The organism is [Bacillus] enclensis (assembly GCF_001456935.1).
Classification (GTDB): Bacteria; Bacillota; Bacilli; order Bacillales; family Bacillaceae_B; genus Rossellomorea; species Rossellomorea enclensis.
Map to the genome: position 1 here is coordinate 1281797 of NZ_KQ758482.1, position 115343 is coordinate 1397139.

The 115343-nt window shown below is 44.9% G+C and carries 104 protein-coding genes, 1 tRNA gene, 1 riboswitch and 1 other annotated feature (2 of these 107 running past the window's edge); of the genes, 17 read left to right on the forward strand and 88 right to left on the reverse strand.

Translation table 11 applies throughout. The features are described 5' to 3' along the window. The 7 genes from spoVID to hemA form a co-directional block, all read right to left on the reverse strand. On the reverse strand, positions 1 to 864 hold the 5' portion of the coding sequence (gene spoVID, locus AS034_RS06460; RefSeq protein ID WP_058297903.1) for a stage VI sporulation protein D. The gene continues 387 nt to the left of window position 1, outside the view; the window shows 864 of its 1251 coding nt (coding positions 1–864); the start codon lies at positions 862 to 864; its stop codon lies beyond the left edge, outside the window. A gap of 392 nt (positions 865 to 1256) precedes the next feature. Further along, positions 1257 to 2549: a glutamate-1-semialdehyde 2,1-aminomutase gene (gene hemL, locus AS034_RS06470; RefSeq protein ID WP_058297905.1), complete on the reverse strand. Its 1293-nt coding sequence runs from the start codon at positions 2547 to 2549 to the stop codon at positions 1257 to 1259. Positions 2550 to 2594: 45 nt separating this feature from the next. Next, complete coding sequence (gene hemB / locus AS034_RS06475; protein WP_058297906.1) at positions 2595 to 3569, reverse strand: porphobilinogen synthase; 975 nt, start codon at positions 3567 to 3569, stop codon at positions 2595 to 2597. Positions 3570 to 3589: 20 nt separating this feature from the next. Continuing rightward, positions 3590 to 4381, reverse strand: a complete 792-nt coding sequence (locus tag AS034_RS06480) for a uroporphyrinogen-III synthase (RefSeq protein WP_058297907.1) — start codon at positions 4379 to 4381, stop codon at positions 3590 to 3592. Beyond that, positions 4381 to 5313 carry a hydroxymethylbilane synthase gene (gene hemC / locus AS034_RS06485; protein ID WP_058297908.1) on the reverse strand — a complete coding sequence of 311 codons (933 nt, stop codon included), beginning with the start codon at positions 5311 to 5313 and terminating at the stop codon, positions 4381 to 4383. The genes AS034_RS06480 and hemC overlap by 1 nt, the downstream gene beginning before the upstream one ends. Positions 5314 to 5330: 17 nt before the next feature. Continuing rightward, positions 5331 to 6164, reverse strand: coding sequence for a cytochrome c biogenesis protein (locus AS034_RS06490; protein WP_032087442.1), 834 nt, complete (start codon positions 6162 to 6164; stop codon positions 5331 to 5333). A 15-nt stretch (positions 6165 to 6179) separates the two neighbouring features. Continuing rightward, the gene (hemA, locus tag AS034_RS06495) at positions 6180 to 7532 is read right to left on the reverse strand and encodes a glutamyl-tRNA reductase (RefSeq protein ID WP_032087472.1); all 1353 of its coding nucleotides are present in this window, start codon (positions 7530 to 7532) and stop codon (positions 6180 to 6182) included. Positions 7533 to 7922: 390 nt separating this feature from the next. Here hemA and AS034_RS06500 point away from each other — a divergent pair, with 390 nt between their 5' ends. Then, positions 7923 to 8408 carry a LiaI-LiaF-like domain-containing protein gene (locus AS034_RS06500; protein WP_032087441.1) on the forward strand — a complete coding sequence of 162 codons (486 nt, stop codon included), beginning with the start codon at positions 7923 to 7925 and terminating at the stop codon, positions 8406 to 8408. 33 nt (positions 8409 to 8441) lie between these two features. Here the strand turns inward: AS034_RS06500 and AS034_RS06505 are convergent, their stop codons facing one another. The 17 genes from AS034_RS06505 to AS034_RS06585 form a co-directional block, all read right to left on the reverse strand. After that, positions 8442 to 8999, reverse strand: coding sequence for a cysteine dioxygenase (locus AS034_RS06505; RefSeq protein ID WP_058297909.1), 558 nt, complete (start codon positions 8997 to 8999; stop codon positions 8442 to 8444). Between the two features lie 67 nt (positions 9000 to 9066). Then, positions 9067 to 9459: a DMT family transporter gene (locus tag AS034_RS23395; protein WP_336433363.1), complete on the reverse strand. Its 393-nt coding sequence runs from the start codon at positions 9457 to 9459 to the stop codon at positions 9067 to 9069. Between the two features lie 3 nt (positions 9460 to 9462). Next, entirely contained in the window at positions 9463 to 9990 is a 528-nt protein-coding gene (locus AS034_RS23400) for a DMT family transporter (protein WP_336433364.1), read from the reverse strand. Between the two features lie 154 nt (positions 9991 to 10144). After that, the gene (locus AS034_RS06515; protein WP_058297910.1) at positions 10145 to 10879 is read right to left on the reverse strand and encodes an amino acid ABC transporter ATP-binding protein; all 735 of its coding nucleotides are present in this window, start codon (positions 10877 to 10879) and stop codon (positions 10145 to 10147) included. A 21-nt stretch (positions 10880 to 10900) separates the two neighbouring features. Further along, on the reverse strand, positions 10901 to 11548 hold the full coding sequence (locus AS034_RS06520) for an amino acid ABC transporter permease (RefSeq protein WP_032087437.1): 648 nt from the start codon (positions 11546 to 11548) through the stop codon (positions 10901 to 10903). Between the two features lie 102 nt (positions 11549 to 11650). After that, the gene (locus tag AS034_RS06525; RefSeq protein ID WP_032087436.1) at positions 11651 to 12427 is read right to left on the reverse strand and encodes a transporter substrate-binding domain-containing protein; all 777 of its coding nucleotides are present in this window, start codon (positions 12425 to 12427) and stop codon (positions 11651 to 11653) included. 293 nt (positions 12428 to 12720) lie between these two features. After that, positions 12721 to 13305, reverse strand: a complete 585-nt coding sequence (gene yihA / locus AS034_RS06530; protein WP_058297911.1) for a ribosome biogenesis GTP-binding protein YihA/YsxC — start codon at positions 13303 to 13305, stop codon at positions 12721 to 12723. Then, positions 13302 to 15626, reverse strand: a complete 2325-nt coding sequence (gene lon / locus AS034_RS06535; RefSeq protein ID WP_032087434.1) for an endopeptidase La — start codon at positions 15624 to 15626, stop codon at positions 13302 to 13304. The genes yihA and lon overlap by 4 nt, the downstream gene beginning before the upstream one ends. Before the next feature lie 134 nt (positions 15627 to 15760). Continuing rightward, complete coding sequence (gene lonB / locus AS034_RS06540) at positions 15761 to 17425, reverse strand: ATP-dependent protease LonB (RefSeq protein WP_058297912.1); 1665 nt, start codon at positions 17423 to 17425, stop codon at positions 15761 to 15763. 371 nt (positions 17426 to 17796) lie between these two features. Next, on the reverse strand, positions 17797 to 19068 hold the full coding sequence (gene clpX, locus AS034_RS06545; protein WP_032087432.1) for an ATP-dependent protease ATP-binding subunit ClpX: 1272 nt from the start codon (positions 19066 to 19068) through the stop codon (positions 17797 to 17799). A gap of 815 nt (positions 19069 to 19883) precedes the next feature. Then, a complete protein-coding gene (gene tig / locus AS034_RS06555) occupies positions 19884 to 21167 on the reverse strand; it encodes a trigger factor (protein ID WP_058297914.1) in 1284 nt (427 codons plus the stop codon). 161 nt (positions 21168 to 21328) lie between these two features. Further along, a complete protein-coding gene (locus tag AS034_RS06560; RefSeq protein WP_058297915.1) occupies positions 21329 to 22339 on the reverse strand; it encodes a tetratricopeptide repeat protein in 1011 nt (336 codons plus the stop codon). 124 nt (positions 22340 to 22463) lie between these two features. After that, positions 22464 to 22540 (reverse strand) — tRNA-Arg (locus AS034_RS06565). 690 nt (positions 22541 to 23230) lie between these two features. Further along, on the reverse strand, positions 23231 to 23734 hold the full coding sequence (locus AS034_RS06570) for a metallophosphoesterase family protein (RefSeq protein ID WP_058297916.1): 504 nt from the start codon (positions 23732 to 23734) through the stop codon (positions 23231 to 23233). Positions 23735 to 23749: 15 nt separating this feature from the next. Then, on the reverse strand, positions 23750 to 24346 hold the full coding sequence (locus tag AS034_RS06575) for an XTP/dITP diphosphatase (protein WP_058298100.1): 597 nt from the start codon (positions 24344 to 24346) through the stop codon (positions 23750 to 23752). Between the two features lie 13 nt (positions 24347 to 24359). Beyond that, positions 24360 to 25097, reverse strand: coding sequence for a ribonuclease PH (rph, locus tag AS034_RS06580; protein WP_032087428.1), 738 nt, complete (start codon positions 25095 to 25097; stop codon positions 24360 to 24362). Positions 25098 to 25220: 123 nt separating this feature from the next. Then, positions 25221 to 26297 carry a GerMN domain-containing protein gene (locus AS034_RS06585; protein ID WP_058297917.1) on the reverse strand — a complete coding sequence of 359 codons (1077 nt, stop codon included), beginning with the start codon at positions 26295 to 26297 and terminating at the stop codon, positions 25221 to 25223. Between the two features lie 109 nt (positions 26298 to 26406). On the opposite strand from AS034_RS06585, the gene AS034_RS22680 reads away from it, so the two are divergent. Beyond that, complete coding sequence (locus AS034_RS22680) at positions 26407 to 26550, forward strand: hypothetical protein (protein ID WP_156416138.1); 144 nt, start codon at positions 26407 to 26409, stop codon at positions 26548 to 26550. A gap of 242 nt (positions 26551 to 26792) precedes the next feature. Here the strand turns inward: AS034_RS22680 and racE are convergent, their stop codons facing one another. The 7 genes from racE to AS034_RS06620 all read right to left on the reverse strand — a co-directional run bounded on the left by racE (position 26793) and on the right by AS034_RS06620 (position 32853). Beyond that, positions 26793 to 27593 carry a glutamate racemase gene (gene racE, locus AS034_RS22685; protein WP_032087426.1) on the reverse strand — a complete coding sequence of 267 codons (801 nt, stop codon included), beginning with the start codon at positions 27591 to 27593 and terminating at the stop codon, positions 26793 to 26795. Positions 27594 to 27602: 9 nt separating this feature from the next. Further along, positions 27603 to 28061, reverse strand: a complete 459-nt coding sequence (locus AS034_RS22690; RefSeq protein ID WP_032087425.1) for a MarR family winged helix-turn-helix transcriptional regulator — start codon at positions 28059 to 28061, stop codon at positions 27603 to 27605. 256 nt (positions 28062 to 28317) lie between these two features. Further along, a complete protein-coding gene (locus AS034_RS06600; protein ID WP_032087424.1) occupies positions 28318 to 28542 on the reverse strand; it encodes a helix-turn-helix domain-containing protein in 225 nt (74 codons plus the stop codon). Between the two features lie 148 nt (positions 28543 to 28690). Then, on the reverse strand, positions 28691 to 29161 hold the full coding sequence (locus tag AS034_RS06605; protein WP_032087423.1) for an acyl-CoA thioesterase: 471 nt from the start codon (positions 29159 to 29161) through the stop codon (positions 28691 to 28693). Positions 29162 to 29646: 485 nt separating this feature from the next. Beyond that, positions 29647 to 30414, reverse strand: a complete 768-nt coding sequence (gene sdhB, locus AS034_RS06610) for a succinate dehydrogenase iron-sulfur subunit (RefSeq protein WP_058297918.1) — start codon at positions 30412 to 30414, stop codon at positions 29647 to 29649. After that, complete coding sequence (gene sdhA / locus AS034_RS06615) at positions 30414 to 32177, reverse strand: succinate dehydrogenase flavoprotein subunit (protein ID WP_032087421.1); 1764 nt, start codon at positions 32175 to 32177, stop codon at positions 30414 to 30416. Before sdhA ends, sdhB begins: the two co-directional genes overlap by 1 nt. 67 nt (positions 32178 to 32244) lie before the next feature. After that, a complete protein-coding gene (locus AS034_RS06620; protein WP_032087420.1) occupies positions 32245 to 32853 on the reverse strand; it encodes a succinate dehydrogenase cytochrome b558 subunit in 609 nt (202 codons plus the stop codon). Positions 32854 to 33200: 347 nt separating this feature from the next. Between AS034_RS06620 and AS034_RS06625 the strand changes: the two genes are divergently transcribed. Next, on the forward strand, positions 33201 to 33638 hold the full coding sequence (locus AS034_RS06625; RefSeq protein WP_032087419.1) for a YslB family protein: 438 nt from the start codon (positions 33201 to 33203) through the stop codon (positions 33636 to 33638). A gap of 185 nt (positions 33639 to 33823) precedes the next feature. Here the strand turns inward: AS034_RS06625 and AS034_RS06630 are convergent, their stop codons facing one another. The 8 genes from AS034_RS06630 to AS034_RS06665 all read right to left on the reverse strand — a co-directional run bounded on the left by AS034_RS06630 (position 33824) and on the right by AS034_RS06665 (position 43293). Beyond that, positions 33824 to 35062, reverse strand: a complete 1239-nt coding sequence (locus AS034_RS06630; RefSeq protein ID WP_032087418.1) for an aspartate kinase — start codon at positions 35060 to 35062, stop codon at positions 33824 to 33826. Between the two features lie 202 nt (positions 35063 to 35264). Next, a riboswitch (Lysine riboswitch) is annotated at positions 35265 to 35443 on the reverse strand. A gap of 246 nt (positions 35444 to 35689) precedes the next feature. Next, positions 35690 to 37462 carry an excinuclease ABC subunit UvrC gene (gene uvrC, locus AS034_RS06635; protein WP_058297919.1) on the reverse strand — a complete coding sequence of 591 codons (1773 nt, stop codon included), beginning with the start codon at positions 37460 to 37462 and terminating at the stop codon, positions 35690 to 35692. A gap of 87 nt (positions 37463 to 37549) precedes the next feature. Further along, positions 37550 to 37870 (reverse strand): thioredoxin, encoded by a 321-nt coding sequence (gene trxA, locus AS034_RS06640; RefSeq protein ID WP_268876352.1) that lies wholly within the window; start codon positions 37868 to 37870, stop codon positions 37550 to 37552. Positions 37871 to 38107: 237 nt separating this feature from the next. Further along, the gene (locus AS034_RS06645) at positions 38108 to 39088 is read right to left on the reverse strand and encodes an electron transfer flavoprotein subunit alpha/FixB family protein (protein ID WP_058297921.1); all 981 of its coding nucleotides are present in this window, start codon (positions 39086 to 39088) and stop codon (positions 38108 to 38110) included. 66 nt (positions 39089 to 39154) lie between these two features. After that, the gene (locus AS034_RS06650; RefSeq protein WP_058297922.1) at positions 39155 to 39928 is read right to left on the reverse strand and encodes an electron transfer flavoprotein subunit beta/FixA family protein; all 774 of its coding nucleotides are present in this window, start codon (positions 39926 to 39928) and stop codon (positions 39155 to 39157) included. Between the two features lie 143 nt (positions 39929 to 40071). Beyond that, positions 40072 to 40842 (reverse strand): enoyl-CoA hydratase, encoded by a 771-nt coding sequence (locus AS034_RS06655; RefSeq protein WP_058297923.1) that lies wholly within the window; start codon positions 40840 to 40842, stop codon positions 40072 to 40074. A 21-nt stretch (positions 40843 to 40863) separates the two neighbouring features. Further along, entirely contained in the window at positions 40864 to 41451 is a 588-nt protein-coding gene (locus AS034_RS06660; protein WP_032087412.1) for a TetR/AcrR family transcriptional regulator, read from the reverse strand. 147 nt (positions 41452 to 41598) lie between these two features. Beyond that, entirely contained in the window at positions 41599 to 43293 is a 1695-nt protein-coding gene (locus AS034_RS06665) for a long-chain-fatty-acid--CoA ligase (RefSeq protein ID WP_058297924.1), read from the reverse strand. A 356-nt stretch (positions 43294 to 43649) separates the two neighbouring features. Between AS034_RS06665 and AS034_RS06670 the strand changes: the two genes are divergently transcribed. After that, positions 43650 to 44999, forward strand: coding sequence for a glucoamylase family protein (locus AS034_RS06670; protein ID WP_058297925.1), 1350 nt, complete (start codon positions 43650 to 43652; stop codon positions 44997 to 44999). 513 nt (positions 45000 to 45512) lie between these two features. On the opposite strand, the gene AS034_RS06675 is transcribed toward AS034_RS06670, so the two are convergent. From AS034_RS06675 to zapA, 5 genes are all read right to left on the reverse strand, one after another. Then, complete coding sequence (locus AS034_RS06675) at positions 45513 to 45920, reverse strand: DUF350 domain-containing protein (RefSeq protein WP_032087409.1); 408 nt, start codon at positions 45918 to 45920, stop codon at positions 45513 to 45515. A gap of 17 nt (positions 45921 to 45937) precedes the next feature. After that, positions 45938 to 48298 (reverse strand): endonuclease MutS2, encoded by a 2361-nt coding sequence (locus tag AS034_RS06680; RefSeq protein ID WP_058297926.1) that lies wholly within the window; start codon positions 48296 to 48298, stop codon positions 45938 to 45940. 177 nt (positions 48299 to 48475) lie between these two features. Continuing rightward, positions 48476 to 50188, reverse strand: a complete 1713-nt coding sequence (polX, locus tag AS034_RS06685) for a DNA polymerase/3'-5' exonuclease PolX (protein ID WP_419184971.1) — start codon at positions 50186 to 50188, stop codon at positions 48476 to 48478. A gap of 350 nt (positions 50189 to 50538) precedes the next feature. Continuing rightward, positions 50539 to 51078: a CvpA family protein gene (locus AS034_RS06690; protein WP_032087406.1), complete on the reverse strand. Its 540-nt coding sequence runs from the start codon at positions 51076 to 51078 to the stop codon at positions 50539 to 50541. A gap of 7 nt (positions 51079 to 51085) precedes the next feature. Continuing rightward, a complete protein-coding gene (zapA, locus tag AS034_RS06695) occupies positions 51086 to 51346 on the reverse strand; it encodes a cell division protein ZapA (RefSeq protein WP_032087405.1) in 261 nt (86 codons plus the stop codon). Between the two features lie 132 nt (positions 51347 to 51478). Between zapA and rnhC the strand changes: the two genes are divergently transcribed. Beyond that, the gene (gene rnhC / locus AS034_RS06700; protein ID WP_058297928.1) at positions 51479 to 52402 is read left to right on the forward strand and encodes a ribonuclease HIII; all 924 of its coding nucleotides are present in this window, start codon (positions 51479 to 51481) and stop codon (positions 52400 to 52402) included. Positions 52403 to 52831: 429 nt separating this feature from the next. Here the strand turns inward: rnhC and pheT are convergent, their stop codons facing one another. From pheT to AS034_RS06715, 3 genes are all read right to left on the reverse strand, one after another. Next, on the reverse strand, positions 52832 to 55246 hold the full coding sequence (pheT, locus tag AS034_RS06705; RefSeq protein WP_058297929.1) for a phenylalanine--tRNA ligase subunit beta: 2415 nt from the start codon (positions 55244 to 55246) through the stop codon (positions 52832 to 52834). Between the two features lie 31 nt (positions 55247 to 55277). Then, a complete protein-coding gene (pheS, locus tag AS034_RS06710; RefSeq protein WP_058297930.1) occupies positions 55278 to 56315 on the reverse strand; it encodes a phenylalanine--tRNA ligase subunit alpha in 1038 nt (345 codons plus the stop codon). A 486-nt stretch (positions 56316 to 56801) separates the two neighbouring features. Next, a complete protein-coding gene (locus AS034_RS06715; protein ID WP_032087401.1) occupies positions 56802 to 57560 on the reverse strand; it encodes a TrmH family RNA methyltransferase in 759 nt (252 codons plus the stop codon). Between the two features lie 124 nt (positions 57561 to 57684). Between AS034_RS06715 and sspI the strand changes: the two genes are divergently transcribed. Next, positions 57685 to 57906: a small acid-soluble spore protein SspI gene (gene sspI / locus AS034_RS06720; RefSeq protein ID WP_032087400.1), complete on the forward strand. Its 222-nt coding sequence runs from the start codon at positions 57685 to 57687 to the stop codon at positions 57904 to 57906. A gap of 110 nt (positions 57907 to 58016) precedes the next feature. Continuing rightward, the gene (locus AS034_RS06725; protein ID WP_032087399.1) at positions 58017 to 58556 is read left to right on the forward strand and encodes a cysteine hydrolase family protein; all 540 of its coding nucleotides are present in this window, start codon (positions 58017 to 58019) and stop codon (positions 58554 to 58556) included. A gap of 41 nt (positions 58557 to 58597) precedes the next feature. Here AS034_RS06725 and AS034_RS06730 read toward each other — a convergent pair whose 3' ends face one another. Continuing rightward, positions 58598 to 59683 (reverse strand): M42 family metallopeptidase, encoded by a 1086-nt coding sequence (locus AS034_RS06730; RefSeq protein WP_058297931.1) that lies wholly within the window; start codon positions 59681 to 59683, stop codon positions 58598 to 58600. 82 nt (positions 59684 to 59765) lie between these two features. Beyond that, the gene (locus AS034_RS06735) at positions 59766 to 60254 is read right to left on the reverse strand and encodes a dUTP diphosphatase (protein ID WP_032087397.1); all 489 of its coding nucleotides are present in this window, start codon (positions 60252 to 60254) and stop codon (positions 59766 to 59768) included. Between the two features lie 119 nt (positions 60255 to 60373). On the opposite strand from AS034_RS06735, the gene AS034_RS06740 reads away from it, so the two are divergent. Continuing rightward, positions 60374 to 60784 (forward strand): sigma-w pathway protein ysdB, encoded by a 411-nt coding sequence (locus AS034_RS06740; RefSeq protein ID WP_419184972.1) that lies wholly within the window; start codon positions 60374 to 60376, stop codon positions 60782 to 60784. 189 nt (positions 60785 to 60973) lie between these two features. Further along, positions 60974 to 61702 carry a YheC/YheD family protein gene (locus tag AS034_RS06745; protein WP_058297932.1) on the forward strand — a complete coding sequence of 243 codons (729 nt, stop codon included), beginning with the start codon at positions 60974 to 60976 and terminating at the stop codon, positions 61700 to 61702. Positions 61703 to 61876: 174 nt separating this feature from the next. Here the strand turns inward: AS034_RS06745 and AS034_RS06750 are convergent, their stop codons facing one another. Beyond that, on the reverse strand, positions 61877 to 63211 hold the full coding sequence (locus AS034_RS06750; protein ID WP_058297933.1) for a YheC/YheD family endospore coat-associated protein: 1335 nt from the start codon (positions 63209 to 63211) through the stop codon (positions 61877 to 61879). Between the two features lie 251 nt (positions 63212 to 63462). Here AS034_RS06750 and AS034_RS06755 point away from each other — a divergent pair, with 251 nt between their 5' ends. From AS034_RS06755 to AS034_RS06765, 3 genes are read left to right on the forward strand one after another with little or no spacing between them, the layout of a single operon-like run. Continuing rightward, positions 63463 to 64686 (forward strand): ATP-grasp domain-containing protein, encoded by a 1224-nt coding sequence (locus tag AS034_RS06755; protein ID WP_058297934.1) that lies wholly within the window; start codon positions 63463 to 63465, stop codon positions 64684 to 64686. A gap of 10 nt (positions 64687 to 64696) precedes the next feature. Then, positions 64697 to 65740 carry a YheC/YheD family protein gene (locus tag AS034_RS06760; RefSeq protein WP_058297935.1) on the forward strand — a complete coding sequence of 348 codons (1044 nt, stop codon included), beginning with the start codon at positions 64697 to 64699 and terminating at the stop codon, positions 65738 to 65740. After that, positions 65737 to 67107 carry a Mur ligase family protein gene (locus tag AS034_RS06765; protein WP_058297936.1) on the forward strand — a complete coding sequence of 457 codons (1371 nt, stop codon included), beginning with the start codon at positions 65737 to 65739 and terminating at the stop codon, positions 67105 to 67107. The genes AS034_RS06760 and AS034_RS06765 overlap by 4 nt, the downstream gene beginning before the upstream one ends. Before the next feature lie 74 nt (positions 67108 to 67181). On the opposite strand, the gene AS034_RS06770 is transcribed toward AS034_RS06765, so the two are convergent. Next, positions 67182 to 68498 (reverse strand): YheC/YheD family endospore coat-associated protein, encoded by a 1317-nt coding sequence (locus tag AS034_RS06770; RefSeq protein ID WP_058297937.1) that lies wholly within the window; start codon positions 68496 to 68498, stop codon positions 67182 to 67184. 144 nt (positions 68499 to 68642) lie between these two features. On the opposite strand from AS034_RS06770, the gene AS034_RS06775 reads away from it, so the two are divergent. Then, positions 68643 to 69716: a YheC/YheD family protein gene (locus tag AS034_RS06775; RefSeq protein WP_058297938.1), complete on the forward strand. Its 1074-nt coding sequence runs from the start codon at positions 68643 to 68645 to the stop codon at positions 69714 to 69716. A gap of 77 nt (positions 69717 to 69793) precedes the next feature. Here the strand turns inward: AS034_RS06775 and AS034_RS06780 are convergent, their stop codons facing one another. The 25 genes from AS034_RS06780 to citZ all read right to left on the reverse strand — a co-directional run bounded on the left by AS034_RS06780 (position 69794) and on the right by citZ (position 97739). Continuing rightward, positions 69794 to 70372 carry a TVP38/TMEM64 family protein gene (locus tag AS034_RS06780; RefSeq protein ID WP_058297939.1) on the reverse strand — a complete coding sequence of 193 codons (579 nt, stop codon included), beginning with the start codon at positions 70370 to 70372 and terminating at the stop codon, positions 69794 to 69796. A 108-nt stretch (positions 70373 to 70480) separates the two neighbouring features. Then, on the reverse strand, positions 70481 to 70759 hold the full coding sequence (locus tag AS034_RS06785) for a DUF1294 domain-containing protein (protein ID WP_058297940.1): 279 nt from the start codon (positions 70757 to 70759) through the stop codon (positions 70481 to 70483). 582 nt (positions 70760 to 71341) lie between these two features. Continuing rightward, positions 71342 to 71701, reverse strand: a complete 360-nt coding sequence (gene rplT / locus AS034_RS06790) for a 50S ribosomal protein L20 (protein ID WP_032087388.1) — start codon at positions 71699 to 71701, stop codon at positions 71342 to 71344. A 30-nt stretch (positions 71702 to 71731) separates the two neighbouring features. Beyond that, positions 71732 to 71932, reverse strand: coding sequence for a 50S ribosomal protein L35 (gene rpmI, locus AS034_RS06795; RefSeq protein ID WP_032087387.1), 201 nt, complete (start codon positions 71930 to 71932; stop codon positions 71732 to 71734). Between the two features lie 22 nt (positions 71933 to 71954). Continuing rightward, positions 71955 to 72458: a translation initiation factor IF-3 gene (gene infC, locus AS034_RS06800; protein WP_032087386.1), complete on the reverse strand. Its 504-nt coding sequence runs from the start codon at positions 72456 to 72458 to the stop codon at positions 71955 to 71957. 82 nt (positions 72459 to 72540) lie between these two features. Further along, positions 72541 to 72680 (reverse strand) — a sequence feature (ribosomal protein L20 leader region). A 379-nt stretch (positions 72681 to 73059) separates the two neighbouring features. Further along, entirely contained in the window at positions 73060 to 74991 is a 1932-nt protein-coding gene (thrS, locus tag AS034_RS06805; RefSeq protein WP_058297941.1) for a threonine--tRNA ligase, read from the reverse strand. A 662-nt stretch (positions 74992 to 75653) separates the two neighbouring features. Beyond that, positions 75654 to 76520, reverse strand: coding sequence for a putative sporulation protein YtxC (locus AS034_RS06810; RefSeq protein ID WP_058297942.1), 867 nt, complete (start codon positions 76518 to 76520; stop codon positions 75654 to 75656). A gap of 380 nt (positions 76521 to 76900) precedes the next feature. Next, entirely contained in the window at positions 76901 to 77833 is a 933-nt protein-coding gene (dnaI, locus tag AS034_RS06815; RefSeq protein WP_032087384.1) for a primosomal protein DnaI, read from the reverse strand. 11 nt (positions 77834 to 77844) lie between these two features. After that, entirely contained in the window at positions 77845 to 79239 is a 1395-nt protein-coding gene (locus AS034_RS06820; protein ID WP_058297943.1) for a replication initiation and membrane attachment family protein, read from the reverse strand. 110 nt (positions 79240 to 79349) lie between these two features. Beyond that, entirely contained in the window at positions 79350 to 79805 is a 456-nt protein-coding gene (gene nrdR, locus AS034_RS06825; RefSeq protein WP_032087382.1) for a transcriptional regulator NrdR, read from the reverse strand. Positions 79806 to 79887: 82 nt separating this feature from the next. Further along, the gene (locus tag AS034_RS06830) at positions 79888 to 80268 is read right to left on the reverse strand and encodes a hypothetical protein (protein ID WP_058297944.1); all 381 of its coding nucleotides are present in this window, start codon (positions 80266 to 80268) and stop codon (positions 79888 to 79890) included. 168 nt (positions 80269 to 80436) lie between these two features. Then, a complete protein-coding gene (gene speD / locus AS034_RS06835; protein WP_032087380.1) occupies positions 80437 to 80817 on the reverse strand; it encodes an adenosylmethionine decarboxylase in 381 nt (126 codons plus the stop codon). A gap of 625 nt (positions 80818 to 81442) precedes the next feature. Continuing rightward, complete coding sequence (locus AS034_RS06840) at positions 81443 to 82471, reverse strand: glyceraldehyde-3-phosphate dehydrogenase (protein ID WP_058297945.1); 1029 nt, start codon at positions 82469 to 82471, stop codon at positions 81443 to 81445. A 467-nt stretch (positions 82472 to 82938) separates the two neighbouring features. Then, positions 82939 to 83544: a dephospho-CoA kinase gene (gene coaE, locus AS034_RS06845; protein ID WP_058297946.1), complete on the reverse strand. Its 606-nt coding sequence runs from the start codon at positions 83542 to 83544 to the stop codon at positions 82939 to 82941. Positions 83545 to 83608: 64 nt separating this feature from the next. After that, positions 83609 to 84247: a sporulation membrane protein YtaF gene (gene ytaF / locus AS034_RS06850; protein ID WP_058297947.1), complete on the reverse strand. Its 639-nt coding sequence runs from the start codon at positions 84245 to 84247 to the stop codon at positions 83609 to 83611. Positions 84248 to 84317: 70 nt separating this feature from the next. After that, positions 84318 to 85148 carry a DNA-formamidopyrimidine glycosylase gene (gene mutM / locus AS034_RS06855; protein WP_032087376.1) on the reverse strand — a complete coding sequence of 277 codons (831 nt, stop codon included), beginning with the start codon at positions 85146 to 85148 and terminating at the stop codon, positions 84318 to 84320. 22 nt (positions 85149 to 85170) lie between these two features. After that, on the reverse strand, positions 85171 to 87798 hold the full coding sequence (polA, locus tag AS034_RS06860; protein WP_058297948.1) for a DNA polymerase I: 2628 nt from the start codon (positions 87796 to 87798) through the stop codon (positions 85171 to 85173). A gap of 158 nt (positions 87799 to 87956) precedes the next feature. Beyond that, a complete protein-coding gene (gene hflC / locus AS034_RS06865) occupies positions 87957 to 88892 on the reverse strand; it encodes a protease modulator HflC (RefSeq protein ID WP_058297949.1) in 936 nt (311 codons plus the stop codon). Next, entirely contained in the window at positions 88892 to 89815 is a 924-nt protein-coding gene (gene hflK / locus AS034_RS06870) for an FtsH protease activity modulator HflK (protein ID WP_058298102.1), read from the reverse strand. The genes hflC and hflK overlap by 1 nt, the downstream gene beginning before the upstream one ends. A gap of 295 nt (positions 89816 to 90110) precedes the next feature. Continuing rightward, positions 90111 to 91907 (reverse strand): two-component system histidine kinase PnpS, encoded by a 1797-nt coding sequence (gene pnpS / locus AS034_RS06875; RefSeq protein ID WP_032087372.1) that lies wholly within the window; start codon positions 91905 to 91907, stop codon positions 90111 to 90113. Then, on the reverse strand, positions 91904 to 92617 hold the full coding sequence (locus tag AS034_RS06880; protein ID WP_058297950.1) for a response regulator transcription factor: 714 nt from the start codon (positions 92615 to 92617) through the stop codon (positions 91904 to 91906). The genes pnpS and AS034_RS06880 overlap by 4 nt, the downstream gene beginning before the upstream one ends. 179 nt (positions 92618 to 92796) lie before the next feature. Further along, entirely contained in the window at positions 92797 to 93273 is a 477-nt protein-coding gene (locus AS034_RS06885; RefSeq protein ID WP_032087370.1) for a MaoC family dehydratase, read from the reverse strand. Between the two features lie 935 nt (positions 93274 to 94208). Then, positions 94209 to 95147, reverse strand: coding sequence for a malate dehydrogenase (gene mdh / locus AS034_RS06890; protein WP_058297951.1), 939 nt, complete (start codon positions 95145 to 95147; stop codon positions 94209 to 94211). Positions 95148 to 95226: 79 nt separating this feature from the next. Next, entirely contained in the window at positions 95227 to 96498 is a 1272-nt protein-coding gene (gene icd / locus AS034_RS06895) for an NADP-dependent isocitrate dehydrogenase (protein WP_032087368.1), read from the reverse strand. 122 nt (positions 96499 to 96620) lie between these two features. Then, positions 96621 to 97739, reverse strand: coding sequence for a citrate synthase (gene citZ / locus AS034_RS06900; RefSeq protein ID WP_032087367.1), 1119 nt, complete (start codon positions 97737 to 97739; stop codon positions 96621 to 96623). Between the two features lie 468 nt (positions 97740 to 98207). Here citZ and ytvI point away from each other — a divergent pair, with 468 nt between their 5' ends. After that, entirely contained in the window at positions 98208 to 99320 is a 1113-nt protein-coding gene (ytvI, locus tag AS034_RS06905; RefSeq protein WP_058297952.1) for a sporulation integral membrane protein YtvI, read from the forward strand. Positions 99321 to 99363: 43 nt separating this feature from the next. On the opposite strand, the gene AS034_RS06910 is transcribed toward ytvI, so the two are convergent. The 8 genes from AS034_RS06910 to dnaE all read right to left on the reverse strand — a co-directional run bounded on the left by AS034_RS06910 (position 99364) and on the right by dnaE (position 110560). Further along, positions 99364 to 99750, reverse strand: a complete 387-nt coding sequence (locus tag AS034_RS06910; RefSeq protein WP_032087365.1) for an FxsA family protein — start codon at positions 99748 to 99750, stop codon at positions 99364 to 99366. A 359-nt stretch (positions 99751 to 100109) separates the two neighbouring features. Next, positions 100110 to 101870, reverse strand: a complete 1761-nt coding sequence (pyk, locus tag AS034_RS06915) for a pyruvate kinase (RefSeq protein ID WP_058297953.1) — start codon at positions 101868 to 101870, stop codon at positions 100110 to 100112. 30 nt (positions 101871 to 101900) lie between these two features. Next, positions 101901 to 102860 carry a 6-phosphofructokinase gene (gene pfkA / locus AS034_RS06920; protein WP_032087363.1) on the reverse strand — a complete coding sequence of 320 codons (960 nt, stop codon included), beginning with the start codon at positions 102858 to 102860 and terminating at the stop codon, positions 101901 to 101903. 316 nt (positions 102861 to 103176) lie between these two features. Continuing rightward, positions 103177 to 104157 (reverse strand): acetyl-CoA carboxylase carboxyl transferase subunit alpha, encoded by a 981-nt coding sequence (gene accA / locus AS034_RS06925; RefSeq protein WP_058297954.1) that lies wholly within the window; start codon positions 104155 to 104157, stop codon positions 103177 to 103179. Then, positions 104151 to 105029, reverse strand: a complete 879-nt coding sequence (accD, locus tag AS034_RS06930) for an acetyl-CoA carboxylase, carboxyltransferase subunit beta (protein WP_032087361.1) — start codon at positions 105027 to 105029, stop codon at positions 104151 to 104153. Before accD ends, accA begins: the two co-directional genes overlap by 7 nt. Before the next feature lie 125 nt (positions 105030 to 105154). After that, positions 105155 to 105820 (reverse strand): FadR/GntR family transcriptional regulator, encoded by a 666-nt coding sequence (locus AS034_RS06935; protein WP_052011495.1) that lies wholly within the window; start codon positions 105818 to 105820, stop codon positions 105155 to 105157. Next, on the reverse strand, positions 105820 to 107058 hold the full coding sequence (ystJ, locus tag AS034_RS06940; RefSeq protein WP_032087360.1) for an NADP-dependent malic enzyme: 1239 nt from the start codon (positions 107056 to 107058) through the stop codon (positions 105820 to 105822). The genes AS034_RS06935 and ystJ overlap by 1 nt, the downstream gene beginning before the upstream one ends. Before the next feature lie 148 nt (positions 107059 to 107206). Continuing rightward, entirely contained in the window at positions 107207 to 110560 is a 3354-nt protein-coding gene (dnaE, locus tag AS034_RS06945; RefSeq protein ID WP_058297955.1) for a DNA polymerase III subunit alpha, read from the reverse strand. Positions 110561 to 110703: 143 nt separating this feature from the next. On the opposite strand from dnaE, the gene ytrH reads away from it, so the two are divergent. Together ytrH and ytrI are read left to right on the forward strand one after the other, a co-directional pair. Then, positions 110704 to 111039, forward strand: a complete 336-nt coding sequence (gene ytrH, locus AS034_RS06950) for a sporulation membrane protein YtrH (protein WP_058297956.1) — start codon at positions 110704 to 110706, stop codon at positions 111037 to 111039. Next, positions 111036 to 111539: a sporulation membrane protein YtrI gene (gene ytrI, locus AS034_RS06955; protein ID WP_058297957.1), complete on the forward strand. Its 504-nt coding sequence runs from the start codon at positions 111036 to 111038 to the stop codon at positions 111537 to 111539. Before ytrH ends, ytrI begins: the two co-directional genes overlap by 4 nt. Before the next feature lie 352 nt (positions 111540 to 111891). Here the strand turns inward: ytrI and AS034_RS06960 are convergent, their stop codons facing one another. After that, the gene (locus tag AS034_RS06960; protein ID WP_032087356.1) at positions 111892 to 112830 is read right to left on the reverse strand and encodes a DHH family phosphoesterase; all 939 of its coding nucleotides are present in this window, start codon (positions 112828 to 112830) and stop codon (positions 111892 to 111894) included. Between the two features lie 93 nt (positions 112831 to 112923). On the opposite strand from AS034_RS06960, the gene AS034_RS06965 reads away from it, so the two are divergent. Beyond that, positions 112924 to 113229, forward strand: a complete 306-nt coding sequence (locus AS034_RS06965; protein WP_032087355.1) for a YtpI family protein — start codon at positions 112924 to 112926, stop codon at positions 113227 to 113229. A 47-nt stretch (positions 113230 to 113276) separates the two neighbouring features. Here the strand turns inward: AS034_RS06965 and AS034_RS06970 are convergent, their stop codons facing one another. From AS034_RS06970 to AS034_RS06980, 3 genes are all read right to left on the reverse strand, one after another. Further along, positions 113277 to 114593 (reverse strand): CBS domain-containing protein, encoded by a 1317-nt coding sequence (locus tag AS034_RS06970; RefSeq protein ID WP_032087354.1) that lies wholly within the window; start codon positions 114591 to 114593, stop codon positions 113277 to 113279. Between the two features lie 108 nt (positions 114594 to 114701). Beyond that, complete coding sequence (locus AS034_RS06975; RefSeq protein WP_052011494.1) at positions 114702 to 114953, reverse strand: hypothetical protein; 252 nt, start codon at positions 114951 to 114953, stop codon at positions 114702 to 114704. A 116-nt stretch (positions 114954 to 115069) separates the two neighbouring features. Beyond that, on the reverse strand, positions 115070 to 115343 hold the end of the coding sequence (locus tag AS034_RS06980) for a metal-dependent hydrolase (RefSeq protein ID WP_032087352.1). The gene runs 407 nt beyond the window's last position; 274 of the gene's 681 nt are visible here — the last part of the coding sequence; the start codon falls outside the window, past its right edge — the gene reads right to left on this strand; its stop codon occupies positions 115070 to 115072.

Below are 115343 nucleotides of genomic sequence, written 5' to 3' on the forward strand. Positions count from 1 at the left end.
CTGAGAGGATTCACTCAATTCATGTTCTGGAAGTTCAAACACATTCTCCTTCCTGAAGTAGCTCTCTTCCTGTGCAGAGTGGGAATCGTACTGGATATGGACAGGAATCTCGTCTTCTTCCTCAGCAGGCGGTGTTCTCCCTTCAAGGGTGAACGGCTGATAATCATCTTCAGGGGATTTACTGATGTCATCTGCTGATTCAACTTCAGTGTTTTCATAGCCATGGTCGTCTTGATCGGCATCTTCCCCATATGAGACATGTACCTCTAACTGATCATATGATTCATCATTATCCCGGTCATAGTATTGGGGGCTTTCCGCTTCAGCTTCAGCTTCCTCTGCAGGAGCATCTGCAAAAGCCGTTGAACGATGGAGCGGGGCGTAAAGTTCCTCCTCCTTGTATTCCACTTCAAGAGGTGTATGGGTCTGCTGCTCTCCGTATATTCCGGTAATGGTCAAATCGGCATTCAATTTCAAGCAGGCATTTTCAGGCACAACGTAGTCGAATGACTCGACGAACACATCAATTTCCCCTAAATTGGCAATTCTGTTTTTAGGGATGGTGACATCGACCGGGAATCGGTGGACAAACTCATTCTCCCCTTTTTCCCTTTTTTCAACGATCTGAACGAATTTACCGCTCGCTTCAAATTCGTCTACACCTTCTTCATCCCGCAGTGTTGTAGGCAGATATTCACCTGAAAGATCCAGGGTCCCCCGGATGAGTACATATTGTTCTTGTTCTTGTATCGTTATATGTGGATCTAAGGAGATGGATAGCAGTTCTTCAACTTCCTGTCCTTTTTTGAACCAAATTGATTCTTCCAAAGAAAATCGCAGGCACGATTGTTGATCTTGTGACAAAGAAATTCCTCCTTTCAAGTTCCAAACCTAAGAAATATATGACAATGTCATTATCACTTTATGAAACGTAAAGGAGAAATATGATAGAGATGCAGAAGTTTTAAAAAATTGAGATCCTTTAGTGGCCTTCGAATACCGCTTTTGATTTCCGTGCAAGACTTCGCTTTCCGCGGGCGAGCGGGGAGCCTCCTCGGCTTCGCCTGCGGGGTCTCCCCAGCTTCGCTTTTCCCGCACGAGTCTTCGTCTTGCACTCCAATCAATAGCTGGATTCTCTTTGTACAAAGCCTCGACCTTTTCCGTATTTTTCCTAACTGCCTCACTTCAAAACTTCCCGTCTTTGAATTTTATTAAAAAAAGCCGACCTTCTTATAAAAGGCCGGCTTTCTCTTTTGTTATTTTTTACTGATCTTCTCAAATGCTTTTTCTGCTGCTTTGATTGTGTTGGTGATGTCTTCGTCGCTGTGGGCAGTGGATAGGAATAGTCCTTCGAATTGGGAAGGCGGCAGGAATACTCCTTCGTTTGCCATCTCGCGGTAATACTGAGCGAACATTTCTAAGTCAGAGGATTTTGCCCCTTCGTAATTCTTGACTTCTTCGTTCGTGAAGAAAAGTCCGACCATGGAGCCTGCACGGTTAATGGTATGAGGGATGCCGTGTTTCTCTGCGGCTCTCTTCAAGCCATCCTCAAGAAGGTCGGCTTTGCGGCCGAATTCTTCATAGCTCTCAGGCGTCAATTGGCTGAGTGTCTCATAACCGGCCGTCATTGCCAGCGGATTACCTGACAGGGTTCCCGCCTGATAGATCGGGCCGCTCGGAGCGATCCTTTCCATAATCTCGGCTTTACCGCCGTAAGCCCCTACAGGCAAGCCTCCGCCAATCACTTTCCCCAGGCAGGTCAGGTCAGGAGTCACATTGAAATATCCTTGCGCACAACCGTATCCTACGCGGAATCCTGTCATGACTTCATCGAAAATCAGCAGGGAACCGTTTTGTTCGGTGATTTCACGAAGACATTCAAGGAATCCCGGTTGAGGAGGGACGACTCCCATATTCCCTGCAACCGGTTCAACGATCACACCGGCAATATCATCGCCATATTGTTCGAATGCATAACGGATGCTTTCAAGGTCGTTGTATGGGACGGTGATCGTATTTTTTGCGACTCCTTCAGGCACTCCCGGGCTGTCGGGCAGTCCGAGTGTCGCCACTCCCGATCCCGCTTTAATCAAGAGGGAATCCCCGTGTCCATGGTAGCAGCCTTCGAACTTGATGATTTTGTTGCGTCCGGTATACCCGCGTGCAAGACGGAGGGCACTCATTGTCGCTTCCGTCCCAGAAGATACCATGCGGACAATTTCAATGCTCGGTACACGGTCGATCACCAGTTGAGCCAGTTTATTTTCAATTTCTGTCGGTGCTCCGAAGCTTGTCCCGCTTTCAGCCACCTTTTTGATTGCTTCCACTACACGGTCATTGCTGTGACCAAGGATAAGCGGCCCCCATGACAGGACATAGTCGATATACTCATTACCGTCGATGTCATAGATCTTGGAGCCTTTGCCCCTTTCCATGAAAATGGGATCCATATTGACCGATTTGAACGCGCGGACTGGGCTGTTTACGCCGCCCGGCATTAACTTCTTTGCTACTTTGAACGCTTCTTGTGATTTTTCGTATGAACGCAAGACCATTCTCCTCCTTTAGAAAATATGGGGATGTTGAACTTTTTCTTACGACAGCCAGCCTGCCACGTCTTTTGCAAAATACGTAATGATCAGGTCTGCGCCTGCACGCTTCATGCTTGTCAGCTTTTCCATCACGATTTCCTGCTCATTGATCCAGCCGTTTTCTGCTGCGGCTTTGACCATACTGTATTCTCCACTTACATTATAGGCAACAACAGGTGCGTTGAAACGGTCCTTTACTTCCCTCATGATATCCATGTAGGAGAGAGCCGGTTTGACGATCAGGAAGTCCGCTCCTTCTTCAATATCGGACTGGGCTTCTCGCAATGCTTCCAGACGGTTTGCCGGATCCATTTGATACGTCCTTCTGTCCCCGAATTGAGGAGTCGAATGAGCTGCATCACGGAAGGGTCCGTAAAAGCTTGAAGAGTACTTCACTGCGTACGACATGATCGGTACATCCGTAAATCCTGCTTCATCCAGACCGTGGCGGATGGCTGCGACGAATCCGTCCATCATATTGGAAGGTGCGATGATATCCGCTCCAGCTTCCGCCTGGCTTACGGCTGTTTTTGCAAGAAGGTCTAGAGTCGGGTCATTCAGGATTTTTCCATCCTTCACAATTCCACAGTGACCGTGGCTCGTGTACTGGCAAAGGCAGGTATCCGCTACGACGACCATCTCCGGGTAGAGCTCTTTCACGAAACGGGTAGCCCTCTGCACGATTCCATGTTCATGATAAGCCTGTTTCCCGAGCTCATCTTTTTCGGCAGGGACACCGAACAAGATGATTGATTTGATGCCGAGTGAAGCAATCTCATCCATTTCTGCCTTCAGGTTGTCCATGGAAATATGGAACACACCCGGCATGGAAGGAACAGCTTTCCGGATATTTTCCCCTTCAACAACGAATAAAGGATAAATCAAATCTTCTTTTCTAAGATGCGTTTCCCTTACTAACGCACGCATATTTTCTGATTGTCTTAAACGTCGATGACGATTGAATGTCAGATCTTTCATTTATAAAACCTCCGGTGTAATCATAATTGATCGCTGGCTGCAGCATACTGTATCATTTCTGATACCATTTCATCTACAGTATACGTGTTTGGACAGATTTTTACATGTAATCCGTACTTTTCAGCCGTCTTTCTGGTCAACGGACCGATACACGCAGCTGGAAGATTCAGGACCGCGCTCTGGAGAGAATATGTATCGATCACCTTCATGAAGTGATGGACGGTCGAAGAACTGGTAAAGGTAAGGATGTCAACGTTTCTTTCTTCTATGACGTTTTTCAACTTTTCAATGCTCTCCTCCGGGAGGATCGTTTCATAAACAATCCACTCATCACAGTGAACCCCCGCGCCGTTCAATTCTTTGGCAATGACGTCCCTGGCGAGATTCCCTTTCGGAACAAGCACTTTTCCCGCTGGTTCTTTTTCAGAAAGGAACTGGCGTGCAAAGTCATCCCCTGTAAAGTCATCCGGTACAAATGATACAGGGAGCTCCCGTTTTTCACAGTACCTTTCCGTTTTGGTCCCTACTGCTGCAAACTTGGCAGAAAGCGAGGATAAGGGTATATCGTTCTCCTTAAGACGGTCGATAAAAAAGTCCGCTCCATTTTTACTTGTGAAGACGATCCATTCGTAATTATGTATGGAAGACAGGTATGAATCCTTTCGTGGATCATCATACGGTTTAAATTCCAGGAGCGGGATCACAACCGGAAGTCCCCCGTATCCTTCAATAAGGGAGCCGAAATCCCCGGCTCCCTCTCTTCCCCTGGTGATAAGCACCTTTATTCCCTCTAAAGGCTTTTCACCGTTCATTATTTGTCAAGCTCCTCTTTCACGCTGTCAATCAGTGCTTTGGCACCAAGCTCCGTCAAGCTTTCAGCGACTTTCTCACCGACCGTTTGAGGGTCTGGGCCTGTCATGTATTCTTTGTAGATCGTCCCGCCGTCCGGGGATGCCACAAGACCTGTCAGCGCGACTTCACCACTCTCTTTCAACTCAGCGTACCCGGCAATCGGCACCTGGCATCCGCCTTCCATTTTATGAAGGAATGCTCTTTCTGCAGTCACTGTCTTCGTTGTCTCTTCGTCAGAGAAGCGGTGCAGGAGATCCATCAGTTCTCTATCATCTTCTCGGCACTCAATCGAAAGTGCCCCCTGGCCGACAGCCGGCAGGCAGAGGTCGGGATCGAGGAATTCGGTCACGACATCGCTTGTCCAGCCCATGCGGGAAAGCCCTGCCGCAGCGAGGATGATGGCATCATAGTCTTCGTTCTGAAGCTTTGAAAGACGTGTATCGATATTACCGCGGATCCATTTGATTTCAAGATCCGGACGCACGGACAGGATCTGTGCCCCTCTTCGCAGACTGCTCGTCCCGACGACAGCCCCTGAAGGAAGATCCTTCAGTGCCACATGATTTTTACTGATGAACGCATCACGGTGATCTTCACGCTCTGGTATACATCCGATCGTCAGCCCTTCAGGCAGTACAGCGGGCATATCCTTCATGCTGTGCACGGCCATATCGATTTCTTTATCGAGCATCGCCTGTTCGATTTCTTTAACGAAAAGACCTTTCCCGCCGACTTTAGAAAGTGTGACGTCAAGGATTTGGTCGCCTTTTGTCACGATTTCTTTTACCTCGAAATCATAAGAGGGATCGATTGCCTTCAGCTGATCGATCACCCAATTCGTTTGTGTGAGTGCTAATTTACTTCGTCTGGATCCTACAATGATTTTTCTCATGATTACCTCCTGAAAGCTTATGAATACCAGAAATGGAAGGATGAAAGCCGGCTTCCCAAGAAGAAATTGATCAAGATGATCAAGAAAGCAGCGGCATTCAACATCGCCAGTGATTTACCGAATACGTTCTTCTTGATTCTGAGATATAAGTAAATGCTGTATAAAATTAATAGAATGAATGATCCTATAATTTTCGGGTCATACAAAATGAAGTTTGGTAATTTAATAAATGCCCACTGCATACCAAGTATCAGACTGAGCAGGAGCATCGCAACGCCGATCGCATTCAAGATATACGACATCTTTTCAAGTTTTGACAAATCGCTGATCCTCCATAATCTCTGTCCCCACTTTTTTTCTTTCAGCAGCTTGAACTGCAATAAGTAGAGGAGTGAGAACACAAAGGACAGTGAAAACGCCCCGTACGAAAGGATGGCCATCGTAATATGGATCAGGAGCAGTTCAGAAACCAGCTGCTCCGCCATCGCACGCGATTCTACCTGAACGGGCGCGAACGTGTGGATGGCCATGATGATGAACCCCAGTACATTTGTGAAAAACACGGTGAAATCAACCCGCAGCAGCCGGTTGATCACCAATGACAGTGTAATCAATACCCAGGCATAAAAATAAAGCCCCTCAAAAATGGTGAGGACGGGAAATCTCCCGGTATCGATCATGTACAGAAATAAAAAAATTGTTTGAAGGACCCAAACAATTGCAAGTAACCAGAAGGCAAAGAGGTTTGCCTTCCGGTTTTTGTTTAAGAAATCTATAAAGTAAAACAGGATACTAATAGCATACAGAACAATCATCAGTTCGTGCAGCCTAGTCATCGTTTGTTCAAACATAGACAATAACCTCACTTATGCATGAAAAGAAGGTTGTGGAGTGAAGTTCGTTTTGCCGTCACTCTTTTCATTGGCTGCTTTCAGTTGTGTCTGTTCCTGCACTTGTTTTTCAATGTTGAAGATTGAAACGAATAAGTCCAGTTTATCTTCTGCATCAGGCAGGGCAGCAAGTTCTTTTGCTTGTGAAATCGGGTCTTTCAGCAATTGATTGATGATGCTCTTTGTATGTTTGCTGAGGACTTTCCTCTCCCGGTCGGTCAGGTTCGGCATTTTACGTTCGATGCTTTCCATAGTTTCCGACTGGATCGAAAGTGCTTTTTGTCTGAGTGCCGAGATGACTGGTACCACTCCGAGCATATTCAACCAGTCTTTGAACGCGACAATTTCAGCTTCGATCATCAATTCAATCTGCTCAGCTGCTTTTCTGCGTTCAGCCAGATTGGCTTCGACGATACCTTCAAGGTCATCGATGTCATAAAGGAAGACACTTTCCAGTTCACCTATGGATGGATCCAGGTCACGCGGAACAGCGATATCCACCATGAAAAGCGGACGTCCTTTTCTCATGCGCTCCACGTAAGACATCGTTTCTTTGGAAATGACAAAGTCCTTCGCCCCGGTGGAACTGATCAGGATATCTGCTTCGGTCAGTGCACAGTTAAGTTCCTGCAGGGTCTTCGCTTTACCTTCGAAACGTCCGGCAAGCGCCTCGGCTTTTTCGAATGTACGATTGATGACCGTAACCTTCGTAGCACCGCTGCCATGAAGATTCTTGATGGCAAGTTCCCCCATCTTTCCTGCCCCTAGGATGAGGACATGTTTCTTTTCAAGGCTGCCGAATACCTTTTTGGCAAGCTCGACCGCTGCATAGCTGACGGATACGGCATTCGAGCCGATTTCCGTTTCAGAGTGGGCTTTTTTCGCCACTGTCACAGCCTGCTTGAACAAGTGATTGAACACCGTCCCGGTTGTCCCCGCCTCCTGTGCAGTCAAGAAGCTTGTACGGATCTGGCCCAGTATCTGCGTTTCACCAAGGACCATTGAATTAAGACCGCAGGACACTTTAAAAAGGTGTTCGACCGCTCCTTCCTGTTCATAGATGAACAAGTACGGGGTGAACTCCTCTTTATCAATATCAAACCATTGTGCTAAAAAATCTTTTATATAATAACGACCTGTGTGAAGCTGATCGACTACTGCATATACTTCCGTTCTATTACAAGTGGAAACAATCACATTCTCAAGAATGCTTTTCTTTTCCTTTAATTGCCTCATGGCAAATGGAAGATCAGTTTCATTGAATGATAAACGTTCGCGTATCTCAACAGGGGCCGTTTTATAATTCAAACCAACGACAATTGTATACATGCTACGCATTACACCCCCAATAAAATCATTACCCTTATTATAACATGTCCGTCTGAGTCCTTTGTCCGTAAATGTGAACAGAAATTGAAACCTGGCTGTGATATGATGTACCATATAAAAATCAACGATTGTGTTGATCAATAAACAGAACATCAATGTAAACCGTTTCATTTCTTTCAATTTTCGACATTTCCTACTAATGTAGGTTATCAAAACAAGCTGAAAGAATCAAGTAATGGAAACGATTCACACCAATACATCGGATTTACATACGCTTTATATCATTTTTCCTAATTACTGCGAAAATAAACCTATTTACTCACTCTCAAATCAGCGGATTATGATTTACTTACTTCATTGCAATTTACAACTTATTTCTGGAGGTCGGTCATGAAACAGCAACGAATTTTTCCGGGATTCATATTGATTGGTTTCGGGCTTTATTTCTATCTGCAGCAGAAGAACATCGTATTATTCCAGGATTTCTTCACATGGCCCACGCTGCTCGTGATCGTCGGTGTCGCTTTCCTGGCACAGGGATATGGTGCACGCGATTATGAAGCGATCCTGCCGGGCACGATCCTTGTCGGGTTCGGGGTGCATTTTCATGTTGTCAACAAGTTTGAGATATGGCCGGATCATATGGGGACTTTCATCCTGATCATTTCATTGGGATTCCTGCTCCGGCATCAGAAAACGGGGAATGGACTGTTTCAAGGGATTCTCTTTCTCTCTTTGGCTGTCATTCTATTATTCTCTGATAAAGTGACGGGGTATCTCGGTTTGATTGAAGGAAGGGTCGGATCCGCGTGGGAATTCTGGCCGATCGTCATCATCCTCATCGGCGCTTATCTGTTATTCATAAGAAAAAAATAGAGCAGAACTGAGGCGACGGTCATCATTGTCGCCTCAGTCCTGCTCAAAGGTTATTTCCTTAAGTTTCTGCCTTTGATGATCAGGCCACCATGCTCCGCAGTCTTCTGATACAATACATGCAGCGCATTTCTTTAAATCATATACCTTCATCCCCTGTATTGGGGGAGAATACAAATGAAGGGTGACAAGAGAATCAGCTCCTTCCCTCTTCATTTTGTGAACCCCATACTTCGGAGCAAAGAAAAACGCTCCCTTATGATGGATTTTATCAAACAATTGTTTAGGCAGTTGGCCATCTTCCACTTTATAGACCGTGTTCATCGAATTACCCTCCATCATTTGAATCCATCCTTTTGAAAGTCCATGGTCATGAGGTGCACATTCTATATCAGACCAATTCATGACGAGAAGTTCCACCTGGTCATTTTGATATAAAAGTCTGCGGTAATAAGGCTGGCCCTCCGGAGTCTGGAGGAAGGGTACCAGCTCCTCATATTCTATTTCCAGTGTTTCCAATGCATTCCTCAACTCTTGTGCAGATGGAGATGATAGTCCGTCCAATATTTTCTTGATCCGCTCATAAAATGTCATGAACATTCTCCCTTTCCATTTGTTTTTAAAGGGCGACACTCCGCCCTCAAGCCTTGCTTTTCTTCACTTATTTTCTTTTCCATAGAAATCGTTGAAAAAGTGACACTGTTTGTCCATTCACCATGGTTATACCGAGGATGATGATGACCCCTCCCAGAATACTGGCAAACATAATCTTCTCATGAAGAAGGATGATAGCTGCAATGAGCGTTACCAGAGGTTCAAGGTAAAGGAACATTGACACCTTGGAAGCATCCATCATTTCAAGCGCCTTCCCCCAATACCAATATCCGATGCCTGAGACAAATACGCCGAGAAACAAGATATGAGCCCATTCTACCTGAGACAATAGCGTCAGGTTTTCCCATCCCCTGTTCCTGATCATGAACGGAAGGGTCAGGAAACACCCTGTCATGCTCATATAAAAGGTTACGAGAAGAGAAGGGAGAGGAATACTCAACCTTTACAGCAAAACGGAATATACCGCCCAATTCAACGTACTGAGAAGCATCAAGACATACCCGATGCTTATCGAGAAATTAACACCCTTCCCGCTGCCGGCACCCGTCACCATCAACACTCCGGCAATGGCCAGGATCATGCCTGCGGTGCGGAAGGGAGTCATTTTTTCATGTAAAAAAATCACGGAAAGAATGACCGTGAAAACAGGTGAGAAGGATATCATCCAGCCTGCCGCAGATGCATCAATGGTGATCAAAGCGGTTGCTTGAATGACCTGATGAACGAATACTCCTAGTACAGCAAGAACAATCAGCTGGGGCGCATAGCGGAGGGGTAATGTAAGCGGGTATCGTTTTACCACCAGTATTGTCAAAAGAAACAGTGCACCAATTGCAAACCTGAGTACGAGAAGCGTATAGGGGTCGATCTTATCAACCACCGCCTTGGTAGATACAAATGAGATTCCCCAAAAACTGATGGACATGGCAGCGTATATCGAAGCCGCCACGGTTGCCTTATTCTTGCTCATATATCCATGTATTCCTTTCTGTGCTTTCTACCATAATATGCATGTCCAGGCAGAACATGATAGATGACGAAAGCAAGGATGGAAGAATGAAGCCTGCCCTTCATGCAAATATAGTAAAAGCGCCTCAATGGAATTGAGGCGCTTCACTTAAAACTTATAAGACAGAATCCAGGAACTCCTTGGTTCTTTGCTGTTTAGGACTCGTGAACATTTCTTTTGGATATCCTTCTTCTACGATTTTTCCGTCGTGCATATAGACGACGCGGTCGGCGACTTCGCGGGCGAAGCCCATTTCGTGGGTGACCACGACCATCGTCATCCCTTCGAGTGCCAGCTCCTTCATAGTGGCAAGCACTTCCCCTACAAGCTCGGGGTCGAGAGCGGATGTGGGTTCATCAAACAGCATGATATCCGGTTTCATGGCAAGTGCCCTTGCGATGGCGACACGCTGTTTCTGACCTCCAGACAGCTTTGAAGGATAGACATCTTCCTTTTCAGCCAGTCCGACTTTTTTCAGCAGTTCCTTTGCATTCTTCCTTGCTTCTGCTTTCGGTACCCGTTTTACGTGAACCGGAGCCTCCATTACATTCTCAAGAACGGTCATATGCGGGAACAGGTAAAAGTGCTGGAATACCATCCCAACCTTTTGGCGGATTTTATTCAGGTCATTTGTATCCTGATTGACTTCCTCCCCTTCAAAAACCACCTTGCCGTTGTCTTTCAGCTCGAGAAAATTCAGGCAGCGGAGCAATGTACTTTTCCCTGATCCGCTGGCCCCGATCAAGCAGACCACTTCACTTTCCCTCACACTCATATCGATATCCTTCAGTACATGTAAATCGCCGAAGGATTTATTCAACTTTTCAACCTTGATCATTTCCTGACTCATATTCATCCCTCCAGAATCGATTTAGTCACTGACTGACATACGTTTTTCGATGATGTTCACAATCGTTGAGAATACTAGGACAAGCACGAGGTAGTAGACTGCAACAATCAGCAGGTACGTCATGTAATCGAAGTTATTTGAACCCAATGTCGTTGCGACACTGAAGAGCTCAAACATTCCGATGAAGGAAGCAAGAGATGAATCCTTCAGCGCGATAATAAACTGATTCCCGAGCGGCGGAAGTGCCCTTCTGAATGCCTGGGGAAGGATGATCCTTCTCATCGTCAGTCCATTGCTCATCCCGAGAGAGCGGCCCGCTTCCATCTGACCGCGGTCGATGGATTGGATGGCCCCCCTGAAAATCTCCGCGATATAAGCCCCGTTATGAAAGGCAAGACCCAGGACGACGGACCAGAAGCCGGAAATATTCAGGGCGGTCAGTCCAAAGTAGAAAATAAAAATCTGGACGATCAGCGGTGTTCCCCTGACAACAAAGATATATAAATCAGCCAGAAGCTCAAGCGGCTTCACTTTTGAAATCTTTAAAAATGCAAAAAATAGTCCGATGACAATCGCGATCAATACGGATACGACCGTCAATTGGAATGTCAGCAGCATCCCTTTTAAAAAGATGTCATATGTATCTGCAAACGTTTCAAGAAAATGCATGAATGTTCCTCCATTCAATTAATTGCTCATACTGCCCGGATATCATCCGATAAAAAAAGCGAATGTGCACACGAAGCACATTCGCTTTCCATCATGCTGCGCTTACTCTTCCGGATCTGTTGTGATGTCTGTATTGAAGTACTTTTCACTGATTTTTTTAAGCGTTCCATCTTCTCTCAGCTTTTCAAGTGCTTTGTTGATCTCTTCAAGCAGTGCTTCATTGTCCTTGCTGACAGCGATCGCCTGTTTACTGCTTCCGATTAATTCACGTGCTTCAAGTTTCAGGCCTGAAGAAATCGCTTCTTTACCTGTGGCAAAGTCAGTGATGACAGCGTCATGCTTCCCTTTATTCAATGCTTCAAGTGCGACGACATCACTGTCGTACTGCTGGATGTTGTCTGTCACTTCCTTAGCGGTGTCTGCATAAGTAGATCCCTTGGATACCGCGATTTCCTTTCCTTCCAAGTCAGATAGCGTCTGCACGGAACTGTCTGGACGGACAAAGATCTGCGGGCCGGAATAATAATATGGAGTCGAGAAGTTCACTTCTTTCAGTCTATCTTCCGTTATCGTATGACTTGCTACCGCAACATCGAAGCGTCCGGATTTGACTCCTTCAACGATACCTGCAAACTTGAATTTCTTTTGTTCGGGCTCAAGTCCCAGTTCCTTTGCCACCGCTTCAGCAACGTCGATATCGAATCCTGACATCGTCCCGTCACCCTCGGTAACACTGAACGGTTTGAACTCTCCGGAGGCTGCATACACCAGCTTTCCTTCCTCTACAAGTTTCGCTCCGCTTTCGGTTGTCGCCTTCCCTCCGCATGCGGAAAGAATAAGTACCAATGCCAATACCAGTATACCTGTCAATTTCTTCACTCTTCGAAGTCCCCCTTTAGTATGTATTTCTGTATATCTTTCATAATTGTATCAATAAAAGAGAAAATTCTCAAAATTCAAATATAGTTATAATTATGTAAATTAAAGCATAATTAAAGGTGACATGAACTGAGCTCAGAATTAAACAAGTATACGGCATATCCCTTTCATATCCTTGATATTGCTTGCTGTCATTAGGCAATTACTCCTCCATATGGGAAATTACATGAAAAAAGAACTGCTTCAATAGTTAGTCTTTTACTAACGAAGCAGTTCTTTTTTATCATTCAGGTTTATTTGTAAAACGATTTAATGGCGTCCCAGGCTTTATCTTTGCCAAGGCCTGTTTCGGAGGAGAACATGATCAGTTCGTCCCCTTCTGCCAGGTTCAGGGATTCCCTGGTGACTTTAAGATGCTTTTGCCATTTGCTTTTTGGTATCTTATCGGCTTTCGTTGCAATGATGATGCAGGGAATGCCGTAATGCTTGAGAAAGTCATACATCATCACGTCATCATTTGACGGAGGATGACGGAGATCCACGATCAGTATGACGGCTCTCAGCTGGTCGCGCGATGTGATATATGTTTCAATCATCTTTCCCCATGCTTCACGTTCCTTCTTGGATACTTTCGCATATCCATATCCCGGCACATCCACATAATAAAGTGTTTCCTCGATTTTATAAAAGTTAAGCGTCTGGGTCTTACCAGGCTTGGATGAAATCCTGGCCATGCTGTTGCGGCCGATCATCTTATTGATGAAGGACGACTTCCCTACATTGGACCTTCCGGCGAGTGCAAACTCCGGCAGGTCCCCTTCAGGATACTGTTCAGGCCTGACGGCACTGATTACTAATTCAACTTGATGTACTTTCACTTCTTTTCACCTACTAATGCTTTCTCTAAGACCTCATCAATGTGGGATACAAGAATGAAAGTTAAATCTTCCCGTACACTTTCGGGGATATCCTCGATGTCTTTCTCGTTATCCTTCGGCAGGATGATCGTTTTGATTCCAGCACGATGGGCGCTTAATGATTTTTCTTTCAAACCTCCGATTGGAAGGACCCTTCCGCGGAGAGTGATTTCACCTGTCATCCCCACTTCCCTGTTGACGAACTTACCTGTCAAGGCGGATACAAGGGCGGTGGTGATGGTGATGCCTGCAGAAGGTCCGTCTTTTGGCACGGCTCCTTCAGGGACGTGGATGTGAATATCCCATTTTTCATGGAATTCTTCATCGATTCCGAGATCCTTCGCCTTGGAACGGACATAACTGAAGGCAGTCTGTGCCGATTCCTTCATGACATCCCCAAGCTTCCCTGTCAGCACAAGCTTTCCTTTACCTGGAGCGAGTGACACTTCAATCTGGAGTGTATCACCGCCGACCGATGTGTAAGCAAGACCGGTTGAAACACCGATCTGGTTTTCAACTTCAGCCTGTCCATACCGGAATTTTTTCTTGCCGAGGAAGTCTTCGATGTTCCCGCTTGTGATCACGACGCGCTTCTTTTCACCCGATACGATGATCTTCGCCGTTTTCCTGCACAGCGAAGCAAGCTGACGCTCAAGGCTCCTGACACCCGCTTCACGTGTATAATAACGGACGATATCAACGATCGCTTCATCCCTGACCTGAAGTTGATTCTTAGTCAGTCCATGTTCCTTGATCTGCTTTGTCAATAGATGATGCTTCGCGATATTCATCTTCTCAAGCTCTGTATAGCCTGCAATCGTGATGATTTCCATACGGTCCCTGAGCGGCCCTGGTATCGTGGACAGATCATTTGCCGTTGCCAGGAACATCACCTTCGACAGATCATATGTCTCTTCGATGTAGTGGTCACTGAAATTGGCGTTCTGTTCCGGATCGAGCACCTCGAGCATCGCTGAAGAAGGATCTCCCCTGAAATCACTGGACATCTTATCGATTTCATCAAGAAGGAAGACCGGATTCACTGTCCCGGCTTTTTTCATCCCCTGGATGATACGGCCCGGCATCGCACCTACATAGGTACGGCGATGACCCCTGATTTCAGACTCATCCCTTACCCCCCCGAGCGAAACGCGGACAAAGTTACGTCCGAGAGATTCAGCGACAGAACGTGCAAGACTTGTTTTCCCCACTCCAGGAGGTCCTGCAAGACAAAGGATCGGGCCTTTTAATGATTTCGTCAGCTGCTGGACAGCCAGATATTCCAATACTCTCTCTTTTACTTTCTCAAGACCGTAATGATCGCGGTTCAGAATCATTTCTGAACGCTTGATGTCGAGCTGGTCTTTGGTCTCCGTGGACCACGGAAGGGAAACGAGCCACTCGATGTAATTTCTGATAACGGAGCTTTCCGCAGAACTTGAAGGGACCTTTTCATACCGTGCCAGTTCTTTCAAAGCGGTCTGTTCCACTTCTTCAGGCATATTTGCCTGTTCGATCTTGGAAGTAAGGTCTTCGACTTCACCGGTCTTTCCCTCTTTATCCCCGAGCTCTTTCTGGATTGCCTTCATCTGTTCGCGGAGATAATATTCTTTCTGCGTCCGTTCCATCGAACGCTTAACCCGCTGACCGATCTTCTTTTCCAGACTCAGGACTTCTTTTTCATTATTAATGGTTTCAATCACCATTTGAAGACGCTTCTTGATATCGAGTATTTCCAGGACGGCCTGCTTTTCCTTCATCTTCAACGGAAGATGGGAAGCGACGATATCGGCAAGCCTTCCAGGTTCATCAATATCGGAGACGGTGGAATATGTTTCTGCTGATACTTTCTTGGAAAGCTTTATGTATTGCTCAAAATAGTTCAATAGTGTTCTCATCAGTGCATCTGTTTCTGATTCCTTTTCGATTGGATCATGGAGTTCTTCCACTTCCACCTCATAAAAGTCTTCTTCTTTCGTAAAGGCAGTGATCGATGCACGATTCAATCCCTCCACAAGGACGCGGATCGTCCCATTAGGCAATTTCAGCATCTGCTTTACTTTGGTCAGTGTCCCCATTTCATAAAAATCTTCTTGTTCAGGCTCATCTATATTCATATCTTTTTGTGTTGTTAAGAAAATTAAATGGTTATCCATCATGGCTTTTTCCAAAGCCTGTACGGAGCGCTCACGGCCTACATCTAAATGCAAGACCATAGTAGGAAATACGAGTAAGCCTCTTAATGGAAGGAGGGGAACCGTTATTTTATTCTGCTTTGCCAAATCTAACACCTCCAAAATTAGGCTCTTAGCCTTTGTACAATTCTAACTTATTTACTAGGTAGTGTCTATTAAATAGATGTTCCAAGCGATACTCAATAACAAACCGATTCGGATGGACCCGAATCGGCCATGATTTAAACGCTTTTTTTATTCGGTTCGTTCAAAATCGCTGTATCAGATGTGCTCATCTGGTCTTTGACCAATGCCAAATCGAGGACTTCCTTCAGATGTTTGACAGGAATTACTTCAATCCCTTCAATCTCATCTATCATGGACTGCTGATTTTCGTGAGGGATGATAGCCATTTCGGCACCTGCAAGCTTAGCAGCTTTCACTTTCGGAAATACGCCGCCGACAGGTTTCACGAATCCATGGATGCTGATTTCCCCGGTTAATGCCAGGTTATGTTTGACCGGTATCCTGTATATTGCAGAATAAATGCCGAGTGCCATTGCAATTCCGGCGGAAGGTCCGTCAACCGGGATCCCGCCCGGGAAGTTGACATGAATATCATATTGATCTGCCGGCACGCCCATTGAGCGAAGGACCGTGATGACATTTTCAATCGATCCCTTGGCCATACTTTTGCGGCGGATCGACTTACTGCGGTCGCCGATGCTTTCTTCCTCTACGATGCCCGTTACATTGATAGTTCCTTTATCCTGTGCAGGGATGACGGTTACTTCGATCTCAAGAAGCGATCCCGTATTCGGGCCTGTCACAGCAAGGCCGTTCACAACCCCTATCGTTGCTTCTTCACTGATTTTCTTTTCATAGCGCGGCGTCAGCTGACTTGACTGAATGATCCACTCCAGCTCATGATCAAAAATTTCAATTCTGTTTTCATTGATTGCTACACCAGCAGCGATCTGCACCATGTTCACTGCCTCCCGTCCATTCCGGGAATAAGATGCAAGAGTATTGAGCCCCTTTTCACTGATCTTCATCTTGATCTTATCTACAGCGCGGGCTGCAACCTTCTTTACTTCATCCTGCTCTAGCTCCCTGAAGAACACTTCCATGCAGCGGGAACGGATGGCAGGCGGTATTTCATTTGGTGTCCGGGTGGTGGCTCCGATCAAACGGAAATCCGCGGGAAGGCCATTTTTGAAAATATCATGTATGTGAGTCGGAATTTGATGATTTTCTTCATTGTAATAAGCACTTTCAAGGAAAACTTTACGGTCTTCGAGAACTTTTAATAGTTTATTCATCTGAATTGGGTGTAATTCCCCTATTTCATCAATAAATAATACGCCCCCGTGCGCATTTGTCACGGCTCCCTGTTTCGGCTGCGGAATACCTGCCTGGCCCATGGCTCCTGCACCTTGATAAATGGGATCATGGACAGAACCGATTAATGGATCGGCTATGCCTCTTTCATCGAATCGGGCAGTAGTCGCATCCAATTCCACAAAGACGGCGCTTGATTTGAATGGGGACTTGAAGTTCTTTTTGGCTTCTTCCAGTACAAGGCGAGCAGCAGCCGTTTTACCCACACCGGGAGGCCCATAGATGATTACATGTTGGGGATTCGGACTGCACAGGGCAGCCTTCAATGCTTTGATTCCATCTTCCTGTCCGATGATATCATCGAAGCTCGTCGGCCTTACTTTTTCAGCGAGAGGTTCTGTCAACGAGATGGATCTCATCTTTCGCAGTTCTTCCATTTCCTTTTTTGATTCGCGGTCGATGGTCACTTTTTGATTGCGTTGATTTTTGAGAAGGTTCCAGAAGTACAATCCAATGATGATTCCGAAGAATAATTGGATAAATAAAGCGATGCTAGTAAAGCTCATTCGTCTCCCTCCAAGTAGATACAAGTTGTTACGGGTTAGTATCTCCTTGAGGTTGTGGGAATAAACAAAAAAATTTCGGCCTTTAGGACGGGGCAAATTCAGTTTAGAATCTATATAGCCCGTGGATTTCCGCTGCAGGTGCTCGCTTTCCGCGGGGCGGGCGGTGAGCCTCCTCGTCGCTGCGCTCCTGCGGTGTCTCACCTGTCCCGCATATACCGCAGGAGTCGAGCACCTTCCGCTTCAATCCACTCTGTACTGTTATTTTTGCATCCATCTTAAATATTTATTTTTGTTATTCTTATTTATTAAAAATTAAAGATTAAATGAAACAAAGCCCGGAATGATAAATCATTCCGGGCTTTGAGAAGCTATTAAGCAGATGTTTTTTCTTCGTTTGGATCGATGACTGTGCCGTCTTCGAGAACGAGCTGCGGTGATGCATCTTCGAGAATCGTTTCTTTCGTGATGATACATTTTTTGATATCGTCACGGGAAGGAAGATCGAACATCACATCAAGCATCATGGTCTCGATGATGGAACGAAGCCCGCGGGCACCAGTTTTGCGCTCGATTGCTTTTTTCGAAATTTCAAGCAGAGCATCGTCTGTGAATTCCAATTCAACATCATCAAGTTCAAGCATTTTTTGATATTGTTTCACTAATGCATTTTTAGGTTTTGTCAGAATTTCAACCAATGCTTCTTCATCAAGCGGTTCAAGACTTGAAATCACTGGAAGACGCCCGATGAATTCAGGAATCAGACCGAATTTCAATAAGTCTTCAGGTACCACTTTAGAAAGAAGTGACTTATCTTCTTTCACTTCGGCATTTTTAGGGTCGGAACCGAAACCGATGACCTTTTGGCCAAGGCGGCGTTTAATGATTTGTTCAATGCCATCAAATGCACCTCCGCAAATGAACAGGACATTGGACGTATCGATTTGAATAAATTCCTGATGAGGATGCTTACGCCCTCCTTGTGGCGGCACGCTTGCAACCGTTCCTTCAAGAATTTTCAATAACGCCTGTTGTACGCCTTCCCCGGAAACATCTCTAGTGATGGAAGGATTCTCTGATTTTCTTGCCACTTTATCAATTTCATCGATGTAGATAATGCCTTTTTCAGCTTTCTCCACATCATAATCAGCAGCCTGGATCAGCTTTAATAGAATGTTCTCAACATCTTCACCAACATAGCCGGCTTCTGTAAGAGAAGTAGCATCAGCAATGGCAAATGGAACATTCAGGATACGGGCAAGAGTCTGAGCAAGCAATGTCTTACCGCTCCCTGTAGGCCCGATCATGGCGATATTACTTTTAGAAAGTTCCACATCATCCACTTTGCTGCTGGAGTTGATGCGTTTGTAGTGATTATAAACGGCAACGGCCAGCGACTTTTTAGCCTGATCCTGTCCGATGACGTATTCATCGAGGATTTCGCGGATTTCCTTCGGTTTAGGAACGTCCTTGAATTCCACTTCTTCTTCTGTACCAAGCTCTTCTTCTACGATTTCGGTGCAGAGCTCGATGCATTCGTCACAGATGTATACACCTGGTCCTGCTACTAATTTACGCACTTGATCTTGCGTTTTTCCGCAAAAAGAACATTTCAGCTGTCCTTTTTCATCGTTAAATTTAAACAATGCCTTTCACCCCTTCATTAATACTTCTTGAATCCATTTGTTAATGGACGACCGAGAACTTGCTATCTTCTCCACTAAGTTATGTATTGCATTTTAACACAGTATATGTTCGCGAAAAAATTATACGATTCTTAAGAATCATCTTATTATGTATCGGACATTTTAGCAAATATTTTACTTAAATGTTTTTATGTATTTGTTAATGAAAGAAGAGTTGCAAGTATGTGGTTTTAATTTTGTCCCTGCTATTAAGGTTTGTCCATATTTGCAGGTTATTATTCTTTTTTCCTCTGTTGAAAATCTTTAAACGATATTTTGTTCTTATATTGACGCTGTTGATTTCCGTGCAAGACTTCGCTTTCCGCGGGCGGTTGGTGAGCCTCCGGGTAGAAAAACGGAAGGGCTTTGCCCAGAGGCAATTGGCATAAGGCGAATCGGCCGCGAAGGCGTTCTTTGCCTTCTTGGACGAGTTGACTAATGACATATGCCTCTAAGCCCTGTAGCTGGACAAAAAGAAAAGCGTAGGCGGCTCGTTCAGCCCCGACAAGCATAAGATGAATGGGGCGGGAAGGCGTCTTTTGCCTTCTTGGCCCATTTAGCTTATGACCTCGAGGGGCTAGCCGCCGGAGCTGGACACGTCTCACATTGGCCACTTCTCCCGCAGGAGTCTCGTCCTGCACTCTAATCAAAAGCTGGAAAAGCCTAATAACAATTACATGCTTCAAAATATGTTATGTATGAACCATACTATCTAAGATGACTTCTTTTAATTGTACAAAACAAGGCGCGAATCGCGCCTTGTTTTGTATTTATTATTATGCTTCTTTGCTGTTATCAACAAGGAATTCGAGTGCTTTGCGTACTTTAAGGTCCGCTTTAAGTGTATCAAGTCCGCCTAGGGCCTGCTTGATGTTGTCAGCTGACATGTTGTACTGCTCAGCCATTTTATTCACTTCTTCTTCAGCTTCTTCATCAGAAACTTCAAGATTTTCAGCTGCAGCGATTGCTTCAAGAGTCAAGTTCGTGCGTACACGCTTGCCGGCATCTTCAGTCATTTGTGCGCGAAGATCTTCTTCTGTCTGACCAGAGAATTGGAAGTAAAGATCAAGGTTCATACCTTGCATTTGAAGGCGTTGACCGAACTCTTGCATCATGCGGTCCACTTCACTGTTAACCATTACTTCTGGGATTTCAACTTCTGCATTTTCTGAAGCTTTTTCTACAAGCGCTTCACGAACTGCTGTTTCAGCTTCGTTCTTCTTGGATTCTTGAAGGCGCTTTTCGATTTTTTCTTTTAGTTCAGCCAATGTTTCAACTTCTTCGTCAGCATCTTTAGCGAATTCATCGTCTAAAGCAGGAAGTTCTTTTGTTTTGATTTCGTGAAGTTTCACTTTGAACGTTGCAGCTTTTCCTGCAAGCTCAGCAGCATGGTATTCTTCAGGGAATGTAACTTCTACTTCCTTCTCTTCACCAGCAGCCGCTCCAACTAGTTGCTCTTCGAAACCTGGAATGAATTGTCCAGAACCGAGTTCTAGAGAGTAGTTTTCAGCTTGTCCGCCTTCGAACGCTTCACCGTCAACGAATCCTTCGAAATCCATTGTCACTGTGTCGCCTTCTTCAGCTTTTCCTTCTTCTTTCACAACAAGCTCGGCTTGTTTTTCTTGAAGAGAAGTAAGTTCAGCTTCAACGTCTTCAGCTTTTACTTCAGCATCCATTTTTTCTACTTCAAGACCTTTGTAGTCCCCAAGTTTCACTTCAGGCTTTACTTGAACCTTCGCAGTGAAGATCAAGTCTTTGCCTTTTTCCATTTGCTCAACATCAATTTCAGGGCGGTCGATTGGCTCGATACCCGTTTCTTCGATTGCTTGAGCATATGCATCAGGTAAGATGAAGTCAAGTGCATCCTGGTATAGTGCTTCTACGCCGAAGCGTTTTTCGAACATACCGCGAGGCATTTTACCTTTACGGAATCCTGGTACATTTACTTGTTTTACAACTTTTTTGAATGCAGCGTCCAAACCTTCGTTCACTTTCGCAGCATCTACTTCGATTGTAAGTACTCCTTGGTTACCTTCTTGCTTTTCCCATTTTGCAGACATACTGTTCCCTCCAACAATCTATATTTGATTCAAATTTTTTACGCATAGTAGTAGATAGTCCTTTGTATAAATCTAGCACTATCATCGTAAATATATAAAAATCTATTCTATTGCAACCATTATATTATAACATACAGCCTCATTCTTTCAACAGAGAGCATTTAAATTGTGGGTGAAGAAATTTCCTCTAGGGCTTTCAGCTGTTCCATAAGGTTCTCGCATTCACAGCAGTGTTCCATTTCAACGTTCAATTCTTCAAGCAGAATCGAATCCGCGAACATTTCCGCTACAGCACTTGCATAAACCATGGCGATATTCCCTGGCTCCTCTTGCATCTCTAATGGATACAGCAGAAAACAATGCCTCTTTACCAGTTCCAGCGCATGTTGATATAAAGTTGGATTGCGCTGCGAAAGCAGCTCTTCCAATTCTTCAGCCACGTTCTTAAACGTTTCTGTCTCAAAAACATCTTGAAGTTCCGAAGGTGTCACCTTCACTTCCGTGTTCAGTTTAATTATTGAAATTTCCTTATCATATCCGTGTTCCCGCAGTACATTCAGGATCATCGATTGTAAAAAAGGATGAGTGTTCCCTTCCCTTAAGCAGGACAACAGTTCCTGCAGGTAGGGACGGATATTTTGATGTACGAGCTGTGCGGCTATCAGCGTCTGTTCCTCAAGGCTTTTATCTTTTAAAATCGAGGTCTCTGGAATCTCGGATTCTTCATCCATCCGGGAGACGGGTTCTTTTCCATCAAGGACTTTCTCGCTGAAGTGCAAAAGCTTCTTGAAATGCTCTTCTTTCTCGAATGGCACTTCTTTTTCATCGAAGAGAGCGTGGATCGTATCGACGACATCTTGATGCTGATGCAGCTGAATAAGGATCATCAAGTACATATCGACCACCTCGAAGTATTCCCCGATCCCTTCTAGGAGCATTACTTTGCAGATCACTTTCGCTTCGTCATATTGTTTGTTTTCATAAAGAGCCAATACCAGCGCCGTATTGATATCGGGATTTTCTGGATCCATTTCATACGCCTGGGTCAAAAGGTCGGCTGATTCCTGTATTTCACCATTTTCGAGGGCTTGTACGCCCTTTTCAAGAAGCCTCTCCTTCAATCCTGGAAATTGCAGGACCTTCCCTTTTTCCTCATTGTTTTTATTTGTCATAGTTAGTACCCCTATACGTAATAAAGATGGTAATAGTGTAGCATGAGAGATTGGAGAAAACAAAGATAAGCCCAAATAGAAAAAAAGCCTGCCGGATCGGCAGACTTAGTGTATGTAAGATTAGTGGCGTCCCAGAAGAGATTCGAACTCCCGACCTACAGTTTAGGAAACTGTTGCTCTATCCTGCTGAGCTACTGGGACATGATCTATATAACAGGATAACTCAGAGAAGATCAGTTATCAAGCGATATATTCGGATAAAAAAAAGATACCCCACAACCAGGCTGTGTCAGTATCCCTTATTTGTCAAACCCTGTGATGTCAAGGTATGTATGTAATGATAGTGGCGTCCCAGGAGAGATTCGAACTCCCGACCGACGGCTTAGCTTACCACTATGACTTTCGGCACCAGCATGGAGTCGCTGTTTGTGGTCTGGACTATATCTTCACCATTTCAGGTGCGACACGTGTAGTCTCTACGGAACCTCACGATGCTATAAGCATAATACAGAATCTCTACCGTTAAACCATTCGAGATTCTTTCACCAAATTTTGGTCGTAAGTTTCCTCGGTATTACCATCAGCATTATCTGTTAAGGCTTCACCGATATAGTGTCGTCCACTCTATAGGTTTCTGTTTCCCTAATAGAGGCTCCTATTCTTGAAGGCCGTTGCTCTATCCTGCTGAGCTACTGGGACGTGTTTTTTAAGGACAATATTTATTATATTCACATAGCATATAGAAGTCAATACATTTTCAAAAAAAGTTTATTAACTGTTTTTATCATCTTCCATCCGCTTCACCTTTTTATTATATCCTTTTCTTTCCTCTAAGAAAAGAGAAAAAAAGAACCTCCTAATGAAAGAAGGCTCCCTTTTCACATCAGAACTTTACTCGCTGAACTCCTGTTCCTCAACCAGTTCATGTTCATGGGTCAAGAATTGCACCTTAATCGAATGATCAGAAGCATCGACCAAAGCGTACGTCCGCTCTTGTCTCCCGCGCGGCAGCAGGATACTTCCCGGATTCAGGAAAAGAGTGCCGCCCGCGATTTCGGCTCCGAGCGTATGGGAATGCCCGAAAAAGACGAATTTGGCACCCGACTCCTCTGCTTTATACCGCAGCTTCATCAAGGACATCTTGATTCCATATAAATGTCCGTGAGTAACGAGGATCGTCTCTCCGTCGACTTCTTCGATCAGATCTTCGGGCAGACGGGCATCCATGTCACAATTTCCGCGAACAGCCAGGTAAGGTGTAAGAGCGGCATCATCGGCACTGAGTTCCGAATCACCGCAGTGAATCATTGCGTTTACTTCACCGTCATATTTCTCAGCCAGCTCTTTAATCTCACTTTTCGAACCATGGCTGTCGCTGACAACTAAAAGCTTCATCTTCTTATCACCCTTTTAATCAAAGTCTTTGATCATTGGCCTCAATTTCTCAAGAGCATTGCCCCGGTGACTGATTCTGCTTTTCTCTTCCTGTGTGAGTTCAGCCATCGACCTGCCGAGCGAAGGGATGAAAAAGATCGGATCATAGCCGAACCCGTTGCTTCCCCGTCGTTCCTGGAGAATCTGTCCTTCGCATGTGCCGTTTACCGTGCGCGTCTCCATATGGGGGCCCGCAATCGCAAGCACACAATGGAATCTTGCATTTCTTTCACCGCCGGGAACATCTTTTAATTCCGCCAGGACCTTGTCCATATTGGCCTCATCATTTTTTTCTTCACCGGCATATCTTGCCGAGTAAACCCCCGGTCTTCCTTCCAATGCATCGATCGCCAAACCGGAATCATCAGCAATCACCAGTACACCGAGCTCTTTCGCTACTGTTTCTGCTTTCAAAATCGCGTTCTCTTCAAAAGTCGTTCCTGTTTCTTCGACATCATCGATTTGAGGCATGTCTAGTAGTGTTTGTACCTCATAACCGTGGGGAGCAAACATATTCTGAAATTCCTTTGCTTTTCCTTGATTCCTGGTCGCGATTATTACCTTCTTCGTCATAACTGCACCGCCTTTATTGAATTCTTTGGGCGATTTCCCCAAGTGCATTTTTTTGCATCTCGAACAATTCCTGAATTCCTTCCTGTCCAAGCTCCAGCATTTCATGGAGCTGATTCATTGTGAACGTAGCTTCTTCACCTGTACCCTGCAGCTCAACGAATTCCCCTTCGCCGGTCATGATGATATTCATGTCAACAAGTGCTTTGCTGTCTTCAATATAATTTAGGTCGAGTACAGAACCATGTTCTTCTATGATTCCTACACTTGTCGCTGCCAAATAGCTTTTCAGCGGGAAACGGGAGATTTTTTTGCTGTCCTGTAATTTCCCAAGTGCAATCGCCATTGCGACGAATGCCCCTGTAATGGAAGCGGTTCTTGTTCCTCCGTCCGCCTGAATGACATCACAATCAATCCAGATCGTCCTTTCTCCAATCGCATCCAGATCCACGACCGCCCTCAAGGCGCGTCCGATCAAGCGTTGAATTTCCATCGTCCGTCCTGAAATCTTGCCTTTCGAAGATTCACGGATATTTCTCGATTCCGTCGCCCTCGGCAGCATGGAATACTCTGCTGTAATCCAGCCTTTGCCGCTGTTTCTCAAAAAAGGAGGCACCCTGTCTTCGATGCTTGCGTTACAGATCACCTTTGTATTCCCCACCGTGATCAGCACAGATCCTTCTGGATGCATCACATATCCTGTTTCGATTTTCACTTCACGCAATTGATTCTTTTCTCTTCCATCTGCTCTCATATTTATCCTCCTGTATAAATCGTTTTCATTCATATGTATATATTCCTTCTCAAAAGAAGAAGAGGCGGCATCAGCCAACCTCTTTTTTCATGATTCTATAATAGTATATCAAAAAATGATCATTTAAAAACTAATTGCATTAACATTTTCAGGGCGGGTGACCGGCTCTGTGACAGGTTCACCGTCTTTGCTCACGGTTGTCGCTTCACCTTCCACCAGTACCGATACCCCTTTGATTCCTTTTTGTTCTGTCAATGAAAGGACCAGTGAATTCAGCATATGTTCGGAGACAACCTTTTCTTCGAGGCTTCCGTAAACCGCTTCATTGAAATTCAGCGTCACTGTCCCATCTTTCAAGGACGGATCATCCAGAAGTTCTGCACCAGTGAAATCACTGGCTAGAGATGAACCGTATCCAGGGCCTTCGATCAGTTCCTGCACCACGGCTTTCACTTCATCCGATTCATTCGAGCTTACACGCTTGGTCACAGGAACATAGTACGTCCCGGAATCAGTCTGCGACACATAATAAACGGTTACCGGCTTTGTACTCGTAGGATCCGCGACTCCGCTCGTATCCACATTGATCCCCATTTTCCTCGATAATCCGGATTCATCGATTGGCGTGCCGTTAACAGGCATTTCCGTTAATGGATAACCGTTCACACGAAGCTCGACTTTTTCTACCGAGTCAAATTGAGTCAGGGTCCATGTGACGGATTGCAGGATCTTCTGCTCATCTTCAGGCTGGTAGTTATTGAACTCAGGAGAGAAATCCGCTATCGCTTTGCCGTCCTTGATGTCTACCGTCACCTGGGTATCCGCAGGCAGTACAGCCCGGAAACCATTTGGAAGGACATTCTCTACTGGACCGTTTTTCACCAGATATTCAAGTGCCTGCTTGGCAACACTCTCATTGTTTGGAAGCGGTAGTGACTGCGAGACCACATACCCGTTTTTATCGATGAGATACAGTTCTGTCATGACTGTTTCCTCGGCAGCTTCCTCTTTGCCTGCCGTTTCTTTCCCTTCCCCTTCTTTCTTAGCGGTATCTACCTTTTCACCTTCTTTTAAGTAAGAAACATCCTGCGGCGGATCGATCTTTTCTTTATCCCCGAAACTTAACAGCCCGCACCCTGAAAGATACACAGAAGATGCTAACACCGTTACAGCAATTGAAACTTTCGCTTTTTTTGACATCGTGAAACCTCCTAAAAGACAGTTTGTACTACATATATACGAGCCCCTGTCCAGAAATAGACCGAAACTTTTTAGAAATGAAGACAAACTTTTTCAGGAGGTTACAGAAATGGAAATGACAATGATGAAAGCGCTGCATAATCCGGAACGAGTATTGAAGAAAAACAGCATATTCACAACTGTTTATCCTTATAAGCGGACAAATACAATCCCTTTGGACACCGAATTTCTTATTGCTGTGTATTTCATCTGAAATACTTTGAAAATCCGTTAAGGAAACAAGGAGTATTATCGAAAATGAAGAATTAATTATCGTAAATTTAAAGTTTATTATCGACTTTTTATTATCGAGAATTTTCTTATAAGCCTCGTTATTATTGAAAATGGTCTGTTAATACCAAAAGGGTAATTTTATTTCAAACAGCAATGTTTATTATCAAAATGACGTGAGACATCCGCGACCAAGGAAAAAATAAAACCATCCAGCCAAGACACTCAGTCTTGAAGCCGGATGGTTTCAGCGCGGATTTCACCTATATTCAGCCAATCAGAGGCAATTTGTGAAAAAAGAAAAGATGAACCCGTCGTGAAGAATCGGTGCTCGGGCACTTTGATCCCTCTGTATAATAGGTTGTAGTAGTCCAGGATCGTGCTGATTTCCCTGGCCGTCTCGTCACCTGAACTTATGACACTGACCGCATTCCCCATATACTCCTGAATTTTCGACTGCAGGAGCGGGTAGTGCGTGCAGCCCAGGATCAAGGTGTCAATATCCGAATCCTTCATGGTAGAGAGTGTCTCCTCCACGATGCGATCGGCTGTGGGGCTGTTATACTCGCCGCTTTCCACTAGAGGGACAAATTTCGGACAGGCAAGAGGGCTTACCTCAAGGCTTCCGTGCAGCGAGTGCAGTGCTTCTTCGTACGCCCCGCTGTTTATGGTCCCGATGGTTCCGAGCACCCCGATTTTTCTGTTGTATGTGTGCTTGATCGCAGCTCTCGCACCCGGATGGATGACTCCAATGACCGGGATATCCAATTGAGTCTGGATTTCATCCAATACGACTGCAGTCGCAGTATTGCAGGCAATGATGAGCATCTTCATATCGTACTGCAGCAGATACTCCGTCATCTGCCAGGTGAATTCCTTCACTTCTTCTGCCGACCGCGGTCCGTATGGACATCTTGCTGTATCACCCAGATAATAGATGGTTTCTTTAGGCAGTTGGCGCATGACCTCTTTTGCGACAGTCAGTCCGCCAACACCCGAATCTATGATGCCTATCGGTTGAATCACTTTATTCCCTCACTCTGGTTTCATTTCTTGGTGCAGTTTTGCCAAGTTCCTTTTCAAACCTTCTACTTCTTCCTGTGAAAAATCTTCAAGGACACTTTGTAAATAATTCTGCCTTTTTTCAATGACTTCCTCAATAATTCTTTCGCCCTCTTTTAACATATGAATGCGGACGACCCGTCGGTCATTTTCATCCTTGACTCTTTCGACCAATTCATTCTTTTCCATGCGGTCGACCAGGTCCGTCGTTGTACTGCAGGCAAGATACATCTTATTGGAAAGGTCGCCGATCGTCATGTCACCGTATTCAAACAACCATTGAAGCGCTATGAATTGAGGCGGCGTAAGCGTGTACTGGCTTAAAATTTCACGCCCCTTTTGTTTAATGATGGAAGATATGTAACGCAGGTCTTTTTCTATATCTGCTACCACCTGTACATCTGCTTTCAACTTGATTTCTTCTTTATTCATGAACGAATTCTCCTTTGACTGACTAGTACTAATCTAACATGTTCTCGTATACTTCTAAGGATTCACCATCGCCGATCACCGGCCGATAGCCAATTCCGGATAAGTCTTACTAGCATTTTCTCTTTTTTCCGGGGAAATTTCAAGAAAAGAAAGGATGCAGGTTCAGTATACCACTAAACTAAAAGAGACTGACTCTTACTTGGACAATAACGGTGAAATAACCCGGATTATTGTTCATAAGAATCAGCCCCTTACTTTAAAGCTTGAGTTCCCCCATGCGAAGAAGCTCTACAACTGCCTGTGAGCGCCCCTTCACTCCAAGCTTTTGCATGGCGTTGGAAATATGATTTCGAACTGTTTTTTCGCTGATGAAAAGATCACTAGCAATCTCTTTCGTTGTTTTATCCTGGACTAACAGCTCGAATACTTCTTTTTCTCTCTTTGTGAGCAACGGTTTGTGTGTAAAATCATTGTCCTTCAATTATGGTAACCCTCCTTGCCTTCGCCAGCTTTAAACCGCGGGGATGGGTATTGTCGGTCGTCAGAATATCATATGTGAAGGTGCGGTTTAGAGTGACATAGAGAAGAAGTAATTTCAAAAATTAGGCAGTGATTCATTCACACAGTATTCAGGATGAGGAGGACATGACTGATGGACAGTCAAATTTCTTTCTCATCTCTTCCGTCCAAGGGACACCTTTTCCCGTCTTACGTGAAATCTGTACCATCGTTCCTCTGCCAACGAAGCAGACATCTTGCTTTTCATTTACGCCCATATAATGCAGGTCGACTGAAGATTTCCCTACCGTGGCCGCTTTCACATAAACATTCAAGCGTTCGCCAAAGTAGACCTGCTTCAGGAAGTCGCACTGCAGGTCTGCTACGACTGGGATCGTTTCATGATCGGGCTTCACCCAGTCCTGCATGAATCCCTGATATTTAAAGAAGTCGGTTCTTGCTTCCTCGAAGTATGTAAATGGAACAGTATTGTTCAGATGTCCAAACATATCCGTCTCGGAAAAACGAACCTTGATTTCTATGGAGAAATGAAATTCTTCTTGCCATGTGTCTATGTCTTTAATGTATGTAATGTGTTTCAAAATGGCTCCTCCTTTTAGGCAGATAATAAAATGAATGAATATTCATTCTTTTTTGTTTATTATAATCTTTTTTACTTCATTTAGGAACCGTTAAGTTTTAAAAACCTGCCAAGAACCACCGGACAGGCACAATTTTTCCTTTGTGGCAGCGGAGTGTGTGATTCCTTAATTTCCCAAGTGATGGAATTATTCGCAGAATCGAAAGAAAAAAGGTGAAAATTGAAAGATTAATGACCAAACTCGAAAGATTATTGACCTAAATTAAAAGATTCCTTCGACTCGAACATAAAAAGCCCTTCAATTCAGCGTTTCAAACTGCTTAATCACCTGAAAATTCACATCAGGTAGTTCATAATCAACAAAATGGTTATCAAAAAACTTATTTCACCCCATCATCCACAAAAATATTTAAACAACGAGAGAACTTCCTAACTTCCCGCACCATAATAAAAAAGCACTTCCCCGAAGGAAAGTGCTTTTTGGAATTAATCTACCATATGGTCGCTTCCGAAGAAGTTCTTGAACATTTGGAAGGATGTTTCGCGGTTCAGTGCTGCGATTGAAGTTGTCAAAGGGATTCCCTTCGGACAAGATTGCACGCAGTTCTGGGAGTTACCGCAGTTGGCAAGGCCTCCATCTCCCATGATTGATTCCAGACGTTCGTCCTGGTTCATGGCACCTGTTGGATGTGCATTGAAAAGGCGAACCTGTGAAAGCGGTGCAGGGCCGATGAAATTGGACTTGCTGTTTACGTTAGGGCAGGCTTCCAAGCATACTCCGCATGTCATGCATTTGGATAATTCATAAGCCCATTGACGTTTTTTCTCCGGCATGCGGGGACCAGGTCCAAGATCGTAAGTCCCGTCGATCGGGATCCATGCCTTTACTTTTTTCAGGCTGTCGAACATCCGGCTGCGGTCGACCTGCAGGTCACGCACGACCGGGAATGTTTTCATCGGAGCCAATTGGATCGGCTGTTCGAGCTGATCGACAAGCGCAGTACAAGATTGTCTAGGCTTTCCGTTGATCACCATTGAACATGCTCCGCAGACTTCCTCAAGACAGTTCATATCCCAGTTGATCGGGGTTGTTTTTTCACCCTTGGCATTGACCGGGTTACGGCGGATTTCCATAAGGGCGGAAATGACGTTCATATTCGGGCGGTAAGCCAGTTCAAATTCTTCCTGGTAAGGAGCGGATTCAGGGCCGTCTTGACGAGTAATGATAAAACGGACAGTCTTGTTTTCACTCATCACTTACTTCCCCCTTTACTCTTAGAATAGTCGCGCTTACGCGGTGCAATCATGCCTGTGTCGACTTCTTCATAATGGAACTCAGGTGAATTCGTTGCTGCATTATATTTTGCCATTGTCGTTTTGAGGAATTCCTCATCATTACGCTCAGGGAATTCAGGCTTATAGTGCGCTCCGCGGCTTTCGTTACGGTTAAGTGCACCGATCGTGATGACACGCGCAAGCTGAAGCATATTCCACAGTTGACGTGTAAACGTGGCACCTTGGTTGCTCCATTTGGCCGTATCGTTGATGTTGATATTCTTGTATCGCTCCATAAGCTCAAGAATCTTATTGTCTGTTTCTTTCAGTTTATCATTATGACGGACCACCGTTACGTTATCGGTCATCCATTCACCCAGTTCTTTATGGATGACATACGCGTTTTCGGTTCCATTCATGGACATGATCGTGTTCCACTTTTCCTCTTCCTGCTGCACGTGGCGTTCGAATACGGAAGAAGGAACACTTTCTACGGACTTTTCAAGACCTTGGATGTACTTGACTGCATTCGGTCCGGCTACCATACCGCCGTAGATTGCTGAAAGCAGTGAGTTGGCTCCAAGACGGTTCGCACCGTGCTGGGAATAATCACATTCCCCTGCAGCGAAAAGACCAGGGATATTTGTCATTTGATCATAATCAACCCAAAGTCCGCCCATTGAATAGTGAACGGCAGGGAAGATCTTCATTGGGACTTTACGCGGATCGTCTCCCATGAATTTCTCATAGATTTCGATGATCCCGCCAAGTTTGATATCAAGTTCCTTGGAATCTTTATGGGAAAGATCAAGGTAAACCATGTTTTCTCCATTAATACCGAGCTTCTGATTCACGCACACATCGAAGATTTCACGTGTCGCGATATCACGAGGTACCAGGTTTCCGTAAGCAGGATACTTCTCTTCAAGGAAATACCAAGGCTTACCGTCTTTATACGTCCATACACGTCCGCCTTCACCGCGTGCAGATTCACTCATGAGGCGAAGCTTATCGTCACCAGGGATGGCTGTCGGGTGAATCTGGATGAATTCACCGTTCGCATAATATGCACCCTGCTGGTACACGATTGAAGCTGCAGACCCTGTATTGATGACAGAGTTCGTGGACTTACCGAAGATGATGCCGGGTCCTCCTGTCGCCATGATGACAGCATCTGCCGCAAATGATTTGATTTCCATCGTTTGAAGGTTCTGTGCAACGATCCCGCGGGCAGCGCCATCGTCGTCCACGACCACTCCGAGGAATTCCCAGCCTTCGAATTTATTTACAAGACCTGCCACTTCATGGCGGCGGACCTGCTCGTCCAATGCATATAGAAGCTGCTGTCCAGTGGTCGCACCTGCAAATGCGGTACGGTGATGCTGCGTTCCGCCAAAGCGTCGGAAATCAAGAAGTCCTTCCGGCGTACGGTTGAACATGACACCCATGCGGTCAAGCAAGTGGATGATGCCCGGTGCTGCTTCTGTCATTGCTTTTACCGGAGGCTGATTCGCAAGGAAATCCCCTCCATATACTGTATCGTCAAAGTGTTCCCAAGGAGAATCGCCTTCCCCTTTTGTGTTTACGGCTCCATTAATTCCACCTTGAGCACAAACAGAGTGAGAACGTTTAACGGGTACAAGTGAGAATAAATCCACTTCCGTTCCTACTTCTGCTGCTTTGATTGTGGCCATTAAGCCGGCTAAACCGCCGCCGACTACAATAATTTTGCCTTTACTCATCGTGACTCACTCCTTTTCCTGCGGAAGTTGCCTTCTGATATCTATCAGACTTCTATAATTGTTTCTCTTATACAAACGCGAAGATTGCGCGCATACCAACTACTGATAACGCTACAAAAATTCCGATCGTTACATATGTAGCAATTAACTGAGAACGCGGTGTAACCGTGATACCCCAGCTTACACAGAATGACCATAAGCCATTAGCAAAGTGGAAGATCGTGGATAATACACCGATTACATAAAAACCAAGCATTAATGGATTCGATAAAATATTCTCCATCATCTGGAAGTTGACTTCAGCTCCAAACGCTGCAGCTACTCTGGTTTCCCATACATGCCATGTTACAAAGATAAACGTGATTACCCCTGACACGCGCTGCAGAAGGAACATCCAGTTGCGGAAATAACCGAATTTGGTGGCGTTATTCTTGGATGTGAACGCAATGTAGATTCCATAGATAGCATGGAAGTACAATGGTAGGAAGATGATAAAGATCTCAAGGAAATAACGGAACGGCAGACTTTCCATAAAATGTGCCGCTTGATTGAATGATTCTTCCCCGCCAGTTGCAAAATGGTTCACGACTAAATGTTGAGTTAAAAATAATCCAACTGGAATAACACCTAGTAATGAATGAAGCCTGCGATAATTAAATTCTCGATTTCCAGCCATGATTTACCCCCCTTAATCATAAAATATGAGGCCGTTTTCTAATCAACATCATCATTAGACAACGATACATATTTTATGTTGTAACAATTATGTGACAAGTTTCATTTTACTCCCATAGAGTGTGAGCGTCAAGAAAACGTATACATAAATTCGACAATATCGCTAAAATATTTTTAATTTAGAGATAACGACTAAACACGATTAAATCCGCCTCCAATAATTAGAATTTTCTAATTATTAACCAATAATATTATACCGCCAAAATATCCCAACTTTCATTTTTCAGGTTTGGGATGATAAATCGACTTTTCATGTATATAATAGTTTTATAGAAAGAGGGGATATATTTGGAACAGAAAAAAGAAGAACTTTATGAACCAACCGTCCCGGTTTTCGGCTATGAAATGATAAGGGATATCCTGCTCCCCGACATCTTGGGTAAGCACACCCCGGAAATCTTATATTGGGGCGGAAAGCAGCTCTCCAGAAAATTCCCCCTTCAATCAATTGATGAGTATTCATCTTTTTTTGAAGAAGCAGGCTGGGGGACATTGACGGTTGTGGAACAAAAGAAAAATGAAATGACCTTTGAACTCCGCGGTGCATTTGTCGAAAGACGCCTGTCTCTAAATTCAGACGTTTCATTTAAATTGGAAGCCGGCTTTCTTGCAGAACAAATCCAGCTCCAAAAAAAATGCACGACTGAAGCAGCTGACGAAATACATAAACGAAATCGGTCCGTAAAAATCATCGCTCGCTGGGATGAAAAAGATAAAGTCGAATAAACAGCCGGCCTCCGTTAATAGATGAATGGGAAAGGGTTGACTCCTAAGGAGTCAACCCTTTTTATTTGAAACTGGCCGGACCCAGTCCCTTTAGACGTTTCGGTCCGGCATGCGAAGAAAACAGAAGACTTCTCTGGTCGGACAGGAAGCGTTTGCCGGGCTAAGACAAGACGCTTCCGCTCTTCTTACAATGTCACTTCTTCTACTTTGACAGCATCCAGTTTGAACGCCGTATGTAACACTCCTGCTGCTTTTTGCATATTCACCTGATCGACCACGGCCGACACCTTGATTTCAGATGTGCTGACCATTTTGACGATGATGTCATTTTGAGCAAGGACCTCGAACATTTCTGCCGCCACTCCCGGGTTCGAGATCATTCCGGAACCGACGATTGATACCTTGGCAAGATCTCGTTCATGCTCGATATGCGTGAAGCCGAGCTCATCCTGATTCTTCTCCAATACAGACAGGGCTTCTTCAAGGTCATGTTCCTTGATTGAAAAAGATAGATTCGTTGTATCCTTGTCTGTCTGGCTCTGAATGATGATGTCCACGTTCAGATGATTCCTGGCCAGGGTTGTGAATACGGACGAGAGGCCTGTCAATGCGTTCCCGAGCCCGAACACTGTCACCCTTACGATTTCATCTTCAAATGCGACTCCTCTTACCACCAAATTCTGTTCCATGCTTGCTTCCTCCTCAATGTACGTACCTTCTACTTTTTCAAGGCTTGATCTCACTTCCAGCGGGATTTGATAATTTTTCGCAAACTCGACAGCCCTTGGATGAAGGACCCCTGCACCCAGATTGGCAAGCTCGAGCATTTCGTCATACGAAATCGATGGCAGCTTCCTTGCACCCTTTATATATCGGGGATCGGATGAATAGACCCCGTCCACATCTGTATAAATATCACACCGGTCTGCTTTCAGTGCAGCCGCGATTGCCACTGCGGTCGTGTCAGATCCCCCGCGGCCGAGCGTAGTGATTTCACCTGAAGGCGTCATACCCTGAAACCCTGCTACGATCACGACTTTTCCGCTCTCCAGCTGTGCTGTCATCTTTTCTGTATGAATATTTATGATGCGTGCGTTGCTGTGGACGGATTCCGTCTCGATCCCCGCTTGCCATCCAGTGTACGAAATGGCTTCCTGACCGGCCTGGATCAGCGCCATTGTCAATAGTGAGATGGTTACCTGTTCCCCAGTCGACAACAGCATATCCATTTCCCTTTTACTTGGGCGTGAAGTGATTTCCCTTGCCATTCCAACTAGAGCATCCGTAGTTTTCCCCATGGCGGATACGACCACGACCACGTCATTTCCCCGATTCTTCTCTTCTAAAATTCTTGACGCAACATTTTGAATTTTTTCGACAGATCCTACAGATGTCCCGCCGAATTTTTGAACGATAATACTCACAGCTTCTCCTTCTTTCTCTTTGAGTGTAGAAATAGAATCTTATTTTTTGAAGAGAATCATCTGACTACTGTTGAGATCCCGCTGCAGCGAGGATATTGTTTCATCCTCCTGCAGTCCCATGCCTGATAATAAAAAAAGCAATGAGATGGAGGTCTCATTGCTTATGAACTTAAAGTAAAAAATACTGATCCGTTCATCGGCATTGTGAGATAGCTCTCCAAGATTGATTCATCTTGACAATCCTGCATTTCTTAAACGCAGGACCAGCGGGATTAGTATGAGTCCAATACCACTTCGGCGAATCTCCCCTTCCCAGACATCTCATCGGAGCCCATACTCCTCTTTGCCTGTACTCTTGAAGTTCGCACCTCTATCACCACTTTTGAAAGTGATAATGTTTTAAATTATCGATAATTATAGCACACGAAAAAATTGGAAGCAATGAGGTTTTTATAAAATTGCGATAAATTTTTTGGGTCATTCGGGTGAAACGAACGTTTCACCCGCTTTTCAGCGGAGCTGAAAAGTCCCATATCAAATAAGAAAGCCTGGACCAAGCTCGCTTGGTCCAGGCTTTCTTATTTGATATGGGAAATGAACCAACAAATTAAACGTTATCCATATACCCTATTCGTTTAGTTTCTCATGCAAAACTTTCGCCACTGATTCAGGGATTCCGATGTCCTGAAGTTCCTCTGCCGTTGCTTCTTTCATTTTTTTCAAGGAGCCGAAGTGTTTGAGAAGCTGTTTTTTGCGCTTTGGTCCGATTCCGTCGATGTCGTCGAGGATGGATTGGAAGGCGCTTTTTCCGTGCAGCTGGCGGTGGAATGTGATAGCGAAACGGTGGACTTCGTCCTGGATTCGCTGGAGCAGGTAAAATTCCTGACTGCGTTTTTCCAGGGGTACGATCTGCAAGGGATTTCCATATAGGAGCTCGGATGTCTGGTGTTTATCGTCCTTGGCAAGGCCGCCTAAAGGTATATCAAGTCCCAGCTCATTTTCAAGCACTTCACGGGCCGCTTCGATCTGGCCTTTTCCTCCGTCGATGATGATGAGGTCCGGAAGCGGAAGACCATCTTTCAATACCCTCGAGTACCGTCTTCTTACCACTTCCCGCATCGAGTCATAATCATCCGGGCCTTTGACGGTCTTTATCTTGTATTTACGGTATTCTTTTTTAGCAGGCTTTCCGTCCACGAAGACAATCATCGCTGATACCGGAGCGGAGCCTTGTATATTCGAGTTATCGAATGCTTCGATCCGGAACGGGGTGTAGATCCCCATCTGTTCGCCGAGACTTTCAATCGCTTTGATCGTCCTCTCCTCATCTCGCTCGATCAGGGCAAACTTCTCATCAAGCGCCTGCTTGGCATTTTTCTCCGCCAATTTCACCAGCTCTTTTTTCTTGCCCCTTTTCGGCTGTGTGATCTTCACTTCAAGGAGTTTCATGGCGAGTTCTTCGTCAATATCCTCCGGCAGAAAGATTTCTCTCGGCTTGAAATGGTTTGCTTTTGAATAAAACTGGCCAAGGAATGTCAGGAATTCATCTTCAGGTTCGTTGTAAAGAGGGAATAATGAAACATCGCGTTCAATCAATTTACCCTGCCTCACAAAGAAGACCTGCACACACATCCAGCCTTTATCGACGGCGAAACCAAACACATCCCGGTCTGTAAAGTCGGTCATAGTCATCTTCTGCTTTTCCATCGTTGCTTCTATATGAAGGATTTGATCCCGGAATTCCTTTGCCCGTTCAAACTCAAGATTTTCAGAAGCTTCCTTCATTTTTTCCGAAAGCTCTTTCTTGATTTCTTTGTATCCTCCGTTGAGGAATCTCGCAATTTCATCCGTCATTTCCCTGTACGTTTCTTTGCTCACTTCTTTTACACAAGGGGCGAGGCACTGTCCCATATGGTAATAGAGGCAGACGCGGTCAGGAAGTGTGGTACATTTACGCAGCGGGTAAAGTCGGTCAAGCAGCTTTTTCGTTTCATTCGCCGCACCCACATTCGGGTAGGGGCCGAAATACTTTCCTTTTCCCCTCTGTACCTTGCGGGTCGTAATCAACCGCGGATGACGCTCATTGGTCAATTTGATGAAAGGGTAACTTTTGTCATCCTTTAACATGACGTTGTATTTCGGGTCATACTTTTTAATCAGATTCATTTCGAGCACAAGGGCTTCAAGATCTGAAGATGTCATGATATATTCAAAGTCTTCTATTTCCCCGACAAGCCTTTGTGTCTTCGCATCATGGGAGCCCGTAAAGTATGACCGGACCCTGTTCTTCAGTACTTTTGCCTTCCCGACATAAATAATCGTGCCCTGCCTGTCTTTCATCAGATAGCAGCCGGGCTGATCCGGCAGCAGGGCAAGTTTATTGGTAATGACAGAATTCACGTAGTTCCCCTCCCTTCTTCTATCATAACCGAAGGAATAAGAAAAGCCGAGGCACCATGCCCCGGCTTTTCAATCAATCACTTCTCATTAAGCATGTTTATTCAATAATTCAGCAAGAGCTTCTTTTGGTTGGAAACCGATTACTTTATCCACTACTTCGCCGTCTTTAAGAACAACAAGTGTAGGGATGCTCATTACGCCGTACTTGCCAGCTGTTTCCTGGTTTTCATCAACGTCAACTTTGACGATTTTCACTTTGTCTCCCATTTCGCTGTCAAGCTCTTCCAATACAGGAGCGATCATTTTACAAGGTCCGCACCAAGGTGCCCAGAAGTCAGCCAGTACAAGTCCAGAGTTTGTTTCATTTACAAAGTTTTGGTCAGTAGCATTTGTAATTGCCATAAGTATATGCCTCCTAATTTCATGAAATCTAACGTAAGTATATCACCGATAAAAGGGCTGTGCTATAAATCTGCTCGTTGGTAATATACCCTTCCGAAAACGTTCTATGCAACGCTTCAGAAAATACACTTTTAAAACCTCTGTCGGAATACAGGGCGAAAAAATAAGGAGTAGCCGTCTGGCTACTGCCTTATTTTCTTATACTATTCATTTACCCGTGGATGTGTTTTTAAAACGTCCGGTTTATGAAGATGAAACTTTAAGTTTCTTGAACTCTTCCGTGAGCATCGGCACGACTTCAAAAAGGTCGCCCACGATTCCGTAGTCTGCCACGTTGAAGATGTTCGCTTCAGGATCTTTGTTGATTGCCACGATCACTTTGGAGTTCGACATACCCGCCAAGTGCTGGATAGCCCCAGAGATTCCACATGCAATATAAAGGTCCGGCGTTACAACCTTACCAGTCTGACCAATTTGCAGTGAGTAATCACAGTAGTCGGCATCGCATGCTCCTCGTGATGCTCCGACTGCTCCACCGAGGACGTCAGCCAGTTCTTTCAAAGGTTCGAATCCGTCTTCACTCTTCACTCCGCGTCCGCCTGCAATGATGACTTTTGCTTCAGACAGATCGACGCCTTCGCTTGCCTTACGGACAACATCCTTGATGATGGTGCGTAAGTCCGTAATATCGACGGATAGTGAAGATACATCTCCGGAACGAGATTCGTCCTTCGCCAATGGTTCGATATTGTTAGGACGGATAGTGGCAAAAATCAACCCGTCAGTGACGATTTTCTTTTCGAACGCTTTCCCTGAGTAAATCGGACGTGTGAACACAAGGTTTCCGCCCGCTTCTTCAAGGTCCGTTGCATCGGAAATCAGTCCTGTGCTGAGCTTGCTCGCAAGTTTTGGAGACAAGTCTTTTCCTAATGCAGTGTGGCCGAAGATGATTCCTTCAGGCTTCTCCTGGCCGATTACAGCCATCAATGCCTGTGAATAACCGTCAGATGTATATTGATCAAGCTTATCATGTTCAACAACAATCACTTTATCTGCACCATACTGGATCATTTCCTGGCCTAAAGCGCTTACTTCTTTGCCGGCTAAAACACCGATGACTTCGCCGCCTTCTGCAACAGTTTTACCTGCAGCAATCGCTTCGAATGACACGTTACGCAATGATCCGTCCCTGACTTCTCCTAGTACCAATACTTTTCTTGCCATGTTAAATACCCCCTGAGTGTTAGTTGAGTGTGAATAGATATGTTATAAACGAGATCTCTTCCGAAATCAGACTACTTTCGCTTCATTGCGAAGAAGCTGAACCAGTTCTGAAACCTGAACATCAAGCTCGCCTTCCAATACTTTACCTGCTTCCTTCTTAGGCGGAAGGTAGATTTCGATAGTCTTTGTCTTCGCTTCCACATCATCTTCATCCAGATCTAAATCATCCAGTTCCAATTCTTCAAGAGGCTTTTTCTTCGCCTTCATGATTCCAGGGAGGGATGGATAACGCGGCTCATTCAATCCCTGCTGCGCAGTTACTAATAAAGGCAGTGAAGTTTCGATCACTTCAGAGTCACCTTCGACATCGCGTGTGACCGTCACTGTTTCACCATCGATCTCAAGTTTGGTGATCGTTGTAACGTATGGTATATCCAATTGCTCCGCTACGCGCGGGCCTACCTGGCCTGAACCGCCGTCGATTGCTACATTACCGGCAAGGATAAGGTCAACATCCTGGTCCTTTAAGTATTGAGACAGAACGGATGCAGTTGTAAACTGATCTCCATAGTCAAGATCATCTTCAGTATTTATCAATACAGCTTTATCTGCTCCCATTGCCAAAGCTGTTCTTAATTGTTTTTCACTTTCTTCTCCACCGACAGTCACTACTGTCACTTCACCGCCGTGGGCATCGCGGACTTGAATCGCTTCTTCCACTGCATACTCATCGTATGGATTTATAATGAATTCAGCCCCATCTTCTGCGATTTGACCGTTTTGGATCGAAATTTTCTCCTCAGTATCAAACGTTCTTTTCAAAAGTACATAGATGTTCATTCCTAAGTCCCTCCTAATAATTGAAAACATTCTTTCCCTTAAAAAGATTTTGAAAATTTAACCCCTTTGAATGGGCAGTGCGTAAAATGATAACGTTTTCACACTGCCCTTATCATGATTTTACTATATTAATAGAATGTTTACTAGCCTTTAAAATCAGGTTCTCTCTTTTCTATGAATGCCGAAATGCCTTCTTTCGCATCATCGGACACAAAGACATCTCCGAAAAGATCCGATTCCCTCATGACCCCTTCATAGAATCTGTCATCCTTTGTATAGCTCAGAAGCTCGATTGCAGCTTTCATGGCGCCAGGGCTCTTCTTGGCGATTTTATTCGCCATTTCTTCCGCTTTGGCGAATAACTCTTCTTCCTTGTATGCTTTATTGGCAAGTCCCCATTGGACTGCTTCCGTACCGCTGATCGGTTCGCTGGTCAAAAGCATTTCTGCTGCCTTTGCCCTGCCGACAAGCTTCGGAAGGCGCTGCGATCCCGCAAACCCAGGGACAAGCCCCAATTGAAGTTCTGGAAGGCCAAGCTTTGCATTCTCAGTGACAAGGCGGATATGACAGCCCATCGCGAGTTCCAGTCCGCCTCCCAAAGCAGCTCCGTGAATGGCCGCGATGATAGGCTTCGAGAAGTTTTCCATCCGCTCGAAAACATCCTGTCCTTTTTTTGCAAGTTGAGAAAATTCCTCTCCTGTTTCAATCGTTGTGAATTCTTTTATATCTGCTCCAGCAGAGAAGAATCGGCCTTCGCCTTTCAGCAGGATGACCCGGACTTCCGGATTTCCTTCAAGTTCATCAAGAACGGCATCGATCTCCCTGATGAGACCGCTCGCAAGTGCATTTGCAGGCGGCCGCTGTATGGTAACATACGCTACCTTTCCTTCTAATGTCCAAGATAAATTTTCCATGTGTCATCCTCCTATACGTAATCAGTTCCTGCCGCCACATCCATGAAGTAATAGTTTGTGTATAGCAGGGACTTGAGCCACTATATCATATTTTTGATCATTCATTACCCAGGTTGTGACCACTTCATCCAATGTCCCGAAGATCATCTGACGGGCCAGCCGCACTTCGAGATCATCAGGGAGTTCACCTGCCTCGATCCCGCTTATCAGGATTTTATCCACCAATTGAAGATATCCTTTTAACACATCGTTGATCTTGAAACGGATATCTTTATTGGACTGACGGAGCTCGAGCTGTGTGACAATGGCTAAATGATGATCTTCTGATAGAAGCTTGCAGTGATTTTCCACCATCACATATAATTTCTCTGAAACCGTCTGTTTTCCTGCTATCACTTCTTCTGTTTTTTCAATAAAGATGGACATTTTCTCCCTGAATAGTGAAATCAGGATGTCTTCCTTGTTTTTAAAATAAAGATAGATGGTGCCGTCTGCGACGCCTGCCTGTTTGGCGATCTTTGACACCTGTGCCTGGTGATAGCCGTTTTCAGCTATCACAACGACTGCCGCATCAATGATTTGCTTATATTTAGGTTTATTTCGCTTCATAATTAGTAGACCTGCCTTATCGAAATATGAATGAATGGTCATTCATATTTTAATAATAAAATGTACGTGTCTGAATGTCAAGGAAGATCCTTGTCCTATTCTGCTAAAAAAAGAGAGCGAATCCCATGAAAGATTCACAGTTTGATTTTAGCTTAATTTCTGCTCTTCTTCTACCTTTTTACGTTCTTCATCCACAAGGGCTCTTCTTAAGATCTTTCCTACTGCGGTTTTAGGCAGCTCTTTCCTGAATTCATAAATCTTCGGCACTTTATAGGCAGCAAGATATTTGCGGGCAAATTCGTCCAGTTCTTTCTCTGTAAGGGATTTCCCTTCCTTCAGTACGACATATGCTTTGACCGTCTCGCCGCGGTATGGATCCGGTACCCCTGCTGCGACCACTTCCTGTATCGACGGGTGTTCGTAAAGGACTTCTTCTATTTCCCTTGGATAGATGTTAAATCCGCCTGCTATGATCATATCTTTTTTCCTGTCGACCACATAGAAGTATCCTCTTTCGTCCATATATCCCAAATCCCCGGTCAAGAGCCATCCATCTTTCAATGTCTGTTCCGTTTCTTCAGGTCTGTTCCAATATCCTTTCATCACTTGAGGTCCCTTGACGGCGATTTCACCTATTTCCTTCACGGGCAGAGGTTCGCCTGTCTCAAGTGAAAGGACGGCACTGTCTGTACTCGGCCATGGCAATCCAATGCTCCCTTTAATTCTTTCTTTGTCCCAAAGGAAGTTAGCATGGGTGACCGGCGAAGATTCCGTAAGGCCATAACCCTCCACCAGTTTTCCTCCGGTGACTTCCTCGAATTCCTGCTGGACCTCCACAGGTAGCGGCGCGCTTCCGCTGAGACATGAATCGATGGAAGAAAGGTCATATTTCTTCAAGTCGGGGTGATTCAAAATGCCGATATAGATGGTAGGAGCGCCCGGGAACAATGTAGGCTTCTGTTTCTGTATCGTTTTCAATGTGGTTTCGACATCAAATTTCGGAAGCAGGATCATTTTATACCCCTGCATGATGGATAGGATCATCACTGCCGTCATCCCGTACACGTGGAAGAATGGGAGGATGCCCAGGATTTTCTCTTCACCTTTTTTACATTTATACAGCCACGCATCACACATCGAGGCATTCGCCACCAGATTTTTATGCGTCAGCATGACTCCTTTCGGAAATCCCGTAGTCCCCCCTGTATATTGGAGAAGGGCTATGTCATTCTCAAAATCAAATTCGCCCGGTATCGGTTCGGCTGCCGGTGAAGCCATGATCTCTTTAAACAAATGATTCTGCTCGGAAGGTTCCACCTTGACGACGATACCGTACTGCTTCTTTTGGATGAAAGGATAAATCATATTCTTTGGAAATGGGAGGTATTCTTTGATAGCGGTTACAATGATGTGCTGCAGATCTGTTGCCCCCATGACTTTTGACACCCTCGGGTAAAGAATGTCCAGCGTGAGGATGACTTTTGCCCCCGAGTCTTTCATCTGATATTCAATTTCCCTTTCTGTATAAAGCGGATTGGTTTGCACCACCACCCCGCCTGCATACAGGACACCGTAATATGCAATGACAGACTGCGGTGTATTTGGAAGCATGATGGCGACACGGTCCCCTCTTTCAATCCCGAGCCCCCTCAAGTAATGGGCAAACTTCAATGCGGATTCGTACACTTCATGATACGTCAATTCTTTCCCCATAAAATGGATGGCAGACTTGCTACCATACATTTCAGCCGCCTCGGTTAAAAAAGAGTGCAAAGGTTTCTCAGGCAGCGTCAACTCACCGGGAATCTCATCCGGATACTCTGCAAGCCAGGGTTTCATCATTGTAATCCCTCCTTCATAATATTTAGAAAATTTAGTTCTTTTCACTATTATAATATAATGGGACACCACTTACAATTTGAATTACCATTCAGTCGTGACTTAATTCCCACGCTTATTTCAGAAATCTGTGGATCGGTTTCATTAATTGTCTCTTTTATTAAAGGATATGACGTCATGCTTTTCCCACATGCCGGACAGGTTCGTTCTCCTTTCTGCTTCCCCTGACGTATTACCCATAACGTGAAGCATCCCTGTATCAAATGACCGAATATTAAGAAATCAGCTTTCTTTATCTGAAAATCATGTTACACTTTTGGTGAAACGTTTCGATAACATGGTTGGAAGGGGTATTGCATATGAAAAAGAATATCAGTCTGTTCACGATTTTATGTCTGATCATCAGTCTCTTGTACATCCCTGCTGCTTCGGCGCAAGGAAAAGACGGCAGGGACATCGCTTTCCGCGCAGAGTTGAAAGCGATTGCAAAAAAGACGTATACGTATTATGAGGATCATACCGATCCGGCTACCGGCCTTACTTTTGATGAAACGCGTTACACCGAAGAAGGGAAGAAAAATGCGGAGCATACTTCCCCTACCAATATAGGGATGTATATGATGAGCACTGTTTCTGCGCAGGAGATGGGTTTCATTTCAAAAGAAGAAGCAGTCGACCGTATACAAGTTACCTTGAATACGCTGGAATCGATGAAAAAATGGAACGGTCTGTTTTATAACTGGTACTACACCAAGGACGGTTCCCTGAAAAAAGACTGGGGCCAATTCATCTCCCAGGTGGATAATGGCTGGCTTTCTGCAGGATTGATCGTCGCCGGACAAGCCTATGAAGAGCTGAACGGCAAGACAAGCGAACTGGTGGAGAACATGGACTATTCCACCCTTTATGACCCTGAAGTCGGACAATTCCGCGGAGGATACGATGTGGCACAGGGGAAATTGACCGACCATCACTACGGTCTGCTCTATACAGAACCGCGGGTAGCGAGTTATATTTCGATCGGAAAAGGAGATGTTCCGAAAGAGCACTGGTGGAAAATGGAGCGTACTATCCCGGCCGAATGGGACTGGCAGTCTCAAATTCCGGAGGGGGAATATGCTGAATATGACGGTGTATCCGTCTATGAAGGCCACTATGAATACAATGGCGTGAAATTCGTCCCAAGCTGGGGAGGAAGTATGTTCGAAGGCCTGATGCCGGGAATCGTTTTGAAGGAAAAAGAGCTTGGCAAACAGGCACTTGGACTGAATAACCAGCGTCACGTCGAACTGCAAATCCAATATGCCAAGGATAAAGGATACAAAGCATGGGGCTTTTCGCCGGCAGCAACCCCTGACGGCTACAGTGAATTTGCCGCTACACCGCTCGGGACATCGGGCTACGCAGACAAATCGACCGTAACCCCTCACGCATCCTTCCTTGCCCTTGATTACGCACCTGAAGAAGTGCGCAAAAACCTCAAAGTGCTAAAAGGAATGGACACGTACGGAAAGTACGGATTCTATGATTCAGTCAATGTGGAGACTGGTGAAATTGCAAAAGCGTACCTTGCCCTGGATCAGGGGATGATCATGGTTTCGATTGCAAATTACCTGAAAGACGGAGTGATCCGTGATTATTTCCACCAGGACCCAATCGGGAAAAAGCCTGAGGAACTGCTTGAGAAGGAAGTATTCTCGATTCAATAGTTCTTTTAAAGGCTGGAACAAAAGTACTTGAGTTTAAGTTAAACCCGAACTGATTTGTCTACCGGGCAAATCAGTTCGGGTTTTTTGTTTGATCATACAGCTAGATATCAGAACTTTCCAGCGGTTGATTGGAGTGCAAAACGCAGACTCCTATCAGAAAAGTGAAAGGGCTTTGCTCAGAGGCGTGTGGCATAAGACGAATCGGCCTGGAAGGCGCTCTTTGCCTTCTTGGTCGGTTTGGCTTATGCCACACGCCTCTAAGCCCTGAAACTGGACAGTTCCTCTATCCGTTAATAGGAGGAGGCTCACCAACCGCCCGCGGAAAGCGGAGTTTTGCACGGAAATCATTAGCGGAGATTGAGGTTAAACTTAAAGTTTTTATAAAAAAGCTGCCTCTTTGATCGAGACAGCCTTTAGCTTAAGTGAAAAACACCATATAAATAATTCCGACCAGAATAAATCCTGCACATAAAACGAGTAAAACTTTCGCTAATGTTTCCATAGTTCCTCTCCTTACGAAATCCCTGCCCCTATGACATAAGACAATCCGACCGAAATGACAAGTGAAATGAAGCCGACCGCACGATTATCCTTTTGTATCTCTTCATCAATTTTGAACTTCGGCGTTAAAAATTCATAAATGAAATATCCGATCAGCAGAAGGAAAAAACCGAAGAATCCCCATCCGATCGTCGTGAGGACCGAATCGTTCTGCTGAATGGAATACCGGAAAATATTCGCTATCCCCAATATCTTTCCGCCGGTTGCCATGGCAACGGCCAAGTTGCCTTTTTTAATTTCTTCCCAATTTTTATACTTGGTGACCAGTTCAAATATAGTCAGGAAAAGGATGAGGCATAGTATGACGACACTGTAGTTCCCTGCCGTTTGAATATATTCATTCTCCCAAAAATTCTCCATTGCTCCGCTCCCTATGCTTATTTAAACTTCACGACCGTGACACCCGTTCCGCCTTCACCGGCATCACCGAAGCGAATACTTTTTACTGAACGGTGATTCTTCAGATATTCCTGCACACCCTGTCTCAAAGCCCCGGTGCCTTTCCCATGAATGATGGACACTTGAGGATATCCCGCAAGAAGGGCGTCATCAATATATTTCTCCACCCTCGAGAGGGCGTTATCGAACCGCTCTCCCCTGAGATCCAGCTCTACACTGACATGAAAATCTTTACCTTTCACCACGGCAAGAGGTTTCGTTTCAACCTTCTGCTGTGTCTGGATGAATTCGAGGTCCGATTCCTTCACCTTCATCTTCATGATGCCCATCTGTACCTGCCATTCCTTGGCGGACACTCTTTCTAGCAGGTGTCCTTTCTGGTCGAAGCTTATCACTTTGACTTCATCCCCGGGCTGGAATTCACGTTTGGTACTTTGGGTCTTCTTCTTTTGCAGCGAAGACTTAGGAAGCTGAGGTGCTGCTCCTTCAAGCTGCTTCCTTGCTTCGATCAGCTCATGTTCCTTGATTTGTACCGATTTTTCCTGCTGCATCTTGCGCAGATCCTTAATGACGCGTTCTGCTTCCTCTTTGGCTTTTTCCACCACAGTCTCGGCTTTTTGCTGTGCTTTTTCAAACATTTGGTCTTTCTTCTCGTAATACTCCATCATTTGCTTTTGCATGTCTCTATGCATTTTCTCTGCTTGCTTTAAAAACTCATGTGCTTCTTCCAGCTCTTTTTCACCCTGGCGTCTGCTTTCTTCCAATGATGCGATCATGTTTTCGACTTCTTTACTGTCAGTGCCAATATGTGACTTAGCACGCTGGATGACAGTTTCAGAGAGGCCGAGGCGCTTTGAGATTTCGAATGCGTTACTTCTTCCCGGTACACCCAGGAGCAGCTTATAGGTGGGGCTTAGTGTTTCAACGTCAAATTCAACACTTGCATTGACAACGCCTTCTCGGTTATAGCCGTACGCCTTTAATTCAGGGTAGTGCGTTGTCGCCACCACCCTTGCGCCCTTGCCGTGTACTTCATCAAGGATGGAGATGGCGAGTGCAGCACCTTCCTGAGGGTCGGTACCTGCACCTAGTTCATCAAACAAAACAAGGCTTTCGTGATCCACTTTATTTAAGATATCCACGATGTTGACCATGTGGGAAGAGAACGTACTCAAACTTTGTTCGATCGACTGCTCGTCCCCGATATCGGCATAAATCGAATGGAAGATCCCTACTTCCGAGCCATCGAGAGCGGGGATCGGCAGTCCTGCCTGGGCCATGATGTTTGTTAGGCCGAGCGTTTTAAGCGTGACGGTCTTCCCTCCCGTATTCGGACCGGTGATGACAATTGATGAGAAATCAGTGCCCAACTCAATGTCATTCGCCACTGCTTCTTCCATCGGCAGCAGCGGGTGACGTGCTTTATTCAGTTTGATTCGCCGTTCATCGTTGATGATCGGTTTGGATCCTTTGATGGATTGCCCGAATTTTGCTTTTGTGAACATGAAATCGATGTCTGATAAAACATGAACGATGATGAGCAGTTCTTCTTCGGATTCCTGTACTTTTACAGAAAGGGCAAGAAGGATCTTTTCAATTTCGTTCTGTTCTTTCAGCCGCAGTTCGCGAAGTTGATTATTTAATTGTACGATTGCTTCCGGTTCAATGAACAGGGTCTGTCCGGAAGAAGATTGATCATGGATGATCCCTCCGTAATGTCCTCTATACTCCTGCTTAACAGGGATGACATAACGGTCATTACGGATGGTGATGATCGCATCGGACAGCATCTTTGATGCATTTGACGACCGGATCATGCGCTCGAGCTTCTCCCTTATCCGCCCTTCGTTCGCACGGAGCTGTGTACGGATGGATCGCAGTGTTTCACTCGCGGAATCCAGAATCTCCCCGTTATCATCCACTACATTCCTGATTTCCTGCTCCAGATGCGGGAGCGGTATGACTGAATCCAGTTTCGTCTGCAGGAGCGGGATGGATACTTCATCATCGACCAAATCTTCAACAAATGTCTTAAGCTTCCTGCTTGCACGGATGGTACTCCCGACCTGTACAAGTTCCCCTGGGGACAGCATGCCTCCGATGCCTGCCCGTTTCACATGGGGACGGATATCAAAGATACCGCCTAACGGTGCATGCCCTTTCAAACGAAGGATCTTCATCGCTTCATCCGTTTCCTCATGCATGGCGGTAATCTCTTCGAAGTCGGTCGAAGGAGCCAGGGTTGTGACCCTTGCATGCCCGAGTGCCGAAGCGGCAAACTCTTTCAACAATTCCTTTATTTTATCAAATTCCAGTGTTCTTAGTACTTTAGAATTCACAAGCTTCTTCCACCTTTTATAAGAAAAGCGCAAGCGCCGTTTTCAGCCCCTGGAAACGCTTCAGGTTCGACAGGTGAGTCGTTCTTAGACTTCAGTGTGCGGACATGAACGTCTCGTGTGGGCCGGGCGCTGGAGCTGGCCATTTCTCAATTTTAAGTATTATTTTTTATAATTAAATCAATCATTTCGATTTAAAAAGTCCAATAGGTCTTCTTTGTCCCATGTATTAATGACGGTGTCTTTCTTGATCCAGCCTTTTTTCGCTGCTGCCACACCGATATTCATGAATTCAAGATGTTCATGGCTGTGTGCATCGGTATTGATGAAAAGCTTAACCCCGGATTCCTGAGCTTTCCGGATATTTTCCGCTGATAGATCCAGCCTGTTGGGATTAGCATTAAGCTCGAGGGCCGTATCCGTCTCTTTGGCGAGCTTTATAAGCAGGTCCATGTCCACATCATACCCTTCTCTCCGTCCGATGATTCTGCCTGTCGGATGGGCGATGATATCGACATGCACACTGTCGAGTGCCGTTTTCAGGCGTTCCATGATCTTATCCTGCGGCTGCGAAAAACTTGAATGAATGGACGCGATGACAAGGTCCACTTTTTCAAGGATATCATCACTGTAATCAAGCGATCCGTCAGGAAGGATATCCATTTCAATCCCTGACAGGACTTCGATCTTATCATATTTTTTATTGATTTCCTTGATTTCTTCAATTTGCTTTAGCAGACGTTCATCGGTGAGACCGTTCGCCACACGCAAATATTTTGAGTGATCGGTGATGGCCATGTACTGGTAGCCTTTGTCTATGCATACCTGAACCATTTCCTCGATGGAGTAGGCTCCGTCCGACCAGGTCGTATGCATATGCAGATCACCTTTGATATGGGAGGAATCAATCAAATCATAGCCCTCTTTATACTCGTCCACTTCTTTGCCGTCCTCCCTTAATTCAGGGGGAATGAACGGCAGATTGAAATGAGCATAGAATTCTTCTTCGGTTTCGAATGTTTTGATCTCTCCTGTTTCACTGTTTTCAACGCCGTATTCACTGATTTTCTCACCACGTTCTTTTGCAAGCTGCCTCATCCTGACATTATGATCTTTAGATCCGGTAAAATGATGAAGTGTTGTAGCGAATTCTTCCGGTTTGACGATCCGGAAATCAATGCTGACATCCCATCTATATTGCAGGGTGAGGGATACCTTTGTCTCTCCGGCAGCAATGATTTCAGTGATGGCAGGAAGTTTCAACAGCTCTTCCTTCACCTTTTTCGGCTTATCCGTTGAAATGATGAAATCGAGGTCTTTGATCGTTTCCCGCATTCTCCTTAAGCTTCCCGCTCTTGAGAAGGTATTGATTTCCTTGATGTTTGTCAAGTAAGCTTCGATTTCTTCCGCTATTCCTGTCATGAACGCAATAGGCAGCCGCTCCGGGCGTTTACCTGCCTGGGCGATCGCTGCCAGGATTTTTTCTTCAGTCTTTTTGCCGAACCCCGGCAGTTCCTGTACTTTCTCCGAACGGCAGGCTTCCTCGAGATCTTCGATGCCTTCTACGCCCAGCTCGCTGTACAGCTTGGCGATCTTCTTGCCTCCAAGTCCCGGGAGCTGAAGAAGCGGGATCAATCCCTCCGGCACTTCCGCCTTCAGTTCTTCGAGTACCGAGGATGCCCCTTCCTTGATATATTCTTCGATTACACCCGCCGTTCCCTTGCCGATTCCGCTCAATTTGGTGAAGTCACTGATATCACTCAGACTGCGGTCATCATTTTCAAGCGCAAGCGCCGCTTTCCTGTATGCCGATATTTTAAAAGAGTTCTCACCCTTGAGTTCCATATAAATCGCAATCGTTTCCAATAATTTAATAATATCCTTCTTATTCATCCCATCCACCTGCATTTCTCTATAAAAATAAACTCAACCGTTAGACTTCTCTTATTATATAGTAGCAAAATAAACGAAAAAAGAAAGCGATGCAACTGGAATCCTGTTGATTTTTGGCTTATCGAGTGAAACGTTCGTTTCGCTCGCTTTTCAACTTTGCTGAAAAGTCGCCAGTATGGAAATGCCCTGAGGCACAAATGCATTTGTGCCTCAGGGCATTTCCATACTGGCGGAATAAGCCGAAAATCAGGACTCAAACAGTGAAAAAAGCTGACTCTTTAAGGAAGCTGATAGGTTAAGGGATATCCTTAACTGCTATCATATTATCCTTTTCAAGTCAGCTTCTTAAATCACGCTCCGTTCTGGAGCCACCAGTCTTTTACCATGTCCGAGAATACAGGGGTATGTTTGACCATCGCCTGTGCAATGAATGAATCATTAATGAAAGACTGTACGGTATCGATCGGCAGCAGTACGGCAATGAATAATAGTATAAAGATGATCAGATACGTTTCAATCAGTCCCAGCAGTCCTCCTCCTAATACATTCAATTGTTTAAGGATAGGAAGATGTGCTACGAAATCGAGCATGGAACCGAAGATATGAACGATGATCTTGACCGCAAAGAAAATCAGAGCGAACGCAATGACACGGTAATATGCCTGATCCATGTTGGTCATTTCAAAAAGCATCTGCAGCTTTGATTGTTCATCAAGACTCGGATACGGGATCCAAAGTGTAAGTTTTGGTGCAAGCTGATCATAATATATGTATGCTACAATAAAAGCAATGATAAAACCTGTCATATGGACAGCCTGCAGGATGAAGCCGCGTCTAAGACCGGTCAAAAATCCCACTAACAGGATAATGAATAAAACTAAATCAAGCATGACGTTTTCAACCCTTTAAGCGTTTAATTTCTCTTTCCAGCTCTTCAAACTGTTCTTTCAGTTTGACATAATCATTGACAGCATTGACGGCTGTCAACACTGCGAGCTTGCCAGTATCAAGAGATGGATTCATAGATTTTATTTCTCTCATTTTGTCATCCACTTTCGAACAAACAAATCGAATTTGACTTGTCGACTCAGTACCGACAATAGTATATTGTTGACCATATATGTCTACATTGGTGCGATTTTTTTGTTCATCAGACAATCCGAGTACCCCCTGTTCATAAGAATCCTAAACACTATCATACCATGAAATCTTTTTATTTTGAAAAGAATTTGTCTATTATCGTCACGTTTTTGGTTATTACATAGAATTTTGTCATAAGGAGAGGTTATTTTGGGAAATACAGTCATACAGGGAAACAGTGCATTGACGTCGAAAATGAAAGATTACTATAAGGATACACTTGTCGGCAAGCTGCCGCCGGGTGCGGTATTTTCAGCGAAACCTGCAGGCTGCACAGTGACTGCATATAAATCCGGCAAGGTACTGTTCCAGGGTGCTAATGGGGAGACGGAAGCAAAAAAATGGGGCACTGCCGAAACACCTAAGGTGAAGACACCTTCCAAGGGAGCGGCCCTGCTGCCTGAAAATTTTGCAGAGTGGTCGATCATCGGCTCGGATGAAGTAGGGACGGGAGATTTTTTCGGCCCCATTACAGTCGTCAGTGCCTACGTAAAAAAAGAGCAGATCCCTCTTATGAAAGAGCTTGGCGTAAAGGATTCCAAAAATCTGAACGATTCCCAGATCATCTCCATTGCTAAAGACCTGATCAAGACCATTCCATACAGTCTACTTGTGCTTCATAACGACAAGTATAACCAGCTTCAAAGTAGCGGGATGACGCAGGGTAAGATGAAAGCGATCCTCCACAATCAGGCCATCCTTCATTTATTGGATAAAATGGCACCCGAAGAACCAGAAGGCATTCTGATTGACCAATTTGTTGAAAAAAACACGTACTTTAAGCATATCAGCGCCCAAAAGAAAATACAGTGTGACCGAGTCTACTTCAGTACAAAAGGGGAAAGTATCCATATTGCGGTCGCTGCCGCGTCGATCATAGCGAGGTACGCCTTCTTAAAAGAAATGGATAAATTAAGTTCGAGGGCAGGCGTAGAGATTCCCAAAGGGGCAGGCAAGCAGGTGGACGTTGCCGCTGCCAAGATCATCAAGAGAAAAGGGATTGAAGAGTTGAAGACGATGACGAAGTGGCATTTTGCAAACAGTGAGAAGGCCATTCGGATTGCCGGTAAATAGGAAAGAACCCCCGCCTTTTAGATCACGGCGGGGGTTTTTGTTTGGTAATGGTCCAGTTCGGGGACGGGTAGCCGGCCAGCCATTTCTAAAGATTTTTCGACAATAGGATCATAAATTTCGGATTAGGATCGTATTTTTGGAATTAGGATCATAAATCTCGGATTAGGATCGTATTTCTGAAATTAGGATCGTAAATCTCGGATTAGGATCGTATTTCTGAAATTAGGATCGTAAATCCTGAATTAGGATCATAAACCGTTAACCTCATCAAAATTTGCCACTTCCAGCCCCCTTACCACACCGGAATTACCTTATAATTCACCTCTTCCCCTGTCCCTTCAGACAAAACCGTCCAAAAACAGCGAGTTTTTTCAAAAAACAACAAAAAAAGATGCCAGACCATATCCCAGGTCTGACACCCATATAACATTATCCGCGCAATTCCGCTCCTGCTTTTTCCTTAACAGCGGCAAGGACGCCGTCATGCACCTTCACTACTTCTTCATCCGTCAGCGTTTTTGCTGGATCGAAATACTTAAGTGAGAAGGCAAGTGATTTTTTGCCAGGTTCCATATGCTCGCCTTCATAAAGGTCGAATACGGAAACCTCCTTAAGAAGTTTGCCTCCAGCTTCCTGGATGACTGATTTTAGATCTCCAGCCTTCACATCCGTATCAACGACAAGGGCGATATCCCTTGTGATGGAGGGGTGACGCGGGATCGGCGAGTAGCTCAATGCCGGTTTTTCATAGTGGAAGACCGGACTCGCTTTCACTTCGAATACATACGTTTCATTCAAATCAAGCTCTTTTTCCACCTCTGGATGGATTGCGCCGATGATTCCGATCACTTCACCGTCCAGCAGGATTTCAGCGGTTCTTCCAGGGTGAAGGCCGTCCATCGATGCCTGGCGGAAAGAAACAGCCTCGGATACTCCAAGCTCTTCGAATAAACCTTCAAGTATTCCTTTCGCCACATAGAAGTCAACGGCTTTCTTTTCCCCCTGCCATGGATGGCTGTGCCATAATCCTGTCAGCGCACCTGCGATATGCTCTTCTTCCATTGGAAGTTCTTCACCGGATTCCTGTAAGAATACAGATCCCACTTCATAGAAAGCAAGAGAATCATTTTGGCGTGCCTTATTATAAGAGACCACTTCCAGAAGCTGAGGGATGATGCTTAAACGCAGATTGCTGCGCTCTTCACTCATCGGCATCAAGAGACGCACCGGCTCTTTCACATCCAGGGCATATTTGGCAGCTTTATCATCATTCGTCAATGAATAGGTGATTGCCTGCAAAAGGCCTGCACCTTCAAGGTAACGGCGGACGGTACGACGCTTCAATTGATGATTATTCAATCCGCCCGGTGTGCTTTCCCCTTTCGGAAGTGTAAGCGGAAGATTGTCATAGCCGTATAGGCGGGCTACTTCCTCAAGCAGATCTTCCGGAATGGTGATGTCTCCCCTTCTTGTCGGGGCCGTGACCGTGAATGACGTTCCATCGACACTCACGTCGAATTGAAGGCGGCGGAAAATATCTTTTACTTCTTCAACCGAAATCGCAGTGCCCAATGAAGCATTGATCTTCTCAAGAGTGATTTCCACGACAGCCGGCTCGACGTTCATTTCATCGAATAGAACCGTTCCTTCAAGGACTTCCCCGCCTGCGTATTCTGCCATCAGTGCAGCTGCACGCTCGCCTGCTTTCAGCACACGGTCCGGGTCTACACCTTTTTCATAACGGGTACTCGCTTCGCTTCTCAGGCCGTGATCTTTTGACGCACCCCTCACAATGGCACCTGTGAAGTATGCGGCTTCCAGGAGCACAGTTGTTGTATCATTTTGGACTTCGGAATTGGCTCCGCCCATTACCCCTGCAAGGGCAACCGGCTCTTCTCCGTTCGTGATCACCAGCTGACTCGAGGATAAGGTTCTCTCCGTATCATCAAGCGTGACGAATGTTTCACCATCCTTTGCCCGGCGTACAAGGATTTCCTTCGAACCGAGGCGGTCGTAATCGAACGCATGAAGCGGCTGGCCGTACTCCAAAAGAATATAGTTCGTGATATCGACAACGTTATTGTGAGGACGGATTCCTGCGGCGATCAGTGCGTTCTGCATCCACATCGGTGAAGGACCTACTTTTACATTTTTGATAATCTTGGCACCGTAAAGCGGATTATCTTCCTTCGCCTCTACATTTACCGTTACGTAATCGGATGCCTTTTCTTCACCTGATGACTGACCCGCTTCCGGAAGCTTCACTCCGCGGTCCAGGATTGCAGCCACTTCATAAGCGACTCCGAGCATGCTCAAGCAATCAGAACGATTGGGTGTCAGACCCAGTTCAAGAATCGCATCATCCAGGTTCAGCAGTTCAACAGCATTGCTGCCGACTTCTGCATCTTCAGGGAAGACATAGATCCCATCTGCATGCTCTTTTGGTACAAGCTTTCCTTCTACGCCTAATTCCTGCAGTGAGCAGATCATCCCGTGGGATGCTTCACCGCGAAGTTTCGCTTTTTTGATTTTAAAATTACCCGGAAGCACCGCGCCCACTTTAGCGACAGCCACTTTTTGACCTTTACCTACATTCGGGGCACCGCAGATGATTTGAACTGGCTCTTCTTCGCCAACGTCAACCTGGCAGATATTCAATTTATCCGCATCCGGATGCTGTTCGCACTCTAAAACGTGCCCGATCACAACATTCTTTATTTCTGCACCGGTTCTCTCGACGCCTTCAACCTCGATCCCGCTTCTTGTAATTTTTTCCGCAAGATCTTCAGGAGTCACACCTGATAAGTCTACATAATTTTCCAGCCATTTATATGAAACAAACATGTTTTTACCTCCGCTCGATAATAGTATTGCATTACTCGGTCACGTTGAATTGTGTTACAAATCGGGTATCGTTCGTATAGAAATGACGGATGTCATCGATTCCGTATTTCAGCATCGCGATACGTTCAGGCCCCATTCCGAATGCAAAACCTGTGTACACTTTCGGATCAAATCCTGCCATTTCAAGAACGTTCGGGTGAACCATCCCCGCTCCAAGAATTTCAATCCAGCCGGTTCCTTTACATACGCGGCAGCCCTCTCCCCCGCAGATCTTACAGGAAATATCCATTTCGACGGAAGGCTCAGTGAACGGGAAGAAGCTTGGGCGCAGACGGATTTCACGGTCTTCGCCGAACATTTTCTTGGCAAACACATTCAGTGTTCCTTTAAGGTCACTCATGCGGATGTCTTTATCCACCACAAGCCCTTCGATCTGCATGAACTGATGTGAATGTGTCGCGTCATCCGTATCACGGCGGTATACTTTACCGGGACAGATGATTTTAATCGGGCCTTTTCCTTTCGCAAGCTCCATCGTTCTTGCCTGCACAGGAGACGTGTGGGTCCTGAGCAATGTTTCTTCTGTGATATAGAAGGAATCCTGCATATCGCGGGCAGGGTGTCCCTTCGGAAGATTCAGCGCTTCGAAGTTGTAATAATCCTTTTCAACTTCAGGGCCTTCTGCGACCGTATAGCCCATCCCGATGAATAGGTCTTCGATTTCTTCGATGATCATTGTAAGCGGATGGTGGTTCCCTTTCCTGACAGGTCTGCCCGGCAGTGTCACATCGATCGTTTCTGATTGAAGCTTCTTTTCCACCGCTTCTTTTTCAAGCTTTTCCTGCTTTGCTTCGATTTTCTCGGTGATGGCCCCGCGCACTTCATTTGCAAGGGCACCCATCTTAGGGCGTTCTTCAGCAGAGAGTTTGCCCATGCCTTTCAGTACTTCGGTTACAGGGCCTTTTTTTCCTAAGTAGGCAACCCGGATGTTGTTCAGTTCTTTCAGGTCTTGTGCTTCGTTAATTTTTTCAATTGCTTCGGTTTGAAGGGATCGTAATTTATCCTCCATGTTTCTTCCTCCTTTATGGTCGGTAGTAAAGTGTTAATACAAGGACCGTACCTTTCCGCTGCAGGCACAAGATTCCCCGGGGAGTAACGAAGAGCCCAGCTATACTCAGCTAATGCAACGAGCAAATTGCCCCCAAGCCAAACGGAAATAACAGATCCTTCTAAAAAACAAAAAAACCCCATCCCTGGAAAGGGACGAGGTTGTGATCGCGGTACCACCCTTATAAGCGTATCTAAAGAGATACACTCACTTGATTCGGATAACGGCTTTGCCGGTGCATCTTTACATTCCTTAATGGAATGGTCCCGATGCCAACTCGAGAGGTGAAATGTTCACGCCATGTTTTTCTTAAGAATGCTTTCAGTCTGACGGCATTCTCTTCCTTGAAGAATCTCATGCGCTACTTGCCTCTGTCTTCGTTTTTATAAAGTATATGTGCATAATTATAGTGAATTATTCCCGATAATTCAAATCATTTAAGAAAAATTATTGCCCATTTTTAAAATAATATAACAAGATGCCTGCAGCAATCGCGACATTCAGTGACTCGCTTTTCCCGTAGATGGGTATGTACAGGTTTTGATCGGTTTGCATCAGGATCTCTTGGCTCATGCCGTTTCCTTCATTCCCGACGATCAGCGCGTAGGATTCCTCTGGTGTGACGGATGTGTACTCCTCCCCATTCTCAAGGGCAGTTCCGTAAACAGGTACTCCTTTTTCTTTCAGGTCACGGATGATGTCAGACAGGTCGCCCTTAATGATCGGCAGGTGAAAATGGCTTCCCTGTGCAGACCTGAGCACTTTTGGATTATAAAGGTCAACCGTCCCTTTTCCAAGGATGACCGCATCGATGCCGGCCGCTTCTGCCGTCCGGATGATCGTTCCGATATTCCCCGGATCCTGAAGTCCGTCCAAGAGGAGGAATGTCTTGCTCTCATCAATCGATGTCGTTTCTTTTTGCCTGCAAACAGCAAACACACCCTGAGTGGTTTCCGTGTCGGCAAGAACTTTTCCTGCTTCTTCAGATACCTGTATCAGTTCGACTCCATCGAGATTCCATTTATTCGGGAGCTCGACGCCCTCGATAACAATCAGCTCAAGTACAGTATCGTGCTGCTTTAAAGCTTCTTCGACAAGATGGAAGCCTTCGACTATATAGGTTAAGGATTGATCTCTTCCCTTTTTGGTCAATAATTTTTTCCACTGTTTCACGACAGGATTCTTAGAGGATTGAATAACCTTCAATCGTACCCGCTCCTTCATTTTACATTTCAAGATTTCATTATACCCTAATTCAAATACATAATAAATCTGATTTGTGACAAGATAACAATGAATTCCTCATCCTAAACAAAAGGAGTAATGCTTGATGAATCTTAACTTGAGAAAAGCGATCATACACAACGTTTCAGGAAACAGCCAGGAAGAATTGAAGGATACAATCGTCGATGCCATTCAAGGCGGAGAAGAAAAGACACTTCCAGGTTTAGGTGTCCTGCTTGAGGTATTCTGGCAAAATGCCGACTCTCAGGAACAGCAGATGCTTCTTGAAACACTCGAAGAATCATTACAGCAGCAGCCACAGCAATAAGGAAACGGGCAGCCTCTCGGAGGCGGCCCGTTTTTTCATACACGGTTTTATCCCCTTCCCTTTAGTGGTATAAGAAGCATATCCGCTTGTTACCGAAAGGAGAATTACCAATGAGCAGCAAAAAAGCCTTATTAATCATAGACATGATCAATACATTCGATTTCGACGGCGGGGAGGAATTATTGTCAAATACAAAAAGTATCGTCGATCCCATCAGGAAGTTGAAGAACAAGGCAAAAAAAGCAGATATCCCCGTTATTTATGTCAATGACAATTACGGTTTATGGCAGGATAATATGAACGATATCATCGAGGTCTGCAAAAAAGGGAAAGGCAGGTCGATCATCGAAAAAATTCACCCGGATGAGGATGATTACTTCATCGTGAAACCGAAGCATTCCTGTTTTTTCGGTACACAGCTTGAAATACTCCTGCACCAGCTCGATGTCGATCACCTGATCCTGACCGGGATTGCGGGTGATATCTGTGTCCTGTTCACAGCGAACGACGCCTATATGAGAGAGTACGGATTGAGCATCCCGCTGGACTGCATGGCCTCGGAAACCAAAGAAGACAACGACAGTGCCGTCCATATCATTGAAAAAACAATCGACGCCGACCTGACCCGTTCCAGTGAAATGGAATTTTAAAAAAGACCCTGCCCGAAATAAAGGCAGGGTCTTTCAATTGATTAATCAAACGTAATCTTTGCTACTGTATCTTTGTCTAACTTTTTAATGACTTCTGTAATCAGCTTCACTGCATTTTCATAATCATCACGGTGAAGCATGGCAGCATGTGAATGGATGTAGCGTGTCGCAATCGTGATGGAAAGGGCAGGTACACCGTTTGCCGTCAAGTGAATCGCACCTGAGTCCGTTCCACCGCCTGCAATCGCATCGAACTGATAAGGGATATTATGTTCATCCGCTGTATCCGTCACAAAATCACGTAGCCCTTTATGAGAAACCATGCTGGCATCATAAAGGATGATCTGAGGACCTTCACCCATTTTGCTTTGCGCTTCTTTTTCCGAGATGCCAGGTGTGTCACCGGCGATTCCCACATCGACACCGAATGCGATGTCAGGCTGGATCTTCGCAGCGGAAGTTCTTGCTCCGCGCAGGCCTACCTCTTCCTGAACGGTACCCACGCCATAAACGACGTTTGGATGCTGTTCATTTTTAAGGTTCTTAAGGACGTCGATTGCGATCGCACATCCAATGCGGTTGTCCCACGCCTTGGCAAGAAGCATCTTTTCGTTGTTCATCACGGTGAATTCGAAGTATGGAACGACCATGTCCCCAGGTTTTACGCCCCATTCCTGTGCTTCTTCTTTGCTTGATGCCCCGATATCGATGAACATATCTTTAATATCAACAGGCTTCTTCCGTGCTTCCGCAGGCAGGATGTGAGGGGGCTTGGAGCCGATGATTCCGGTTACTTCGCCTTTGCTTGTCACGATGGTCACACGCTGTGCCAGCATGACCTGGGACCACCAGCCGCCGACTGTCTGGAAGCGGAGGAATCCTTTATTATCAATTTGTGTGATCATGAAGCCGACTTCGTCAAGATGGCCCGCCACCATGATCTTGGGACCGTGTTCATCCCCGACTTTTTTCGCGATAAGACTTCCCAGGTTATCGGTTGTGATTTCATCTGCAAATGGCTCTATGTATCGTTTCATTACGTCCCTTGCTTCTTTTTCATTGCCCGGGACCCCTTTTGCATCTGTCAGATCTTTAAGCATGGTTAATGTTTCGTCTAATTTTGTCATTCTTTCGACCCCCTAAATGTTTAAACTATTCTCATTATACTAAAATCTTTGCAGGACATCAAAAGATGCTTTCAGATTTTTGTTAATATCCTTCTTCCTGGCGTTCATAATTCACCTTGTTTTTTTCTACATAGGCGTCAAATACCTCCATGCTCGAAAAGCCGAGGACTTCGCCCAGTGTCAGATAGTGATTGAACAGGGAGAAATAATGCGTTACGGAACGTTCTTCCCTGAAATCGGTGACCGCTTTATAAACAAGAAGAAATTGTTCATTGAGCTCCTTTGCATCAGCATGTTTTTCATCCAGTTCAATTTCCTGCAGCCCTATTTCGAGGCCGAGGGACAGGATGAAGTGGATGCCGTCCACATATTCCTCCAAGATGACTTCTTTGGCGGAGGCTCCTTTTTTACTCCAAAACTTGAAGCTTCTTGTCTCATTTGCAAGTTCTCCTATTTCAACAAGCAGAGCCAGAATCTTTCTGTCAACTAAATCCTCTTCTCCGAGCCCGTGTTCGCTTTCTATATGCTGATCAAGTTTCAGCTGCATATGCAGCAGTTTTTCAATGTTCATTGACGATTTCCTCTCCTTTCGAATTCTGCTTTCCCATTTAGTATGACAAACTTTTTCGTATTTTTTAAATAAAAACGAAACCTTTTTGGATTTATGCCGTAAATAATAGGAGAAGATCTATGCCTATGGAGGTAATTTACATGCTATGGCTCATTCGTTTACTCATTCTTGCCCTCATCATTTACCTTTTTTACCGCAGTTTCAAGTACATCATCGATCCGAAGCGGAAGCTTGAGCTTGCCCAGGAACAGAAACGATTTTATTTTCTTGATGACCAGGAAAACGTCCGGAAAAACTTTTACGTCACGTATAAAGGGGTCTTGTTTGAAGGCGAAAAATATCTCGGCACAACTGAAGATTCCTTTGAAGTGGTATCAATCTTCGTTTGGGTCAATAATGTCTCTTCCCTGAAGGGACTGGGCTATGAGGATTTTCATTATGTCCAGAATGAAATCAAAGAGCGTTACCCGAAGGCGAAAATTGATTGGAAGAGTCCAATCCATGAGCTTATGAGGAAATCGGATATTTGAAGACAGTAAATGCTTAAGGTGTTTAAACACTTTGGGCATTTTTTAGTTGGTGATAAACGTTAACATTCCGTCCCATTCACTCATAGAATATCAATAATGCTGTTATGCTCCACTTCTGACAAACCTGGTTTACACCTGAGCCGCTTACAGTTTTACAAACATAATCTATATGAAAGAAGTGAAGAGACGATGGGAATATCAACGGGGAAGTGGAAAAAATACCAATTGATGAAGAAGAATGAAAAACTTTCCCAGTACTTGCCCGAGACCTATTTACTCAATGAAAATACGTTTTGGCATACGATTGGAAAATATGGCGCTGTCATGATCAAACCTACTAAAGGATATATGGGAAAAGGAATCGTGCAGGTAGCATCAAAAGGGAAAGAGCAATATGAATTCCACGTACTGGAGAAGAGCTATGTCGTTGAAGGAAGAGAGAAAACATTCGAACACCTATTGAAGGATTATTGTTTGAAGAAACACTATATCGTTCAGCAGAAAATCCCCCTGGTGACTGTAAAAGGTGCCCCCTACGACCTCCGAGTGATGGTGCAGCGCAGGAAAAATCAGTATGATTGGACGGTCACCGGGAAACTGGCCAAGGTGGCTGCCAAAGGATTCGTCCTTACTAATTATCCTAAATACCTCATCACAGCTGAGGAGGCCATTAAACATTCTTCTTTTAAAGCTCCAAGAAGCCACCTTCATGAAGAAATCGACCGCATCAGCGTCCTCACCGCTGAATACTTATCCGATTATTACACCAATACCCGCACATTCGGGCTCGATATCGGGCTTGATGATCAAGCGAATATCTGGATCATCGAAGCCAACCTGGCACCGAGTGTTTCTATATTCAAAGCGCTGAAAAATGAAGAAGTGTATAAAAGGATCCTGAAATACAGAAGAGGATAAAGACAAGGCCCGCCCCCCAATGCGTCAGCATCGAGGGACGGGCCTTCAATCCTTATAAAATTACTCAGGCACCGGACTCTACATGTTTGTTGAACGGTTCGAAGAGGTAGCGGGATTCTCAAATTTGCTAATCTTACACCTAAGGCCGCATTGACTGTCCGTTTCCAATCTGTATCAACGGTCCACCTTTTTCCCAAAACCCGCCAGCGCCTTCGCGTATTCCAGGGGTGAGCGAAACACACGGTCTCTAAGTTCCAAATCCTTTATTTTTGTGAAGCTTTCATGCCCGTAGTTGGAGTTTGCTTCAAGAAAATAGATGTCACCTGTCTCCAGTAGTATGAAATCAAGTGCTACGTCCCCAAAATGACCTATATTCAAATCAAGGCTCTCCCCCGCTTTTATACAGGCTTCTTTTATACGTGCGGCTGCTTCAGCCGCTTTTAAATCATCAAATCCGTAGTACTCTTTTAAGGCAGCTTCCCCGGGAAGAATCTTCTCTGTATATCGAAGATTCGTGATGACGCTTTCGGGCTTCGCAAGCCTGCCTATAAACCCTCTCATTTTCCATTCCATGCTGCTGTCTTTTTGGATATATCCCCTGAAATCAACCTGCTTCCGATTTTTTTCATACGGCACTCCCTGCTGCACGATATACCGATTCTTCCTGACGATGTTTTGCAGGCGGCAGATGCAATCCTCTTTTGATTCAAATCTTTCCTTCACTTGTTTTCCTTTGACCACTCGGGTGACCCTGATTTGCTTTCCTTCCTTTTTGACCTGGATGATCCCGTACCCTCTTGCCCCAAATCTTTTCTTCAAATAAAGGACGTGATATTCTTCAAGCATGGAAAAGAGCCGGTCAAAGTCTTTGAATTTTTCCGTATAGGGGACCAGTTCCCTTGCAGGGGGATTCTTAAAAAGTGCCTGATAAAATTCCCATTTACCGGTACCGCGGCTATTGAAGAAACGTCCCCCGGTGATGTTGTCCAGAAGATGATATTTGTTGCCCGTTCCTGCGACCGGCCTGTTAAAGACCGCATCAGGAAATGGAAAAGTCCCTTCCTTCCATCGACCTTCTTTTTGTGCAGGGTCATAACAGAAGCCTTTTACCGACACAGCCCCCTCCTCCACTTCCGATAGAGGAAAGATGATCACCAATCCTTTGATCCTCTTATATGATTTGACCCAGCGTTTCAATATCCTCAGGCTTTTTTTGTTGATATTCTTCATCCCGGCACCCCTCACAATACCAAGGACGGGGCCCGCATACAAATGACTTCCTTCTGTTCTCCATTCAAATTCAATATCCTCGGGAATGGTGAAGTCGAATAAATCTATTGGTATGCATATCGAATCTTGCTCAGCCTCTTGATCGATAGTGACTGTCATATCTTTTTTCCATCGTCCGATATGCAGAATCACTGATCCCTCTTTTATGTTCAGCTTCTTTGCTGAAGAGGGGTGCATGATGATGGTTCCACTTAATATGTTTCTTTTCTTAATAAACACTTACACACCTTCTATCTTTTTTTCATCATCTGAATTGCCTTTTGAATTTAATTTCTTTGTAGAAAAGATGTCTACAATCACTTATATATGTTCCCGTTATTTCCAATGTACATAATCTCCGCTATAGCCATCACTTTTTTTCTCGTTATGAATAATATAGTCATGCGTATGAAGACCTTTTGCCCCGCTCTCAATAGATGAAAGCAGCAAAGGGTTGAACCTTTTTGTTCGTAGGAGATGAACTTTTTACCATGCAGACGATTATTTTTCTCGGGAGTAATAAATCGGGCTCTTCAAGGGACGCCATAAGGGCTGCATCAGATATGGGCTATTTCACAGTACTATTGACAGATAGACGGAAATGGATCAAACAAAGGGAAGAGTTTCCGGATGTTCATCAAATGGTGTTGATGGACCGATTGTTGGATAAGGAGAAGATTTTCAGACAGCTTTCAAAAATCAATAACCAGGGAAAGCAGATAAAAGCTTTTGTAAGCTTTATCGATCCATTTGTCAGTTTGGCTGCTGAGATTTCCAAGGAACTCGGGCTTCAAGAGGTATCTGTCGCAGCATTATTTAAGATGGAGGATAAAACAAGATTCCGGGATGAATTACAAAATAATCCCGTGACTCCGCACTTTTCCATCTGTCTTTTAGACAAAGATGAAAATGAGTTGTTTACAGAGCACGTCAAGAAGCTTCCAGCGATTCTGAAATCCCCGGTATCAAACGGTTCAAAAGACGTCATCAAAGTCAATTCAAAAGAAGAATTCACAGAGGCTGTGCATCATTTCAGAAACCAGCTTGGCCAGGACCCCCTTCTTATAGAAGAATTCATATCCGGTCCCCAGTATTTAATAGAAGTACTCGTCCACAATTCCAATACGACGATCGTTGCCATCATCGAGCAGGAAATATCCAGTATGAACCGTTTTATCATTACGGGCTATCACATGCCGGCACGGTTATCGAAGCATGCCCGGGAAACACTGAATGAATCGATCGGTCAAGTCATGAAAGATATAGGTTTGTCCCACGGCACTTGCCACCTTGAAATGAGATGGACAGAAGGCGAATGGAAGCTGATTGAGATTAACCCGCGTATTTCAGGAAGTGCAATCAACCAGATGATACTGGAATCAACCGGAATCAGCTTAGTAAAAGAAACATTAAAGTTACACCTTGGTGAAAAGCCGGACCTTACTCCTTCAAAAGTAGAATATGTTTCTGCAGAATTCATTACGGTTGAAACCCAAGGAAGACTTGTAAAAGTTACTGGCAAGAATAAAGCAAAAAAAATAGACGGCGTCAAGATGGTCTACGTCAAGCCAAGAAAAGGGAGTGTGCTGACTCCTCCTTTATCAATGGGGGACCGGTATGCCTATGTTCTTGCCAGTTCCTCCGATCCCCTGAAAGCGAAGGAAATTGCCAAAAGAGCAGCAGGGGAAATTAAATTCTATATAGAGCCATTGTAGGTGATTGTTCATGACATTAATCGGCATGCTCCATTACAGGAAAAAGCCGCACCAAGTAAAAAAAGCTTTCGCATGTGCTTCCATCGCAAAAATGCACGATGTTGAATTTGTTTATTTCTCCTATCGAGCAGTGGACTTTGCCCTAAAAAAAATAAACGGCTGGGTTTTTCACGAGGGGAAATGGGTGGAGAGGACAATGGACTTCCCTGATTCCATCATCAATATCAGTGCACCAAAGACAGATTATCAATCGAATATTCGCAAGGCCTTAAAGCGTAATATCCCATTCATCAGTCATTCAATCGGGAACAAAATGAGCGTATATCGAAAAATCGAAGAAGGACATCTGTTTTCTCATTTCCTTATCCCAACTATCAACGTGACTGCATTCGATGAAGTCTTATCTTTCCTAAATAAATTCACCCGGCTTGTCATCAAGCCGCATTCAGGAAGTAAAGGCCGGTCGATCCATTTCATCACTCTCATGGAAGAGGATAAGATCCGCTGTGTGACCGGACTCGATGTTACCATATTTTCAATTGAAGAGTTTAAGGCATTCATCCAGAAATTGACGGCAGAGCAGAAGTATTTGTTGCAGCCATTTATCGAATGTAAGACGAAATCGGGATTGAACTACGATTTCCGCCTGCATGTGCAAAAAAATGAGTCTGGAAAATGGACGGTCAATTTAATTTATCCAAGGGTTAGCGGTAATGGAAGGTTGACCAGCAACATCAGCAGCGGGGGCTACCGAGGTGAACTGATTCCTTTTCTGATGGAAGAATTCGGAGATGATTACTATAACATCAAGCAATTATTGGAGTATTTCGCTGTTGCCTTTACGACCCATTTCGAAAGCCTCTATGAGAACCGATCATTTGATGAATTAGGGATCGATGTGGCCATCGATCAAAACCAACGCCTTTGGATTTACGAGGTAAACTGGCGTCCTGGCAGTAAAAACAGGGAGTTTTCAGTGGCAAAAAACCTGATCCCGTATGCACGTTATGTCGCCGAATCCAAAAGAAAGAAAAGAAAAAGGAGATTACAGTGAAAATATTACAATTACATGAAATCCTGTCTCCTATAAAGGGAGAAGTCATAAAAGAAGGACCACCTGTAAACTTGAAAAAGGTGATCACCCAAAAAAAGAAGCTCCAAAAAGGGACGCTGCTTTTTTGCCTGGATCGCAACCTGGGAAAAACGGACATCCAAAAACCTTTCCCCCCATGTGTCATCATAACTGACCGCCCTCAGAAACTAAAGAATATTACTGGAGACGCCACCATCGTAAAGGTGGATAATATCAAAGGCGCTTATCACCGCTTCCTTTTATTTCATAGAAAATCGTTCGAGGTTCCGATCATTGCTATAACAGGGACTTCCGGAAAAACGACAACAAAGGAAATGATCAAGCACATCCTTGCTGAAAGGCACAATGTAAAAGCCACTCTGGGAAACTACAACCTTTTCCGTTCGAATGCATCGGTGCTGGCAAACTTCGAAGAAAAGACTGATTTCGGCGTGTTCGAGTTCGGCGTGGGCAAAACAGGAAACCTGGACAAATGCAGCAAGTATTTCGGTCCATATTCCGCACTTATCACCGGGATAGGATCGGACCATATTGAAAGATTCGGCTCGCCTGAAAAATACAGGGATGAAAAACTTAAGATCCTGAATGGAGTCGGGGAAGACGGGATAATCATTTTAAATGCGGACTGTCCGAATACGGTTGAGGCAGTCCATAAAATGAATATAACCCCTATATGGTTCGGGACTGGAAACAATGCAGATTACAGGGCGGAAGATATACATTTTTCTGCTCAGGGAATGGAATTTACATTAATATTTAAGGATACAGGCTACCCTGTACTTATCCCAGGGCTCGGCGTGCACACTGTATATAATGCCCTTGCCGCACTGGCTGCTGCTCATTCTCATGGGATAGAGCTTCAGTCGGCGATAAGAAGGTTGAAGACATTCCGTCCTTTAAAGCGCCATCTGGAAGTAAAGAAGGGAATAAAAGGGGCCACTCTGATCGATGATACGTGGAATACAAATTCCAGCTCCGTTCATGCAGCACTTTCTGTCTTGAAGGAAGTTTCAAACGATAGACACTCGATTGCCGTACTTGGAAAAATCAGCGAACTTGGATCTGAAGAAAAAGCCGAACACAAAAAAATAGCCCGGATGGTCATCGAGAATCAGCCTTCCACCCTTATCACAATCGGCAAAACCGCCTCCACCATCGGGAAAGAAGCCATCAGGCTCGGGATGAATGCAGAAAACATCCACATGTGCGAAAAGCCCGAAGATGCCTTTTCTCTCATTCAAAAGCTGGCGGGGCCGGAAGCCATCATCCTTGTGAAAACATCGATGAGAGAATCATTCCGCGGTTTCCTCAAAAAGTTAAAAGCATGATAAAACGCCTCTGCTACTCACTTCTTTGTGAATAACAGAGGCGTTTCCAATACCGTAACAAAGCCGGCTGCACCTTAAAATCCTGCAAGTGTCTTTGCATACCGCATATTCTCATGTCTGATCTTATTGACCAGTGATTTATCCCCGGCAAAGGTCGCCACATAGTCATTAGGATTGCGGTGATTGATTTCGATCAGCCACATGCGACCTTCCCTGTCGATCCCGATATCAATCCCCAGCTTCCCAAAAAGAAATCCACAGTTCTCAATCGTTTTAGCCGCCATTATAGCGAGCTGCTCCATTTCCTTCAAATACTCCTTCCTTTTATCGGGGAACATTTTTTCCAGGGTGCGTGCAGCCTGTTCAACCTTCCCGCCTCTATGACGGTTGCTCACGATATGTCCCTTCACCCCGTTCCTGCCCATAATTCCAAAGTTTTTCCACTCTCCATTTCTGTCCTTGATCATGATTACACGGAAGTCAATGATCGATTCTTGAAACTGAAGGTGAAGCGGCTGCTGAAGAATGAATTTTTCTTCTCCAAAATTATCTTTAAGAAATTCTTCTGCTTCATATAAATCTTGAAAGAAATAGTCGTTTTTACTATCCTCTGCAATGTGCTGAACGAGCAATCCATCTTTTTTTTGCTCAATCTTCGCCACGCCTTTACCCTGCATCCCCTTGATTGGTTTGATATACGCGCCTCCGAACCGTTCCAGCATGTTTTCAACATCGTGCACATGTTTGAAAATGCGTGTGACCGGCAAATAAGCATTCAGTCCAGATGCTTGTTTAAACCATGAATACATTTCCCATTTAGTGAATGTGGAAGAATTGAAGATACGATTACCAATTATTCTCTCAAACTGTTGGTGCAATTCTTTCTTCAAAGAAGCTCGTTTGAAAATTGCAGTAGGAAAAGGATAGATCCCTTTGATCCACTTTTTTTCGATAGGATCGTAAAGATATCCAAACATCAACCTCTTATCAAAATCGATCCCTTCGTTTGAAAAAGCAATGATTGCACCGTTCACCTTATGATATTTTCTCACATACCTTCCAAGCTTTTGCACCTTTTCGTCCAGCTTCCCGGTTGTTCTTGCTGCCACAATCCCGATGATGGGCCCTATTTGGATTTCATCATCCTTATAAACGATTTCGTATGCCGGAATTAGGGGCAGCATCAGTGTCTCGATGACATCCCGTGTCATGATCATTTTCCCAATGTTGATTTTTTTAGAGGGGATGATTTTCACATCACATGTCTGAAGCCCGAATCTTACTGTTACCTTCATATTTACCGACAGTTCGCAGTCCTTGATCAGATCCGGATGCATGATAATGCGGTACCCTTTTTCTTCCCCTTTTTTCACCCTGAACCATGATTTCATTCTTTCACCCCGATTACTGTTGTCGCATTTACACCTTACTATACTATGAGCATCTTCAAGAATGTGCCAATTACCAATAACCATTTCCGCGTCATTTAAATATACATAGAAGAGACTGAATAAAAGCAGGAGTTGAAAAGAAGAATGACGCAGAACTATATAGGTGTGATCCTGCCGGATGGTATCTTCGACAGGCTGTCCACAGGTAAAAGCCAGATCAATGTACGTGCATACCAGGAAGCAGCCGACCACTTCGGCCTTATACCGGTCTTCATGAAGCTTAAGTGTCTCAAACCAGGAGAAGATAAAGTACAAGGATTCGTAAAAAAAGGAAAGGGGTACGAACTGGATACTGTCAATCTCCCAAAAGTGATCTACACACGCAGCTTCCTTTCAAAAAAGCAAAGCACCTTCCTCGATCAAAAAAACATCCAATTCTACAACAAAAAAGGGATCAGCCATGACAAATTCAGGATGCATGAAATCATGAGCCAAGATCCCGAGATTGCTGTCTCCCTTCCTGAAACGGTGAAAGGAACAGAAGAAAACCTTAAGATGATGCTGCAAAAGCACCGCAAGCTGATCCTGAAACCTGCCAAAGGAAGTCTCGGAGGCGGCATCATGAAAATAACCAGGGAGGATTCAGGGGGGTACCTTTTGAAATACCCCCTCGCAAGAAGAAAGTGGGAAGAGGTTCAGTTTAAAGAAGAGATTCCTGAGGTGATCAGGAAAGCCTTCAAAAAAAAGCTGTACATCATCCAGGAAAACATTGACCTTGCAACATATAAAAAGCGCCCGTTCGATCTTAGGGTAGTGGTACAGCGTGATCATACCGGGGATTGGGTTGTCGCCGGGATCCTCTGCAAAGTCTCACCCTCAAAGGATCAATTCGTGACAAACATCAGTCAGGGAGGAAGCTCCCTCTCTTTCGATCAAGTCGTAAATGGCCATTCCTACCTATCTTATAAACAGACATATGAAGCTATTTCATCCCTTACTTTAAAAATGGCAAAGCACCTGGAAAGATACACCGACCATATTGCGGATATCGCTTTTGATATTGCCCTGGATAAAAAAGGGAAACCTTTCTTCATCGAAAGTAATTTCCGCGGAAGGTACGGAAATGTCCGCTATAAAGGGAAGCGATATGAAGAATGGAAAGCAAAGCACTTCAACCCAATCGGATATGGCAGGTATCTATTGGACCGGTTGAAGTGAAACAGCATAAGAAAAGGGAACCCGGTCAGGTTCCCTTTTCTTATGCCGCGAAATTAATGAGGCATATAATTTACTGATTACATACGGTTTCTTTCAGGAAAAAATTCATTCCAGCTCATGACCCTCACTTTTTCCCTCAATAAATAGAAGAGAACGGCCAGCGCCATGATGATCATGACCATGATGGGCGGTGAAAATTGCTTGATATACTGTCCGAAAACGGTGTAGAAAAATGCGAGTGGGATGTTGGATATGATTGTAGCACGGACGAAAGGCTTGAACTGGGGATTTTTCTGCATCAGGCAAAGATTGAGCAGCTGGTAATGGATGAAGGGGATAAGACGCAATACTGCGATCTGTCCGGTGGTCAAATCCGCGCTTTTACCGAACCACTTTTCCTTCAGTCTCAACAGACGCTCATAAAAAGACGTAAAGCTTTTGATGGCAAAATAAAAGATAATGGATAAAAGCGTCAATCCGATCAGCGAGTAAATCGTACCGAGAATACTCCCGAAGAGGATGCCTCCAGCCATACAAACCAGGGCCACGGGGATAAAGAGAAACTGCCTCAGGACATGAAACAATATAAACAGAACAGGAGCGATGTATCCACTAGCTTCCATGATGGCGAATGCTGTTACTAGTCGGTCGTCCATAGCTAATGACCTCCTTCTGCTGCCTCTACTCTCTACAGTTTATACATTCTGTCTACACTATATGACAAGAGGAGAAGACTTAAGGGCAGACCGGGGATTGTCCGCCTATCACACCCCTTGATTGATCCAGATGAAGAGGATGCTGTGGACGATGACCAGGAAAGGGAACCCCATCGCAAACATTCTGTGCTTCGTCTTATGCCTGTAGACCTTCATGCCGATATACGAACCGATACTTCCCCCGATCACTGCCACGGTCCATAACGTCCGCTCACTGATCCTGTACTCATGCCGCTGCGCCTTCTTCTTATCCCTCCCCATCAGAACGAATCCGCTGATATTAATGATGAGGATGTATATGTATAAGAGATTTAGTAAAGATTCCATATTGGTTACCTTCTTTCAATCAAATTATGTTGGTTAACACTCTAAAATAAATATTGAAGTATTAGTTACCGCTATTGATTTCCGTGCAAGACTACGCTTTCCGCGGGTAGCCCGTGAGCCTCCTCGTCAAAGAAAGGAACTGTCCAGCTGCAGGGCTTAGAGCCACATGTCATAAGCCAAACCGACCAAGAAGGCAAAGAACGCCTTCGTGGCCGATTCGTCTTATGCCACACGCCTCTGAGCAAAGCCCTTCCGCATTTCGGTTAGGAGTCTTCGTCTTGCACTCCAATCAACCGCTGGTGACATTGCAAACCAAAGATAAAAGTTTAACTGAGTAATAATAAGCCTCAAACCTTTTATAAAAATTCATTTAAGATACTATATCTCTGTGTGGAAATATTTTGAGATTACTGAGTGTATTAGGTGGAAGTCATATGACTCCGACAGGAAATAGAGGAAAGGTCGAGCCTCCGTTAGGAATCTTTTGCTTACAGCGGAAAGGAACGGGAGCATGTTACTTACATTAAGAAAGGACTGACCCATGAGGCCAGTCCTTTGTCTGCTGCACGAGGCAAGCAGATATTATTTGTTAAGTTGAGCTTTAGCAGCTTCTGCTAATTGGTTGAATGCTTTTTCGTCAGCAATCGCAAGCTCAGCAAGCATCTTACGGTTAACTTCGATACCAGCAAGCTTCAAACCGTGCATTAAACGGCTGTAAGAAAGACCGTTCATACGAGCAGCCGCATTGATACGTGTGATCCATAATTTACGGAAGTCACGTTTCTTCTGGCGACGGTCACGATAAGCATACATGTATGATTTCATGACTTGTTGGTTTGCTACTTTATATAAAGTGTGTTTTGAACCGAAATAACCTTTTGCTAACTTAAGAACTTTTTTACGACGTCTGCGTGTTACTGTTCCGCCTTTTACGCGTGGCATAATAATTCCCTCCTATTTCTTACGTGCTTTTTATTTAAGGTTGTCAAGCATATGACGAATGCGTTTGAAATCTCCTTTAGAGACAACAGCTGCTTTACGAAGTTTACGCTTCGCTTTAGTAGATTTGTTTGCGAATAAGTGGCTTGTGTAAGCGTGAGAACGTTTAAGTTTACCAGAACCTGTTTTCTTGAAACGCTTAGCTGAGCCGCGGTGAGTTTTCATTTTTGGCATGTGCTTTTCCTCCTCGGGTCCTTTATTTTTCGTTAACTGGTGCTAGCACCAAGAACATGCTGCGACCATCCATTTTCGGCTTTGATTCAACAGTTGCTAGATCTTTACACTCTTCAGAGAAACGATCCAGTACACGTTGACCAATTTCTTTGTGCGTAATCGCACGGCCTTTAAATCGGATTGACGCTTTTACTTTGTCTCCTTTTTCAAGGAACTTGCGTGCGTTGCGAAGCTTAGTATTGAAATCATGCTCATCAATCGAAGGGCTTAAGCGCACTTCTTTAAGGTTGATGATCTTTTGATTTTTACGCGCTTCTTTTTCTTTCTTCTGCTGTTCAAATTTAAACTTTCCGTAGTCCATGATACGGGCAACGGGTGGTTTTGCATTTGGAGCAACAAGAACAAGATCAAGATTTACACGTTCAGCGATTTCAAGGGCTTCATTCTTGGATTTGATTCCAAGCTGCTCGCCATTTTGATCGATAAGACGTACTTCACGGGCACGAATGGTTTCGTTTAAGATCATGTCTTTGCTAATAAGTAGCACCTCCAAGGTTTATTAAAAGAATACAACGGCTTTGGTCTCAGGCACCCGCACGTTTTTGTCTGCACAAAAAAAGATGCGGGTGTCGAAACACCCGCATCTGATTATTAAGCATCTATAAAAAGCTTTAATAGTCATTATCATACCTGGCAACTGCCGATCGGCGTCATTCAGGTGAGAAGCGGGTAGCTTCTTCTTGTACCAAACTGTATTCAATTCACCTTAGATAATATATCACATGACATAAGTGATGTCAAACTATCGTTCTGATGTCACAACGTTTCTTATAATAGCAGACATCTTTGTGGAGTGCAATAGTTTTTTTATTTTGACACTTACAACAACGCTGTTGATTTCCGTGCAAGACTTCGTTTTCCGCGGGATTAACTGTCCAGCTGCAGGGCTTAGAGACACATGTCATAAGCCTCTGACCAAAGCCCTTCCGCTTTTCGGATAGGAGTCTTCGTCTTGCACTCCAATCAACAGCTGTATCCAGCATAAAATAAATTTTTATATTACACACATATATATCATGTATTGCAAGAAGACGGACCCGAAACCAGGTCCGTCCTTCAACTATTTATTATCGCTTTGCTTCTTTCACAATGTTTGCTATGAATTGATCCAGTGAGATCGTCTCTGATTTCTGTTCGCCGTATTTACGTACGTTTACAGCACGATCTGCAATTTCGTTATCACCGAGGACAAGCATGTATGGCACTTTGCTCATTTGCGCTTCACGGATTTTATAGCCCATTTTTTCATTGCGGTCGTCGATTTCAACGCGAAGGCCTTCTGCCTGCAGCTTCTCTTTTACTTCTTTTGCGTAATCGAAGTGGACATCAGGCGACACCGGGATCAGTTGCACCTGAACTGGAGCAAGCCATGTCGGGAATGCCCCTTTGTATTCTTCGATCAGGAAGGCAACGAAACGTTCCATTGTCGACACGACACCGCGGTGGATAACGACCGGACGATGCTGTTTACCGTCTTCCCCGACATAAGATAAGTCGAAACGTTCAGGAAGGAGGAAGTCAAGCTGGACAGTGGATAGTGTCTCTTCTTTACCAAGGGCAGTCTTCACCTGGACATCAAGCTTAGGTCCGTAGAATGCAGCCTCTCCTTCAGCTTCGAAATAATCAAGGTCAAGCTCATCCATCGCTTCTTTGATCATGCCCTGTGCACGGTTCCACATTTCATCATCATCGAAGTATTTCTCAGTATCTTCGGGATCACGATAAGATAAACGGAATGAATAATCATTGAGATCAAAGTCTTTGTATACTTCCTGTACCAGACGGACAACGCGTTTGAATTCTTCTTTGATCTGATCAGGACGGACGAAGATGTGAGCATCGTTCAGTGTCATCCCGCGCACACGCTGCAATCCTGAAAGTGCACCTGACATTTCATAGCGGTGCATCAAACCGAGCTCAGCAATCCGGATCGGAAGTTCACGGTAGCTGTGGATATCATTTTTGTAAATCATCATATGATGAGGACAGTTCATCGGACGGAGAACAAGGTCCTCGTTGTCCATTTCCATAACCGGGAACATGTTTTCCTGGTAGTGATCCCAGTGACCGCTTGTTTTATAAAGGTCAACGCTTCCCATGACAGGAGTATAAACGTGATCATAGCCGAGGCGCTCTTCTTTATCGACGATATAGCGTTCGATGATGCGGCGGATAGTCGCTCCTTTCGGCAGCCACATTGGAAGTCCCTGACCTACCTTTTGGGAATTCATGAAGAGGTTCAGTTCTTTACCGATCTTGCGGTGATCACGTTCCTTCGCTTCTTCCAGGAGTCGAAGATGTTCGTCCAGATCCGCTTTCTTGAAAAAGGCAGTTCCGTAAATACGCTGCAGCATTTTATTGTCGCTGTTTCCGCGCCAGTATGCACCAGCAATGCTCAACAGCTTGAATTCTTTGATTTTGTTTGTGGATGGAATATGGATCCCGCGGCAAAGGTCAAAGAATTCACCCTGCTCATAAATCGAAACCTGCTCGCCTTCAGGAATCGCTTCTAGAAGTTCAAGCTTGTATTCATCGCCGACTTCTTCATAAATCTTCTTCGCGTCGTCCCGGCTTACTTCTTTTCTAATGACTTCAAGATTTTCACCTGTGAGCTTCTTCATTTCTTTTTCAATAAGAGGAAGATCTTCAGGAGTGAAAGTATGTTCGGAATCAATGTCATAATAGAAACCGCCCTCGATTACCGGACCGATTCCAAGCTTTGTTTCCGGATAAAGGCGTTTAATTGCCTGTGCCATCAAGTGAGCCGTACTGTGGCGAAGGATTTCCAGCGCTTCTTGGCTGTCCGGCATGATGATTTCAATTTTTCCATCTTCCATGATTCCAGTGCGCAGGTCAATCAATTGATCATTTATCTTACCTGCAATCGCTTTTTTCTTCAGCCCCGGACTGATAGATGCAGCAATGTCCTCAGTGCTTGTTCCTTTTGGAAACTCCTTCACATTTCCGTCCGGGAACGTAATTTTAATCTGTTCAGACATGTGTGTTCACTCCTTTAATTTTTCCTGAATTTTTGGTAACGGCGTGGGTTTCATGGATTCAATAGAACCAGATATTATAGATTTAAGTTGGCTCAAGCTGTTGAATGGAGTGCAAGACGCAGACCCCTATCAGAAAAGCGGAAGGGCTTTGGTCAGAGGCGTGTGGCATAAGACGAATCGGCCGTGAAGGCGTTCTTTGCCTTCTTGGCCGGTTTGGCTTATGACATGTGCCTCTAAGCCCTGCAGCTGGACAGTTAATCCCGCGGAAAGCGAAGTCTTACACGGAAATCAACAGCGTATTGAAAGCCAAAACAAAAAACCCCGCCCCTTCATAATTGAAGGGACGAGGCTTATAGATAAACTCGTGGTTCCACCCAACTTCTCACCCTCTGCATAAAACGCATGAGAATGACTTCATTGAAAACGAATAACGACATTTAGCCGTCAATCCTTAACGGGGCCGGCGGCCTTTTCTGGATTGAAGTTCCGAGGCGGTAAATATTACTGTCGAATTAGGAAGCTTGCAGCCATGACTTCCCTCTCTGTGAATCGAATAGGAATATTGTTGTCCTCTTCATAACCTTTACCTTATAGACTTATTATGTAGGTATTATAATCGGTTATGCAGTCAAAAGCAAGGGCAAAAGGGAAAAATAGGCTTCCTATTCATTTGCGATATCAATTGAACGATAAAGGAGCGTTTCAGGAAAATAATGATGTGGAAGCAGCTCGATCCTCTCTTCAAAAATATTCTGAAGGGTCCTCACCAGATTATGCTCCCCATTCCCGTATACGTATATCTTGTCGGGAGCAATCGATAGCAGAGGTGCAATCGTATACGAATCGACATAAAGGGGATGATTGGTCAAAAGCCGCTTGTCTATGAAAGCAGTGAGCTCTTCTCTTGATACTTCCTTCATATTTTCATCGAAAAATCGAAAGCCAAAGCCGGTGGAGTAAAGATGGATTGTATCGAGCTTTTTCTCCCTGGAAGCCAAATACTCCCTCAGCATATGAATGAACATTTGATATTCCTGCTCCATCTTGTATTCATCAATTGCAAGTTCCACCATTTCAGTCATCCGCAGCTGCAGCTTTTTCAGCCGGAATGTACTGAAGGAATCGAATGAGACAGGGGTGTTGCCGTCGAGCAGCAAATCAAGGCTTTTCCTGATAAAGGAGTGCTCATCCCATTTTTCTATAAGCTGGTCAAGCTCTGGCCGTTCTCCCATTCTCATGTCTGAAACGATTTCAAGTATCTGCTCGATTTCGTGGGCATCTTCGTAATAAAATTGGGTCCTTAGAATGTCCTCCGCCCAGTCGATGCATTTATCAAAAAGAATGTACTCCGTAGTCCCTTTTAGCAGCCTTTCTTCACCGTTATGGGAAGATGAAACATCTATAGTAAGATTATAATGGGTTTTATGTTGAAAGAGTGTTTCGTGAAACCAAGATTGCAAATCAAACTTGGTCAGGTATTGTTGAAGCTTCAGTGCATCATTTTTCTGTCTGAAAATGAATTCAATCAAACTTGCTCCCCTCCTTAAAGCCGGAATCCCTGCTTTATATATATGGGGGGCTTGTATGAATTAGAAGTTTGATTGTGAATTAATTGCAATTGTTTTTAACCTGCGAAATATTCCTTTTGCGAAAGTTCAAACGTGTTCTGCTAGTAAAACTTAGCCCGTTTCTTTCCGCTGCAGGCATTTGCTTTCCGCGGGGAGGAAGTCGAGCCTCCTCGTCGCATTCGCTCCTGCGGGGTCTCGACCTTTCCTCTTAATCCCGTCGGAGTCAAATGCCTTCCGCTCCAATTCACTCTGTTTTTAAACGCAGAAAATAAAGTACCATTCAAGAATAGAACGAAAAAAGAAAAGGCAATTACACCTTTTCTTTTTTGTTTGATTCTATTCTATTCTCTTCTATTCCTGCCATCGATAAGCACGGGTTTGGCGAGGTATTTGATCCGTTCCATGATTCTTGCTGCTTTCAGTTTTTCCTCCTCACCGCGCTGGGTGTAGGTCAAGTGATGCGTGAGCTCTTCAAAGTTGAAATTAGAGGTGAAGAAGGTAGGGAGATTTTCAAGCATTCTGTACTGCAGGATCGTCCCGAGGATTTCATCCCTTCCCCAGCTGGACATCGTTTCCGCCCCGATGTCATCCAGCATCAAAACTGGAGCCGATTTGACCGCATCAAGCTTTTCATTGAGCGAATTATCACCGAGGGACTGCTTGATTTCCCGGAAGAACTCAGGGACGTAGACAATCATGGATGCAACTTTATTCTCTGCGAGTTCATTTGCAATCGCTCCGAGGATATAGGATTTCCCCACACCGAACTTCCCGTAGAAATAATATCCTTTCATCCGCTCTTCAGCTGAGTAGGTTTCAACGAAATTCTTTGCGAGTCGCACCGCTTCCAAACGGCTTTTCGAATCAAGATCAAGAGTGGCGAATGAAGCTTGCAGGATATCTTTCGGTACATAGAGGCTCTTTATAAGCTTCTGCGAGCTTGTACGTTCATCGTGCACCACTTTTCGCGGACACCTGTGGTATTCAATGTCAATCGTATTCCCGCGGATGACCAGATGGGGGTCGTACCCCTGCATCATGTTTTTACATTCCTGAAGGGAAGGGCACTCGCTGCATTCCTTGCTTTGGGAAATGTATTCATAAAGTTTCATTAAACTTTCATTCACCATGTCGGACGTGACTGTTTCACTATGTTTATTTATGAAGTCACGTACATCCCGGTTTTCAAGGATTTCTCTTTTCATTTTTTCATAGCGCTCCTGAAAGGATCCTGAAGCCGCCAGTTTCTTGAGGGTATTATTTATTTTTTCCACTTTTCTTTCACCTACTTCCTGAATTTTTTCAGTTCTTCTTCAAGCTTTTTCTTTTCAGCTTCAAAATCGTAATCATCATCTTGAGAAGCGGATGGGGCTTCATCCGTTTTCCCCTCTTCACTGAACCAGTCAGGAAGCTTTTCCGTCCGGATCGGTTTCTTTCTTCTCGATTTGTTTTCTTTTTTCCCCTGCGCCCATTCAAGGTACTGCTGATGCTCCTTCTTTGCAAGATCCATTGCCAGTGCAGCAGTGGTCACTTTTTTGCGCGACCAATGAGAAGCGATTTTTTCCATGTACCCTTTGGTAAGCTTCATATCTGTTTTCAATAAAACGTACTGAATGAGTACATTCATCACCCCGATTGGGAGCTTCTGGGAAAGCATCACTTCTTCCACAGCCTGGAGATCCGATTTGGAAGGCGTGCTGCCATTTGAAATATCGGCAAGGACATCTTTCGGTGATGTCGTTTCGAGATATTCAAGCAGCTCCTCCTCTTTGGAGAGCGGCTTGTCTGATGTTTTGATTTCCTTGGCTCCCCTGCTCCGTGCAGTCAGTTCAGGAAGTTTATCCCCTGATTGAAGCTGATACCAGTCCCTTGCAGCTTTTCTGAGCATTTCCAGGTCAATCTCATCTTCTGAATCAATCGCGCTCAGAAGCAGGTTTCTCATTTGAAGGGGATCAATGCCGTATAAAGTGCTTAACTTTACGACCGTTTCTTTCACTTTGACATTGAATGCTTTTCTCGGCACCATCGCTTCTGAAAGGCCTGATAGGAGTAATTGGAAATCAAAATCAACTTCATCCAGCGGCAGTCCTGAACCGTTGTTATACTGCACGAATTGCCTGCCGGTACCTGATTCTGAATCCGCATTCGCATCATGCTGAAGGAAATTGATATTCTGCTCCGACGTAAATACATCCTGAAAAGAACGGGTGGTTTCGCTGTATTGCTCCTTCTCGACAGCCCGGTCGGTGAAAAAGTTCTTCAAGCGCATATAATGGGTCTTGCCGATCTTTTGATAAAGGTACACATTCAGCATACCGTCATGAAAGAACTCCCTGGGTGAAAGCGGCCTCTGCAATTCATAGACGAATCTGCGTTCACCGTCACTCTTCTTTTCAAAGACCTTCAAAAGGCCGATCCCTTCCAGTTTCAGCCTTGCTTCATATACTTCCTGGAGATTAGCAGAAAGAACATTCATTAAATGATAATGGGCTGACTCCAGTGACCAAAGCCGGTTTTCCTCCACCTCTCCCCACAGACTCATGAAAAGACTGTAAGGGGCTGAACCGATTAATGGCTGATAAAGGAACGTGATGATTTTCCGGTCGTATTCCTGAAGCATTCCATTTGTCGCTACTGTGTAGTGATCGATCGGCTGTATTTCGTTCCAATGCTTCTTCATTTTCTGATTCTACCTTTCAAGTAAAGCTCTATTATACTCAGCTGCTGAATTTGCAGCGTAAAAATAATAAAGAGAAAAAGAGCTAAAGAAAGTCTCTTCAGCTCACCATTTCACTCTTTTTTTATTAACTCTTTTAATTCATCAATAAATACATTGATATCTTTGAATTGTCGATACACAGATGCAAAACGCACATATGCGACTTCATCGACTTTCGCAAGCTCATCCATTACCATTTCGCCGATTTTGACTGACTCTACTTCAGAAGCCCCCTGGTTCCTGAGCTCCTTCTCGATTTCCATAGAGATCTTCTCCAGGCTTTCAAGGGGTACCGGCCGCTTTTCACAAGCCTTGATCAATCCCCTCAAGATCTTTTCACGGCTGAATTCTTCGCGGACTCCTTCTTTTTTTACAACAATCAGCGGAAGCTCTTCCACCTTTTCGAATGTCGTAAACCGGTAGCTGCATTCTTCGCATTCTCTTCGCCTTCTGATCGAGCGGCCTTCGTCAGCGGGGCGGGAATCAACTACACGGGTCCCATTGTGCTGGCATGACGGGCATTTCATATTATCAGCTCCGTTTTAACAAACTATTACTTTTATCATATTAAAAAGCAGTCATTTAAACAAGCAAATCACGGAATTACCGTTATTTTACCTTTGTCATCCGGCTGTCCAGCCTGCCGTAATAATGTCCGATTTGAGCTTTCAGCACTGTATATGTACCAAAGATCTTTCCTTTGTCTGCACTCACCTTGAAATCGACTGCCGTTTCGAGAGGACGGACGGTGATGACGGTGGCGACTATAAATAGACGGGGCGTCCCGTTTTTACGTACCGTTATTTCCCCCCGCTCCTTTGATTCTGAGATTACCTCGTATTCGGAAGACGAAAACAAGTCAAGAACGGCACTATATGCAGCGCCATGCATTGATTTATAATAACGTGAACGGAGAGCCGGGTCTTCGTGCCGATCCGAAGTCTCACATTCAGATTGGAATCTTTTCAACAGGGTCTTTAATCCACTCATATATCTGCCTCCCTTTATTTATCTTTATTTTACACGAAAACGGTTGCGTTGAAAATTGATACTTGGCAAACACTGATTTCGTATGGAATCTATTATTCCATGAAAGGCAGGGACCCTTCCAAAACATCAAAAAAGAGATGCATATGGATGCATCTCTTACATTAACTATTAAAGTGCCTGTGCCTGAGATTTTTTCACTTGGACAGGACCCATTCCCCGAGGCAGCTCGATTGTTTCACGAGTATCTGCTCCAAGAGCTTCTGCAATATAATCAGCAGCAATATTAGGATCTAAATCACCGCAAGTATACACATCTATACTGGCATAACCATGTTCAGGAAAGCTGTGAATGGTCAAGTGTGATTCAGAGATGATCACAACTCCACTCACGCCTTGAGGAGCAAATTTATGAAAGGCTACCTCACGGATTTCAGCACCTGATTTAAGTGCAGCATCTACAAACGTTTTTTCAATTCCTTCAACATCGTTAAGCTTTTCGAAATCACAGCCCCAAAGTTCTGCGATTACATGACGACCCATTGTTTCCATTGATCGTTTCCCCCTTTGACATAGTTTTTTTCGTCAAAATGAACGAATCCCTCAGCAAAATCTTAACTACCACGGGGGAAAGTTAGTCCGAAGAGGTCCTAACCCTTTAAGTAGCTAAATCAGTATTCATCTGCCATTAAGAAGTTCACGAAAAATAGTATACTTTGTTTGATATTCTTTTGCAATAAATTTATTAAAAGTTTTTTAATGGCCCTTAAAGCCGCTGTTGATTTCCGTGGAAGACTCCGCTTTCCGCGGGCGGTTGGTGAGCCTCCTCGGCTTCGCCTGCGGGTTAGAAAAGCGTAAGGGCTTCGGTTAGAGGCGTGTGGCATAAGGTGAATCGGTCACGAAGGCGTTCTTTGCCTTCTTGGCCGGTTTGACTTATGACATGTGCCTCTAAGCCCTGGAGCTGGACAAGTCTCACCTAACTCGCTTTTCCCGCAGGAGTCTGCGTCTTCCACTCCAATCAACAGCTGGAATGGCCTACATACTTTCAGAACCCGTAATTATTCCAACAACTAAATATCCTCATTTCCGAGAACACTTTTGAAAATATTTTATTAAAAAGAAAAGAACGCCCCGGGGGACGTTCGAGTGGTTTTGCTTATTGTTTTTGTTGGTTCTTTCAAACGTTTACTTCTGTTTTGGCTTGCATTTTGGATGCTGTGTATTTGACTAGGTCGACTACGCGGCAGGAGTAGCCCCATTCGTTGTCGTACCATGCCAGTACTTTGACTTTACGGTCACCCATGACCATTGTGGACAATCCGTCGATGATGGCGGAGTGCGGGTTTGTGTTAAAGTCGATGGATACCAGCGGTTCGGTCGTATATTGCAAGATGCCTTGCAGCGACCCAAGTGATGCCGTGATGAATGCTTCATTGATTTCTTCTGCCGTTACGTCTCTCTTTACATCGACTACAAGGTCAACAAGAGACACATTAGGCGTCGGTACTCGAAGTGCCATCCCATGGAGCTTTCCTTTCAACTGAGGAAGCACAAGTGACAGCGCTTTCGCAGCGCCTGTGGTTGTAGGGATGATCGACTGTCCGCACGCCCTTGCCCTGCGCAGGTCTTTATGTGGGTTATCGATATTCTTTTGATCATTTGTATAAGCATGGACAGTCGTCATCAATCCATTCTCGATTCCGAACTGCTCATCCAGCACCTTCGCTACAGGAGCGAGGCAGTTTGTCGTACAAGATGCGTTGGAAATAATGGAGTGCTCTTCGATATTTAATGCGCTTTCATTTACTCCCATGACAATCGTTACATCTTCATTTTTACCTGGAGCTGTAAGGATTACTTTTTTAGCGCCGGCTTCCAGGTGAAGGCTTGCCTTTTCCTTGTCATTGAATTTCCCCGTTGCTTCAATGACAATATCGATGCCCAGTTCGTTCCAAGGCAGTGCTTTTGGATCACGATTACTTAATAGTTGAACTTTTTTTCCATTCACGATAATGGCGTTGTCTTCTGTCAGTACTTCGGCATCGAACGTGCCATGATTTGTGTCATACTTAATCAAATGTGCCAATGTGGCAGCTGGGTAGCTTGCGTTAATTGCCACAACCTCTAAGTTGTCTTCCAAAATCGCTTTTCTGAATACCATTCTTCCAATTCGTCCAAAACCGTTAATCGCAATTTTCGCCTTCATAAATCCGGCTCCCCTCTATATTAATGTTATACTTATATGTTTATTAACTAAAAATAGTATAACATATTTATAGAAATAGTTAATAAGTAATTTGCGGATTTTTAATGTTTTATTATTCTGACAAATTATATTCTGATGCTCTATGGAAAATGAATGTGGACAGAAATAAATCACCCCTCTAATACCGCTTTTAATTTCCGTGCAAGACTTCGCTTTCCGCGGGATTAACTGTCCAGCTGCAGGGCTTAGAGGCACATGTCATAAGCCAAACCGGCCAAAAAGGCAAAGAACTCCTTCACGGCCGATTCGTCTTATGCCACACGCCTCTGACCAAAGCCCTTCCGCTTTTCTGATAGGAGTCTGCGTCTTGCACTCCAATCAACCGCTAGTAACAGACTAGTATAAATTCCCCTCACCAAAATGATAAAACCGACAAGAAGAAATTCCTGCCGGCTTTTCGTTAAGTATTATGGTCGCAAATCCCACTCATTAATAATCTTCTCGAGCTGTTCTTCGGTTTGTTCGATTGTGCCGTTGTTGTTGATGACTGCGTCGGCCAGGCCGATTTTGTCTTCTAAGGGGAACTGGGATGCGATCCGTGATGCTGCTTCTTGTTCTGTGAATTGGTTTCGTTTCATTAATCGGGACAATTGGGTTTCCTCATCTACGTATACGACGATGGTGCGGTCCACCATCCATGTAAGGTCGCTTTCATAGAGGAGCGGGATATCCATGATGATGGTGATTTTTCCTGACTCGATGGCCTGATCTTTTTCTGAGAGCATCAGCCCCCGGACTGCAGGGTGGACGATGCCGTTCAGTTTTTTTCTCATTTCTTCATTATGAAAAACGATATCGCCGAGTTTTGCACGGTTGATGGTGTCGTCTTCCTTGTGAAGGATGCTTCTGCCGAATTCCTCGACGATGGCGAGGTAAGCCGGCTGACCGACCTCGACAACCTTTCGGGCAGCAAGATCTGCATCGATCACCGTGTATCCCTTTTTACTAAGCATTTCAGATACCGTACTTTTTCCGCTTGCAATTCCGCCTGTCAATCCTAGAATGGTTGCCATATTTCTATTCCTTTCTTTAGTACAGTTGTTCAAGGTCCATTTTGCGCTGTTTGAAGGGTGTATATTAAAAGCGAAGGATTCCTATAAGTATCAGCAGGACGCCCGGCAGGAAAGCCACCCGCTGGATCCATTTTAAATGTGATAGAGACTGCCCCATTTTCAGGCCTGTGGATAAAAACACAAAGCTCATGCACATGATGGCCGCAGCCAATAACAACGGTGAGAAATTCAGCAGCGCGGCTCCGATCCCCGCTCCGAAGGCATCGAGTGATAAGGCAATCCCGAGCATGAACGCTTCGATTCCGGTAATCGTCCCAGACCTGTCAAAGTCTGCGGTCAATGGGCGCCTCAGGATCTGGATGACCAATCCAATGGACTTTATTTCAAAATTGATGAGTGTCTTCTCTTCAGAAGCACGTAAGTCTGTTTCCTTTTCCGGTCTGAAAAACTGATACAGGACCACAGCCCCTATCACGACGAGGATGAGCCCTCCGATCCTGCCTGCCCATTCGGCGGTGATGAACGACTGGACTGCCCCTCCGACCAACATGGCGGCGAGCAGTGAACTTGCCGAACAGATCGAGATGATACTGATTGATTTTACAGGAATCTTCACTTTTCTTAATCCGTACGTTAAACCTGTGCCTAAACTATCTAGACTTACAGCAAATGCAAGCAGCAGCAAGGAGATTGTTTGAGTCATCTAAAGCCCTCCCATAAATCATTACAATACTATATGGCAAGGGCTTATCAGATGTTAAATGTCTTTAGGCTTAAGGATGCTTCTGGCAGCGGGGGCAATAATGGGTACCCCTTCCGGCTGAAACTTTCTTTTCAATCGGGGTGCCGCAGACTCTGCAGTCTTCGTCCTTCCGGCTGTAGACAAACAAGTTTTGCTGAAACATCCCCATTTGTCCCTGTGAGTTCACATATGACCTGATCGTGCTGCCGCCCATTTCGACAGCTTCCTGCAGTGTCTCGATGATCGTGCGGTGTAATTCAGCTGCTTCTTCCGTGGTAAGGGATTTGGCTTTTCGATCTGGATGTACACCAGCTCGGAACAGGGCCTCATCCACATAGATATTGCCGAGTCCCACTACTACCGATTGATCCAATAAGGCGGCTTTTACAATTCGCTCGGTTTTCTTCAGTTTCTGCTGGAGATAACCGACGGTGAATTCTTTATCAAAAGGCTCTGCCCCAAGTTGGATCAGGGGACGGTGGAGAAGTTCTTCTCCTTTTTTAAACAGATGCATCGTGCCGAATTTACGGACGTCCCGGTATCTCAACTCCGTACCATCTGTAAAATGAAAAATGACGTGTGTATGCTTTTCCACTGGATCATCTTCATTGTAAAGCCCGTACTTTCCTTCCATCCTTAAATGGGACACCAGGGACAGTTCATTCATATAGAAGACCAGGAATTTCCCTCTCCGTTTCATTTCTAGAATCTCCTGGCCGCGGAGAGCATGAATGAACTCACCTGTGTCCTCTGGATGTTTAATCATTTTTGGCCAGAAAACCGATACATCCTTAATTTTTTTTCCTATAACAAGAAGTTCGAGCGTTTTTCTGACCGTTTCCACTTCAGGAAGCTCTGGCATAGGGGTACCTCCTTATGGCTGCTTATTTTGCGTCGTACCAGGTCGGTCCGTAAGAATAATCTACCTTGAGCGGCACTTCCAGTTCCATCGCATTTTCCATTACTTCAGGTACGATTTTCTTCAATATTTCTATTTCATCTTCAGGTGCCTCAAAGATCAATTCATCGTGCACCTGCAGCAGTAAGCGAGATTGAAGGTTTTCCTCTTTCAGGCGCAAGGCCATATCGATCATCGCTTTCTTGATGATATCGGCGGCACTTCCCTGAATCGGGGTATTCATCGCTGTCCGTTCCGCAAAGCTGCGGAGGTTGAAATTCCTGCTCGTGATCTCAGGCAGATAGCGGCGGCGGTTCAGAAGCGTCTGGACGAAACCTTTCTGCTTCGCTTCCTGAACGATGTCATCCATATATTCTTTGACACCCGGGAAGCTTTCCAGGTACTTCTTGATGAACTCCCCTGCTTCCTTACGGGTAATATCAAGGCTCTGTGAAAGTCCGTAGTCACTGATACCATATACTATCCCGAAATTGACCGCTTTTGCATGCCGCCTCATATTCGAGGTGACTTCCTCCTTTGAAACCCCGAAAACATCCATTGCCGTTTTCGTATGGATATCCATATCATTGCGGAATGCTTCGATCAGTTTTTCGTCCCCGGCAATATGGGCAAGCACCCTGAGCTCGATTTGTGAATAATCAGCGGCAAACATCACCCAGCCCTTTTCGGATGGAATGAAGGCCTGACGGATCTTCCTGCCTTCCTCGAGCCTGATCGGGATATTTTGCAGGTTCGGATCGATTGAACTCAATCTCCCGGTCTGCGTCAGTGCCTGATTGAACCGCGTATGGATTTTGCCTGAATCTTCATGGATCACTTTCAGCAGACCTTCCAGATAAGTGGACTGCAGCTTTCCTAGTTGACGGTAGTGAAGGATATAGTCAATGATGTCATGCTTCGATTGAAGCTTTTCCAATACATCCGCCGAAGTTGAATAGCCCGTCTTTGTCTTCTTGACGACCGGCAGTCCCAGCTTTTCAAAAAGAATGACACCCAGCTGTTTCGGGGAATTGATATTGAAGTTCTCCCCTGCAAGCTCGTGGATTTTCTTCTCAAGCTCTTCAATCCTGGTACCAAGTTCTTCTTTCATATGGAGTAAGCGTTGTTTGTCCACTTTGACCCCTGTATACTCCATTTCAGCAAGAATCAATGCCAACGGAAGCTCCAGCTCATTGATCAATTCCAATTGTTCGTTTTCCTCGAGCTCCTTCGTACAGACTGACTCTAGTTCAAAGAGGGCAGCTGCCTTTCTGGCCAGGTGCTCTGAAAGGATCTCCTCAGCCGGCACTTTCTGTTTCGCTCCCTTACCGTAGACTGCTTCATCGCTGTCCACTGCTGGAAGGCCGTGTGTTTTTGCAATCGAGGCAAAATCGTCGCCTGAAGAAGATGGATTTAAAATATAGGACGTCAAGGATAAATCGAATTCAATCCCCTTGATATCGATGCCGTGCCTTTTCAGTGAAACGACTGTCTGTTTCGAATCGTACACATATTTTCTATTCTCATCACTTTCCGCCCACTTTTTGAAGTCTTCCGATTTCAGTGCATCCAGTGAAAAATAGAACGTCCCTTTCTCATTGTGCATGCTCACTCCGATGATGGAACCGAGATGGTAGTTGTCTTCCAGCATCTCGATATATAATGAACTTTCTTTCGCAAGATGTTTTCCTTCGATTTCTTTTAGGATTTCATATGAGATTTCTTCTAATTCCTGTACTTCTTCTTCGGGTGTTTCCCCCATTTTTTCAAGAAGGGAATTGAAGCCGAGATCCTTGAACACTTCCTTTAGCTTGCCTGCGTCCATTCCATCATAGTCAAGTTCGTCCACTTTGACTTCAATCGGCGCTTCACGGAGGATCGTGGCCAGTTCCTTACTCATGACTGCCGATTCTTTATGTTCCTCGAGTTTCTCTTTCAACTTTTTCCCGCTTACGGAGTCGATGGATTCAAGCAGCTTTTCTACGGAACCAAACTCCTTCAGCAGCTTGATCGCAGTTTTTTCACCGACGCCCGGCACACCCGGGATATTATCGGAGCTGTCTCCCATCAGTCCTTTCATATCAATGATCTGATCCGGGGATATTTCCCACTTTTCCTTGATATGGTCAGGCGTATAGATTTCAAGATCGGTGATCCCTTTTCTCGTGATGCATACGGTGGTTTTATCCGTGCTAAGCTGAGTCAGGTCCTTGTCACCCGAAAAAATCTTGACTTCATATCCGTCCGCTTCCGCCTGCAGGGAGAGGGTACCGATAATATCGTCCGCTTCATAGTTTTCCTTTTCATACCGTTTTATGCCATAAGCATCCAGGAGCTCCCTGATATAAGGGAACTGTTCTGACAGCTCAGGAGGCGTCTTCTGTCTCCCCCCCTTATATTCCTTGAACGTCTTATGTCTGAAAGTCGTCTTTCCTGCATCGAAAGCGACCATGATATGGGAAGGCTTTTCATCTTCGAGGATCTTTTGCAGCATGGTTGTGAACCCGTATACTGCATTTGTATGTACACCTTTATCATTGTTCAACAGCGGCAGGGCAAAAAATGCGCGGTATGCAATACTGTTCCCGTCAATCAATACTAATTTCTTCGCCATGGGTGGACCTCCTTAAAAGGTAGAATACTTTTATGATTGCCGGCATGAGATTGCCGGGATTTTTTCTATATATCCTCTTTTATTCTATCATGCCGCAGTCAGAAAGGAAAAATAAGCCCCTCCGGGAAGATGGGTCCTAATCCGGAAGGGCTTATCCATTATTCTGTATAGCCCATCAGCAATCGGGCATACGGTGAATCAGAAGGAAGGATGATGACTGTTTTATCATCCACTGTCTTCTTATATGTTTCCAGGGTTTTAAATAAGTCATAGAAACTTGGGTCTTTTGAGAATGAATTATTGTAGATTTTTGCCGCTTCCGATTCACCCTCGGCACGGATGACATTGGCATCTGCGCTTGCCTTTGCAAGGAGCTCTTTAACTTCCCTGTCTGTATCGGCTGTAATCCTCTGCTTCTCTGCATCACCCATCGACAGATATTCCTGTGCCTTTGATTCACGTTCTGAAATCATGCGGGTATAAACAGAGTTTTCATTTGCCTCCGGCAGATCAGTCCGTTTCATGCGCACGTCTTTTACGACGATTCCATATTCATCTTTGGACAGAAGTTCATTCACTTTTTTTGTGATTTGATCATTCAGGCTTCCGCGCGAGGACTTTTCATCATTAATGATTTGATCATAATTCAATCGGCCGAGTTCGGCGCGGACCACCGAATAAATGAACTCCTCCATTTTCGTCTCGGCATTCACTACCGTCCTCGCATTTTTGATCATCTTCAGTGGATCTTCAATGCTCCACACCGCAAAATTATCAATCAACATCCGCTTTTTATCCTTAGTGTTGATTTCTGCTTCGGTTACATCATACGTCATCTGATGTTTCGGCAGCGTGGTGACGGATTGAATGAACGGAATCTTCGCTTTCAGACCCGGTTCCTTGTCAATTTTCACCACTTCCCCGAATTGCCTCACCACTTTGTATTCGCCTTCTTTCACAATATAAAGGCTTGTAAATAGAAGCAGGAGCGCTGCAAGAAGGAGGATAATGAAGATGCCCAGTTTTCTGTATCTTTTCCATTCAACCGGTTCCTTCTGTTTCGATTTCAAGTTAAAGACATTCTGCTCAGTCATTATTCCTCACTCCCTTCCTGTTTCTCAGGCGGTGTCTGATTTTCAAGCTGTCTGATCGGGAAGTATTTAAGGGTCTCCCCATTATCCTTCATAATATAAATTTCAGCTTCAGGCAGGACATTCTCGAGGGTTTCGAGAACGAGCCGCTTCCGGGTGATTTCCGGATTGCCCTTGTATTCCGTATATAACTTATCAAAGACTGCTACATCCCCTCGGGCCTGCTCGACACGGGCAATCTTGTCACCTTTTGCCCTGTAGATGATGGCATCTTTTTCACCCTTGGCTTCATTCGTCCTCTGATTGCGGTACTTCTTCGCTTCGTTGATTTTCGTATTCATCGTCTCGCGTGCGTCAGTGACTGCAGTAAAGGAGCTGCGCACTTCGTCGTTCGGCAGTTCAACATCCTGCAGTTTAACTGCCAGAATGGAGATTCCGATATCATACTCATCGATCAGACTCGTTAATAAATCCCTGACATTGGCTTCGATTTCTGCTTTCCCTGAGGTCAAGGCGTCGTCGATGAGTGAACTTCCAATAATGCTCCTCAAGGAAGCTGAAGTCGCGTCATACAAAATTTCCTTCGGATCATCTGAATTGAATAAGTAACTTTCGGGATCGGTGATTTTCCATTGTACCACCAGGTCTGCAAGGACGATATATTCATCCCCCGTTATCATTTTCGTTTCTTTCGGAAAATCCTTTATTTTACCTTCACTTTCTTCATAACCGAATTGAAGACTGAATGTTTCTTTGGACAGTACTTCTACCGATTGCATAGGCCAAGGCATTTTAAAATGAAGTCCAGGCTCCACGACAGGCTCACCCGCTTCCCCGAATGTCAAAACGAGCGCCTGTTCGGATTCATCAACCGTGTACCAGGATGTAATTAATACAAGAATTAATATCAGAGCGGCAATCACCATACCGGTAATCGTATAAATGCGTTTCAGGCTCAAAAACTTCCTCCCCTTTCCTAGTTGCAGTTATCTCTATCATATTAGTCGACTACTAATCTATACGGATAAAAGGCAAAAAGGTTTCAATAATATTACAAAAGGGGAAGGAAAGATAAACATGCGAAAAGGCGAGAACGGGGTTGGTTCTCGCCTTTTCTTCACTCCTTGGATGAAGGGGTTTCATCTATTATAGTATCAGCACTTTATTAATTTCTGTTTAACCCATTGTAAATGAATTGTAAAAAATCAGTAAGAGAATGGATCAGTTTCTACTTTTTTCTCTGAATGAAGGGTCGGGAAACTGTTTATGAATCGTCAATTTAAATGTTGTGCCTTCATTCAACCGGCTCTCCACTTCAATCTTCCCTTCATGCGCTTCGATAATATGTTTGACGATGGCGAGCCCGAGACCTGTACCGCCCGAGTTCCTGCTCCTCGCTTTGTCAACGCGGTAGAAACGTTCAAAGATCCTCGGAAGCTCCTCCTCACTGATCCCGATTCCGTTATCACTGATCGAAACATGGATGTTCTCCCTATCTTCCGTAATGGAAATGATGACGTCCCCGCCTTTAGGAGTATAAACAATCGCATTGGAAATCAAATTGATGAAAACCTGCTTCATCCGGTAGGAATCGACTTCTGCTGTTCCAGGTGAATCGAATCTGCTGTGTATGGTGATGTCTTTCTTTTCGGCCCGATCTTTCAAAATGGGCAGGACTTCCCCCACCAGCCCTGAAATCTCTTGTTTATCCAGGGAAAGCTCAAAACCATGCTTTTCGATTTTCGACAGCTCAAGTAAATCCTGGATAAGTGTCTGCAGGCGGTCACTTTCAGTCAGGATGATCTCAAGGAAAGACTTCAGCGCTTCTTTATCATTCATGGCACCATCCAACAACGTTTCAGAAAACCCCTTGATCGATGTGATCGGCGTCTTCAGCTCATGGGACACATTGGCCACAAAGTCTTTTCTCATCTGCTCCAGGTTCTTTAATTCCGTAATATCATGAAAAACGACGACAATCCCTTTCCATTCATCATTCTGACCAATGATCGGTGCACCGTACACTTCATAATGCCTTCGTTCAATTTTATGAGGGAGGAGGATCTGCCTCCTTACCCGGTCCTCCGTCATGAAGATTTCCTCCACCAGCTTATTCACTTGCTGGTGGTGAATTACTTCATGATATCGCACCTTCCTCAACTGGCTTTCATTCAGATTAAAAAACTCCCTGAATGTCCGGTTCGTCAAGACCACATAGCCGCGGTGATCAATGAGAAGCATCGCACTTCCCATGTTTTCCACAAGGGTGGTTAGACGGTCCTGCTGCATTTCCTGGGAAGTGATCATTTCCTGCAGATTCCTCGCCAGGATGTTGATCGAGGAACTCAGCATGCTGGTCTCATCCATATGATCTTCATACGTCCTTGCCCTGAAGTTACCTTTTGCAAGTTCCATCGCCACTTTGGTGGCAGATTCGACCGGTTTCGTATAGCGGACCGTGATCCTTGATCCAAGGATGATGATGAGAATCAATGCGAGACCCAGGGACACGGCAAGGACAAGCCAGATCTGGCCCGTACCTTTTTCCAGCGCATCTACTTCGGTACTCATTATCAGGAGGCCTTCCATACTGCCATCCGCTTTTCTGAGCGGATACCAATAATAACGGTATTCCTTGCCTGAATACACAAGTTTTTTATGCTTGGTTTTGACATCCCAGTTTTCACCGATTTTCTTGATCATCTGCTTTTGCTGATCTTTGAGCCTTGGATCAGCTGACTCCGTATCATGAATGACTTTTCCCGAGTCATCAAGGATCGAGATCCGGACATCCAATATATCGCTTAATTCCTCAATCATGGAAGGATTGATTTCCCCCAGCCTTCTGTTCTCTTCGATTGAATTGGCCAATAACCTGGATTCCTTCTGGATCCTGGAGTTAAAGGTGTCCATGTAAAAGTTTTCAAATATCTGGCCCAATACCAAACCGAGGCCGACCAATACAAAGATGATTAATGTTATCAGGGCAAAAAGGAGCTTCGTCCTGAATTTCGTCATTGATTTCTAGGCTCCTCCATCTTATAGCCAAGCCCGCGGATGGTTTTAATATACACGGGTTTCTTCGTATCAGGCTCAATCTTTTCACGGAGATGGCTGATATGTACATCGACAATCCTGGTATCACCCGCGAAATCATAATTCCATACAGCACTGAGAAGATGGTCCCTTGTCAATACTCTCCCTTTGTTGTTTGCCAAGTGGAGAAGTAGTTCAAATTCTTTAGGCGTCAATTCCAATAATTGACCTTGGAAATACGCTTCATATTGCTCGGGATACACTTTCAATTCTCCAACTTCTTTATAATCAGCAGGTTCTTCAGGTTCGACCGCACCCTTGATCGCCTGGCTCCGGCGCAGGATAGCTTTTACCCTTGCCACTACTTCTCTAGGGCTGAAAGGTTTTGTCATATAATCGTCTGCTCCAAGCTCGAGTCCAAGGACTTTATCGAATTCATCATCCTTGGCCGTCAGCATAAGGATAGGAATATTCATTTTTTTCTGCCTCAATTCCTTGCATACTTCGATCCCGTCCATCTTTGGAAGCATTAAGTCAAGGATCATTAAGTCAGGCAGCTTTTCAACCGCCATGTTCATTCCTTCTTCACCATCATGTGCCGTAATGACCGAATAACCCGCTTGCTCAAGGTTATACTTCAACAAAGTCGCGATCGATTGCTCATCTTCTACCACCAGGATTGTTTTGTTCATTTTTGTGCCTCCAACTATCAGAAATTAACCCCATCATCCAACGATATTATGTAATTGTAGTTTCATTATAATACAATTCGATGGCATGGCCATACCCTAAAGATAGTATTAGTATGTGCAAATTAAAAAAGCTATACAATCCAATCAGGATTCTATAGCTTTTCGTATCGCTTATCATGTTAAAAGTTTTCAAGTGCATGGCTGTTCATTTTTTCAAGCCTGTGCGGCGGGCAGACTTTTATTGTTCCATTTATCACTTTTTCGTCATCTTCATTCACCGCTGTGACGGTGATGGTGACAGTATGGGAAGACGGCTCCACTTCCGTGACCTCAAATAGGAACTGGATTGTTGCATAATGGTATACCGGCTTTGGAAAATCGATATTCTGTTCAATGATGTGCGAACCGGGTCCCGGCAGATACTTTGACACGGCAGACGTGATGATCCCTGTCAGCATGATGGATGGGACAATCGGCTTTTTAAAAGGGGTCTGGGACGCATAATCGTGCTGGATGTACAGTGGGTTGGCGTCATTCGTCAAGCCGAGATACAGAAGCAGGTCATTGTCTTCTATTTTTTCGGTTAATGTCAATTTTTCCCCAACTGTCATTTCGTCTATTTTTCTTCCCAGTTTTCTTTTCTTGCCCAGTAACATAAGAAGCACCTCCGTATGTAAACGCATACATTTTAAAATAATAGAAATAATCGTTATTATCTGTATATTACTATAATATCATTTATAGACTTTCCAATCAAAGGGATTTTACACATAATTATTCCCCTTCTAATACCGCTGTTGATTTCCGTGCATGACTCCGCTTTCCGCGGGTAGCCCGTGAGCCTCCTGAACGAAACTTTCAAGAAACAGATTTTGGTTATGTTTTTAGGCAACCTTAATTAGAGAAGCTCTTTTTCACTTCTCAACTTATTTGATTCCATTCATCACCGCTATTGATTTCCGTGCAAAACTCCGCTTTCCGCGGGCGGTTGGTGAGCCTCCTCGGCTTCGCCTGCGGGGTCTCACCTAACACGCTTTTCCCGCAGGAGTCTACGTTTTGCACTCCAATCAATCGCTGGAAACGGCATTGAATATGGATAAGTTTACACATTTCCTTCCTGAATAAATGGATTGAAACTTATTATAGTTCTTTTTGATCCTCCTTTTTGTTTGATGGAATAGAAGGTAAGAACACCGCACGAAGGCAAAAATCTCTACTGCGGTTAGCACTCTGGTATTCGTGGGTTTTCACAGTTTATCTTTCCGTATAAAGGTCTAGTCCACTAACTCGGAACGTGAGTTAATCTATTTAGATATATCACACAGGAGGCACGTGGATTTTCCTTTCCGGTTTTACTCTTTTCCTTCGAGCCCTATTCTCAGGCTTCTATCAAATTTCGATTTTCATTTCCAATATGATTTCAAAACAAATCATCAATCATTAGGCGTTTGGAGAACTTTCAACTTCCTGCATAATGGCCCAAATAAAACCGGCTAACTCTCTCGCTACCGCCGTAATTGAACAGCCTCTCATAAAAAGAAAATTAAAAAGCCAGCTCCATATCCTCAATGGAACTGGCCATAATAATTATCTATGCCAATGATGACATGACGTTTTTTACGGAGTCGGCTGATTTGGCGAGGGCTGATTGTTCTTCTTCTGTGAGCTCTAGTTCGATTATTTTTTCGAGGCCGTTTCCTCCGAGGATGGTCGGCACTCCGAGGTAGATGCCTTCGAATCCGTATTCGCCTTCAAGGTACGCGATTGCCGGGATGACTCGTCGCTGGTCTTTCAGGATCGCTTCGACCATTTGAACGAGGGATGCGGCCGGGGCATAGTATGCAGACCCATTGCCCAGCAGGCCGACGATTTCGCCTCCGCCTTTACGTGTGCGTTCCACAATGGCCTCGAGGCGGTCTTTTGGAATCAAGGCCTCTAACGGGATTCCTCCTGCATAGGAATAACGGATCAACGGAACCATATCATCTCCATGTCCGCCAAGAACAAATCCAGTCACATCTTTCACGGACAGATTCAATTCCTGTGCGACGAATGTACGGAAACGGGCTGTGTCAAGGACACCGGACTGACCGATTACCCGTTCTTTCGGGAATCCTGATTCTTTGAAGACCGTATAAGTCATGGCATCGACCGGATTAGTCAATACGATGATATAGCAGTTTGGAGAATATTTGACAATTTGCTCTGTAACAGATTTCATGACTTTCTGGTTTGTCTGAACAAGGTCGTCACGGCTCATCCCGGGCTTGCGGGCAATTCCTGCAGTGATGACAACCACATCGGAGTCCTTTGTGTCTTCATAGTTTGATGTACCGATGATGTTTGCATCAAAGCCTTGAACCGGACTTGCTTCAAGCATATCGAGGGCTTTCCCTTTTGTAGGGTCTTCCATCTGGGGAATATCAACAAGTACCACATCTCCAAGCTCTTTTTGCGCCAGCATAAGTGCAGTCGTCGCACCTGTAAAACCTCCGCCGATCACTGAAACTTTTCTGCGTTTAATTGTCATAATGATTCCTCCTGTTCATCCTATGTATTTTATATAAGACAGAAGCATCCCTATGAAAGGAATGCTTCTGTTGTTTATATTATTCCATGTTTTCGATCAATGCAGTACCGAATTCAGAACATTTCACTTCAGTCGCACCATCCATCAGACGGGCAAAGTCATAAGTCACAACTTTAGAAGCGATTGTTTTTTCCATTGATTTAGTAATTAGATTAGCTGCTTCTGTCCATCCAAGGTGCTCAAGCATAAGCACTCCTGAAAGGATGACTGAAGAAGGGTTAACCTTATCCATTCCTGCATATTTAGGAGCAGTACCGTGAGTCGCTTCGAAAATGGCATGGCCGGACTCATAGTTGATGTTCGCTCCAGGCGCGATACCGATTCCGCCTACTTGTGCAGCAAGTGCATCAGAAATATAGTCTCCGTTCAGGTTCATTGTAGCAACGACATCGAACTCAGCCGGACGTGTAAGGATTTGTTGTAAGAAGATATCAGCGATTGAATCTTTGACGATGATCTTGCCTGCAGCCTCTGCTTCAGACTGTGCTTTGTTAGCTGCGTCAACGCCTTCAGCGTCTTTGATTTTATCGTATTGAGCCCAAGTGAATACTTTATCGCCGAATTCTTTCTCAGCAAGCTCGTACCCCCAATTTTTGAATGCACCTTCTGTGAACTTCATGATGTTCCCTTTGTGTACAAGCGTAACTGATTTACGGCCTTCAGTGATGGCATAATTAATGGCAGCACGGACAAGGCGGGATGTACCTTCTTCAGATACAGGCTTGATACCGATTCCGGATGTTTCAGGGAAACGGATTTTGTTTACGCCCATTTCGTCTTGAAGGAAGCTGATGAGTTTCTTCACTTCATCAGAACCACTCGCATATTCAATACCCGCATAGATATCTTCTGTATTTTCACGGAAGATGACCATATCTGTATCTTCAGGACGCTTTACAGGAGAAGGTACACCTTCGAAGTAGCGCACAGGACGCAGGCATGTGAAAAGGTCAAGCTCTTGACGAAGGGCAACGTTCAATGAACGGATTCCTCCTCCTACAGGAGTCGTAAGTGGTCCTTTGATGGCAATGAAATACTCACGGATTGCTTCAAGCGTATCATTTGGAAGCCATTCACCTGTTTTGTTGAATGCTTTTTCGCCGGCATAAACTTCTTTCCACTCGATTTTACGTTCGCCTTTGTAAGCTTTTTCTACTGACGCATCAAGTACGCGCTGAGCTGCAGCCCAGATATCAGGACCAGTACCGTCACCTTCGATAAACGGAACGATTGGATTATTCGGCACATTAAGCTGGCCGTTTTGGTTTGTAATTTTTTCACCTTGTGTCATTATGTAACCTCCATATTCATTCATTATCAAAGGGGATGACCGATAAGTGCCGCATGGCAGTCATCGTCATTCCCCTCCTTATTCATTACACCAATATTTTTACTATTTGTAAATATCGATGATTAACCTCTTTCATCAACGGGAACATATTCCTGTTTGCCAGGCCCGATATAATCGGCACGAGGACGGATTAAACGGTTGTTGGAATATTGCTCCAGGATATGAGCGAGCCAGCCGGATACACGGCTGACAGCAAAGATCGGTGTAAACAGGTCATGATCGATGCCGAGGCTGTGATAGACAGATGCTGAATAGAAATCAACATTTGGCGGAAGCCCTTTATTTGCTGTGAAGACTTCTTCGATCTTCGCAGACATTTCATAATATTTGCTTTCTCCTCTAAGCTCAGTCAGCTTTTTGGACATTTCTTTAAGATGCTTGGCGCGCGGGTCTCCCTGACGGTAAACACGGTGGCCGAAGCCCATGATCTTCTCTTTTTTCTCAAGCTTGTCCAGAATGTACGCTTCCGCATTCTCGACAGACCCCACTTCGGTAAGCATCTTCATAACCTGCTCGTTGGCTCCGCCGTGCAGCGGTCCTTTAAGTGCCCCGATTGCGGCAGTAACACCTGAGTACACGTCGGAAAGTGTGGCTACACATACACGTGCAGTGAATGTGGAAGCGTTTAACTCATGGTCCGCATGAAGGACGAGTGCCTTATTGAACGCTTCGATCTCGATCGGTTCAGGTTCTTTGCCTGTCAGCATGTACAGGAAGTTGGCAGCGAAACCAAGATCCTTACGTGGTGCAATCGGCTCCTGGCCGTTACGGATCCTTGCGAAGCTTGTTACAATCGTCGGGATCTTCGCTTGAAGGCGAACAGCTTTCATATAGTTCGCTTCTTCTTCCATCACGTCCGCCTGATCATCATATAAACCAAGCAAAGACACGGCTGAACGCAAAGCGGCCATAGGATGTACTTCCTTGATATTGTACATCTTGAAGTGATCAAGCACTTCCTGTGGAAGGGCCATATTGTCCGCGAGCTGATCTGTCAGCTCCTGCAGCTCCGATTTAGTTGGCAGCTTCAGATGCCACAGCAAATAGATTACCTCTTCGAAAGTGGCATTGTTGGTTAAGTCATCAATGTTATAGCCGACATATGTAAGAGTGTCGTCAATGATTGAACTGATGGATGAAGTAGTGGCTACAACACCTTCTAGTCCGCGAGTCGCTGTCATAATAATCTCTCCTTCTGAATGTATTTCCCTTTTACCCATTTTCATATGAGCATAAAACCCTGCACGAAAATTTGTAGCGGGCTTGTTTAAAATAAGTAAGTAAAATTACCTGTTGAGGGCATTTAAATCATTACATTTCCAATGTTGAGCGATTGCTCAATCCCTGCACAAAAAATGATTCCCTGTACGATAAAGACCAGCAGGGAAAACAGCGCTTGGGATGCGCTTACATTTTCTATTATAAACAATTATCTGACATTTGTGAACGAAAACGCTCGAATTTGTCTAAAATTATTTTACTAGAAAAATAAAACTTTCTGACTGTACCGGACTAAAACAATGAAAAAAGCTTTAAAAATCCTTTCTGTCTGCCGGTGTGAATAGTATGAAATTATTAAATTTAGAACTTTCTTTCATTTAATGACTCTTATAAAATAGGAAGTAATAGACAGGTCAGGGGGAACTCAGTTGAACTTGGAATATGTTTACAGAACCATCCGCTTTCTAATAGTGGTAAGCATCATCATCCTTTCTTTATTTGCTTTGTATTACATATGGAAACTTGCCTATCCGTTCGTCATTGCTGTCGGGATTGCCCTCTTGATCAATCCTTTCGTCAACTGGCTTGAATCCAAAGGCAGACTTCCGAGGGTGTGGGCGGTCGTCATATCCCTGTTTTTGATCATCGGGGCTTTTGCAGGTTTGATCACTTTGCTGATAGCAGAAATTGTATCAGGTGCAAACTACTTATCGGAAGTGCTGCCGGAACACGTACGCACACTGGTGACCTATGCAGAAAACTTCATTGTGGGCCAAGTGATGCCTTTTTACCACCAGATCGCCGGACTTTTCAAAAACCTTGATGCAGGACAGCAGAATACTATACTCGAAAACATTGAAACTGCCGGCAGTAAAATCGCCCAGTCGGCTGGGGATTTTCTTCAGAACTTCTTCCAGAGGCTGCCTCAGCTTATTTCCTGGATCCCGAATGCCGCATCTGTTCTCGTATTTTCGGCACTGGCAACCTTCTTCATCAGTAAAGACTGGTACAAACTGTCTGGCAAAGCCGAAAAATTCGTTCCCGGCAGGGCAATGGAGAGCGGAAGGACGGTATTCATCGATCTGAAAAAAGCTTTGTTCGGCTTCATCAGGGCCCAGTTCACACTGATTTCGATAACGGCTATCATCGTATTGGTCGGACTGCTCATTCTTCGTGTCGACTACGCCATAACCATCGCCCTCGTAAGCGGTCTGGTTGATATCCTTCCGTATCTCGGGACTGGCGCGGTGTTCGTGCCCTGGATCGCTTATGAATTCATTACAGGGGATGTAGGCCTTGGCATCGGTCTTTCCGTGTTATACGCAGTCGTCGTCGTTCAGCGGCAGATCATGGAACCGAAAGTGCTGTCCTCAAGCATCGGTCTTGATCCTCTTGCTACACTGATCGCTCTGTTCGTCGGTTTCAAACTGATTGGTTTCCTCGGATTGATCGTGGGTCCGGTCGTACTGGTGATTCTTTCAACATTAAGACGTGCAGGTGTTTTTGAAGATGCTTGGAAGTTTATTATGGGTGAAAAATAAAAGAAGCACCGTTTCGGTAAAAAACCGGAACGGTGCTTTTTTATTATCGATAAATGATCAGGTTGCCGTTATTGAACCATTTTTTAAAGAGTTTGTAAATGAGAGGCTTGAACAATTTCCTGGTCGGGGGCAGCAGCAATAGGAATCCGGTTGCATCCGTAATGAAGCCCGGCGTCAATAACAATACGCCGCCTACAAGGATGCAGAGACCGTCGATGATCACATCCCCGGGGAATTGGGCATACTGCATGTCTTCCCTTGCCCTCCTGATTGTTTCGAGGCCTTGTTTTTTTGCCAGATAAGCACCAGCGACCCCGGTTGCAATGATCATCAACACGGTGGGCAGCACGCCGATTGTCTGACCGGCAAGAATAAGGATCCCGATTTCCAAAGCGGGCACGATGATTAAAAACGGCAGGATATATCTCATGAGGAATTCCTCCATTTATTTACGACTTGTCCCTTTATTATAACATATAGAAACTTGGGTGGCAGTATTCCGGTTGATTGAGGATTCTGGCTTGTCGTCCACTTAAAGAGAGGTTTGCTTCAAGGTGGAGTTTAAGCCGGAGAGAGGGTGAATCTACTTGAGAAAATAAAGAATTTAGTCGTTTCCGAGCGAAATCAGCTTTTTTATCGGAAGATGGGCATGTGATAAGTGAGAACAGATAAAATCCACTCCGGGTTGGTGATTGAGTATGTGACGGTGAAGGGAATCAAAGTCCCTTCACCGCCAGGAAATAAAAAAACCGGAGCCCCTTAAAGGGACTCCAGCCTGTATTTTAATGATTATAATACACTAGCATGACCATTATAAATCACGCCGCGGGTTGCATCGACTGTTACTTCCTGCCCATCTCTGAACAGGGATGTGGCGTTATCCACACCGACCACTACAGGGATTCCGAGGTTGATCCCCACTACTGCTGCGTGGCTTGTCAAGCCGCCTTCCTCGACGATCAGTGCAGAGCACTTCTCCAGGGCAGGCATCATCTCTTTGTCAGTTCCGATGGTCACAAGGACTGAACCCTGTTCGACCTTTTCCACTGCTTCCTGGGCGTTTAAAGCGACGACTGCTTTACCGTAAGCAGATTTACGTCCGATTCCCTGTCCTTTGGCGAGGATATCCCCTACTACATGGATTTTCATCAGGTTGGTTGTGCCTGTTTCACCAATTGGAACACCTGCAGTGATGACAATCAGGTCGCCGTGTTTTGTCATGCCGGAATTCACGCTTTCTTCGACCGCCATATCAAGCATCTCATCTGTCGTGGATACTCTGCGTCCGACAGTAGGGTATACTCCCCATACCAGTGCCAATCTTCTTGAAACAGATTCAGAGCCCGTGACAGCTACGATCGGGGCTTTCGGGCGGTATTTAGAAATCATGCGTGCTGTATGACCGCTTTCTGTAGGTGCCACGATTGCGTTGACATCCAGGTTGATGGCCGTGTGCGCCACTGATTGTCCGATTGCATCGGTCATATTATGATCACTTTCTTTGCTGCGGGCTGAAAGGATCTCGTTGAAGTCCAGTGCGGTTTCCGCTTTAAAAGCAATATTGTGCATGGTTTGAACAGCTTCCACTGGATAAGTACCTGCAGCCGTTTCACCTGAAAGCATGATGGCATCCGTTCCGTCAAAGATCGCGTTTGCCACGTCACTTGCTTCCGCTCTCGTTGGTCTTGGGTTTCTCTGCATTGAATCAAGCATTTGAGTAGCCGTGATGACTGGCTTCCCTTGTGAGTTGCATTTCTTGATCAGCTGCTTTTGGACAAGCGGCACTTCTTCTGCCGGGATTTCCACTCCAAGATCACCACGTGCAACCATCAGGCCGTCGGATACTTCAAGGATTTCATCGATATTGTCTACACCCTCTTGGTTTTCAATCTTAGGGATGATTTGAATATGAGGTGCATGATGCTCCTCCAATAACTGACGGATTTCCAGTACATCAGACGCACGGCGTACGAATGAAGCAGCAATGAAATCAACATCCTGCTGGATACCGAAAATGATATCCTTCGCATCTTTATCCGTGATCCCAGGCAGGTTAACGGAAACGCCTGGTACGTTCACACCTTTTTTATTTTTCAGCATTCCGCTGTTTGAAACGACTGTATGGATTTCTCCATTTGCTTTATCGATTTCAGTTACTTCGAGTCCGATGAGTCCGTCATCCAAAAGGATTTTTGATCCTGTATCTACGTCGTCGATCAATCCTTCGTATGTAACGGAGAATTTCTCAGGCGTACCTAAAACCTCTTTCATGGACACAATCACGGATGCTCCCTGCTGAAGTTCAAATCCATCATTCTCCATATTATTCGTACGGATTTCAGGGCCTTTTGTATCTAACAGGATCCCGACAGTCTTACCTGCTTTTGCTGCTGCTTCACGGATGTTCTTGATACGCTGGCCATGCTCCTCATGATCCCCATGGGAGAAGTTTAGGCGGGCGACATTCATCCCGGCATCGATCAGTTGAGATAACTTTTCGATACTTTCACTGGCTGGGCCAATGGTACATACAATTTTTGCTTTTCTCATTATCTTTACCTCCTGAATGTTCAGCGATTATTATATTGACAGCTCTTTTGATAGGCGGTACATATCCAAGTCGATCTTGTGAGGCTTGGCTAGTGCTTCAATGATATCATAATCGACGAGTTCATTCTTTTCGATTCCAACTGCTCTTCCGCCTTTTCCAGCCATTAACAGTTCGACGGCACGCGCACCCAGACGGCTCGCCAGTACACGGTCTGAAGCTGTCGGGGTTCCCCCGCGCTGAATATGTCCAAGCACAGAAACCCTGGTATCCATTCCTGTTGCTTCAGTAAAACGGTTCGCAAATTCGTTTCCGGACATGACGCCTTCAGCAACGATGATGACACTGTGTTTCTTACCGCGTTCCTGACCCTTTGTCAATCGGCTGACGATATCATCCATGTCAAACTTTTCTTCTGGAATGATAACGGTCTCTGCTCCGCCTGCAAGTCCTGACCATAGGGCAATATCCCCTGCATTGCGGCCCATCACTTCAATGATGAATGTTCGTTCATGGGAAGTGGCCGTATCACGGATTTTATCAATCGCATCAATTACAGTGTTCAACGCTGTATCAAAACCGATCGTGAATTCCGTACCCGGGATGTCATTATCGATCGTACCCGGTACACCGACACATGGATAACCCCATTCTGTCAACGCTTTGGCTCCTTGATAAGAGCCGTCTCCGCCGATTACGACAAGGCCTTCGATGCCATGTTTTTCAAGCTGCTGAATCCCTTTTTGCTGGCCTTCTTTTGTTTTGAATTCCTCACAGCGGGCGGTGTAAAGCATCGTTCCGCCGCGGTGGATGATATCCCCCACTGAACCAAGTTCCAGCTTCTTGATGTTTCCATTGATCAATCCATTGTATCCCTGATAGATGCCATACACTTCAACGCCTTGAAAAATAGCTTTACGTACGACGGCACGTACAGCGGCATTCATGCCCGGAGAATCTCCGCCACTTGTCAGTACTCCTATTTTTTTCACTTTCATCACCTCATGAAGATATATTTATATGTAAAAATGTTTAAAGAAAATTTGTTAATGGTTTCACATATTTTCAGTGAATCGCATTTTATCCTCTCTATTCTACCCATTTATTATGGACTAATAGACCATTGATTATTTCTAAAATAACACGAAGAGTAAAGCTTCTCAACAAGTTCCCCCCGGTAAGACCAATAGACGAAATTATCTATTAACTGAAAGCGTTTCAATTGTTAAAAAATTCAAAAACACCTGCATCCTTCAAATAAAAGGACTGACAAAAGGCAGAATCCTATTTGTCAGTCCAGTGGTTACCTTATGATTTTACCCCAACAACATCATTTAAAACAGAAAAATCACCGATCGCTTTAAATTTCTCATAGCGATGCTGAATTAATTCTTCATGACTCATCGGGATGAGTTCTTTCAACGATTGTTTCAATACGTCCTTCATGAGGTGAGCCTGTTCTTCTATATCCTTGTGTGCCCCGCCCTTCACTTCGGTAATGATCTCATCGATGATTCCGAGCTCTTTAAGGTCGGGTGCCGTGATCTTCATGGATTCCGCAGCTCTCTTTGCCTGAGTGGAATCTTTCCATAGCAGGGCTGCAGCTCCTTCCGGAGAAATGACTGAGTACGTGGAGTTTTCAAGCATATGAATGTGATTTCCCACACCCAAGGCCAATGCTCCACCGCTTCCTCCTTCTCCGATAACGATGCATACAACTGGCACGGTCAGACCCGCCATTTCAACCAGATTCCTGGCAATGGCTTCACTCTGCCCCCGTTCTTCGGCTGCTTTACCTGGATAAGCGCCTTTTGTATCGATGAAACAAACAATCGGGCGATTGAACTTTTCAGCCTGCTTCATCAGCCTCAATGCTTTCCGGTAGCCTTCAGGGTGCGGCATACCGAAATTTCTGCGGATATTTTCTTTCGTGTCTTTCCCGCGCTGGTGGCCGATTACAGTTACCGGTACGCCGTCGAATTTGGCAAGCCCTGATACAATCGCATCGTCATCACCGTAAAGCCGGTCTCCATGCATTTCCATAAAATCTGTAAACAGGCAGCGAATATAATCCAGGGTCGTCGGGCGGTTGGGGTGACGTGCAACCTGGACCCTTTCCCACGGCTTCATGTTTTCATAGATATCATTTTCGAGCTTCTTCAACCGCGTTTCCAGTTTTTCAATTTCCTTTGATAAATCCACTTCCGAATTCTGAGTGAACTCTTTAAGCTCTGCAATCTTCTTTTTCAATTCAACTACAGGCTTTTCAAATTCCATCTCATTTACCATGGCAGATCACCGTCCCATTGATGTATATCTAGTACCAGTCCGATCTTCTCCTTCATTTCCATCCTCGAGATGACTTCATCAAGCTGGCCGTGCTTGAGAAGGAACTCTGCTGTCTGGAAATCTTCCGGAAGATCTTCCCGGATGGTTTGTTCAATGATCCTTCTTCCAGCAAATCCGATCAATGCACCTGGCTCTGCAAAATTATAATCACCTACAGAAGCAAAGCTTGCCGATACCCCTCCGGTTGTTGGATGGGTCATGACTGAAATGAAGAGACCTCCATTATCACTGAATCGTTTAAGGGCGACGCTTGTTTTGGCCATTTGCATAAGGGAAAGTACACCTTCCTGCATACGTGCCCCGCCTGATGCCGTAAAAATGATGAATGGCACTTTTCGTTTGTCGGCTTCTTCGACCGCTCTCGTAATCTTCTCACCGACCACGGATCCCATACTTCCCATCCGGAACCTGGAATCCATGACGGCAACGACGATATCGATGCCGTTTACTTTCCCTGTTCCCGTGAGCACCGCTTCATTCAGCCCTGTCTTTTTCCGGTCTTTTTCCACTTTATCAAGGTATTCAGGAAAACCGAGGGGATTCACCGAGACAAGGCCTGCATCGATTTCTTCGAATGTCCCTTCATCGATGAAGCTGTCCACCCTCTCCATCGAGCTCATGCCGTGATGGTATCCGCAATGAATGCATACTTTTAAATTTTTCTGCAATTCCTTCGTATACATGATTTTTTTACAATCGGGACATTTGGTCATGATTCCTTCAGGAACATCCTGTTTGGCTGCCTCGGAAGGAATCGTTGCATATTTTTTCTTTTTGGGTTTATTGGATTTATTGAAAAGATCCTTAAGCAAGGTGAAACCTCCTTAACTAATTACAATCGCCTTTTGTATTCGTATTCTTTAGATGATAGAAATATATAAGTTCAGTGAGCAAGATGAATGTGGAGACTGCCTGTCTATCAGTTTAACTGATAGCCTTATAAAAAGATGTTGGAATTTGTCAGCTCCCAGTCGCTGATTTCCGAAATCTGCCTGTAAGCAGTCTGCACCAATTCTTTATCCTGGTTTTCTAATCCTTGAAGCAGGTTCAAAAGCTTTTCTTTTATCTCAGGTGTTATCTTTTTTTCACCGATGATGAAAGTCTCGTAATCATTCAGGACGTTCCAGATTCGATGGGAAAGATAGTTGTTGCTCAGGAGAATGAGTTCCTCCACGATCTCCCTCCATGTAAGAGTCCCGTTGTCTTCTTTTACAAGGGTCTCGATTGCAGATATATCGAGCTTTTGGCAGAAGATTGTACGAAGGGCTTCTTTTTCAATCATCGTTTTTGTGCATTTGATATCTTCCTTGGCCTTTTGGTCCTGGAGGATGAACATCCCGAGCAGGTCGATCAGATGATGGTCCCTGAAATCACGGAGGAATGTCCCTTCTCCCCTTCTGGTTTCAATCAGCCCTAAAAGTTCCAAGGCTCTCAATGCTTCCCTCACGGAAGAACGGCCTACGTTCAATCTCTCTGAAAGTTCTCTTTCCGAGGGGATTTTATCCCCCTTCTTGAGGCCGTCATTTGATATCATTTCTCTGAGTTGGTGAACAATTCCAATATATACTTTCGATTGGGAATGGAGAGAGTTCACTTTCGTCATCATTCACCTTTCCCGATGACCGCTAATTCTTCTGTCTTTTTACGGATTTCTTCGGGATCGACCTTTAATCGGGCAACTCCCGTTTCCATTGCCGTCTTTGCCACTGCGGCTGCGACAGCAGGTGCCACGCGCTTGTCAAATGGACGCGGGATGACGTAATCCGCATTCAATTCGTCTTCACTGATCAAATCAGCAATCGCTTCTACCGCGGCTTGTTTCATTTTTTCGTTGATATGTGTAGCACGTACATCCAAAGCTCCGCGGAAAATCCCAGGGAAGGCGAGTACATTGTTCACCTGGTTTGGAAAATCTGAACGGCCTGTACCAATCACTTTAGCACCCGCAGATTTAGCCAGTTCAGGCATGATTTCAGGTACCGGATTCGCCATCGCAAAGATGATCGGATCCTCTTTCATCGATGAGACCATTTCTTCGGTCAATGCACCGGCGACAGAGACACCGATGAAGACGTCGGCATCTTTTAATACGTCCCCAAGGCCGCCTTCAAGACGTTCACGATTCGTGAATTTTGCCACTTCATCTTTGATTGCATTCATTCCTTGTGAGCGGCCCTCAAAGATCGCCCCTTTAGAATCACACATAATGATATCCCTTACACCGTAGCGGTAAAGCAGTTTGATGATGGCAATACCCGCTGCCCCTGCACCATTGGCCACGACTTTGATTTCAGACATTTTCTTGCCGACGATTTTCAGCGCGTTTACAAGCCCGGCTACCGTTACGATGGCAGTGCCGTGCTGATCGTCATGGAAAATCGGGATGTTCGTTTCTTTTTTAAGGCGTTCTTCTATTTCAAAGCAGTTCGGAGCAGCGATATCTTCCAAGTTCACTCCGCCGAATGTCGGTTCAAGCAGCTTGACCGTTTCAACGATCTTGTCCACATCCGTTGTATTCAAACAGATAGGAAATGCGTCGACGCCTGCGAAACTCTTAAATAGAACAGCTTTTCCTTCCATTACAGGAAGTGAAGCTTCAGGACCGATGTTCCCAAGCCCAAGCACAGCCGTCCCGTCTGACACGACTGCGACCATATTCCCCTTCATCGTATAATCATAGACCGTTTCCGGCTTGTCATATATCACCTTGCATGGTTCTGCCACTCCTGGTGAGTAGGCAAGACTTAAGTCTTCTGCATTTCTTACCTCAACTTTGGATTTCGATTCCAGTTTCCCCTTGTTCACTCGATGCATATGCAATGCTTCTTCGCGTAATGACAAAATCATTCACTCCTTCTCAAGTTCCGTGTTTTCATATGTTTAATCAATTCATCAATGGTTATGTCATTCTGCCTCATATTAAACCCCAGTGGTCAGACCACTTTTTTCTATTAAACAATAATATAAATTCCGGTTTAAGTAAAGTATGTTATGTCAAAACGACATTAGGTTTTCCTAAAACTGCTTCTAATTTACTAATCGCATCCCGGGACGCATCTATTCTATAAGAATCAGATAGTTTTATACTTTTCTTGTCTTTTTCAATATAGACAATCACCGATTGATGCCCCTTGTAACGAGCGATGAGGCGCTGTATTTCCTTCATGCAGGCATCTTGATCAACGGCAGCAGGAATTCTCAAGAATAGTTTCTTCTCCCGTGTTTCAGAACGTTCCTTTATCTCTTCGATGGTTTGCACTCTGTTGATGATAAGCTGCAGCTTATTGTTGCGTTCCTCTATTTTTCCATCAAAACATAACACATTCCCTTCTTTCAGGAGTGTCATAATTTGGCGGTAGACCGCAGGAAATACGACTGCTTCCATATCTCCTGTTTCATCACTGATTTCAAGGAACGCCATGACCTCGCCCTTTTTCGTGCGGATTGACCTGATCGAGCTGATAAAGCCGCCTATTGACGCTTTCGCACCCTGCCGGACATCTACAATCAATGCGGCTCCCATATCATCCAGAAGCAGACGGTACGAAGTCACAGGATGATCTGAAAGATAAAGTCCCAGGACTTGTTTTTCGAAATTCAATTTCGTTTCTGCGTTCATTTCCTCTACTTCAACATATTTCGGTTTAAGCAGGAATGCTTCTTCTTCTTTAAATAGATCATGATCATCCTCCGGGTTGACGAGCTCTGCATGCTGAATCGCAACATCAAGGCTTGCGAGGAGGGTGGCCCGGTCTATATTGAATTCATCAAAGGCACCTGCCAACACAAGGTTCTCCAATATCTTCCTGTTGATGATTTTCGAGGAAACCCTCATGCAGAAATCGAACAAATCATCAAATGGCTTGTCTTTTCTTACAGAGATGATTTCTTTCAGTACCTGTGCCCCGATCCCTTTGATTGCGCCGAGACTGTACCTGATCGCCTCTTTCCTCTCCACAGAGAAAACAAATTGGCTGCTGTTGACGGACGGTGGCAGAATATCGATGCCGTATTGTTTCGCTTCTCTTACATACTGAGCGATTTTCGTTTCATTGCCGACGACGGAGGTAAGGAGGGCAGATAAAAAGTAAGCAGGATAATGGGCTTTCAAGTATGCCAGCTGATAGGCAATCATACTATAGGCAACCGCATGGGAACGGTTGAATCCATAATTTGCAAATCGGACGATAAGGTCATAAATGCGATGTGCCTCTTCTGTTGAATAGCCTTTTTGAATGGAACCTTTCACGAAATGCTCCCTTTCCTGATCGAGAACGTCTTTTTTCTTTTTCGAGACGGCTCTTCTTAACAGGTCGGCTTCGCCTAGTGAAAAGCCGGCCATTTTTGAAGCGATTTGCATGATCTGCTCCTGATAAACGATGACGCCGTAAGTCATTTCAAGGATCGGCTTCAAGTCCGGATGGGGATATTCCACCGTTTCCTTACCATGCTTCCGATTGATATACGTCGGGATGTTTTCCATCGGGCCCGGCCTGAACAGGGCGTTGACCGCGACGATATCCTCGAAGGAAGTGGGCTTCAGCCTTGTCAAAACATTGCGCATACCGTCCGACTCAAGCTGAAAGATTCCGTTGGTGTGCCCTTCACTGAGGAGTTTGAAGGTTTTACTGTCATTTGAAGGGATGCGTTCCAAAGTAAAGCGTTTATCCCTTCCCTTCTTTATATTCTTTATGATCCTCTCGAGGATGCTAAGATTCCTGAGGCCGAGGAAATCCATTTTCAATAAGCCGATTTCTTCAAGGATATCCATTGAATACTGGGTCAGATGGATGCCGGATGCACTCCCTTGAATCGGGATCCACTGCACCAAAGGGTCTTCGCTGATCACAACGCCTGCAGCATGTGTAGATGTGTGCCTCGGCAGGCCTTCAAGCTTCAGTGCCGTTTCGAATAACCGTTTATATAATTCCTGGTTTTCGATAAGATCACGGAGCTCTTTGTATTTCTCATAAGCATCCTTCAGCGTTATGCCGGGCTGATTCGGTATCAGCTTCGAAAGCTGCTCCTGCTCTTTCATATTCAACCCGAATACCCTGCCTGTATCCCTCAGGGCTGCCTTTGCTGCAAATGTACCGAATGTAATGATCTGGGCGACATGGAGGGATCCGTATTTTGCTTCTACGTACTCGATCACTTCATCCCTTCGGTGGTCCGGAAAATCAATATCGATGTCGGGCATCGATACCCGTTCAGGATTAAGGAAACGTTCGAATAATAAATGATGCTTGATCGGATCGACATCGGTGATGCTGAGTGCATAAGAAACGAGCGATCCCGCTGCAGACCCCCTGCCAGGACCGGTGAGGATGTCCCTTTCCCTTGCAAATTTCATTAAGTCCCAGACGATGAGGAAATAATCACTGAAGCCCATCCGCCCGATGACATCGAGTTCATAATCGAGCCTTTCCAGATACTCGGCCGTAACCTCTTCAAGCTTTTCACTCAGTCCGATTTCACAAAGCCTGGTGAGTTCGTGCCGGGCTGTCACACCTTCGGGGAGCGGGTATTTTGGGAGGAGCTGCTGATGGAACGGTATTTCGACGGTGCATTCTTCTGCAATCCTCAACGTGTTTTGGAGCTCTTCTACTTCATCCGGAAAAAGTTCTGTCATTTGCTCTTTTGTCTTGAAGTAGTATTCCTCCGTCTCAAGGACAGTCCGTTCATCTTCCGACAGCTTGACACCATCGCGTATTGCATTCATGCATTCATGTGCAAAATGATCTTCCTTGTCCAAATACCGGACATCGTTTGCGGCCACCATATTCACACCGTTTTCACGCGCTATATTTTTCAGCAGGGGATGGAGCGTTTCTTCTGCCTTCAAGCCGTGTTTTTGAAGACTGATATAAAAAGATCCTTCTCCGAACATCCTTTTGTATAGTTGTATGGCTTCTTTTGCTTTATCTTCTTCCCCATTCAATAAATGGGTTTCAACTTCCCCCTGCAGACCGGGAGTGATCGCGATCAGGCCATCACTGTAGGAACTGAGCCACTTATGAGGGATCCCTTCCGGGGACTTCGCCCCGATCGCGCTCGATATCTTCAATAGATTCTGATAACCCCTATTATTCCTGCTCAACAGCACAAGCGGGAACGACTGTTCATCGCTGACAGCGATATCCGCAGTCAAACCGATGATCGGCTTGATCCCTTCCTTCACACATGCCTTATAAAAAGGAATGGCAGCATACATCATATTTCGATCGGTCAACGCCAGGGATCTATATCCGAGCGTCTTCGCTTTATGTACAAGTCCATTTATGGAGATTGTGCTGGAAAGTAAACTATAAGCGCTTGCTACCTGTAAATGAACAAACGACATATTATGCACACCCTTTTTCATTTCAATATACTTTTATTATAGGTAAGAAAAGCAAAAAAAGAAAATATGTTCTCCCTCATATCCTGTCCATGAAACCCATATAGTTATCGTAAGAGAAGATTTGCTCATATGGAGATGATGAAATGGCTGAAGCCTTTTTTCCTGAATTATTCAAGAGTTTCTTTATTGCTTTCGGTGTAATATTGGGGGGATCCCTGATGGGCGGACTCGCTTCCTTTGCAATGGGGCAGCCCCTGTTCATCGAGATGTTCCGTCTTTCAAATTTTTTGCGTATCTGGGCAATCATAGCAGCAATCGGGGGAACGTTCGACACGGTATACAGCTTTGAGAAAGGATTTCTGAATGGAGAAACAAAAGAGCTGTTCAAACAGTTTCTGTTGATTCTATCAGCCTTGGGAGGAGCGAATACAGGTGCCATGATCATTTCATGGCTGACTCAGGAGCATATCTCATCATGAGGATCCCCCCATTCTATAAACTTCCTTCCTGGCAGCGCTTTTTCTCCGGCATGGTTGTGGGGGGCATCGTCAGCTGGATGATCTTCATTTACATGTTCGGGACCATGCATGAGAATCAGACCAAATTGATCGAAGAGCAGAGAAATGAGATCAGCAAATATAAAAATACCCTCTCCTATCTGCAGGAAGAGTATAAGCAGCTAAATAAAAAAAATGAAGATCAGCTGACCATCCAGGAAGTGAAAATTAAGCTCATCAATCCGACCAAAACAAAAGTCGAGCTCCTCAGCATCCATGAAACCGAGGACAGGCTAAGCGGGGATCTGCGCAGCCTGATCAATAAGGACCTTGAAACGGCTTATGGAACCCGTGATCTGATCAAGAAGATCATCGAAAATAAAACCGTGGAGTTAAATGACAAGTCGTTCACCTTTAAAGTGCGTGAGATTTATTTCTGGACAACCACGCAGATCACATTGGAGCTTAAGTATGAGGAATAGAAAAGCTGTGGGATTCTATTTCGGGAGCGTTAGGCTTAAGGGGGGTCTTGGCGGCGCGCGGACTTTAGCGAATAGTGTCGATTAATTGGGATTTCGCCCTTATATCTGAGATTTCGCCCTTAAACCCGGAATTTCACCCTTATAATCGGGATTTCTCCCTTATATCCGATATTCCGCCCATATACTTAGTTCTACGCACATAATGAGAATTCGATGATCAAGGTTTATTACCTATATCTATATTAAAATCGATCACACAAGAAGATTGCTCCCGCCACATTTTTTATAACATCAAAAATTCAAAAAAGCTCCCGGAAATAGGGAGCTTTTAATGCGAATATGCCTTAAATCTTTAATGACCCCGGCAAGCCTCACGTAAATCCCGCAGTACATCTTCTTTCTCTTCCCATGAATAGATGGAAGCGCCTGCTGCGAGCGGATGCCCTCCGCCGTTGTATTTCTTTGCAATGGTGTTGATGACAGGACCCTTTGAACGGAGGCGCACACGGATCTGATCATCCTCTTCGATAAAGAAGACCCATGCTTTGATCCCCTTCACATTCCCTAATGAGCTCACCAATAAGGATGCCTCTGAAGGAACGACATCATGCTGCTCGAGAATGTCCTTGGACATGACCATCTGGGCACAGCCGTCTTCATCCATTTCAAAATTCTGAAGCACAAAGCCTTGCAGCTTCAAGACATTCGAATCAACTTCATACATCTTATTGAACAGGTCGTTCCTGTCAAAATCAAACCGGATCAGTTCTCCCGCGATATCGAACGTTTTCTGGGTCGTGCTCGGGTAAAGGAATCTTCCCGTATCGCCTACGATGCCGGCAAACAGAAGGCGCGCGGCATGATCAGGAAGTACAAGCCCTTTATCCTTTCCGAATTGATAGAATTCATAAATCATTTCACTGACGGAACTGGCAGACGTGTCGATCCATAAATGATCGCCATAGGCATCTTCGTTTGGATGATGATCGATTTTCACCAGCTTTTCCCCCAGCTTGTAGCGGCTGTCACAGATCCGTTCTTCATTGGCAGTGTCACAGACAATGATGAGCGCACCTTCGAAGACTTCATCTTCAATCGGATCAAGGCGGTTCAGATAATGCAGGGTTTCTTCTTCCAGCCCGACAGCATATATATTTTTATCAGGGAAGGAAGCTTTCAACATTTCGGCAAGGCCTCCCTGAGAACCGTAGGCATCGGGATCGGGACGTACATGCCTGTGGATGATGATGGTTTCATATTCTTTGATTAAATCAAGGATCTGTTCTTTCATAAGGATCTCCTTTTTCACGAAATTTTCATTTGGCAATCTGTATTCTTACCTGTAAAATAGTAGCGAGAAAGCCAGCACTGGAGGATAAGAATTATGTATTTTCTCGCTTTTTTCATTACATTAGCATTTGCTTTTTATATTTTCTATAAAATTAAGCAAGTCAGAAGCAACCGGCCGATGGAGAAGAAATGGCTGTCTGCAAAAGCAAGCATGGCTCTTGGCTTGTTCGTTACTTTATTCGGGGTCAATCAGCTTGTCTTATTCCCTGGTACGGTCACGTATATCGTTGGGGCCCTGTTCATCCTGATCGGACTTGGAAGCATCTGGGCAGGATATAAATATTACAGACACGTACTCCCGTATGCAGAGCGGGAAGCAAAGGAACTGAACGGAAATTGATTTTAGTCGGCAAGACCGGGATGGGTATCCCGGTCTTTTCGTTTGTCTTAATGCCGGTCAATCAGCTGACAGATCATGAGCGATTTACCTACCAGGACTCCTTCGCTGTATACTTCAACATCCACCTTACCGAACTTCCGCCCCACATCAAGCACCTTCGGATGGATCTCAAGCATACTTTCCATCTGGACCGGCTTGATAAAGTAGATGGTCATGTTCTCTACAACAAGATCTCCTTTTTTATAAGGCTTCAACACCCGGTTTGCAGCTTCTGTCATAAGGGTCGTAAAGACGCCGTATGACATGGTCCCGAGCCCCGTCGTCATTTGCGGGGTGACGGCAAAGTGGTAAATTTCCTTGTCCCCTTTTTTCTCCCCTGCTTCGACTCCGTTGCTGATCAGGTCATCGATCGTTTCCCCCACCTGCGGCTGCCTTTGGATCATTTGCAGCGCCTTCAGGACGTCCTGGCGCGATATGATTCCCTGCAGTCTGTTCTGTTCATTTACAACCGGCAGGACCTCGATGCCTTCCCAAATCATCATGTGGGCGGCGGACGCAACGCTTGTCTTCTTGCTGACCGTAATCGGGTGCCTGGTCATGATCTTATCGAGCCCGATATGTTTTTCCTGCCCCATGACATCCTTGGACGTCACCATCCCATGCACTTTCAGGTTTTGATCGACGACCGGGAACCTGCTGTGGAACGTATATTGATTTTTTTCATACCAATCTTCAAGTGTATCATTAATATGTAAATATGCGGTATTGTCCACTTTGGTCAAAATATCTTCCACGAGGACAACTTCTTTTTTGATCAGCTGATCATAGATTGCCCGGTTGATCATGGCCGCAACTGTAAACGTATCATAGGACGTGGATATGATCGGGAGTTCTAGCTCATCGGCAAGCTTTTTCACATCATCTTCAGCGTCAAAGCCGCCCGTGATCAGGACGGCTGCCCCGGCTCTCAACGCCTGTTCATGCGCCCTTGTCCGGTTTCCGACAATCAGCAGGTTTCCAGCTTCGGTATAACGCATCATCGCCTCAAGCTTCATCGCACCGATGACGAATTTATTGAGCATCTTATGAAGGCCTGTCCTTCCCCCAAGAACCTGCCCATCAATGATGTTCACGACTTCGGCATAGGTCAGTTTTTCGATGTTTTCTTTCTTCTTCTGTTCGATCCTGATTGTTCCGACACGTTCGATCGTACTGACATAGCCTTTTATTTCAGCATCCTTGATCGCTCTGTAAGCTGTTCCTTCACTGACACTCAGTGCCTTTGCAATCTGGCGGACGGATATTTTCTCTCCGACGGGGAGGGAATCTATGTATTCGAGAATTTGTTCATGTTTGGTTGCCAAGCTTTTCACCCTTCTTTTTTACGTCCTGCTTAGTTTCATTATAATGTGAAAAGCTTGGGGTTTCAATTTTATCAAGGGTTTAACGGCATTTTAGTTAATGCGTCATGCTTACCCGAAGGAACGCAGTCTCCTTTTTCGGGAATCCGATATCTTCCCTTTTCCCCTTTTTGAAGCTTTGGCAGGGCTGAAAAGCAGGGCAGCGAGATTACCGGCTATTACAAAAGTTGCGAGTACGAGCCACCCGATGGCGAAGATCCCCTCGAGTCCGCCGGCTTCGATGGATAATCGCGGAGCTGCATAATACAACAGCGCACCCGTCAGCAGCAGGCAAAGTATATATCGTTGTTTTTTCACAGTCATCCTCCTCTCTATGCTTGTTTCATTTATATGCAGGAGCAGGACGGGATATTGTTAAAAATTAAAAAAGAGAGCGATGCACAGGACGGATCAGCCTCTATACATCACTCTCTTATTCATCAGTATTCGATTACGTCCCCGGCAGACATCACTTGTCCCTCACAGCCATCCAGCATTTCGACGAACTTATGAGGGTCCTGTTTGATTGGCGGGAAGGTATTGTAATGAACAGGGACGACCTTTTTCGGCTTCAGGAAACGTGCAGCCTCAGCCGCATCCTCCGGCCCCATTGTGAAATTATCCCCGATCGGCAGGAATGCCAGGTCAATCGGATGCCTCTCCCCAATCAGTTTCATATCTGAGAATAAACCGGTATCACCTGCATGATAGATT

Bases quoted from the DNA above. Each gene is read 5' to 3' on its own strand.
- AS034_RS06645 (WP_058297921.1), bottom strand. From the start codon at position 39,088: ATGGCAAGAAAAGTATTGGTACTAGGAGAAGTCAGGGACGGATCATTG.
- AS034_RS06505 (WP_058297909.1), bottom strand. From the start codon at position 8,999: ATGACATTTTATGAGCGGATCAAGAAAATATTGGACGGACTATCATCT.
- rph (WP_032087428.1), bottom strand. From the start codon at position 25,097: ATGAGAGCAGATGGAAGAGAAAAGAATCAATTGCGTGAAGTGAAAATC.
- AS034_RS06910 (WP_032087365.1), bottom strand. From the start codon at position 99,750: ATGAGATATATCCTGCCGTTTTTAATCATCGTGCCCGCTTTGGAAATC.
- AS034_RS06515 (WP_058297910.1), bottom strand. From the start codon at position 10,879: ATGAGTCAGGAAATGATCAAGGTTGAAAAGTTGAATAAATCCTTCGGC.
- ytaF (WP_058297947.1), bottom strand. From the start codon at position 84,247: ATGACTCAAACAATCTCCTTGCTGCTGCTTGCATTTGCTGTAAGTCTA.
- AS034_RS06520 (WP_032087437.1), bottom strand. From the start codon at position 11,548: ATGCATTTTCTTGAAACGTTTGCAGATACATATGACATCTTTTTAAAA.
- AS034_RS06840 (WP_058297945.1), bottom strand. From the start codon at position 82,471: ATGAAGGCGAAAATTGCGATTAACGGTTTTGGACGAATTGGAAGAATG.
- AS034_RS06820 (WP_058297943.1), bottom strand. From the start codon at position 79,239: ATGAAGAAGCATTGGAACGAAATACAGCCGATCGATCACTACACAGTA.
- AS034_RS06480 (WP_058297907.1), bottom strand. From the start codon at position 4,381: ATGAACGGTGAAAAGCCTTTAGAGGGAATAAAGGTGCTTATCACCAGG.
- pyk (WP_058297953.1), bottom strand. From the start codon at position 101,870: ATGAGAAAAGCAAAAATTGTATGTACCATTGGCCCAGCCAGTGAAAGT.
- AS034_RS06660 (WP_032087412.1), bottom strand. From the start codon at position 41,451: ATGAAGCGAAATAAACCTAAATATAAGCAAATCATTGATGCGGCAGTC.
- AS034_RS06740 (WP_419184972.1), top strand. From the start codon at position 60,374: ATGCCTATGGAGGTAATTTACATGCTATGGCTCATTCGTTTACTCATT.
- AS034_RS06730 (WP_058297931.1), bottom strand. From the start codon at position 59,683: ATGACAAAATTAGACGAAACATTAACCATGCTTAAAGATCTGACAGAT.
- tig (WP_058297914.1), bottom strand. From the start codon at position 21,167: ATGTCTGCAAAATGGGAAAAGCAAGAAGGTAACCAAGGAGTACTTACA.
- AS034_RS06560 (WP_058297915.1), bottom strand. From the start codon at position 22,339: ATGACAAATAAAAACAATGAGGAAAAAGGGAAGGTCCTGCAATTTCCA.
- nrdR (WP_032087382.1), bottom strand. From the start codon at position 79,805: ATGAAATGCCCGTCATGCCAGCACAATGGGACCCGTGTAGTTGATTCC.
- pheS (WP_058297930.1), bottom strand. From the start codon at position 56,315: ATGGAGGATAAATTACGATCCCTTCAAACCGAAGCAATTGAAAAAATT.
- ytrI (WP_058297957.1), top strand. From the start codon at position 111,036: ATGAGGATCCCCCCATTCTATAAACTTCCTTCCTGGCAGCGCTTTTTC.
- pheT (WP_058297929.1), bottom strand. From the start codon at position 55,246: ATGTTTGTTTCATATAAATGGCTGGAAAATTATGTAGACTTATCAGGT.
- AS034_RS06755 (WP_058297934.1), top strand. From the start codon at position 63,463: ATGCAGACGATTATTTTTCTCGGGAGTAATAAATCGGGCTCTTCAAGG.
- speD (WP_032087380.1), bottom strand. From the start codon at position 80,817: ATGGAAACAATGGGTCGTCATGTAATCGCAGAACTTTGGGGCTGTGAT.
- ytrH (WP_058297956.1), top strand. From the start codon at position 110,704: ATGGCTGAAGCCTTTTTTCCTGAATTATTCAAGAGTTTCTTTATTGCT.
- AS034_RS06760 (WP_058297935.1), top strand. From the start codon at position 64,697: ATGACATTAATCGGCATGCTCCATTACAGGAAAAAGCCGCACCAAGTA.
- AS034_RS06675 (WP_032087409.1), bottom strand. From the start codon at position 45,920: ATGGAGAATTTTTGGGAGAATGAATATATTCAAACGGCAGGGAACTAC.
- AS034_RS06620 (WP_032087420.1), bottom strand. From the start codon at position 32,853: ATGGCTGGAAATCGAGAATTTAATTATCGCAGGCTTCATTCATTACTA.
- AS034_RS23400 (WP_336433364.1), bottom strand. From the start codon at position 9,990: ATGAGCAAGAATAAGGCAACCGTGGCGGCTTCGATATACGCTGCCATG.
- AS034_RS06665 (WP_058297924.1), bottom strand. From the start codon at position 43,293: ATGATGAAACCCTGGCTTGCAGAGTATCCGGATGAGATTCCCGGTGAG.
- dnaE (WP_058297955.1), bottom strand. From the start codon at position 110,560: ATGTCGTTTGTTCATTTACAGGTAGCAAGCGCTTATAGTTTACTTTCC.
- AS034_RS06650 (WP_058297922.1), bottom strand. From the start codon at position 39,928: ATGAACATCTATGTACTTTTGAAAAGAACGTTTGATACTGAGGAGAAA.
- hflC (WP_058297949.1), bottom strand. From the start codon at position 88,892: ATGACTGAGCAGAATGTCTTTAACTTGAAATCGAAACAGAAGGAACCG.
- AS034_RS06670 (WP_058297925.1), top strand. From the start codon at position 43,650: ATGAAAAAGAATATCAGTCTGTTCACGATTTTATGTCTGATCATCAGT.
- AS034_RS06690 (WP_032087406.1), bottom strand. From the start codon at position 51,078: ATGCTTGATTTAGTTTTATTCATTATCCTGTTAGTGGGATTTTTGACC.
- AS034_RS06575 (WP_058298100.1), bottom strand. From the start codon at position 24,346: ATGACGAAGAAGGTAATAATCGCGACCAGGAATCAAGGAAAAGCAAAG.
- AS034_RS06885 (WP_032087370.1), bottom strand. From the start codon at position 93,273: ATGTTACTGGGCAAGAAAAGAAAACTGGGAAGAAAAATAGACGAAATG.
- AS034_RS06785 (WP_058297940.1), bottom strand. From the start codon at position 70,759: ATGGAATCTTTACTAAATCTCTTATACATATACATCCTCATCATTAAT.
- AS034_RS06965 (WP_032087355.1), top strand. From the start codon at position 112,924: ATGTATTTTCTCGCTTTTTTCATTACATTAGCATTTGCTTTTTATATT.
- pnpS (WP_032087372.1), bottom strand. From the start codon at position 91,907: ATGACGAAATTCAGGACGAAGCTCCTTTTTGCCCTGATAACATTAATC.
- thrS (WP_058297941.1), bottom strand. From the start codon at position 74,991: ATGTCTGAACAGATTAAAATTACGTTCCCGGACGGAAATGTGAAGGAG.
- AS034_RS06585 (WP_058297917.1), bottom strand. From the start codon at position 26,297: ATGTCAAAAAAAGCGAAAGTTTCAATTGCTGTAACGGTGTTAGCATCT.
- AS034_RS06880 (WP_058297950.1), bottom strand. From the start codon at position 92,617: ATGAACAAAACAATCCTGGTGGTAGAAGATGAGCAATCGATCGCGACT.
- rplT (WP_032087388.1), bottom strand. From the start codon at position 71,701: ATGCCACGCGTAAAAGGCGGAACAGTAACACGCAGACGTCGTAAAAAA.
- icd (WP_032087368.1), bottom strand. From the start codon at position 96,498: ATGACACAAGGTGAAAAAATTACAAACCAAAACGGCCAGCTTAATGTG.
- citZ (WP_032087367.1), bottom strand. From the start codon at position 97,739: ATGACAGCGACTCGCGGACTAGAAGGTGTTGTAGCCACTACTTCATCC.
- AS034_RS06745 (WP_058297932.1), top strand. From the start codon at position 60,974: ATGGGAATATCAACGGGGAAGTGGAAAAAATACCAATTGATGAAGAAG.
- AS034_RS06935 (WP_052011495.1), bottom strand. From the start codon at position 105,820: ATGACGAAAGTGAACTCTCTCCATTCCCAATCGAAAGTATATATTGGA.
- AS034_RS06735 (WP_032087397.1), bottom strand. From the start codon at position 60,254: ATGAACATTGAAAAACTGCTGCATATGCAGCTGAAACTTGATCAGCAT.
- hemA (WP_032087472.1), bottom strand. From the start codon at position 7,532: ATGTATACAATTGTCGTTGGTTTGAATTATAAAACGGCCCCTGTTGAG.
- AS034_RS06975 (WP_052011494.1), bottom strand. From the start codon at position 114,953: ATGACTGTGAAAAAACAACGATATATACTTTGCCTGCTGCTGACGGGT.
- AS034_RS06830 (WP_058297944.1), bottom strand. From the start codon at position 80,268: ATGAGTGGATTAAAGACCCTGTTGAAAAGATTCCAATCTGAATGTGAG.
- mdh (WP_058297951.1), bottom strand. From the start codon at position 95,147: ATGACAATTAAACGCAGAAAAGTTTCAGTGATCGGCGGAGGTTTTACA.
- polA (WP_058297948.1), bottom strand. From the start codon at position 87,798: ATGGCGAAGAAATTAGTATTGATTGACGGGAACAGTATTGCATACCGC.
- AS034_RS22690 (WP_032087425.1), bottom strand. From the start codon at position 28,061: ATGAATAAAGAAGAAATCAAGTTGAAAGCAGATGTACAGGTGGTAGCA.
- infC (WP_032087386.1), bottom strand. From the start codon at position 72,458: ATGATCTTAAACGAAACCATTCGTGCCCGTGAAGTACGTCTTATCGAT.
- sdhB (WP_058297918.1), bottom strand. From the start codon at position 30,414: ATGAGTGAAAACAAGACTGTCCGTTTTATCATTACTCGTCAAGACGGC.
- lonB (WP_058297912.1), bottom strand. From the start codon at position 17,425: ATGAGCTTTACTAGCATCGCTTTATTTATCCAATTATTCTTCGGAATC.
- AS034_RS22680 (WP_156416138.1), top strand. From the start codon at position 26,407: ATGGAAATGACAATGATGAAAGCGCTGCATAATCCGGAACGAGTATTG.
- polX (WP_419184971.1), bottom strand. From the start codon at position 50,188: ATGAATAAGAAGGATATTATTAAATTATTGGAAACGATTGCGATTTAT.
- hemB (WP_058297906.1), bottom strand. From the start codon at position 3,569: ATGAAAGATCTGACATTCAATCGTCATCGACGTTTAAGACAATCAGAA.
- accA (WP_058297954.1), bottom strand. From the start codon at position 104,157: ATGGTAAATGAGATGGAATTTGAAAAGCCTGTAGTTGAATTGAAAAAG.
- AS034_RS06960 (WP_032087356.1), bottom strand. From the start codon at position 112,830: ATGAAAGAACAGATCCTTGATTTAATCAAAGAATATGAAACCATCATC.
- sdhA (WP_032087421.1), bottom strand. From the start codon at position 32,177: ATGAGTAAAGGCAAAATTATTGTAGTCGGCGGCGGTTTAGCCGGCTTA.
- AS034_RS06770 (WP_058297937.1), bottom strand. From the start codon at position 68,498: ATGAAATCATGGTTCAGGGTGAAAAAAGGGGAAGAAAAAGGGTACCGC.
- hemC (WP_058297908.1), bottom strand. From the start codon at position 5,313: ATGAGAAAAATCATTGTAGGATCCAGACGAAGTAAATTAGCACTCACA.
- AS034_RS06775 (WP_058297938.1), top strand. From the start codon at position 68,643: ATGACGCAGAACTATATAGGTGTGATCCTGCCGGATGGTATCTTCGAC.
- AS034_RS06655 (WP_058297923.1), bottom strand. From the start codon at position 40,842: ATGGAAAATTTATCTTGGACATTAGAAGGAAAGGTAGCGTATGTTACC.
- rpmI (WP_032087387.1), bottom strand. From the start codon at position 71,932: ATGCCAAAAATGAAAACTCACCGCGGCTCAGCTAAGCGTTTCAAGAAA.
- AS034_RS06780 (WP_058297939.1), bottom strand. From the start codon at position 70,372: ATGGACGACCGACTAGTAACAGCATTCGCCATCATGGAAGCTAGTGGA.
- AS034_RS06490 (WP_032087442.1), bottom strand. From the start codon at position 6,164: ATGTTTGAACAAACGATGACTAGGCTGCACGAACTGATGATTGTTCTG.
- AS034_RS06500 (WP_032087441.1), top strand. From the start codon at position 7,923: ATGAAACAGCAACGAATTTTTCCGGGATTCATATTGATTGGTTTCGGG.
- mutM (WP_032087376.1), bottom strand. From the start codon at position 85,148: ATGCCAGAGCTTCCTGAAGTGGAAACGGTCAGAAAAACGCTCGAACTT.
- coaE (WP_058297946.1), bottom strand. From the start codon at position 83,544: ATGGCAACCATTCTAGGATTGACAGGCGGAATTGCAAGCGGAAAAAGT.
- hflK (WP_058298102.1), bottom strand. From the start codon at position 89,815: ATGGTGATTGCCGCTCTGATATTAATTCTTGTATTAATTACATCCTGG.
- AS034_RS06570 (WP_058297916.1), bottom strand. From the start codon at position 23,734: ATGAAGCTTTTAGTTGTCAGCGACAGCCATGGTTCGAAAAGTGAGATT.
- AS034_RS06725 (WP_032087399.1), top strand. From the start codon at position 58,017: ATGAGCAGCAAAAAAGCCTTATTAATCATAGACATGATCAATACATTC.
- sspI (WP_032087400.1), top strand. From the start codon at position 57,685: ATGAATCTTAACTTGAGAAAAGCGATCATACACAACGTTTCAGGAAAC.